The sequence below is a fragment of the Streptomyces carminius genome, from assembly GCF_002794255.1.
Classification (GTDB): domain Bacteria; phylum Actinomycetota; class Actinomycetes; order Streptomycetales; family Streptomycetaceae; genus Streptomyces; species Streptomyces carminius.
Map to the genome: position 1 here is coordinate 72,601 of NZ_PGGW01000057.1, position 111,353 is coordinate 183,953.

General features: G+C 72.2%; 113 protein-coding genes (1 of these 113 running past the window's edge). 58 read left to right on the plus strand and 55 right to left on the minus strand.

Annotated features, from left to right (window positions below):
* On the plus strand, positions 1-305 hold a 305-nt coding region (locus CUT44_RS34065), incomplete at its 5' end, for a transposase (RefSeq protein ID WP_233221438.1).
* A 62-nt stretch (positions 306-367) separates the two neighbouring features.
* Here the strand turns inward: CUT44_RS34065 and CUT44_RS16415 are convergent.
* The 5 genes from CUT44_RS16415 to CUT44_RS16435 form a co-directional block, all read right to left on the minus strand.
* Entirely contained in the window at positions 368-760 is a 393-nt protein-coding gene (locus tag CUT44_RS16415) for a TadE/TadG family type IV pilus assembly protein (protein ID WP_100202615.1), read from the minus strand.
* A complete protein-coding gene (locus CUT44_RS16420; protein WP_100202616.1) occupies positions 757-1,167 on the minus strand; it encodes a TadE/TadG family type IV pilus assembly protein in 411 nt (136 codons plus the stop codon). Before CUT44_RS16420 ends, CUT44_RS16415 begins: the two co-directional genes overlap by 4 nt.
* A 74-nt stretch (positions 1,168-1,241) precedes the next feature.
* Positions 1,242-2,516, minus strand: a complete 1,275-nt coding sequence (locus tag CUT44_RS16425) for an AAA family ATPase (protein ID WP_100202617.1) — start codon at positions 2,514-2,516, stop codon at positions 1,242-1,244.
* Between the two features lie 7 nt (positions 2,517-2,523).
* Positions 2,524-3,252 (minus strand): Flp pilus assembly protein CpaB, encoded by a 729-nt coding sequence (cpaB, locus tag CUT44_RS16430; protein WP_100202618.1) that lies wholly within the window; start codon positions 3,250-3,252, stop codon positions 2,524-2,526.
* Positions 3,253-3,411: 159 nt separating this feature from the next.
* Positions 3,412-4,314: a hypothetical protein gene (locus CUT44_RS16435; protein ID WP_100202619.1), complete on the minus strand. Its 903-nt coding sequence runs from the start codon at positions 4,312-4,314 to the stop codon at positions 3,412-3,414.
* A 491-nt stretch (positions 4,315-4,805) separates the two neighbouring features.
* Between CUT44_RS16435 and CUT44_RS16440 the strand changes: the two genes are divergently transcribed.
* Positions 4,806-6,593, plus strand: coding sequence for a chitinase (locus CUT44_RS16440; RefSeq protein WP_408646751.1), 1,788 nt, complete (start codon positions 4,806-4,808; stop codon positions 6,591-6,593).
* An 83-nt stretch (positions 6,594-6,676) separates the two neighbouring features.
* Here CUT44_RS16440 and CUT44_RS16445 read toward each other — a convergent pair whose 3' ends face one another.
* The 4 genes from CUT44_RS16445 to CUT44_RS16460 all read right to left on the minus strand — a co-directional run bounded on the left by CUT44_RS16445 (position 6,677) and on the right by CUT44_RS16460 (position 10,476).
* Positions 6,677-8,053 (minus strand): Nramp family divalent metal transporter, encoded by a 1,377-nt coding sequence (locus CUT44_RS16445; RefSeq protein WP_100202621.1) that lies wholly within the window; start codon positions 8,051-8,053, stop codon positions 6,677-6,679.
* A 132-nt stretch (positions 8,054-8,185) separates the two neighbouring features.
* On the minus strand, positions 8,186-8,617 hold the full coding sequence (locus CUT44_RS16450; RefSeq protein ID WP_100202622.1) for a RidA family protein: 432 nt from the start codon (positions 8,615-8,617) through the stop codon (positions 8,186-8,188).
* A complete protein-coding gene (locus CUT44_RS16455; RefSeq protein WP_100202623.1) occupies positions 8,614-9,414 on the minus strand; it encodes an IclR family transcriptional regulator in 801 nt (266 codons plus the stop codon). Before CUT44_RS16455 ends, CUT44_RS16450 begins: the two co-directional genes overlap by 4 nt.
* Before the next feature lie 3 nt (positions 9,415-9,417).
* Positions 9,418-10,476: a sugar kinase gene (locus CUT44_RS16460; protein ID WP_100202624.1), complete on the minus strand. Its 1,059-nt coding sequence runs from the start codon at positions 10,474-10,476 to the stop codon at positions 9,418-9,420.
* A 165-nt stretch (positions 10,477-10,641) separates the two neighbouring features.
* Between CUT44_RS16460 and CUT44_RS16465 the strand changes: the two genes are divergently transcribed.
* Positions 10,642-11,976, plus strand: a complete 1,335-nt coding sequence (locus CUT44_RS16465; protein WP_100202625.1) for an amino acid deaminase — start codon at positions 10,642-10,644, stop codon at positions 11,974-11,976.
* Positions 11,977-11,989: 13 nt separating this feature from the next.
* Positions 11,990-13,618: an N-acyl-D-amino-acid deacylase family protein gene (locus CUT44_RS16470; RefSeq protein WP_100202626.1), complete on the plus strand. Its 1,629-nt coding sequence runs from the start codon at positions 11,990-11,992 to the stop codon at positions 13,616-13,618.
* Here the strand turns inward: CUT44_RS16470 and trhA are convergent.
* Positions 13,603-14,301 carry a PAQR family membrane homeostasis protein TrhA gene (trhA, locus tag CUT44_RS16475; RefSeq protein ID WP_233221439.1) on the minus strand — a complete coding sequence of 233 codons (699 nt, stop codon included), beginning with the start codon at positions 14,299-14,301 and terminating at the stop codon, positions 13,603-13,605. The two genes, CUT44_RS16470 and trhA, sit on opposite strands and share 16 nt — an antisense overlap.
* Positions 14,302-14,623: 322 nt before the next feature.
* Between trhA and CUT44_RS16480 the strand changes: the two genes are divergently transcribed.
* Entirely contained in the window at positions 14,624-16,459 is a 1,836-nt protein-coding gene (locus tag CUT44_RS16480) for a phosphoenolpyruvate carboxykinase (GTP) (protein WP_100202628.1), read from the plus strand.
* A gap of 123 nt (positions 16,460-16,582) precedes the next feature.
* Here CUT44_RS16480 and CUT44_RS16485 read toward each other — a convergent pair whose 3' ends face one another.
* Both CUT44_RS16485 and CUT44_RS16490 read right to left on the minus strand, forming a co-directional pair.
* Positions 16,583-17,005 (minus strand): SCO4983 family protein, encoded by a 423-nt coding sequence (locus CUT44_RS16485; protein WP_100202629.1) that lies wholly within the window; start codon positions 17,003-17,005, stop codon positions 16,583-16,585.
* Between the two features lie 113 nt (positions 17,006-17,118).
* The gene (locus tag CUT44_RS16490; protein WP_100202746.1) at positions 17,119-18,330 is read right to left on the minus strand and encodes a pyridoxal phosphate-dependent aminotransferase; all 1,212 of its coding nucleotides are present in this window, start codon (positions 18,328-18,330) and stop codon (positions 17,119-17,121) included.
* A 180-nt stretch (positions 18,331-18,510) separates the two neighbouring features.
* Here CUT44_RS16490 and CUT44_RS16495 point away from each other — a divergent pair, with 180 nt between their 5' ends.
* Positions 18,511-19,128 carry a TetR/AcrR family transcriptional regulator gene (locus CUT44_RS16495; protein ID WP_100202630.1) on the plus strand — a complete coding sequence of 206 codons (618 nt, stop codon included), beginning with the start codon at positions 18,511-18,513 and terminating at the stop codon, positions 19,126-19,128.
* Between the two features lie 25 nt (positions 19,129-19,153).
* On the opposite strand, the gene CUT44_RS16500 is transcribed toward CUT44_RS16495, so the two are convergent.
* From CUT44_RS16500 to CUT44_RS16515, 4 genes are all read right to left on the minus strand, one after another.
* Positions 19,154-21,247 (minus strand): thioredoxin domain-containing protein, encoded by a 2,094-nt coding sequence (locus CUT44_RS16500; protein WP_100202631.1) that lies wholly within the window; start codon positions 21,245-21,247, stop codon positions 19,154-19,156.
* A gap of 329 nt (positions 21,248-21,576) precedes the next feature.
* Positions 21,577-21,894 (minus strand): helix-turn-helix domain-containing protein, encoded by a 318-nt coding sequence (locus CUT44_RS16505; RefSeq protein WP_100202632.1) that lies wholly within the window; start codon positions 21,892-21,894, stop codon positions 21,577-21,579.
* The gene (locus tag CUT44_RS16510) at positions 21,891-22,253 is read right to left on the minus strand and encodes a type II toxin-antitoxin system RelE/ParE family toxin (RefSeq protein ID WP_100202633.1); all 363 of its coding nucleotides are present in this window, start codon (positions 22,251-22,253) and stop codon (positions 21,891-21,893) included. The genes CUT44_RS16505 and CUT44_RS16510 overlap by 4 nt, the downstream gene beginning before the upstream one ends.
* 58 nt (positions 22,254-22,311) lie before the next feature.
* Positions 22,312-22,800, minus strand: coding sequence for a MarR family winged helix-turn-helix transcriptional regulator (locus tag CUT44_RS16515; protein WP_100202747.1), 489 nt, complete (start codon positions 22,798-22,800; stop codon positions 22,312-22,314).
* A gap of 292 nt (positions 22,801-23,092) precedes the next feature.
* Between CUT44_RS16515 and ilvA the strand changes: the two genes are divergently transcribed.
* The 3 genes from ilvA (at position 23,093) to CUT44_RS16530 (ending at position 26,527) form a co-directional block, all read left to right on the plus strand.
* Positions 23,093-24,346, plus strand: coding sequence for a threonine ammonia-lyase (gene ilvA, locus CUT44_RS16520; protein WP_100202634.1), 1,254 nt, complete (start codon positions 23,093-23,095; stop codon positions 24,344-24,346).
* 283 nt (positions 24,347-24,629) lie between these two features.
* A complete protein-coding gene (locus CUT44_RS16525; protein WP_100202635.1) occupies positions 24,630-25,667 on the plus strand; it encodes an ATP-binding cassette domain-containing protein in 1,038 nt (345 codons plus the stop codon).
* On the plus strand, positions 25,664-26,527 hold the full coding sequence (locus CUT44_RS16530; protein ID WP_100202636.1) for an ABC transporter permease: 864 nt from the start codon (positions 25,664-25,666) through the stop codon (positions 26,525-26,527). The genes CUT44_RS16525 and CUT44_RS16530 overlap by 4 nt, the downstream gene beginning before the upstream one ends.
* Positions 26,528-26,639: 112 nt before the next feature.
* Here CUT44_RS16530 and greA read toward each other — a convergent pair whose 3' ends face one another.
* Together greA and CUT44_RS16540 are read right to left on the minus strand one after the other, a co-directional pair.
* Positions 26,640-27,137 carry a transcription elongation factor GreA gene (greA, locus tag CUT44_RS16535; protein WP_100202637.1) on the minus strand — a complete coding sequence of 166 codons (498 nt, stop codon included), beginning with the start codon at positions 27,135-27,137 and terminating at the stop codon, positions 26,640-26,642.
* A 141-nt stretch (positions 27,138-27,278) separates the two neighbouring features.
* On the minus strand, positions 27,279-27,698 hold the full coding sequence (locus CUT44_RS16540; protein WP_100202638.1) for a DUF4307 domain-containing protein: 420 nt from the start codon (positions 27,696-27,698) through the stop codon (positions 27,279-27,281).
* Positions 27,699-27,796: 98 nt separating this feature from the next.
* Here CUT44_RS16540 and mca point away from each other — a divergent pair, with 98 nt between their 5' ends.
* A complete protein-coding gene (gene mca, locus CUT44_RS16545) occupies positions 27,797-28,669 on the plus strand; it encodes a mycothiol conjugate amidase Mca (protein WP_100202639.1) in 873 nt (290 codons plus the stop codon).
* Between the two features lie 4 nt (positions 28,670-28,673).
* Positions 28,674-28,898, plus strand: coding sequence for a hypothetical protein (locus tag CUT44_RS16550; protein ID WP_100202640.1), 225 nt, complete (start codon positions 28,674-28,676; stop codon positions 28,896-28,898).
* A 262-nt stretch (positions 28,899-29,160) separates the two neighbouring features.
* Here CUT44_RS16550 and secD read toward each other — a convergent pair whose 3' ends face one another.
* The 4 genes from secD to CUT44_RS16570 all read right to left on the minus strand — a co-directional run bounded on the left by secD (position 29,161) and on the right by CUT44_RS16570 (position 33,785).
* Positions 29,161-31,485 carry a protein translocase subunit SecD gene (secD, locus tag CUT44_RS16555; RefSeq protein ID WP_100202641.1) on the minus strand — a complete coding sequence of 775 codons (2,325 nt, stop codon included), beginning with the start codon at positions 31,483-31,485 and terminating at the stop codon, positions 29,161-29,163.
* Between the two features lie 78 nt (positions 31,486-31,563).
* Positions 31,564-31,998, minus strand: a complete 435-nt coding sequence (locus CUT44_RS16560) for a hypothetical protein (RefSeq protein ID WP_100202642.1) — start codon at positions 31,996-31,998, stop codon at positions 31,564-31,566.
* A 57-nt stretch (positions 31,999-32,055) separates the two neighbouring features.
* Positions 32,056-32,769, minus strand: a complete 714-nt coding sequence (locus CUT44_RS16565) for a response regulator (RefSeq protein WP_100202643.1) — start codon at positions 32,767-32,769, stop codon at positions 32,056-32,058.
* Complete coding sequence (locus tag CUT44_RS16570; RefSeq protein ID WP_100202748.1) at positions 32,766-33,785, minus strand: HAMP domain-containing sensor histidine kinase; 1,020 nt, start codon at positions 33,783-33,785, stop codon at positions 32,766-32,768. The genes CUT44_RS16565 and CUT44_RS16570 overlap by 4 nt, the downstream gene beginning before the upstream one ends.
* Before the next feature lie 373 nt (positions 33,786-34,158).
* On the opposite strand from CUT44_RS16570, the gene CUT44_RS16575 reads away from it, so the two are divergent.
* The 3 genes from CUT44_RS16575 (at position 34,159) to CUT44_RS16585 (ending at position 35,803) form a co-directional block, all read left to right on the plus strand.
* Positions 34,159-34,485, plus strand: coding sequence for a TraR/DksA family transcriptional regulator (locus tag CUT44_RS16575; RefSeq protein WP_100202644.1), 327 nt, complete (start codon positions 34,159-34,161; stop codon positions 34,483-34,485).
* Between the two features lie 80 nt (positions 34,486-34,565).
* Complete coding sequence (locus CUT44_RS16580) at positions 34,566-34,964, plus strand: TraR/DksA family transcriptional regulator (RefSeq protein WP_100202645.1); 399 nt, start codon at positions 34,566-34,568, stop codon at positions 34,962-34,964.
* Positions 34,961-35,803, plus strand: a complete 843-nt coding sequence (locus tag CUT44_RS16585; protein ID WP_199185727.1) for an acetate and sugar kinases/Hsc70/actin family protein — start codon at positions 34,961-34,963, stop codon at positions 35,801-35,803. The genes CUT44_RS16580 and CUT44_RS16585 overlap by 4 nt, the downstream gene beginning before the upstream one ends.
* Before the next feature lie 58 nt (positions 35,804-35,861).
* Here the strand turns inward: CUT44_RS16585 and CUT44_RS16590 are convergent, their stop codons facing one another.
* Complete coding sequence (locus tag CUT44_RS16590) at positions 35,862-37,040, minus strand: cystathionine gamma-synthase (protein ID WP_100202646.1); 1,179 nt, start codon at positions 37,038-37,040, stop codon at positions 35,862-35,864.
* Between the two features lie 49 nt (positions 37,041-37,089).
* Here CUT44_RS16590 and CUT44_RS16595 point away from each other — a divergent pair, with 49 nt between their 5' ends.
* The 3 genes from CUT44_RS16595 (at position 37,090) to CUT44_RS16605 (ending at position 40,093) form a co-directional block, all read left to right on the plus strand.
* Positions 37,090-38,289 (plus strand): hypothetical protein, encoded by a 1,200-nt coding sequence (locus CUT44_RS16595; RefSeq protein ID WP_100202647.1) that lies wholly within the window; start codon positions 37,090-37,092, stop codon positions 38,287-38,289.
* Positions 38,290-38,348: 59 nt separating this feature from the next.
* Positions 38,349-39,050 carry a peptide-methionine (S)-S-oxide reductase MsrA gene (gene msrA / locus CUT44_RS16600; protein WP_100202648.1) on the plus strand — a complete coding sequence of 234 codons (702 nt, stop codon included), beginning with the start codon at positions 38,349-38,351 and terminating at the stop codon, positions 39,048-39,050.
* Positions 39,051-39,172: 122 nt separating this feature from the next.
* Positions 39,173-40,093, plus strand: coding sequence for a phosphotransferase enzyme family protein (locus CUT44_RS16605; RefSeq protein WP_100202649.1), 921 nt, complete (start codon positions 39,173-39,175; stop codon positions 40,091-40,093).
* A 21-nt stretch (positions 40,094-40,114) separates the two neighbouring features.
* Here the strand turns inward: CUT44_RS16605 and CUT44_RS16610 are convergent, their stop codons facing one another.
* The gene (locus tag CUT44_RS16610) at positions 40,115-41,485 is read right to left on the minus strand and encodes a sporulation protein (protein WP_100202650.1); all 1,371 of its coding nucleotides are present in this window, start codon (positions 41,483-41,485) and stop codon (positions 40,115-40,117) included.
* Between the two features lie 216 nt (positions 41,486-41,701).
* On the opposite strand from CUT44_RS16610, the gene CUT44_RS16615 reads away from it, so the two are divergent.
* The 6 genes from CUT44_RS16615 to CUT44_RS16640 all read left to right on the plus strand — a co-directional run bounded on the left by CUT44_RS16615 (position 41,702) and on the right by CUT44_RS16640 (position 46,067).
* Entirely contained in the window at positions 41,702-42,247 is a 546-nt protein-coding gene (locus tag CUT44_RS16615; RefSeq protein ID WP_158239619.1) for an ATP-binding protein, read from the plus strand.
* Between the two features lie 212 nt (positions 42,248-42,459).
* On the plus strand, positions 42,460-42,654 hold the full coding sequence (locus CUT44_RS16620) for a hypothetical protein (protein ID WP_100202652.1): 195 nt from the start codon (positions 42,460-42,462) through the stop codon (positions 42,652-42,654).
* The gene (locus CUT44_RS16625; RefSeq protein ID WP_146252245.1) at positions 42,654-42,896 is read left to right on the plus strand and encodes a DUF7848 domain-containing protein; all 243 of its coding nucleotides are present in this window, start codon (positions 42,654-42,656) and stop codon (positions 42,894-42,896) included. The genes CUT44_RS16620 and CUT44_RS16625 overlap by 1 nt, the downstream gene beginning before the upstream one ends.
* A gap of 194 nt (positions 42,897-43,090) precedes the next feature.
* A complete protein-coding gene (locus tag CUT44_RS16630; RefSeq protein ID WP_146252246.1) occupies positions 43,091-43,351 on the plus strand; it encodes a hypothetical protein in 261 nt (86 codons plus the stop codon).
* Between the two features lie 282 nt (positions 43,352-43,633).
* Positions 43,634-45,334, plus strand: a complete 1,701-nt coding sequence (locus tag CUT44_RS16635) for a serine/threonine-protein kinase (protein ID WP_269846187.1) — start codon at positions 43,634-43,636, stop codon at positions 45,332-45,334.
* A gap of 232 nt (positions 45,335-45,566) precedes the next feature.
* Entirely contained in the window at positions 45,567-46,067 is a 501-nt protein-coding gene (locus CUT44_RS16640; RefSeq protein ID WP_199185728.1) for a YfbM family protein, read from the plus strand.
* A 514-nt stretch (positions 46,068-46,581) separates the two neighbouring features.
* Here the strand turns inward: CUT44_RS16640 and CUT44_RS32785 are convergent.
* From CUT44_RS32785 to CUT44_RS16665, 4 genes are all read right to left on the minus strand, one after another.
* Complete coding sequence (locus CUT44_RS32785) at positions 46,582-49,674, minus strand: DEAD/DEAH box helicase (protein ID WP_158239620.1); 3,093 nt, start codon at positions 49,672-49,674, stop codon at positions 46,582-46,584.
* Between the two features lie 436 nt (positions 49,675-50,110).
* Positions 50,111-50,875 (minus strand): Hachiman antiphage defense system protein HamA, encoded by a 765-nt coding sequence (locus CUT44_RS16655; protein ID WP_158239621.1) that lies wholly within the window; start codon positions 50,873-50,875, stop codon positions 50,111-50,113.
* A 123-nt stretch (positions 50,876-50,998) separates the two neighbouring features.
* Positions 50,999-51,547 (minus strand): YdcF family protein, encoded by a 549-nt coding sequence (locus tag CUT44_RS34885; RefSeq protein WP_408646752.1) that lies wholly within the window; start codon positions 51,545-51,547, stop codon positions 50,999-51,001.
* Between the two features lie 426 nt (positions 51,548-51,973).
* Positions 51,974-52,747 (minus strand): GntR family transcriptional regulator, encoded by a 774-nt coding sequence (locus tag CUT44_RS16665; protein WP_100202658.1) that lies wholly within the window; start codon positions 52,745-52,747, stop codon positions 51,974-51,976.
* Positions 52,748-52,915: 168 nt separating this feature from the next.
* Between CUT44_RS16665 and CUT44_RS16670 the strand changes: the two genes are divergently transcribed.
* The 4 genes from CUT44_RS16670 to CUT44_RS16685 all read left to right on the plus strand — a co-directional run bounded on the left by CUT44_RS16670 (position 52,916) and on the right by CUT44_RS16685 (position 56,457).
* On the plus strand, positions 52,916-53,266 hold the full coding sequence (locus CUT44_RS16670) for an SCO3933 family regulatory protein (protein ID WP_100202659.1): 351 nt from the start codon (positions 52,916-52,918) through the stop codon (positions 53,264-53,266).
* Positions 53,266-54,570, plus strand: a complete 1,305-nt coding sequence (locus tag CUT44_RS16675; protein WP_100202660.1) for an FtsK/SpoIIIE domain-containing protein — start codon at positions 53,266-53,268, stop codon at positions 54,568-54,570. Before CUT44_RS16670 ends, CUT44_RS16675 begins: the two co-directional genes overlap by 1 nt.
* Entirely contained in the window at positions 54,567-54,758 is a 192-nt protein-coding gene (locus tag CUT44_RS16680) for a hypothetical protein (RefSeq protein ID WP_100202661.1), read from the plus strand. Before CUT44_RS16675 ends, CUT44_RS16680 begins: the two co-directional genes overlap by 4 nt.
* Before the next feature lie 256 nt (positions 54,759-55,014).
* On the plus strand, positions 55,015-56,457 hold the full coding sequence (locus CUT44_RS16685) for a replication initiator (RefSeq protein WP_233221440.1): 1,443 nt from the start codon (positions 55,015-55,017) through the stop codon (positions 56,455-56,457).
* A gap of 137 nt (positions 56,458-56,594) precedes the next feature.
* On the opposite strand, the gene CUT44_RS16690 is transcribed toward CUT44_RS16685, so the two are convergent.
* Positions 56,595-58,040 (minus strand): recombinase family protein, encoded by a 1,446-nt coding sequence (locus CUT44_RS16690; protein ID WP_100202662.1) that lies wholly within the window; start codon positions 58,038-58,040, stop codon positions 56,595-56,597.
* 175 nt (positions 58,041-58,215) lie between these two features.
* On the opposite strand from CUT44_RS16690, the gene CUT44_RS16695 reads away from it, so the two are divergent.
* From CUT44_RS16695 to CUT44_RS16715, 4 genes are all read left to right on the plus strand, one after another.
* Positions 58,216-58,572, plus strand: a complete 357-nt coding sequence (locus CUT44_RS16695; RefSeq protein ID WP_100202663.1) for a DUF6247 family protein — start codon at positions 58,216-58,218, stop codon at positions 58,570-58,572.
* Positions 58,573-59,141: 569 nt separating this feature from the next.
* A complete protein-coding gene (locus CUT44_RS32790; protein ID WP_146252248.1) occupies positions 59,142-59,636 on the plus strand; it encodes a hypothetical protein in 495 nt (164 codons plus the stop codon).
* A 127-nt stretch (positions 59,637-59,763) separates the two neighbouring features.
* Positions 59,764-60,357, plus strand: coding sequence for a DUF4291 domain-containing protein (locus CUT44_RS16710; protein WP_100202665.1), 594 nt, complete (start codon positions 59,764-59,766; stop codon positions 60,355-60,357).
* Between the two features lie 191 nt (positions 60,358-60,548).
* Positions 60,549-60,806 carry a hypothetical protein gene (locus CUT44_RS16715; RefSeq protein WP_100202666.1) on the plus strand — a complete coding sequence of 86 codons (258 nt, stop codon included), beginning with the start codon at positions 60,549-60,551 and terminating at the stop codon, positions 60,804-60,806.
* Positions 60,807-60,960: 154 nt separating this feature from the next.
* Here the strand turns inward: CUT44_RS16715 and CUT44_RS16720 are convergent, their stop codons facing one another.
* Together CUT44_RS16720 and CUT44_RS16725 are read right to left on the minus strand one after the other, a co-directional pair.
* Positions 60,961-61,419: a nuclear transport factor 2 family protein gene (locus tag CUT44_RS16720; RefSeq protein ID WP_100202667.1), complete on the minus strand. Its 459-nt coding sequence runs from the start codon at positions 61,417-61,419 to the stop codon at positions 60,961-60,963.
* 201 nt (positions 61,420-61,620) lie between these two features.
* Positions 61,621-62,289, minus strand: a complete 669-nt coding sequence (locus CUT44_RS16725; RefSeq protein ID WP_100202668.1) for a transcriptional regulator — start codon at positions 62,287-62,289, stop codon at positions 61,621-61,623.
* A gap of 651 nt (positions 62,290-62,940) precedes the next feature.
* Between CUT44_RS16725 and CUT44_RS16730 the strand changes: the two genes are divergently transcribed.
* Positions 62,941-64,692 carry a lysyl oxidase family protein gene (locus CUT44_RS16730; RefSeq protein ID WP_100202669.1) on the plus strand — a complete coding sequence of 584 codons (1,752 nt, stop codon included), beginning with the start codon at positions 62,941-62,943 and terminating at the stop codon, positions 64,690-64,692.
* A gap of 198 nt (positions 64,693-64,890) precedes the next feature.
* Complete coding sequence (locus tag CUT44_RS16735) at positions 64,891-65,241, plus strand: hypothetical protein (protein ID WP_100202670.1); 351 nt, start codon at positions 64,891-64,893, stop codon at positions 65,239-65,241.
* Positions 65,242-65,494: 253 nt separating this feature from the next.
* Here CUT44_RS16735 and CUT44_RS16740 read toward each other — a convergent pair whose 3' ends face one another.
* The 3 genes from CUT44_RS16740 to CUT44_RS16750 form a co-directional block, all read right to left on the minus strand.
* Entirely contained in the window at positions 65,495-66,037 is a 543-nt protein-coding gene (locus CUT44_RS16740) for a type 1 glutamine amidotransferase domain-containing protein (RefSeq protein WP_100202671.1), read from the minus strand.
* Between the two features lie 234 nt (positions 66,038-66,271).
* Positions 66,272-67,057, minus strand: a complete 786-nt coding sequence (locus tag CUT44_RS16745) for a hypothetical protein (RefSeq protein WP_100202672.1) — start codon at positions 67,055-67,057, stop codon at positions 66,272-66,274.
* A gap of 468 nt (positions 67,058-67,525) precedes the next feature.
* Positions 67,526-68,803, minus strand: coding sequence for a L,D-transpeptidase (locus CUT44_RS16750; RefSeq protein ID WP_100202673.1), 1,278 nt, complete (start codon positions 68,801-68,803; stop codon positions 67,526-67,528).
* Between the two features lie 410 nt (positions 68,804-69,213).
* Here CUT44_RS16750 and CUT44_RS33560 point away from each other — a divergent pair, with 410 nt between their 5' ends.
* Positions 69,214-69,606, plus strand: a complete 393-nt coding sequence (locus tag CUT44_RS33560; protein ID WP_199185729.1) for a hypothetical protein — start codon at positions 69,214-69,216, stop codon at positions 69,604-69,606.
* On the opposite strand, the gene hutH is transcribed toward CUT44_RS33560, so the two are convergent.
* From hutH to CUT44_RS16785, 5 genes are all read right to left on the minus strand, one after another.
* Positions 69,587-71,143: a histidine ammonia-lyase gene (gene hutH, locus CUT44_RS16765; protein WP_100202676.1), complete on the minus strand. Its 1,557-nt coding sequence runs from the start codon at positions 71,141-71,143 to the stop codon at positions 69,587-69,589. The two genes, CUT44_RS33560 and hutH, sit on opposite strands and share 20 nt — an antisense overlap.
* A gap of 126 nt (positions 71,144-71,269) precedes the next feature.
* Entirely contained in the window at positions 71,270-72,463 is a 1,194-nt protein-coding gene (locus CUT44_RS16770; RefSeq protein ID WP_100202677.1) for a GGDEF domain-containing protein, read from the minus strand.
* Between the two features lie 58 nt (positions 72,464-72,521).
* The gene (locus CUT44_RS16775; protein ID WP_233221451.1) at positions 72,522-73,292 is read right to left on the minus strand and encodes an enoyl-CoA hydratase/isomerase family protein; all 771 of its coding nucleotides are present in this window, start codon (positions 73,290-73,292) and stop codon (positions 72,522-72,524) included.
* Between the two features lie 220 nt (positions 73,293-73,512).
* Positions 73,513-74,622 carry an adenylate/guanylate cyclase domain-containing protein gene (locus CUT44_RS16780; protein ID WP_233221441.1) on the minus strand — a complete coding sequence of 370 codons (1,110 nt, stop codon included), beginning with the start codon at positions 74,620-74,622 and terminating at the stop codon, positions 73,513-73,515.
* Positions 74,623-74,698: 76 nt separating this feature from the next.
* The gene (locus CUT44_RS16785; RefSeq protein ID WP_100202678.1) at positions 74,699-75,661 is read right to left on the minus strand and encodes a biotin--[acetyl-CoA-carboxylase] ligase; all 963 of its coding nucleotides are present in this window, start codon (positions 75,659-75,661) and stop codon (positions 74,699-74,701) included.
* Positions 75,662-75,774: 113 nt separating this feature from the next.
* On the opposite strand from CUT44_RS16785, the gene CUT44_RS16790 reads away from it, so the two are divergent.
* The 4 genes from CUT44_RS16790 to CUT44_RS16800 all read left to right on the plus strand — a co-directional run bounded on the left by CUT44_RS16790 (position 75,775) and on the right by CUT44_RS16800 (position 78,579).
* Positions 75,775-77,394, plus strand: a complete 1,620-nt coding sequence (locus CUT44_RS16790) for an acyl-CoA carboxylase subunit beta (protein ID WP_100202679.1) — start codon at positions 75,775-75,777, stop codon at positions 77,392-77,394.
* A gap of 43 nt (positions 77,395-77,437) precedes the next feature.
* Positions 77,438-77,644 carry an acyl-CoA carboxylase subunit epsilon gene (locus CUT44_RS16795; RefSeq protein WP_100202680.1) on the plus strand — a complete coding sequence of 69 codons (207 nt, stop codon included), beginning with the start codon at positions 77,438-77,440 and terminating at the stop codon, positions 77,642-77,644.
* A gap of 100 nt (positions 77,645-77,744) precedes the next feature.
* Positions 77,745-77,867 (plus strand): morphogenic membrane protein MmpB, encoded by a 123-nt coding sequence (mmpB, locus tag CUT44_RS34550; protein WP_269846186.1) that lies wholly within the window; start codon positions 77,745-77,747, stop codon positions 77,865-77,867.
* Positions 77,868-77,940: 73 nt separating this feature from the next.
* The gene (locus CUT44_RS16800) at positions 77,941-78,579 is read left to right on the plus strand and encodes a Maf family protein (RefSeq protein ID WP_100202754.1); all 639 of its coding nucleotides are present in this window, start codon (positions 77,941-77,943) and stop codon (positions 78,577-78,579) included.
* Here the strand turns inward: CUT44_RS16800 and CUT44_RS16805 are convergent.
* Complete coding sequence (locus tag CUT44_RS16805; protein WP_100202681.1) at positions 78,560-79,033, minus strand: hypothetical protein; 474 nt, start codon at positions 79,031-79,033, stop codon at positions 78,560-78,562. The genes CUT44_RS16800 and CUT44_RS16805 overlap by 20 nt on opposite strands.
* Positions 79,034-79,410: 377 nt before the next feature.
* Between CUT44_RS16805 and CUT44_RS16810 the strand changes: the two genes are divergently transcribed.
* Entirely contained in the window at positions 79,411-81,189 is a 1,779-nt protein-coding gene (locus tag CUT44_RS16810) for an acetyl/propionyl/methylcrotonyl-CoA carboxylase subunit alpha (RefSeq protein ID WP_100202682.1), read from the plus strand.
* Positions 81,190-81,262: 73 nt separating this feature from the next.
* Here CUT44_RS16810 and CUT44_RS16815 read toward each other — a convergent pair whose 3' ends face one another.
* Together CUT44_RS16815 and CUT44_RS16820 are read right to left on the minus strand one after the other, a co-directional pair.
* Positions 81,263-82,249 carry a DeoR/GlpR family DNA-binding transcription regulator gene (locus tag CUT44_RS16815; RefSeq protein ID WP_233221452.1) on the minus strand — a complete coding sequence of 329 codons (987 nt, stop codon included), beginning with the start codon at positions 82,247-82,249 and terminating at the stop codon, positions 81,263-81,265.
* 169 nt (positions 82,250-82,418) lie between these two features.
* Positions 82,419-83,867, minus strand: a complete 1,449-nt coding sequence (locus CUT44_RS16820; RefSeq protein WP_100202755.1) for an NAD(P)H-quinone dehydrogenase — start codon at positions 83,865-83,867, stop codon at positions 82,419-82,421.
* A gap of 94 nt (positions 83,868-83,961) precedes the next feature.
* Between CUT44_RS16820 and CUT44_RS16825 the strand changes: the two genes are divergently transcribed.
* The 3 genes from CUT44_RS16825 (at position 83,962) to CUT44_RS16835 (ending at position 87,423) form a co-directional block, all read left to right on the plus strand.
* Positions 83,962-84,399 carry a gamma-glutamylcyclotransferase gene (locus tag CUT44_RS16825; RefSeq protein WP_100202684.1) on the plus strand — a complete coding sequence of 146 codons (438 nt, stop codon included), beginning with the start codon at positions 83,962-83,964 and terminating at the stop codon, positions 84,397-84,399.
* Positions 84,400-84,588: 189 nt separating this feature from the next.
* The gene (locus tag CUT44_RS16830) at positions 84,589-85,410 is read left to right on the plus strand and encodes a purine-nucleoside phosphorylase (RefSeq protein WP_100202685.1); all 822 of its coding nucleotides are present in this window, start codon (positions 84,589-84,591) and stop codon (positions 85,408-85,410) included.
* A 330-nt stretch (positions 85,411-85,740) separates the two neighbouring features.
* Positions 85,741-87,423 (plus strand): phospho-sugar mutase, encoded by a 1,683-nt coding sequence (locus CUT44_RS16835; protein WP_100202686.1) that lies wholly within the window; start codon positions 85,741-85,743, stop codon positions 87,421-87,423.
* Between the two features lie 392 nt (positions 87,424-87,815).
* Here CUT44_RS16835 and CUT44_RS16840 read toward each other — a convergent pair whose 3' ends face one another.
* From CUT44_RS16840 to CUT44_RS16850, 3 genes are all read right to left on the minus strand, one after another.
* Positions 87,816-88,439 carry a PH domain-containing protein gene (locus CUT44_RS16840; protein WP_100202687.1) on the minus strand — a complete coding sequence of 208 codons (624 nt, stop codon included), beginning with the start codon at positions 88,437-88,439 and terminating at the stop codon, positions 87,816-87,818.
* 141 nt (positions 88,440-88,580) lie between these two features.
* Positions 88,581-89,504, minus strand: coding sequence for a hypothetical protein (locus CUT44_RS16845; protein WP_100202688.1), 924 nt, complete (start codon positions 89,502-89,504; stop codon positions 88,581-88,583).
* The gene (locus CUT44_RS16850) at positions 89,501-90,106 is read right to left on the minus strand and encodes a SigE family RNA polymerase sigma factor (protein ID WP_100202689.1); all 606 of its coding nucleotides are present in this window, start codon (positions 90,104-90,106) and stop codon (positions 89,501-89,503) included. Before CUT44_RS16850 ends, CUT44_RS16845 begins: the two co-directional genes overlap by 4 nt.
* Positions 90,107-90,403: 297 nt before the next feature.
* On the opposite strand from CUT44_RS16850, the gene deoC reads away from it, so the two are divergent.
* The 4 genes from deoC (at position 90,404) to CUT44_RS16870 (ending at position 94,564) form a co-directional block, all read left to right on the plus strand.
* Entirely contained in the window at positions 90,404-91,411 is a 1,008-nt protein-coding gene (gene deoC, locus CUT44_RS16855) for a deoxyribose-phosphate aldolase (protein ID WP_100202756.1), read from the plus strand.
* A 5-nt stretch (positions 91,412-91,416) separates the two neighbouring features.
* Positions 91,417-92,880 (plus strand): aldehyde dehydrogenase family protein, encoded by a 1,464-nt coding sequence (locus CUT44_RS16860; protein WP_100202690.1) that lies wholly within the window; start codon positions 91,417-91,419, stop codon positions 92,878-92,880.
* On the plus strand, positions 92,873-93,784 hold the full coding sequence (locus CUT44_RS16865; protein ID WP_408646753.1) for an aldehyde dehydrogenase family protein: 912 nt from the start codon (positions 92,873-92,875) through the stop codon (positions 93,782-93,784). The genes CUT44_RS16860 and CUT44_RS16865 overlap by 8 nt, the downstream gene beginning before the upstream one ends.
* Before the next feature lie 162 nt (positions 93,785-93,946).
* On the plus strand, positions 93,947-94,564 hold the full coding sequence (locus CUT44_RS16870) for an ATP-binding protein (protein WP_233221442.1): 618 nt from the start codon (positions 93,947-93,949) through the stop codon (positions 94,562-94,564).
* A gap of 180 nt (positions 94,565-94,744) precedes the next feature.
* Here the strand turns inward: CUT44_RS16870 and CUT44_RS16875 are convergent, their stop codons facing one another.
* A complete protein-coding gene (locus CUT44_RS16875) occupies positions 94,745-95,530 on the minus strand; it encodes a SigE family RNA polymerase sigma factor (protein ID WP_100202693.1) in 786 nt (261 codons plus the stop codon).
* A gap of 225 nt (positions 95,531-95,755) precedes the next feature.
* Here CUT44_RS16875 and CUT44_RS16880 point away from each other — a divergent pair, with 225 nt between their 5' ends.
* The 6 genes from CUT44_RS16880 (at position 95,756) to CUT44_RS16900 (ending at position 99,823) form a co-directional block, all read left to right on the plus strand.
* Positions 95,756-96,433, plus strand: a complete 678-nt coding sequence (locus CUT44_RS16880) for a response regulator transcription factor (protein ID WP_199185734.1) — start codon at positions 95,756-95,758, stop codon at positions 96,431-96,433.
* Positions 96,430-96,606, plus strand: a complete 177-nt coding sequence (locus tag CUT44_RS33150; RefSeq protein WP_158239622.1) for a hypothetical protein — start codon at positions 96,430-96,432, stop codon at positions 96,604-96,606. The genes CUT44_RS16880 and CUT44_RS33150 overlap by 4 nt, the downstream gene beginning before the upstream one ends.
* A 20-nt stretch (positions 96,607-96,626) precedes the next feature.
* The gene (locus tag CUT44_RS16885; protein WP_100202757.1) at positions 96,627-98,252 is read left to right on the plus strand and encodes a sensor histidine kinase; all 1,626 of its coding nucleotides are present in this window, start codon (positions 96,627-96,629) and stop codon (positions 98,250-98,252) included.
* Complete coding sequence (locus CUT44_RS16890) at positions 98,249-98,902, plus strand: hypothetical protein (protein WP_100202695.1); 654 nt, start codon at positions 98,249-98,251, stop codon at positions 98,900-98,902. The genes CUT44_RS16885 and CUT44_RS16890 overlap by 4 nt, the downstream gene beginning before the upstream one ends.
* Positions 98,903-98,977: 75 nt before the next feature.
* Positions 98,978-99,529, plus strand: coding sequence for a VanZ family protein (locus CUT44_RS16895; RefSeq protein ID WP_100202696.1), 552 nt, complete (start codon positions 98,978-98,980; stop codon positions 99,527-99,529).
* Positions 99,530-99,616: 87 nt separating this feature from the next.
* The gene (locus tag CUT44_RS16900; protein WP_100202697.1) at positions 99,617-99,823 is read left to right on the plus strand and encodes a PspC domain-containing protein; all 207 of its coding nucleotides are present in this window, start codon (positions 99,617-99,619) and stop codon (positions 99,821-99,823) included.
* A 103-nt stretch (positions 99,824-99,926) separates the two neighbouring features.
* Here the strand turns inward: CUT44_RS16900 and CUT44_RS16905 are convergent, their stop codons facing one another.
* Together CUT44_RS16905 and CUT44_RS16910 are read right to left on the minus strand one after the other, a co-directional pair.
* Complete coding sequence (locus CUT44_RS16905) at positions 99,927-100,307, minus strand: ATP-binding protein (RefSeq protein WP_100202698.1); 381 nt, start codon at positions 100,305-100,307, stop codon at positions 99,927-99,929.
* A gap of 156 nt (positions 100,308-100,463) precedes the next feature.
* A complete protein-coding gene (locus tag CUT44_RS16910) occupies positions 100,464-101,603 on the minus strand; it encodes an adenosine deaminase (protein WP_100202699.1) in 1,140 nt (379 codons plus the stop codon).
* A gap of 171 nt (positions 101,604-101,774) precedes the next feature.
* Between CUT44_RS16910 and CUT44_RS16915 the strand changes: the two genes are divergently transcribed.
* Positions 101,775-102,530 carry an alpha/beta hydrolase gene (locus CUT44_RS16915; protein ID WP_100202700.1) on the plus strand — a complete coding sequence of 252 codons (756 nt, stop codon included), beginning with the start codon at positions 101,775-101,777 and terminating at the stop codon, positions 102,528-102,530.
* Positions 102,531-102,560: 30 nt separating this feature from the next.
* On the opposite strand, the gene CUT44_RS16920 is transcribed toward CUT44_RS16915, so the two are convergent.
* Entirely contained in the window at positions 102,561-103,517 is a 957-nt protein-coding gene (locus tag CUT44_RS16920) for a LysR family transcriptional regulator (RefSeq protein WP_100202701.1), read from the minus strand.
* Positions 103,518-103,636: 119 nt separating this feature from the next.
* Between CUT44_RS16920 and CUT44_RS16925 the strand changes: the two genes are divergently transcribed.
* Complete coding sequence (locus CUT44_RS16925) at positions 103,637-104,890, plus strand: MFS transporter (protein ID WP_100202702.1); 1,254 nt, start codon at positions 103,637-103,639, stop codon at positions 104,888-104,890.
* 59 nt (positions 104,891-104,949) lie between these two features.
* Here CUT44_RS16925 and CUT44_RS16930 read toward each other — a convergent pair whose 3' ends face one another.
* The 3 genes from CUT44_RS16930 to CUT44_RS16940 all read right to left on the minus strand — a co-directional run bounded on the left by CUT44_RS16930 (position 104,950) and on the right by CUT44_RS16940 (position 106,735).
* Positions 104,950-105,543 carry a Uma2 family endonuclease gene (locus CUT44_RS16930; protein WP_100202703.1) on the minus strand — a complete coding sequence of 198 codons (594 nt, stop codon included), beginning with the start codon at positions 105,541-105,543 and terminating at the stop codon, positions 104,950-104,952.
* Positions 105,544-105,641: 98 nt separating this feature from the next.
* On the minus strand, positions 105,642-106,268 hold the full coding sequence (locus CUT44_RS16935) for a Uma2 family endonuclease (RefSeq protein WP_100202704.1): 627 nt from the start codon (positions 106,266-106,268) through the stop codon (positions 105,642-105,644).
* A 122-nt stretch (positions 106,269-106,390) separates the two neighbouring features.
* Entirely contained in the window at positions 106,391-106,735 is a 345-nt protein-coding gene (locus CUT44_RS16940; RefSeq protein ID WP_233221443.1) for a hypothetical protein, read from the minus strand.
* Between the two features lie 187 nt (positions 106,736-106,922).
* Here CUT44_RS16940 and CUT44_RS16945 point away from each other — a divergent pair, with 187 nt between their 5' ends.
* From CUT44_RS16945 to CUT44_RS16955, 3 genes are all read left to right on the plus strand, one after another.
* Positions 106,923-107,777 (plus strand): helix-turn-helix domain-containing protein, encoded by an 855-nt coding sequence (locus CUT44_RS16945; protein WP_100202705.1) that lies wholly within the window; start codon positions 106,923-106,925, stop codon positions 107,775-107,777.
* A gap of 12 nt (positions 107,778-107,789) precedes the next feature.
* Positions 107,790-107,990 (plus strand): DUF397 domain-containing protein, encoded by a 201-nt coding sequence (locus CUT44_RS16950; protein WP_100202706.1) that lies wholly within the window; start codon positions 107,790-107,792, stop codon positions 107,988-107,990.
* Positions 107,991-108,654: 664 nt separating this feature from the next.
* Complete coding sequence (locus CUT44_RS16955; protein ID WP_100202707.1) at positions 108,655-108,837, plus strand: hypothetical protein; 183 nt, start codon at positions 108,655-108,657, stop codon at positions 108,835-108,837.
* Between the two features lie 153 nt (positions 108,838-108,990).
* On the opposite strand, the gene CUT44_RS16960 is transcribed toward CUT44_RS16955, so the two are convergent.
* Positions 108,991-109,392 carry a RidA family protein gene (locus CUT44_RS16960; protein WP_100202708.1) on the minus strand — a complete coding sequence of 134 codons (402 nt, stop codon included), beginning with the start codon at positions 109,390-109,392 and terminating at the stop codon, positions 108,991-108,993.
* A gap of 96 nt (positions 109,393-109,488) precedes the next feature.
* On the opposite strand from CUT44_RS16960, the gene CUT44_RS16965 reads away from it, so the two are divergent.
* On the plus strand, positions 109,489-109,872 hold the full coding sequence (locus CUT44_RS16965) for a winged helix-turn-helix transcriptional regulator (RefSeq protein WP_100202709.1): 384 nt from the start codon (positions 109,489-109,491) through the stop codon (positions 109,870-109,872).
* A gap of 327 nt (positions 109,873-110,199) precedes the next feature.
* On the opposite strand, the gene CUT44_RS16970 is transcribed toward CUT44_RS16965, so the two are convergent.
* Entirely contained in the window at positions 110,200-110,688 is a 489-nt protein-coding gene (locus tag CUT44_RS16970; RefSeq protein WP_100202710.1) for a hypothetical protein, read from the minus strand.
* A gap of 11 nt (positions 110,689-110,699) precedes the next feature.
* Positions 110,700-111,353: the 3' portion of a DNA polymerase III subunit beta family protein gene (locus CUT44_RS16975; protein ID WP_100202711.1), read on the minus strand. The gene runs 414 nt beyond the window's last position; 654 of the gene's 1,068 nt are visible here — the last part of the coding sequence; its start codon lies beyond the right edge, outside the window; it ends in the stop codon at positions 110,700-110,702.

Consider the following 111,353-nt stretch of genomic DNA (forward strand, 5'->3'; position numbering starts at 1 on the left):
AGTACAAGTGCGCCTGGTACGGGCGCGACCTCGTCGTGATCGACCGCTTCTTCCCCTCCAGCAAGCTGTGCGGGACCTGCGGCACGGTCGCGGCGAAGCTGCCGCCGAACGTCCGCACCTGGACGTGCGACTGCGGCGCAACCCATGACCGCGATGTGAACGCGGCGCGTAACATCCCGGCCGCCGGGCCGGCGGCAGCAGCCTGTGGAGACGGTGCAAGACCTCAACGGGAGTCCTCCCGGACGGGGCGGTCGTCGCTGAAGCAGGAACCCCAGCGGGCGAGTGCTGGAATTTCCCGCCCTTGAGGCGGGGAAGGAAGTCAAGTGCCGAATCCTCCAGTGGTACGGGCGGCGCGGGCGGCGCCCGGTCAGTCGCGGGGCATCGTGGACGTCCTGCTCACCTCGCCGAAGTCGCCGATGCCGGGGACGACGGACGGGATGGTCACCTCGGCGGTGACGCTCACCTCGTCCGAGGAGCCGCCCCAGGCGAAACCGACCGTGAGCCAGTCGCTGACGGCCGCCCGGCCGGCCGCGGCACCGTCCGGCCCGTCCTCCAGCGACTCGGCACGGGCGGCGGCCCGGGCCGCCGTGCCGGCCTGCTGGGCGGCGTACGCCACCAGGCCGAGCTGGAGCGCGGCCAGCCCGATCAGCAGCAGCACCGGCAGGAAGCCCACGAACTCCACCGCGACCTGGCCCCGGTCCGCCCCGGTCCGGCCGCGGCGCCGCCCGCCGGGGCGGTACGGACGCCGGTGGACGCTCATCGTTCCTCCTCCCGTACCGCCCCCGCCTCGCCGGTGACCGTCAGCGGCAGGTTCGCCATCCCCGGGAACAGGACCGGCACCCGCAGCTCGACGGTGGCGGTGACCAGGCCGGCGGCCCCGTCGCCGCAGCCGACCGTCCCCTGCCAGGCGCTCGGCAGGTGCTCCCGCGCCGCGCTCTGGCAGTCGCCGTCCACCGCCGCCGCGCGGGCGGCCTCGTCGGCGGCGTTGCCCGCCAGGGTGAAGGTGTAGCCGACCAGGACGAGCTGCCACATCAGGGCCAGCACGACCAGGATGAGGGGCACCATGCCCACGAACTCGACGGTCGTCTGGCCCCGTTCCGCGCCGCCCGCGCCGCCGCCCGCGGCACCGCCCTCGGCACTGCCCTCCGGTCCCCGCCCAACACGCATCCCCGCCTCCCTCCGTCGCCCGTACCGCCGGGCCGGCCGCGCGGCCCGCCCCCGAGTCCACTGCTTTGCTGCCCCTACAGCCGCTTGCCGACGCCTCCCCGGCGGCGGCGCAGGCCGACCGAACCGCGGTCGGCGTGCTGCCCCGCGCCCCGGCCCCGGCCCCCGGTGCCCGCCTCGGCGCCCTTGACGAGCCCCAGCTCACCGGCCAGTCCCCACATCGCCTGCCGGACGGCGCCGCGGCTGTCGAGGTCCTGCATCCGGCCGGAGTCCACGGCGGCCTGCAGTTCCTTGAAGTTGGCCGGAACGACACCGCGTGCGACCGGGGTCCGCACGATCCGCTCGATGAGCTGCGGCTGGATCTCCGCGCCACGGCTGTGTCGGTTGACGACCGTCCGGGTCTCCTCCGCCTTGCGGATCTGCAGCCGGTCCCAGAGCCGGATCATGCGCTTGGCCGCCCGGACGGCGACCACGTCCGGGGTGGTGACCAGCAGGGCGATGTCCGCCAGCTCGATCGCGGCGGCGTTGGCGCCGGTCAGGTGGGTGCCGCAGTCGACGACCACGACCTCGTGGCGGGCGCGCAGCACGTTGGTGATCTGCCGGGCCGCGCGGTCGTCGACCTCCTCGGCGCGTTCGCCCTCGGCCGGGGCGAGGAGCAGCGACAGCCCGGTGGAGTGGGTGAAGACGGCGTCCTGCAGCACGCGCGGGGACAGGTCCCTGATGCCCGCCAGGTCGGCCACCGAGCGGCGGAACTGGACGTCGAGGTACGAGGCCACGTCGCCCGCCTGGAGATCCAGGTCGGCCAGTGCGGTGGTACGGCCCGAGGCGCGGGCGGCCAGGGCCAGTTGCACGGCCAGCACGGTGGTGCCCACCCCGCCCTTGGCGCCGGTGACCGCGACCACGGTGCCGCCCGGGCCGCCCGGGGTGTCCGGGCCGGTGGCGAGGTGACGCCGCACCCCCGCCGCCCACTGGGCGGCGGCGCCCACCCGTGTCACCAGCTCGTCGTAGGACAGGGGCAGTCCGACCACCCCGCGCGCGCCGGCGTCCATGGCCGCGGAGTACAGCCCGGGAGTGGTGTCGGTGGTGACCAGGACCACTCCGACCGCCGGGAAGCGGAGCGCGACCTCCCGGATCAGTTCCAGCGCCGGCAGCGGCCCGACACGCTCGTGGACGAGGACGACCTCCGGCAGGTCGCCCACCGACTCGGCGGCCAGCGCCGCCAGGGTGTTCAGCAGCGTGGTGGAGTCGCCGGCCGGCGGTGCGGGCTCGCTGTCGGGGAGCTGGCTCAGCAGCGCCGTCAGGGAACGGGCGGCGTCGGCGTCGGCGACGGCCGGGAGGATGCGCGTGACCATCCGTGCCTCACTTGTCCCCGGTGAGCGTGTAGGTGCGTTCCTGTTCGGAGATCTCGGCCGTGTCGCCGGGCGCCACCAGTGCCAGCCGGACGTTCACCGCGAAGGACTCGGCGAAGGCCACCCGCTGGGCGTCGAGCGTGCTCAGCGCGAAGGTGATCGGCACCGCCTCGGCCTCGCGGTCACCTCTCCTGCGGTCACGGTCGTCACGGCCGTCCGAGCGGGAGATGGGGGTGAGCCTGCCGACGTCGACGACCCGGGCGTTGTCGACGATCACGCGGGAGACCTCCCTTTCCTCGTCCCCCTCCTCGACGCGGAACGTCGCGTAGATGTTGACCCTCGACTGGGGCGAGATCTTGCCGGCGACGCCGGTGGCCGCGTCGATCATGATGGCGATCTCCTGTTCGCCCGGCTTCAGTTCGGGCTGCTCGGACACCATGCCGGACTGCAGCAGCGAGCCCTTCCGCAACCGGTTGGCGGCGATCTTGCCCTCGATGTCGTCGAGGTCGGTGAGCGCGGTGTCCGACAGCCAGCGCTCCGGTATCGAGATCCGCTCCACCGCCTTCTCGTCCAGGACCTGGTAGGCCGGCACGTCCTTCGCCAGGCGGTACGCCGTGACCTCCGGGCCGACCTTCGACTCCACGTCGTTGATCACCGACAGCACCCCGCCGAAGGCGACGAGGGCGCACAGGACGGACAGGAGCAGCAGGATGACGCCACGGCGCTGGCGTGAGTTCATGGTCGCGGCTACCTCGTTCGGGAACGGCGGGGGCGGTACGGGCGGCGGGGGCGGTGCGGACCGCGGGAGCGGCGGGAACCCGTCGGGGCACGGGAGGCGGTGCGGGCCGGCGGACCGGCACCGGCCGCCGGCCGGGCCGCGGGCGTACGGCGGCGCACCTCAGCGCGTCCGGCCGGGTGCCAGGGCGCGGCGGCCGGCCGGATCCGGTGCCGCCGGGAGGGCTCGGGGGCCGCCGGTGCCGCCCGGCGGTGCCGCGGGTGCGGAGCAGAACGCGCAGCGGTCACCGATCAGCTCCAGGCCGCACCAGTGGCACTCCTCCCGCCGTACCGAGCTGACGAGCTGGTACAGGACTGAGATGTCGGGGATGGCCGCGGCGAACTCGGTCAGTTTCCCGGTGCCCCACCAGCGGGCGGAGTCCTCCGGCAGCGGTGCCCGGTGCAGGCCGCCCACCCGCCAGTGCGGGGCGAGGGTGCCGGTCACCCAGTCGGCGGAGAGCGGGCCGGTGGCGACGGTCAGCTCGGTGGCGAACTCCGGCCCGGCCAGGAGGCCGTCCCCGCCGATTCTGACCAACTGGGGGGTGGGGCGGGCGAGCACGGCGAACTGGGAGCCGGGCACCCAGGACCTGGCGTGCGCGGTGAGGCTCACCGGTACGCGGTCGAGCCGGGCCACGGAGTTCAGCAGTGCACCCGCGTAGATGTAGTGCGCGAGCAGCCGGGAGGCGGCGGCGAGGACGCCGGGGCTGAAGTCGCAGACGGACAGCCGGCGCAGCTGGCGGACCAGGACGCCGGTGGCCAGCGGCGGGAGGTCGGTCTCCAGCAGGGCGATACGGTCGCTCTCCAGCACGGAGCGGACGGTGTGCAGCCGCCGGACGAAGGCGGCGGGGGCGGACGAGGGGTACAGGACGACCACGTAGCCGTGCCGCTCGGTCAGCAGGTGCGTCTCGGCGAGCGCGTCGTCCAGCGGCTGCCGGTCGGGCGGTGTCAGCACGTGCGCCGTCGGCGTGTGCGCGTCGGGCGGGGGGAGCACCAGGTCGGCGCTGGTGACAGCTATCGCGGTGGGCACGTGGGGGTTCCCCTGTCCAAGAACTGTTCTGCGGTACTGCTCTGCCCTGTGGAGTCCGGCCGGTCCTGCCGACTCAGCAGCCTATCGACGCTTTACCCGGCAGAGAACACTTACCGGGAACCAGGGGGCGCACGGCCGTTGCCGACACACCGTCAAAAGCGGGCAAGCAGTGACAGACTGCCGGGTGATTTGATTGTTTCGCAACCTTTGATCATGGTCGCGAACACGGCTTTCCCGGCCGGTCCGCAGCGGAGGACGGGAAGTTGAAGGGTGAAATCAACCGGCCGTTATCGGACGGCCCGCACCCGGCGCGGAGCCGAATCGGAAAAGCGGCCCGGATTACAGGGCGCACCCGCCCGGCGCGCCGCACCGGGCACCCGCGCCGGGCGACTCCCCTTGACATGTCCATTGGTCTGAACCATTCTTCCGGGTCAGCACGGTGGCCACCGTCTCCCCACGCGCCCTCATCCCCCAACGCACGGAGGCAGCAAGTGGAAGGCACGACGCGAAGAGACCGCGGAAGCGGGAGAGGCAGGCCGTCCGGACGGGCCGGGCGGGCACGGCGGAGCGGCATCCGCACGCGGCTCGTCGCGGCGCTCGGCACGGCCGCACTGGCGGCCGGCGCGGTGGCGTTCGGCGGCCTGACCGGCAGCGCCGGGGCCGCCGAGCCGAACCTGCTGGCGAACCCGGGCTTCGAGTCCGGGCTGGACGGCTGGACCTGCTCCGCCGGCAGCGGTTCGGTCACCGGATCCCCGGTGCACGGCGGCACGGCGGCACTGCGCGCGACCCCCACCAACAGCGACAACGCCCGCTGCTCCCGGACCGTCACCGTGCTGCCGGACTCCGAGTACCGGCTGAGCGCCTGGGTGCGGGGCCCCTACGTCCACCTCGGCGCATCGGGCACCGGCACCACCGACGTGTCCACCTGGACCCCGGGCGCCTCCGACTGGGAGCGGCTGCGGACGTCCTTCACCACCGGCCCGGACACCACCTCGGTCACCGTGCACACCCACGGCTGGTACGGCCAGGGCGCCTACCACGTCGACGACGTCCTGCTCACCGGACCCGGCGCCGGTGACGGGGACGGCGGCGACCCGGGCGAGCCCGACCCCGAGCCCCCGGCCGTGCCCGGCGGACTGACCGCCGCCCCGGCCGGACCGTCCTCGGTCACCCTCACCTGGGACGCCGTCACCGGCGCCACCGGCTACCACGTCCACCAGGACGGGCGGAAGGTCCTCTCCGTCTCCGGCACCTCGGCGACCGTGACCGGGCTGGCGCCCGCCACCTCCTACGAGTTCGCCGTCAGCGCGGTCAACGGCGCGGGCGAGTCGGCCCGGTCCGCCCCCGTGACCGCCGCCACCCGCGGCGAGACCGGCGGCGGCGAACCCGGCGCGGACGTGCCCGAGCACGCCGTGACGGGCTACTGGCAGAACTTCGACAACGGCGCCACCGTGCAGAAGCTGCGCGACGTGCAGGACCAGTACGACATCATCGCCGTCTCCTTCGCCGACTCCACGACCACCCCGGGCGAGATCACCTTCAACCTCGACCCGGCCCTCGGCTACGGCTCGGTCCAGGAGTTCAAGGACGACATCGCCGCCAAGCAGGCCGAGGGCAGGAAGGTGATCATCTCGGTGGGCGGCGAGAAGGGCAACGTCACCGTCAACGACGCCGCCTCCGCCGCGCGCTTCGCCGACAGCGCCCACCGGCTGATGACGGAGTACGGGTTCGACGGGGTGGACATCGACCTCGAACACGGCATCAACTCGGCGTACCTGACGGAGGCGATCCGCTCGCTGTCGGCGAAGGCCGGGCCGGGCATGGTGCTCACCATGGCGCCGCAGACGATCGACATGCAGTCCACGTCGACGGAGTACTTCAAGCTGGCGCTCAACCTGAAGGACATCCTCACCGTCGTCAACATGCAGTACTACAACAGCGGCTCCATGCTGGGCTGCGACGGCAAGGTGTACTCGCAGGGCTCGGTGGACTTCCTCACCGCGCTGGCCTGCATCCAGCTCGAGGGCGGCCTCGACCCGTCCCAGGTGGGCATCGGCACCCCCGCCTCCCCGCGGGGCGCGGGCTCCGGTTACGTCGAACCGTCCGTGGTGAACGCCGCGCTGGACTGCCTGGCCCGGGGCACGAACTGCGGCTCGTTCAAGCCCGCGCGGACCTACCCGGGCATCCGCGGCGCCATGACCTGGTCCACCAACTGGGACGCCCTCAACGGCGACCGGTGGTCGGACACGGTCGGCCCGCACGTCCACGCGCTGCCGTAGGGGGTCCGGCGGCACCGCGAGGGGGCGAGGGGCGGGCCCGGTCCGGTGGACCGGGCCCGCCCCCGTTCCCGCCGCCGCCCGTCCTACCAGGGGAGCTCGCGCAGTTCCTGCACGCACAGGACGACGAAGAGCAGCCCCGCCACCGCCAGCGAGACGTTGCTCACCGGACCGTTGCGCCACGCGCGCGGGGTGCGGTCGGAGTTCAGCAGCCACAGCAGGGTCCCGGCCAGGAAGGGCATGAAGAAGGCGCCCAGCACCCCGTAGGCGATGACCAGCCCGACCGGTTCGTCCAGCCACAGCAGGCCCATGGGCGGGAACGTCAGCCACAGCAGGTAGCCCCGGAACGGCCGGGACCGCTCACGCCGCCCGCGGGCGATCTCCAGCACCGGCGGCTCGGAGCCGGTGCCCTGCGCCCGGGCGGCCCGGGTGCGCTCCACGAAGTCCGCGAACAGCAGGCTGACGCCGTGCCAGACGCCCACGATCGAGGAGAAGGAGGCGGCGAAGAAGCCCACCAGGAAGAGTTTGGCGGTGACGGTGCCGAACCGGTCCTCAAGCACCCCGCCCAGGTCGACCAGCCCCTGCCCGCCGGAGCCGACGGCGGCGTTGGTGGCGTGCAGCAGCTCGGCCCCGACGATCAGCATCGCCACGACGAAGACACCGGTGGTGAGGTACGCGACCCGGTTGTCCAGCCGCATCATGCGCATCCAGCCGCTGTCGGTCCAGCCCTTGGCGTTGATCCAGTACCCGTAGGCGGCCATGGTGATCGTCCCGCCGACCCCGCCGACCAGTCCGAGGGTGTAGACCAGCGAGCCGTCCGGCAGGACGGGCAGCAGCCCGGCGAAGGTGGCGCCGAGGTCGGGGGCGGCCCGGACCGCCACATAGACGACGATCACGAACATCACCCCGACGAAGACCATCATGATCTTCTCGATGACGGCGTACCGGTTGAACCAGACGCACGCCAGCCCCGCCAGCCCGCACAGGATGGCCCAGGTGCGCAGGGACAGCGAGCCGGGGAAGAGGGCGACGAGCGGCAGCGCGCTGGAGGACATGGCGGCGGCGCCGTAGACGAAGCCCCAGACGACGACGTAGACCGCGAAGTAGCCCGTGGTCCAGGCGCCCAGACCGCGCCAGCCGTCGAAGATCGTCCGGCCGGTGGCCAGGTGCCACCGGCCGGTCGCCTCGGCCAGCGCGATCTTCACCAGACAGCCCACGACGGCCGCCCACAGCAGGGTGTGGCCGAACCTGCCGCCCGCGACGAGGGTCGCCACCAGGTCGCCGGCGCCGACCCCGGTGGCCGCCGCCACGATGCCGGGCCCGATGAGCCGCCAGCTCGTCCGCCGCTCGGGGGGCTGCCCGGGCGGTGGTCCGGATGGCGGTTCCCCGGGCGCGCCCGCCGCGGTCCGCCGTTCCGCGCTGTCCGTCCCGCTCGTCCCGTCCGCCTCGCCCGTACTGGTCATGTGTGACCTCCGTCTTGTCCCGGTGACCGGCGTGGCGCATACAACAGCGCCGTGCCGCCGGGCACAAGAGGGCACCGGACGGTGCACGGGCGGGGTTGACGGACCGGGTTGACGGACGGGGTTGACGGCCCGTCAGTCCAGGACGGCCAGGGCGTCGATCTCCACCAGCAGCCCGGCGGGCAGCCCGACGTAGACGGTGGTACGGGCCGGGGGCGCCGAGCCGTCGGCGAGGCACTCCGCCAGATGGGCGTCGTAGAGCGCGTTGAACTCGGCGAAGTGGGCGGTGTCGGTGAGATAGACCCTGATCATCACCACGTCCTCCCAGCCCGCGCCGCCCTCCGCAAGGACCGCCCCGACATTGGCCAGGGTCTGCGCGGTCTGCTCGCGCAGCGTCGGTCCGGCCGGGACGGGCGGCCGTCCGGGGCCGGTGGGCAGGAAACCGACCTGCCCGGCCACCTGGAGGAGGTTCCCCTTGCGCAGGCCGTGCGAGAAACGGGCGGGCGGGGTGGTGTGGGCGGGCGGGTTCACCGCGGTCTTCGCGGCCCTGCCGGGGGTGTCGCTCAACGCTGCTCTCCTGTCGGGCTCGTGGTGTCGGTGCGGGTTGCGGTGCCGGTGCCGGGGTCCCGGCCGGAGTACTCGGCGCCGACGGCCTCCGCCGTGCGGCGCACCAGCGGCACCAGGCGTATCAGCTCCTCGGCGCCGACGACGGCACCGGGCGCGGAGACGGACAGCGCGGCGACGGCCCGGCCGTCCGCGCCCCGTACGGGCGCGGCCACGCAGTTGACCGTCTCCTCGTGGCCGCCGAGGTCGGTGGCCCAGCCCTGCTCGCGCACCCGGGCCAGCTCCGCCAGATAGGCGGCGGCGTCCTTCGTCGAGCGGGCGGTGTGGCGGGGGTAGTCGAGCCGCTCGGCCAGCGCCCGCCGCTCGGGCTCGGGGAGGTCGGCCAGCAGCACCTTGGCGACGGCGGCGACGGTGATCGCCACCGGCCGGCCGACCCGCGAGTACATCCGCACCGGGTAGCGGCTGTCGACCTTGTCGATGTAGACGACCTCGTCCTCCTGCCGGACGGCCAGGTGGACGGTGTGCCCGCAGGCCGCGTTCAGCTCCACCAGCCGGGGGTGGGCGACGGCGCGCACGTCGAGGTTCTCCACCGCCTCCTGCGCGAGGGCGAACAGCCGCGCCCCCAGCCGGTAGCGCTGGTCGGGCTGGCGGTAGACCAGGCCGTGCCCGTGGAGGGTGCGCAGCAGGCGCAGGGCGGTGGACTTGTGGACGTCCAGCTCCCGGGCGACCTGCTCCAGTCCGGCCGGCCCCCGGGCCAGCAGCGGCAGGATGCTCAGTGCCCGGTCGACGCTCCGGCTCATGGGTCAGCCCCTCCGTGCTTCCGGTTCCGGGCCCGGGGACGAATCCCGGCCGCCGCCCGCCGTCCAGCCGGGGGCGAGCCGCAGCCGCGCCCAGGCCTCCTCGTCGAGGGCGGCCAGCCGGTCGGCGAGGGCGCGGGCGGGCGGTTCGGCGAAGTCCCCGGCGGCGGTGAGCACGGCCGCGGCCGTCAGATGACCGTGCCGCAGCCGCAGCGGGACGGGCAGTCCGCGCAGGGTCGCCGAGAGGAATCCGGCCGCGAACGCGTCCCCGGCGCCGACGGGGTCGGTGACCACCACGGACGGGGCCGGCACCCGGAACTCGCCGTCGGCGGTGTACGCCGTCGCGTCCCGGCCGCTGTCCTTGACCACCAGGACGGCCGGCTCGGGCAGCAGGAGCCGCAGCCGTCCGGGGTCCGCCACCCCCCAGGCCTCCCGCGCCTCGTCCGCGCCGACGAAGACCAGGTCGCAGCGGCGGGCGAGCGCGGCCGGCACGGCGGGGTCCCGGCCCCGCCACAGGGCCGGACGGTGGTTGACGTCGAAGGACAGCAGCGGGCGCCCGGGCCGGGGTCCGGTCAGCTCCGTCAGCAGGGCACGGCAGGAGTCGGAGAGGGCCGCGGTGATCCCGCTGAGGTGGAGCACCCGGCCGGAGTACGCCGTGGCGCGGTCGACGGTGTCCGGGGACATGGCGGAGGCGGCCGAGCCGGTGCGGTGGTACAGCACCTCGGCCGGCGTACCGGCCGGCCCGTCGCCGGTGCGGAAGTACACGCCGGTGGGGCGGTGCGGATCGCGCCGTACGGCGGAGACGTCGACCCCGTGGGCGGCGAGCCCGGCCAGCACCCGGTCGCCGAAGCCGTCGGCGCCCAGCCGGCCCACCCAGCGGACCCGGTGCCCGGCACGGGCCAGCAGGCACGCGACGTTGGACTCGGCCCCTCCGACGCCGCAGGCGAAACGGGCCGCGCCGGCCAGGCCCCCGGGGCCGTCGGACCGCAGGACGGCCATGGTCTCCCCCAGGCAGACGGCGTCGGCAGGAGCGTCGGCGGGGGTGCCGGCAGGGGGCTGTGTCATGGCCGGCTCCGTTCCTGGACTGCTTCCGGACTGCTCCTGGACTGCCGTTGACCGGGTGTTCGCCGGGATGCTAGACAGCCGTGAGCACATCACGCAATGAGCGTTGCACGGAGTGCAACGGAAGGCGCCCCCGTCAGCGTCCCCGCCACGGCATCCGGAGGCCCCATGACCGCCGAGCCCACCCCCGGTCCCCCCGCTCCCGCTCCCGACCCGGTCGCCGCCCTCGCCGGGGAACGGGTCGACCACCGCTTCAAGAGCATGCCCCCGGACGCGGCCGGACTGACCGTGGGCGAGCTCGCCGCCCAGCGGCGCTCCGTCTTCACCGGCGGCTTCACCACCCCGCTGCTGACCCTCTCGGCCGATGCCCTGGAGCACAACCTGCGGCACCTGGCCGAGTTCTGCGCCCGGCACGGTCTGGCCTTCGCCCCGCACGGCAAGACCTCGATGTCGCCGCAGCTCTTCCGGCGGCAACTGGACCTGGGCGCCTGGGGCGTCACGGTGGCGGTGCCCTGGCAGGCCCGGGTCTGCCGGGCCTTCGGGGTGCGGCGGATCTTCCTGGCCAACGAGGTGGTGGACGCCGCCGCGCTGCGCTGGATGGCCGGTGAGCGGGCGGCCGACCCCGGAGTGCGCTTCGTCTGCTACGTGGACTCGGTGCGCGGGGTGGAGCTGATGGACGCCGCGCTGGGTACCGTCCCGGGCGCCCCTCCTCTCGATGTCGTGGTCGAACTCGGGGTGCCCGGCGGCCGCACCGGGGTCCGCAGCGCCGGGCAGGCGGCCCGGGTCGCCGAGGCGGTGGCCGCCTCGGCGGCGCTGCGGCTGGTGGGGGTCGCCGGTTACGAGGGCGAGGTGCCGGACGCCGACGCCGGCCGGGTGCGGGCCTGGCTGCGCTCGCTGACGGCGCTGGCCGCCCGCCTGGACGCGGCGGGCCGCTTCGCCTCCCTCGGTGCGGGCGAGGAGATCGTGGTGAGCGCGGGCGGCAGCGCCTGGTTCGACGTGGTCGCCGAGGAGTTCGCGGCCCTGCCCGAGCTGTCCCGGCCGGTGCTGCGGCTGCTGCGCTCGGGCGCGTACGTCTCCCACGACGACGGCCACTACCGGCGGCTGACCCCGTTCAACCGGGTGCCCGGCGAGGGGTCGCTGCGGCCCGCGTTCCGGCTGTGGGCGCAGGTGGTCTCCCGGCCCGAGCCGCATCTGGCGTTCCTCAACGCGGGCAAGCGGGACGCCTCCTACGATCTGGGCCTGCCCCAGCCGGTCGCCGTCCGTGCCCCGGACGGCACCGAGCGCGGCGCGGCGGGGCTGGAGGTGGTGAAGCTCTCCGACCAGCACACCTTCGTCACCGTCGGGCCGGAGGCGGGTCCCGGTGGCGCGGACGGCGGGCTGGAGGTGGGTGACTGGGTGGCGCTGGGCCTGTCCCACCCCTGCACGGTCTTCGACCGCTGGCAGCTGATCCCGGTGACCGGTGCGGACGGCACGGTCACCGACCTCGTCCGCACCTTCTTCTGAGCCGGGCCCGCGGATGGATCTCGTCCTGCGCGGCGCGACCGTCGCCGACGGCACCGGCGCGCCCCTCTTCCGGGCCGACGCGGGCGTCACCGGCGGCCGGATCGCGGTGCTGCACCGGCCCGGGGACGGCCGGCCGCGTCCCGGCGGCCGGCGCGTCCTGGACGCCGACGGCCTGGTCCTGGCCCCCGGCTTCGTCGACATGCACGCGCACAGCGACCTGGCGCTGCTGAGCGACCCCGAGCACTTCGCGAAGGCCGCCCAGGGCGTGACGCTGGAGGTGATCGGCCAGGACGGGCTGTCGTACGCGCCCGTGGACGACCGCACCCTGGACCGGGTGCGGCGGACGATCACCGGCTGGCACGGCGACGGCTCGGACGTGGAGTTCACCTGGCACAGCGTCGGGGAGTACCTGGACCGCCTCGACGCCGGCACCGCCGTCAACGCCGCCTACCTCGTCCCGCACGGCACGGTGCGGGCGATGGTCGTGGGCTGGGAGGACCGGCCCGCCACGGCCGGGGAGCTGCGCCGCATGCGGCACCTGGTCGCCGAGGGGCTGGCACAGGGCGCGGTGGGCATGTCCTCGGGTCTGACGTACTCCCCCGGCCGGTACGCCGACGACGCCGAGCTGACCGGGCTGTGCCGGACGGTGGCGGCGTACGGCGGCTACCACTGCCCGCACCACCGCTCCTACGGCGCGGGCGCGCTTCAGGCCTACGCGCAGATGGTGGCCGTCGCCCGGGACTCGGGCTGCGCCCTGCACCTGGCGCACGCCACCCTCAACTTCCCCGGCAACGCGGGCCGGGCGCCCGAGCTGCTGGCGCTGCTGGACGCGGCACTGGCCGACGGGGTGGACGTGACGCTGGACAGCTATCCCTATCTGGCCGGCTGCACCACGCTGGCCGCGCTGCTGCCCGGCTGGGCCTGTGCGGGCGGCCCGGAGGCGGTCCTGGCGCGGCTGCGGGACGACGGGGTGTGCGAACGCGTCCGGTACGCGATGGAGGTGGCGGGCTCGGACGGCTGCCACGGGGTGCCCGTCGACTGGGACACCGTGGAGGTCTCCGGCACCGCCGATCCCGCGCTGGCCGGGTACACGGGCCGGACGGTGGCGCGGTCGGCGGCCGAGCGCGGCGAGGAGCCGTTCGCGGTGGCCCGGCGCCTGCTGCTGGCCGACCGGCTGGGCACCACGGTGCTCCAGCACGTGGGGCACGAGGAGAACGTCCGGGCGATCATGCGGCACCGGGTCCACACCGGCGGCAGCGACGGCATCCTCGTCGGCGACCGGCCGCACCCGCGGGCGTACGGCACCTTCCCGCACTACCTGGGCCGCTACGCGCGGGAGCTGGGGGTGCTGTCGCTCCAGGAGTGCGTGGCGCGTCTGACCGGGCGGCCCGCCGCCCGGCTGCGGCTGCCGGACCGGGGGCTGGTGCGCGAGGGGTACCGGGCCGACCTGGTGCTGTTCGATCCGGGGACGGTGGCGGCGGGCGCGACGTTCGCCGAGCCGCGCAGGCCCCCGGTGGGCATCCCGTACGTCCTGGTCGACGGCCGGTTCGTGATCGACGGCGGCCGCCGTACCGACGCGCTGCCGGGCCGCTCGGTGCGGCGTGCCGGGTGGTCCGGCGGTTCCGGTCAGGCCGCGTCGTAGGCGACCAGCGAGATCCCCACGTAGTGGAACGCGAAGGCGGCCAGGGTGAGGGAGTGGAAGACCTCGTGGAAGCCGAACCAGCGCGGTGACGGGTTCGGCTTCTTGATGCCGTAGACGATCCCGCCCGCGCTGTAGAGCAGCCCGCCGGCGACCACGCACACCAGCACGGCGGCCCCGCCCGCGCGCAGGAAGTCGGGGAGGAAGAACACCGCGGCCCAGCCCATCGCGATGTAGCACGGGGTGTAGAGCCAGCGGGGCGCGCCCACCCAGAAGACCCGGAAGGCGATACCGGCGACGGCCGCGGTCCAGATGCCCCACAGCAGCACCTGACCGCGGCCGCCGGGGATCAGCAGGATCGTCAGCGGGGTGTAGGTGCCCGCGATGATCAGGAAGATGTTCGCGTGGTCCAGGCGGCGGAGCACCGCCTCGGCGCGCGGTCCCCAGTCCCCGCGGTGGTACAGGGCGCTGACGCCGAACAGCAGACAGGCCGTCAGCGTGTAGACCGCGCAGGCGGCGCGTCCTCGCGCGGTCTCCGCGAACGCGGTCAGGAAGACGCCGGAGACCAGCACGGCCGGGAACATCCCGGCGTGCAGCCAGCCCCGCAGCCGGGGTTTGAGGTACTGGGCGGCCCGGTCGGTGGCCTGGTCGAGGGTTCCTGTGTCATCGGGTGCTGCGGCGGTCATACGCCTCATCGTACCTACGTGATCGTAGGTTGCGGTCATGCCGTGGCGTTGCTCACGGCCCGCCGGTCTGGACAGAAGCACCCCGAAAGCGGAGTATCAAATGAGCGCGACCGGTACCGGATGAGCATGCCGCGGCATCCGGACCGCAGCCCCCAAGGGGTCGCTACGGGAACGGCGGGACGGCAGAACGACCAGCACGCCGAAGCACCGAAGCGCCGAGAACACCGAGAACAACAGAAATGCGGACACGGGAAACGGATACATGTGCGGTATCCGCCATGTCCACCACAACAACGGAAAACCCTCAACCTCTGGAGCGATCGTGGCGCGCAGTACTGCGGCTCCCGGCAACACCACTCCGACCCGGCACAGGGAACTGACCGCCTGGGTCGACGAGATCGCCGCCCTCACCCAACCCGACCGCGTCGTCTGGTGCGACGGCTCGGAGGCGGAGTACGACCGGCTGTGCCGGGAACTGGTCGAGAAGGGCACCTTCACCGAGCTGGACCCGGTCAAACGTCCCCACTCGTACCACGCCGCCTCCGACCCGAGCGACGTGGCGCGGGTGGAGGACCGGACGTTCATCTGCTCCGAGAAGGAGGAGGACGCCGGCCCCACCAACAACTGGATGGCACCCGCCGAGATGCGGGAGATCTTCACCGGCGCCGGCGGGCAGGGCGGCCTCTTCCGCGGCTGCATGCGCGGCCGCACGATGTACGTCGTCCCCTTCTGCATGGGCCCCCTCGGTTCCCCCCTCTCCGCGCTGGGCGTGGAGCTCACCGACTCCGCCTACGTGGCCGTCTCCATGCGGACGATGACGCGCATGGGCAGCGCCGTGCTGGCGGAACTGGGCGAGGACGGGGCGTTCGTGAAGGCTGTGCACAGCGTGGGCGCCCCGCTGGAGCCCGGGCAGGCCGACGTCCCGTGGCCGTGCAACTCCACCAAGTACATCTCCCACTTCCCCGAGACCCGGGAGATCTGGTCCTACGGCTCGGGCTACGGCGGCAACGCCCTGCTGGGCAAGAAGTGCTACGCCCTGCGCATCGCCTCGGTGATGGCGCGCGACGAGGGCTGGCTGGCCGAGCACATGCTGGTCCTCAAGCTCACCCCGCCCCGGGGGGAGTCGAAGTACGTGGCCGCGGCCTTCCCCAGCGCCTGCGGCAAGACCAACCTGGCGATGCTGGAGCCGGGCATCCCCGGCTGGACGGTCGAGACCATCGGCGACGACATCGCCTGGATGCGCTTCGGCGAGGACGGCCGCCTCTACGCGATCAACCCCGAGGCGGGCTTCTTCGGGGTGGCGCCGGGCACCGGCGAGCACACCAACGCCAACGCGATGAAGACCCTGTGGGGCAACGCGATCTTCACCAACGTCGCGCTCACCGACGACGGCGACGTGTGGTGGGAGGGCATGACGGCCGAGCCCCCGGCCCGGCTGACCGACTGGCGGGGCGACGAGTGGACACCGGAGTCCGGCACCCCGGCCGCCCACCCCAACGCCCGCTTCACCGTGCCGGCCGCGCAGTGCCCGATCATCGCCCCGGAGTGGGAGGACCCGAAGGGCGTGCCGATCTCGGCGATCCTCTTCGGCGGCCGCCGGGCGAGCGCGGTGCCGCTGGTGACGGAGTCCTTCGACTGGCAGCACGGCGTCTTCCTGGGGGCGAACGTGGCCTCGGAGAAGACCGCGGCGGCCGAGGGCCGGGTCGGCGAGCTGCGCCGGGACCCGTTCGCCATGCTGCCGTTCTGCGGCTACAACATGGGCGACTACATGGGCCACTGGCTCGAGGTCGGCCGGCAGACGGACCCGGAGAAACTGCCGAGGATCTACTACGTGAACTGGTTCCGCAAGAACGACGCGGGCGAGTTCGTGTGGCCGGGCTTCGGTGAGAACAGCCGGGTGCTGAAGTGGATCGTCGGCCGGCTGAACGGCGAGGCCGGGGGCGTGGAGACCCCCATCGGCACCGTCCCGACCCGGGAGGCCCTGGACACCGCCGGGCTGGAGCTGCCCGAGGAGGACCTGGACCTGCTGCTGACCGTGGACCGGGAGGTCTGGCGCGAGGAGGCGGCGCTCATCCCCGAGCACCTGAACACCTTCGGCGACCACACGCCGAAGGAGCTGTGGGACGAGTACCGCGCCCTGGTCGAGCGGCTGGGCTGACCTCCGGCCCGCCGCTTCCGCCGCCCCGCCGCACACGGTGCCGTGTGCGGCGGGGCGGCGGACGTACGGGCCGCACCGGTCCGGCCCGGCCCCCGTCAGCCGGCCCCGGTCAGCCGGCCCCGGTCAGCCGGCCCCGGTCAGGCCGAGCGCCCGGGAGTGCGCCGCCATGCGCTCGGCCGCCAGCTCGGCCGCCTCCTTGTTCGCCCGGGAGGTGGCCACCACCAGCGCCTGCCCGGCGAGGTTGTGGGCCCTGCGGTGGAGGGCCGCCGTACGGGCGGCGCCCGCCGCGGCGGCGGACGGGGTGGCCCGCAGGGGCGGCCGGCCGCACAGCCGGGTGACCTCGGCGTCCAGCCGCCGCGCGGCCGTGTCAAGCGCCGGGTGGGGGGTGAGGACGCGGAGCTCGTCGGTCACGGTCAGCAGCGCGGTCAGCTGCCCGGCGAGCCGGTTGTCCAGCTCCTCCGCGCGGGAGCGGCGGGGGAGACCGCGCCCGGTCCCGGCCTGATCGGCCATGGTGTGGACCGACGGGGTGCGAATCGGTTCGTACATGGATGGCCTCCTGGCGTTTTCAGGAGACCATCCTAACTTGGACTCTGTCTAAAGTTACCGCCGCTGCGGGACACTCCGTCAGATTTCCCGGTTTCCCGGTTTCCCGGCGCCTCTCAGTACTGGCCGTAGCCGTCCAGGAAGTCCCCGATCCGCCGCACCGCGTCGGTCAGGTCCTGCACGGCCGGCAGGGTGACGATGCGGAAGTGGTCGGGCTCGGGCCAGTTGAAGCCCGTGCCGTGGACGACCATGATCTTCTCCGCCCGCAGCAGGTCGAGGACAAGCTGCCGGTCGTCCTTGACCTTGTAGACCTTGGGGTCCAGCCGCGGGAAGAGGTACAGCGCGCCCCGGGGCTTCACACAGGTCACCCCCGGGATGGCGGTGAGCAGTTCGTACGCGGCGTCGCGCTGCTCCAGCAGCCGCCCGCCCGGCAGCACCAGGTCGTTGACCGACTGCCGGCCGCCCAGCGCGGCGGCCACCGTGTACTGGGCGGGCATGTTGGCGCACAGCCGCATGTTCGCCAGGATCGTCAGGCCCTCGATGTAGCTGGCGGCGTGCGCCTTCGGCCCGCACACGGCCATCCAGCCGCTGCGGTAGCCGGCCACCCGGTAGGACTTGGAGAGGCCGTTGAAGGTGACGGTGAGCAGGTCCGGGGCGATGGCGGCGGTGGGGGTGTGGGTGGCGCCGTCGTAGAGGATCTTGTCGTAGATCTCGTCGGAGTAGACGATCAGGTTGTGCCGGCGGGCGATGTCCGTCAGGCCGCGCAGCAGCTCGTCGTCGTAGACGGCCCCGGTGGGGTTGTTGGGGTTGATGACGACGATCGCCTTGGTGCGGTCGGTCACCTTGCGCTCTATGTCGACGAGGTCGGGCATCCAGTCGGCCTGCTCGTCGCAGCGGTAGTGCACCGCGGTGCCGCCCGACAGGGAGACCGCGGCCGTCCACAGCGGGTAGTCCGGTGCCGGCACGAGCACCTCGTCGCCGTCGTCCAGGAGCGCCTGCATGGCCATCTGGATCAGCTCCGAGGCGCCGTTGCCGAGATAGATGTCCTCTATGTCGAGCTCGATGCCCCTGGTCTGGTAGTACTGCATTACCGCGCGCCGGGCGGCCGGCAGCCCCTTGGCGTCGCCGTAGCCGTGCGCCGACCCGACGTTGCGCAGCATGTCCTCGAGGATCTCCGGCGGGCACTCGAACCCGAAGGGCGCGGGATTGCCGGTGTTGAGCTTGAGGATGCGGTGGCCCGCCGCCTCCAGCCGCATGGCCTCCTCGAGTACCGGACCCCGGATCTCGTAGCAGACATTGGCGAGCTTCGTCGACTGGATCACCTGCATACCGGTCACTCTACGGGCGCCCCACCCGCGGCGCCGCGTGTTCTTCCCCACGCGGGTGACGCGCACCGGAGCGCGCCCGTGCCCGCCGGGTGCCCGGCAAGCACCCGTCACCTGCCCGAATGTCTCCGATACCGGCGGGAACGTGGCGCCGCCGCGGGCCGGTGGCCGAGAATCGCCGACATGGCCCCCGCACGCACCTCGTCCCCTTCCGCACCCAAGCTCGGGCTCCGGGAGCGGAAGAAGATCCGCACCCGTCAGGCGATACGGCAGGCCGCGTACCGGCTCTTCGCCGAGCAGGGCTACGACTCCACCCCCGTCGACCAGATCGCCGAGGCCGCGGAGGTCTCGCCGAGCACCGTCTTCCGGTACTTCCCGACCAAGGAGGACATCGTGCTCGCCGACGGGCACGACCCGGTCACCGTGGCGGCGCTGCGCGGCCGGCCGGCCGGCGAGCCCCCGGTGCGGGCCGTGCGGGAGGCGCTGTACTCGACGGTCGGCGAGGCCTACCGGGCGGATCCGGCCGAGATGTACCTGCGCGCCCGGCTGATCCGCGACGTGCCGGCCGTCCGCGCCCGGCTGGCCGAACACACCGAGATCACCGGCCGGCGGCTGCGCGAGGTGCTGTCGGAGCGGACCGGGCGGCCGGCGGGCGATCTGGCGCTGCGGGTCGCCACGACCGCGATGCTGGGGGGCCTGACCGAGGCGATGCTCCACTGGGTGGAGAACGACATGCCGGGGGACCTGGCCGAGCAGGTCGGCCGCGCCCTCGACTTACTGGAGCGCGGCCTCCCGCTGTGAGCGGCCGGGGATGCCGGGGCGGCGGTCAGTCCCGTGCCCGGACGTCCGCCACCGTCCCCACCGCCCGGGCCAGCCGCTCCGGGTCGGCGGTGGGGGCGTCGCACACGAAGTGGTGGCAGACGTACGCCGCCGGACGGCCGTCGATCAGCGGCCGGTCCCGCAGCAGCGGGGGGACCTCCGCCGGCCGTGCCGCCCCGGCGTCCCCGCCGTCCGGCGCCGGCTCCCCCACCGCCACCACCGCGCCGGGCGCGGTGGCGAGCAGGGCGGTGCGGTGCAGTACGGCGGTCGCCGGGTCGGCGGCCGGGCCGACCACCGCGATCTCGCGCGGCCCGTCGAGGGCCGCCTCGGCGGCGGCCAGCCCCCAGCCGGTGAAGCGCGGCACCCGCGGGGCCAGCGCGGTCACGACGCCCAGCGCCCGTTCGGCCGCCTCGCGGTGGCGGGCGCTGCCGGTGTGGGCCGCGTAGGACAGCAGGGCCGCGGCGGCGGCCGTCCAGCCGGAGGGGACGGCGTTGTCGGTGGGGTCCTGGGGGCGGCGGATCAGCTTCTCGGCGTCGTCGGCGGTGTCGTACAGGGTGCCGTCGGGCGCGGTGAAGCGCGCCAGCACGGTCTCCAGCAGGGTGCCGGCCAGTTCCAGCCAGGCGTCCTCGCCGGTCACCGAGTACAGGGCGAGGAAGCCCTCGGCGACATCGGCGTAGTCCTCCAGCACCCCGGCCCCGGGGCCCGCCGCGCCGTCGCGCGAGGTGCGCGCCAGCCGTCCGTGCTCGTCGGTGTGGACGGCCAGCAGCAGATCGGCGGCGGTGGTGGCCGCCTCGACCAGGTCGGGGCGGCCGAAGTAGGCGCCGGTCTCGGCGAGCGCGGCGATCGCCAGTCCGTTCCAGGCGGCGACGACCTTGTCGTCCCGGCCGGGGCGCGGGCGCCGCTCGCGCGCGGCCAGCAGCCGCCGCCGCACGGACTCGGCCCGCCCGGCGTCCGGCGGGGTGCCGGTGTCCGGCAGCCGCAGGACGGAGGCGCCCTCCTCGAAGGTGCCCTCCTCGGTCACCCCGAAGTACGCGGCGGCCGCCTCGGCGTCCGCCGCGCCGAGTACCTCGCGCAGCTGCTCCGGCGTCCAGACGTAGTACGCGCCCTCCTTGTGCCCGCCCGCACCGTCGTCGCTGTCGGCGTCCAGCGCGGAGGCGAAGCCGCCGTGCGCGGTGCGCAGCTCGCGCACCAGGAAGTCCGCGGTCTCCAGCGCGACCCGCCGTGCCGTTCCGCTGCCGGTGGCCCGCCACAGATGCGCGTACACCCGGCACAGCAGGGCGTTGTCATAGAGCATTTTCTCGAAGTGGGGCACGACCCACTTCTCGTCCACCGAGTAGCGGGCGAAGCCGCCGCCGAGCTGGTCGTAGATCCCGCCGCGGGCCATCGCCTCGCAGGTGGCCTCCGCCATCTGCAACGCGCCCTCGGAGCCGGTGCGGGCGTGGTGGCGCAGCAGGAACTCCAGCACCATCGACGGCGGGAACTTCGGCGCCCCGCCGAAACCGCCGTACCGGGCGTCGAACTCCCGGGTCAGCCCGAGCAGCGCGGCCCCCAGCTCCTCGGGGCCGGGCGGGCGCGGCGTGCCGTCGCCGGCGTAGCCGATGCTCCGGCCGGCCAGTTCCGCCGTGATCCGCCCGGCGGTGTCGGCGACCTCCTCCCGGCGGTCGGCCCAGGCGGCCCGGACACCCTCCAGCACCTGCCGGAAGGACGGCATCCCGCCCCGGGGCCGGGGCGGAAAGTAGGTGCCGAAGTAGAAGGGCTCGGCGTCGGGGGTGAGGAAGACGGTCATGGGCCAGCCGCCGTGCCCGGTGGCGGCCTGGACGGCCTCCATGTAGACGGCGTCGACGTCCGGCCGCTCCTCGCGGTCGACCTTGACGGACACGTAGTGGGCGTTGAGGTAGGCGGCGGTGGCCTCGTCCTCGAAGGACTCCCCGGCCATCACATGGCACCAGTGGCAGCTCGCGTACCCGACGCTCAGCAGCACCGGCACGTCCCGCCGCCTCGCCTCCTCGAAGGCCTCGGGCGACCAGGGCCACCAGTCCACCGGGTTGTCGGCGTGCTGGAGCAGATACGGAGACGTCTCACGGGCCAGTCGGTTCGCCATGCCCCCATCCTGCCCCCGCGTGCCCCGGACCGGCGAACCACCGGGCCCGCGCGGCACGCACCTGCTCTCCCCGCGAGGCACCGCGCGGGGAGAGCAGAAGGACGGCCTGCGCAGTCGGCACAGGCCAGGAGAGGTCTACAGGTACCGGAGTCAGTGGCCTGCCGTACCGGACGAGGTTGACGGCGAGCACGAAGAGAGCAGGCACGGTGACCGTTCTCGCCTGTCCCCCTATCGCCACCGGTCCATCGGGAGTGACATGCGGCTGGCGGCAGGGCAGCGGGGAGCCGGCCGGCTCATCCCTCCGCTGCCCATGCCTTCCCGTGCCTGTCTCAGGCGATGGCCGCGATGTCGCCGTCGTCGAAGTAGATGGCCTGGTGCAGACGCCCGCCGAGCGCGGCGGCGAACCGCGCGAGCACATCCTGCCCGGAGATGTGCCCCCGCTCGATCTGTGACACGCGCCCCTTGGTCACGCCCATGCGTTCGGCGACGTCCTGCTGTGTCAGCCCCCGAGCCCGGCGCAGCTCCGCCAGCCGGCGCCCGGTCATCTCCGCGAGGAGCTCCTCCTTGCCCGCCTGTACGGCCTCCTCACCGCCGGCGCGGGCGACGTACTCGGCGCGGATGTCCTGCCAACGGGTGTAGCCGTTCACGGTCGTCCACCTTCTTCCCGAGCTCGTTCCTTCACATACGTCTCGTAGCGCTGCTCGGCCAGGGGGATCGCCTCCCGGTACCACTCGTTCCACCGGCCCGACTTGTCTCCCGCGACCAGCAGGATGCTGCTGCGCCACGGATCGAAGGCGAAGAGGATCCGAACGGTCCCCGGCCGCAGCTCCTTCAGATGCGCCATCGACGAGCCATGAATGGTGTCCACCAGTGGACGCCCCAGTCCGGGACCCCCTTCGGCCAGTGCGTCCAGTGCCTGTACCACCCGTGCGAGCACCGGTCCGTCCAGGCCGCTGATCCACTCACGAACCTCGTCGACGAGGACGATCTCCCACTCGCCGTTCACAGCGCGAGTATAGCTTCTGCTATACCCAGTGGGGGGGGCGGCCGCCGGCCCGGCCGGGTCAGGAACCCGACGTCTGGAAGTCCGACAGCGCCTGGTTGAAGCGGGTGAGCAGCTCGCAGAACACCGCCTGTTCGTCCTCGCTCCACTCCTGCGTCAGCAGGGCCATCAGTTCGCGCCGCGAGGCGCGCACCTGTTCCAGCCGCGCGGCGCCGCGCGGGGAGAGCTGGAGGACGACCGCTCGGCCGTCGTCGGGGTGCGAGGTGCGCTTGACGAGGCCGGACTCGACGAGCGGCGCGACCTGGCGGGTCACGGTCGAGGAGTCGATCCCCATGCCCGCGGCGAGCGCCTTGACGCCCGTCGGACCGTCCTGGTCGAGGCGGTTGAGCAGCAGGTAGGCGGCCCGGTCCATGGAGTTGCGGGCCTGGCCGACGCCGCCGAGCCGGGTCTGCTCGGCACGGCGCGCGAAGAGCGCCACCTGGTGCTGCATGGCGTCGAGGAGGCTGTCGGGACCGGACGGGGAGCCGGACTCGGGCGGTGTGGGGGGCATGCTGGCCTGCACGCTCGCTTCGCTCGTTTCGTCGTAGGGGTGGGCGGTCGTCATGTCCGGGTGCGTGGGCATGGCCGGTGGCTCGCTTCTTGAGGAATACGGGGTACGACGGGCTGAGGGTTTGCCACAGAGTACGCGTCCCAAGGCCGTGCCGTACCGGTGCTGTACGAATACGTCCGGACCCGGAAAGACCTACCGCCGGTAGCCCGAGGTGGGCCCCGTGATGCCGTCGTCCGGCCGCCGGGCGGGGTTCGGGCCCGCCGCCCCGGGACCGGGCTGCCAGACTGGCGGCATGGTTGCCAGTTCCCTCCCGCACAGTGGTTCCGACGGCCCCGACGGCTCAGCGGCCCTCACCCTCGACGACATCAGGAGCGCCCAGAAGACCCTCTCGGGGGTGTCCCGGGTGACGGCGCTGGAGGGCAGCCGTCATCTGAGCGCGCTGGTGGGCGGACCCGTCCTGCTCAAGTGCGAGAACCTCCAGCGCACCGGCTCGTTCAAGATCCGCGGGGCGTACACCCGGATCGCCGCGATGCCCGCCGCCGAGCGGGCCCGCGGTGTCGTCGCGGCCAGCGCGGGCAACCACGCGCAGGGCGTCGCCCTGGCCGCCTCCCTGCTCGGGGTGCGCTCGACGGTCTTCATGCCGGTGGGCGCGCCGCTGCCGAAGGTGGCGGCGACCCGGGAGTACGGCGCCGAGGTACGGCTGCACGGGCAGGTGGTGGACGAGACGCTGCGGGCGGCCCAGGAGTACGCGGCCGGGACCGGGGCGGTCTTCATCCACCCCTTCGACCACCCCGACATCGTGGCCGGGCAGGGCACGGTCGGACTGGAGATCCTGGAGCAGTGCCCGGACGTGCGCACGGTCGTCGTCGGGGTGGGCGGCGGCGGGCTGGCGGCCGGGCTGGCGCTGGCGGTGAAGTCGCTGCGCCCGGACGTGCGGGTGGTCGGGGTGCAGGCCGAGGGCGCGGCGGCGTATCCGCCCTCGCTGGCCGCGGGGCGCCCGGTGGCGCTGGAGTCGGTGTCGACGATGGCGGACGGCATCAAGGTCGGGCGGCCCGGCGACGTGCCCTTCAAAATCGTTGGCGAACTGGTGGACGAGGTCCGTACGGTGTCCGAGGACGCGCTCTCCAGCGCGCTGCTGCTCTGTCTGGAGCGGGCCAAGCTCGTCGTGGAACCGGCCGGGGCCGCTCCGGTGGCGGCGCTGCTGTCCGCCCCGGAGGATTTCGAGGGGCCGGTGGTGGCGGTGCTCTCCGGGGGGAACGTCGACCCGCTGGTGCTGCAGCGGACGCTGCGGCACGGCATGGCCGCGGCGGGCCGTTACCTGTCGCTGCGGCTGCGGCTGACCGACAGCCCGGGGGCGCTGGCCGCGCTGCTGGGGGAGCTGTCGGTGGCGGACGCCAACGTCCTCGACGTCAGCCATGTACGGACCGACCCCCGGCTCGGACTCGCGGAGGCAGAGGTGGAGCTTCATCTGGAGACCAAGGGGCCGGAGCACTGCGCCGGGGTGACGGCGTCACTGCGCCGGTCCGGCTACACGGTGCTGGACTGAGTGGCCGGCCGTACCGTGCCGAACCCACCGGTCCCGCGCCGGGGACGCCGCGTCCCGGGGGCGCCCGGAGCCGGACGGGATCCGTGACTCCCCGGCCCGCCAAGCGAGTTGACGCGATATATCGTGTTGCTGCACAGTGCTGACCCGCGCCGGGCCCGCGGGTGTCCCGCGGGGTGCCCGCCGCCCTGTCCGCGCCGGACGCCTCCGGCGCACCGCCCGCCCCACCGCGGGCCCCGATCTTCGAGACCCTTTCCGCACAACCACACCCCAGGGGAGAACCGCCATGCCAGGTGCCATCCATGCCGAGGGTCTGGTCAAGACCTTCGGCGACGTCAGGGCTCTGGACGGTGTCGACCTCGATGTCCCGGAAGGCACCGTGCTGGGCCTGCTCGGGCCGAACGGCGCCGGCAAGACCACCACCGTCCGGGTGCTGACCACCCTGCTGCGGCCCGACAGCGGCCGCGCGACGGTGGCGGGGATCGACGTCCTCGCCCAGCCCCACCGGGTACGCCGCTCCATCGGCCTGTCGGGCCAGTTCGCGGCCGTCGACGAGTATCTGACCGGCCGTGAGAACCTGACGATGGTGGGCCGCCTCTACCAGATGTCCGCCCGGGACGCGAAGCGCCGGGCGGACGAGCTGCTGGAGCGGTTCAACCTCGCCGACGCCGCCGGCCGGACCGCCAAGACGTACTCGGGCGGCATGCGCCGCCGGCTCGACCTCGCCGCCGCGCTGGTCGTCAGCCCGCCGGTGATGTTCATGGACGAGCCGACCACCGGTCTGGACCCCCGCAACCGCCAGGCGCTGTGGGAGGTCATCGAGGAGCTCGTCTCCGGCGGCACCACGCTGCTGCTGACCACCCAGTACCTGGAGGAGGCCGACCGACTCGCCCACGACATCGCCGTCGTCGACCACGGCCGCGTCATCGCCCGCGGCACCGCCGACGAGCTCAAGGCGCGGATCGGCGGTGAGCGCATCGAGGTGGTCGTCCACCGGCGCGAGGAGATCACCGCCGCCCAGGAGGTGCTGCGCGCCCTCGGCAGGGGCACGGTCGCCCTGGAGGAGCACACCCGCCGGCTCACCGTCCCGGTGGTCGGCGGCGCCAAGCTGCTCGCCGAGGTCATCCGCGACCTGGACGCCCGCGGCATCGAGATCGACGACATCGGACTGCGCCGTCCGACCCTCGACGACGTGTTCATCTCCCTGACCGGCCACGCCGCCGAGGAGAAGGACTCCGCGAGCGGCGCGGGGAACGGCGCGGGGAACGACAAGGACACCCACGACGCCGGGCAGGCCGGCGGACGGAAGGAGAGCGCCAAGTGAGCACCACCACCGCCGAGCCCGCCCCCGGGACCCGGGCCCCGCGCTCGGCGGGCGGCATCCGCCAGTCCCTGTCGGACTCGCTGGTCATCGCCCAGCGCAACCTGCTCCGCATGATGCGCATCCCGGAAGTGATCATCTTCGGGCTGATCCAGCCGATCATGTTCGTGGTGCTGTTCAGCTACGTCTTCGGCGGCTCCATCAACCTTCCCGGCGCGGGCGTGGACGCGGAGGCCTACCGCTCGTTCCTGATGGCGGGCATCTTCGCCCAGACCGTCACCTTCGCCACGGCCGGCGCGGGCGCGGGCATCGCCGAGGACATGCACAAGGGCCTGATCGACCGCTTCCGCTCGCTGCCGATGGCCCGCGGCGCGGTCCTCACCGGCCGCACCCTGGCCGATCTCGTCCAGACCGCGCTGACCCTGGTGGTACTGGCGGTGGTGGCGCTGCTCGTCGGCTGGCGCGCTCACGAGGGGATCCTCAAGGCGCTGGCGGGCTTCGGCCTGCTGCTCCTGCTGGGCTACGCCTTCACCTGGATCGGCGCGCTGATCGGCCTGTCGGTGCGCACCCCGGAGGCGGCCACCTCCGGCGGGCTGGTCTGGCTGTTCCCGCTGACCTTCATCTCGATCGCCTTCGTGCCCGCGGAGAACATGCCGTCCTTCCTGCAGAACGTCGCCGAGTGGAACCCGTTCAGCGCGACCGTGCTGGCGTGCCGCGAGCTGTTCGGCAACCTCCCGGCGAACTACCCGACCCCCGACGCCTGGCCCATGGAGAACCCGGTGCTGGCCTCGGTGCTGTGGTCGGTGGTGATCATCGCGCTCTTCCGGACCCTGGCGGTCCGCAAGTACCGTTCGGCCACCTGATCCGTACGCGTCACACCGGCCCCCGGGCCGCCGCGGGACCGCCCCGCGGCGGCCCGGGGGCCGCCCCTCTCTCACCGCCGGTGTGCCGCCGTCTCCGGCACCGGCCCGGCGCTCAGCCCTGGTACGGCTTGGCCCGCAGGATCCTCACCGAAGCCGTCCGGCCGTTCGGCAGCTCGTACCGCGCGTCGTCGCCGACCTTCTTGCCGTTCACACCCGAGCCCAGCGGAGACTGCGGCGAGTAGGTCTCGATATCCGAGCTCATGTACTCGCGGGAGGCGAGGAGGAACGTCAGGGTGTCGTCCTCGTCACCGTCGAAGGCGACGGTGACCACCATGCCGGGCTCGACCACGCCGTCGTCCGCCGGAGCCTCGCCGACCTTGGCGTTCTGCAGGAGCTGGGTGAGCTGGCGTACCCGCAGCTCCTGCTTGCCCTGCTCCTCCTTGGCCGCGTGGTAACCGCCGTTCTCACGGAGGTCGCCCTCCTCGCGGGCCGCCTCGATCTTCTTGGCGATCTCGGTGCGGGCAGGACCCGACAGGTACTCCAGCTCGGCCTTGAGCTGGTCGTACGCCTCCTGGGTGAGCCAGGTGACGTTGTCGCTGGTCTGGGTCACAGGTGCTCCTCGTCGGTACTCGGGATATAAAGCAACGCCCTACCCGAAGGGTGGCGCCTTCATGGGTGGGCGAAACCACGAGCCTAACAATTCCGGGGGAAAAGGGAAGAAGGTCGGACCACCGCCGCCCGGGGCGGATCGTCAGGTTCCGTCCACTGCCGTACAGCCGACCAGTTTGGCGGTGGTCGCCCTGGCCGTGGTGCGGAGGGTGACGACCTCGTCGATCCGGCTCTCCGGCGCCTCGAAGGTGAAGTCCGCGCGGCCGACCTCGCCGCCGTCCTCGGCGAGCGAGCTCACGGTGCACACACCCGTGACGTCCGCGTCCTTGCGGACCTCCAGATGGACGGCGACCTCCCGGTCCGACACCACGTCGAACTTGATCAGCTCGGCGCTGACCTTCGTCCCCGTGATATACGACACCCCGAACCAGGCGATCATCGCCAGGAAGGCCACGCCCAGCACCGCGCCGACCGCCTTCAGCCCGCGGTCCGAACCGCCGCCGCCCGGGCGCCCGTAGCGCCCCTGGGGGAGCCCGCCGCCTGCGGGAGTCGCGGAGGTCATGGGGTCACGTCCTGTCGGTCCGGTGGGGGAATACAAGCGGATGCCGCTTCGGTCACTATAGAAGCCGTCTTCCGAGACCAGGTAACGAGGATCGAGCCTTGACTGAACAGCTCAGACTGATGGCCGTGCACGCGCATCCCGACGACGAGTCGAGCAAGGGTGCGGCGACCATGGCGAAGTACGTGTCCGAGGGGGTGGACGTGCTGGTCGCGACCTGCACGGGCGGAGAGCGCGGCTCCATCCTCAACCCCAGACTGCAGGGCGACCCCTACATCGAGGAGCACATCCACGAGGTACGGGCCAAGGAGATGGCCGAGGCCCGCGAGATCCTCGGGGTGCGGCAGGAGTGGCTGGGCTTCGTCGACTCCGGCCTGCCCGAGGGCGACCCGCTGCCGCCGCTGCCGGAGGGCTGCTTCGCCCTCCAGGACGTCGAGGAGGCGGCCGGGCGGCTGGTGGCACTGATCCGCTCCTTCAAGCCGCAGGTCATCACGACCTACGACGAGAACGGCGGCTACCCGCACCCGGACCACATCATGACCCACAAGATCACGATGGTGGCCTTCGACGCCGCGGGCGACCCCGCCCGCTACCCGGAGGCGGGCGAGCCCTGGCAGCCGCTGAAGCTCTACTACAACCAGGGCTTCAACCGTCCCCGCACCCTCGCCCTGCACAACGCGATGCTGGAGCGCGGGCTGGAGTCCCCCTACGGGGAGTGGCTCAAGCGCTGGGAGGAGTTCCAGCGCGCCGAGCGCACCCTGACCACCTATGTGCCCTGCGCGGACTTCTTCGAGATCCGGGACAAGGCACTGATCGCCCACGCCACCCAGATCGACCCCGACGGCGGCTGGTTCCGGGTGCCGATGGAGCTCCAGCGGGAGGTCTGGCCGACCGAGGAGTACGAACTGGCGAAGTCTCTGGTGGACACCTCGCTACCCGAGGACGACCTCTTCGCGGGTATCCGCGACAATTGACGCCATGAGCCCCACCACCTCTCTCGCCCTGAGCCCCGCCGCCGGCCTCGTCGACCTCGCCAAGGAGTTCGACGAGACCAAGGTGACGCCCGGAATCCTCGGCTTCCTGGTCTTCGCCGTGCTGGGGGTGGCCGTCTGGATGCTGCTGAAGTCGATGACCCGCCACATCGGGAAGGTCGACTTCGAGGAACGGCCCGCCGGAACCGCCGGGGACACCGAGCGCACCTGAGCCACCGGTACGGGGCCGCCGGGCCCGCCCCCGCGGGGGCGGGCCCGGCGGCCCCGTACCGCGCTGTCCGGTCGCGCGGGGCGGGGCGGTACGAGGACCGGGGCCTGCCCCGCACCGCCCCGTACCGCGGTACCGCGCACCGGTTCACTCCCGGACGGGACCGGCCGGTCCCGGAGCCGCCGCGGACGGGACCGGCCCCGCCGGACGGCCCCGGCTCCCGTCCCGCCGCCGTACGCCCGGCGGGGCGTACGGCGGCGGCGGGTCACACCTGGGCGCCGGTGTCGCCGGGCCGCCGCTGCGTCCGGCGGCGGGAGCGCTGCCCGGTGACCGCCGCGGAGGGCTTCCCGCCGCGGTGGGGCGGCGGTGCGTCGGTGCGGGCCTCCAGCTCGATGGCCACCGGCGTGGCGGTGAACACCGAGGACCAGGTGCCCACCACGATGCCGATGAGCAGCGCCAGGGCGAAGTCGGTCAGGGTGTCGCCGCCGAGCGCGGCCAGCGCGGCCAGGATGAACAGCGCGCCCAGGCCGGTGTTGACGGTGCGGGGCACGGTCTGCAGGATCGCGGCGTTGGCGATCCTCGCGAAGGGGGTCTTCCGGTCGGCGGCCCACAGCTCGCGGACCCGGTCGAAGACCACCACCGAGTCGTTGACCGAGTAGCCGATCACGGTGAGCAGCGAGGCCAGGAACACCCCGTCGAGCGTCTTGCCCAGCCAGGCGAAGATCCCGATCAGGATCAGCACGTCGTGGACCATCGCCGTGACCGCGCCCACCGAGAACGTCCAACGGAACCGTACGGCCAGATAGAGCATCTGGGCCGCCAGGGCGACCCCGAGGGCGATCAGCGCCCCCCGGCGCAGCTCGTCGCCGATGCTGGGCCCGATCAGCTCGTCACGGATCTTCTCGGTGTCCCCGCCCAGCTCCTCGACCACCTCGGCGACCTCGGCCGCCTCGGCGTTGGACAGCTCCTCGGTGCGCACCGTGAGGTCGCCGTCCCCGGAGGTCTGGACGACGGCGCGCGGGAAACCGGCGTCGGCCAGCGCGGTGCGGGCCTCCTCCGGGTCGACGGGCTGGGCGGTGGAGTACTCGATCATCCGTCCGCCGGTGAACTCCACCCCGAAGTTCAGCCCCCGCACCGCGATCCCCGACCCGGCCAGGACGACGGCCACCAGGGAGACGGCCAGCCAGCGCCGCGACCGGCCCATCAGGTCCGGCCGCCGCTCGTTGAGCCACTCGCGCACCCGCCCCTCCCGGCCGATCCCGGTGAGGGCGGGCCGGGTGCGGACCGCGCCCCGCGCGACGGCGAACTCGGCGAGCACCCGGGTGACGACCAGGGCGCTGACCATGGAAGCCAGCACACCAATGGACAGCGTCACACCGAACCCGCGCACCGGGCCGGAGGCGAAGAAGAACAGCAGTCCGGCGGCGAGCAGCGTGGTGACGTTGGAGTCGGCGATGGCGCTCAGCGCGTTGCGGAAGCCCGCCGTGACGGCGGTGCGCAGGCCCCGGCCGCGGTGGGCGGCGTACTCCTCCCGGGCCCGTTCGAAGACGAGCACGTTGGCGTCCACCGCCATGCCGATCGCCAGCACGAAACCGGCCAGGCCCGGCAGGGTGAGGGTGGCGCCCAGGACGACCAGCGCGGCGTAGGCGATGAGCCCGTAGCAGGCCAGCGCCACGACGGCGAGGAAGCCCAGCAGCCGGTAGATGACGATGATGAACAGCGCGGTCAGCGCGGTGCCGATGACGGCGGCCCAGGCGCTGGCCTCGATGGCCTCCTCGCCCAGGGTCGGGCCGACGGTCCGCTGCTCGATGATCTCCACCGGCACCGGCAGGGCGCCGCCGTCGATGAGCAGGGCCAGCTCCTTGGCCTCCTCCGCGCTGAAGCTGCCGGTGATCTGGGTGGAGCCGCCGGTGATGCCGACGTCGCACTGGACCGAGGGATCGACCTGCGGCGAGGAGATGACCCGCTCGTCCAGCACGATCGCGACCCGGCGCTTCGGGTCGCCCGGCGGGGCGCAGGCCGCCTCCCCCGTCAGGTCGGCCCAGGCGTCCTTCCCCTTGCCGCGCAGGTCGACGGTGACGAACCAGCCGCCGCCGGTCTGCTGGTCGATCTGCGCCTCGGCGCCGGAGACCTCCGCCCCGGTGAGCTCGGACGGGCCCAGCCGCAGCCGCTGCCCGGACTCGTCCGGCAGGATCTGCTCCCCTTCTCCGGCCTCCCCCTCCTTCGCGCCCTCCTCCGCGATCCCGAGGACGGGGTGGAAGGAGAGCTGCGCGGTACGGCCGAGGACCTCGGCGGCCTCGCGCGGGTCCTGGAGGCCGGGCAGCTCGACGATGATCCGGTTGTCCCCGGAGCGGGCGATGGTGGGTTCGGCGACGCCGAGCGCGTCGACCCGGCGGCGGAGCACCTCCAGGGTGCGTTCGGTGGCCTCCCGGTCGGCCTCGGCGGTGGGCGAGTCACGGGTCTCCAGCACGATCTGGGTGCCGCCGCGCAGATCGAGACCGAGCCGTGGGGAGGTGGTGACGGCGAAGTAGGCGGACAGGGCGACGACGGCGAGGGCGATCAGCGCCCGCACCAGGGTGGCGCGTGTCAAGGGTTGCCTCCAGCGGGGCGTGCGCCGCGGCCGGTGACGGGCCGGGGCGTACGGGAAGTGACGGGTGTGGGGTTCCTGTCAGGTGCCCGGTGGAGGCGGCGGGGCACGGCCCCGGTGGCGGACGGTGTCCGGGCCCGGCCCGGCGGCCCCCGGCACGGCGGCGTACGCGCGTGTGCCCGCCCGGGGCGGGGGCGGGTACGCGGCGCGGACCGGCACCGCCGTACCGCCCGGCGGTACGGCCTGCCGTTCGGCGGTGGTCCCCCGGTGCAGCAGCGGGACGCCCTCGCACCCGGCCGGGCACGGTTCGTCGGCGCTGTGCCGGACGTCGGTGCGGGAGGCGGCGTGCGGCCCGCCGCCCGGCACGGCCGCCGCGGCGGAGGCGAGCACCCCCAGCAGCAGGGCCACCGCCGCCAGCAGCACGCCGGCCGCGCCGCCGGGCACGTCACCGGCCGGCTGCGCGCACCCGGCCGGTGAGGAGGGAACGGCGGAGGGCACGGTGGACCGCCGGGTCATGCCGCCCCTCCTTCCGTGGTCCCCCGTGGTCCCGCGACGGGCCGCCGGGGCCCGGGGTCACGGCTCGATCAGTCCGGCCCGGATCGCGTAGCGGGTCAGCTCCAGCCTGTCCCGCAGCCCGAGCTTGTGCAGCATGTTCGCACGGTGCCGCTCCACGGTCTTCACGCTGATGACCAGTGTCCCGGCGATCTGCTTCGAGGAATGCCCCTCCGCGACCAGTTTGAGCACTTCCTCCTCCCGCGCGGTGAGCACCCGCCCGGGCACGTCCTCACCCTGCCGGACGCGGTCGAGGTAGCTGCGGATCAGGGCGGTGACCGCGCCGGGATACAGGAACGGCTCGCCGCGCATCGCCGCGCGGCACGCCTCGACCAGATCCCGGTCGGCGACGGACTTCAGCACGTATCCCGAGGCCCCGGCCTTGAGCGCCTCGAACAGGTACTGCTCGTTGTCGTACATCGTCAGCATCAGGATGCGCAGTCCGGGGTGCCGGGCGGACAGTTCGCGCGCCGCCTGCAGACCCGTCATGCGCGGCATGGCGACATCGAGGACGGCCAGGTCGGCGGGGTGCTCGCGGGCCGCGGCGACCGCCTCGGCGCCGTCCCCCGCCTCGGCCACCACGCACAGGTCCGGCTCGGCGTCGAGGATGAGCCGCACCCCGCGGCGGACCAGGGCGTGATCGTCGGCGAGCAGGATGCGGATGGCCCCCGGTTCCGGTCCGTTCCGCCCGGCCGTCCCGGTCGCGCTCCCGGTCCCGGTCGCGCTCCCCGTCATGTCGCGGCCCCCGTCCCGGCGGCGGGCGCGGACGGCCGCACACCAAAGCCGTCCCCCGGCTCGCCGGGGGACGCGGCGGCGGGTACGGACAGCCGCACCGCGGTACCGCCGTCCGGCGCGGGGCCGATGTCCAGAGCGCCCCCCACCAGCAGCGCCCGCTCCCGCATGCCGCGGATCCCGGCGCCCTCCCGCGCGGCACCGAGCCCCCGGCCGTCGTCGCGCACCTCCAGCACCACCCCGCCGGCGGCGCGGCACAGCCGCAGTTCGACCAGCGCGGCGCCGGAGTGGCGGGCGGCGTTGGTGAGGCTCTCCTGGGCGACCCGGTAGAGCACCAGCTCCCGCTCCCGGTCCAGCGGCGGCAGCCCGGGGTCGAAGCGGCGCCGCACCACCAGCCCGGTGTGGGTGGCGAAGTCACCGGCCAGCGCCGTCAGCGCGCTGACCAGACCGAGGTCCTCCAGCACCCCGGGACGCAGCCGGCGGGCCAGCCGCCGCACCTCGTCCAGGCTCTCCCGGGTGGTCTCCTGGGCGTGCCGCAGGTCCGCGCGCAGCTCCTCGTCCGGGGTGCGGTCCGCGGCCCGCTTCAGCTCCAGCAGCACGGCCGTCATGCTCTGGCCGACCTCGTCGTGGAGCTCCTGGGCGATCCGGCGCCGCTCGGCCTCCTGCGCGGACAGCACCCGGGCGCTGCCGGCGGCGCGCTCGGCCTCCAGCCGGTCGAGCATGTCGTTGAAGGTGCGGATCAGCTCGGCGACCCCGCCCTGCCCGGTCACCGGCAGCCGCCGGCCCGGACGGAGCAGGTCGACGGTGGTCATCAGCCGGGTCAGCCGCTCCAGCGGGGCCAGCCCCACGCGCAGCAGGGCGGCGTTGGCCACCAGCATCACGGCCAGGCCGCCCAGCAGGACGGCCGCCTCGGTGAGCAGCACCGGTACCGACACCGTCACCGGTGCCCACAGCAGCAGCGCCGTCGCCGTGCCGAGCACGACGGCGTTGAGCCCGAAGATCCGCCAGAACAGGGACACGGCGTCCACGACCTCCTCGTCCGGCTGTGTCCCCACCAACTATCCGCCACTTCCGCCGTCCGGCCGCCACCGGTGTCCGCCGGGACCCGTCCCGGGGCTCCCCCGGGACTCCCCGCCAGCCTGCCGGGGCGGGGCCGCGCCGGTCGATCGGGGCCGGCCGCCATCCGCGGCCGCCACCGGTCCGCTCCCCCGTCCGGCACGTACAGCCTCCCACCCCGCCAGGATGGGTGGCACCACCGATGGCGCCCACCGGGCGCGGCGGCCATGGTGGGAGACGCATGGGCGCGCGGCCCCTTGCCACGGTGCGGCCGCGCGCCCTCCCGTATTCCCCCGGGCCCGCCGGCCCGCCCGCTGCGGAAGGAACACCACCGCGATGACCACCGAGACACCCCGCGCCGAGGACCCTCCCGAACGCCGCACGGTTCACGATGCCCGCCAGCGACTGGAGCACGAGCGCAACTCCCGGCTGGCCCAGCTCGCCGCCGTGGCGGAGAGCGGACACCACGCCGCCGACGACCTGGTGAAGGTCCAGGCCGACACCATCCGCCGGCTGATCGGGGAGATCGACCTGGCCTTCGAGCGGCTGGCCGACGGCAGCTACGGGATCTGCCGCCGGTGCGGTACCGACATCCCGGCCGAGCGGCTGGAGATCCTGCCGTACGCCCGCTGCTGCGTCACCTGCCAGCAGCGCCCCGCCTGAAACCGTTCCGCCGGCCCGTGCGGGCGTACGGCAGCCCCGCCGTACGCCCGCACGGGCCCGCGCCCGTCCGAGGTGATGCAGTGGACAACCAGGTCACCGGTGCCGCCGGTGCCCGCGGCGCCGCCGGCACCGGGCTCACCCCCCGGGAGCTGGCCGCGCTGCGCGAGAGCCTGGAGGAGCAGCGCCGGTTCCGGCTCGACCAGCTCCGGGAGTCCGGCTGCCCCCGGCCGCTGCCCGGCGACGGGCGGCACACGGCGGGCCGGGCCGAGGTCGACGCCCGGCTGACTGCCTCCGCCCGGATGGTCCTCACCGATGTGGAGGCCGCCCTGGAACGGATGGACCGGGGCCGGTACGGCCGCTGCGAGCGGTGCGTCCGCCCCATCCCCCGGCAGCACCTGGAGATCGTCCCGCAGGCCCGCCGCTGCGCGGCCTGCCACCGCGCCGGGGGCGCCGAGAGCACCGGGGAGCCCCGGTGGTGACCCTGCCCCCGCTGCGCGACCGGGCCCGCCCGGCGCTCCGCACCGCCCCGGGACCGGCCATCGACCTGGGCAGCGACCGCACCCGGGTATGGCTGCCCGGCCGGGGCCTGGTCGCCGAGGTCCCGACGGTGACCTCGCCCGGCCCGCACGGCACCCGCCCGGTGCGGCGCGGCCGCGTCGTCGACCCCGAGGGCGCCGCACGGCTGCTCGGCCGCCTGCTGGCCGGCCTCCCGCGCCGGTCCGGCCGCCCCCCGGTGGCCGTCCTCACCACTCCCGTGCTGTGCGACGCCGGTCACCGCGCCGCGCTGGCGGCCGCCCTGGCGGCCGTGCCCCCGGCCCTGCGGCCCCGTACGGTCCTGGCCGTGGACAGCGTCCGGGCCGTCGCGCTGGGCACCGGAGCCGCCCCGGACGAGCCGCTGTTGGTGGTGGACCTGGGGGCCCAGCTCACCGAGATCGCGCTGCTGGCCGACGGCGCGGTGACCGGCGCCCACCGCCTCCCGCTGGGCACCGCCGACCTCGGCACGAACACCACCGCCGCCGGCCTGGCCGGCGCGGTCGTCGAGACGGTGACCGCCATGCTGCGCGCCGACGACACCCCGCGGACGCTCGACGCGCTGGAGCACGGCCTGCTGCTGTCGGGCGGCGGCGCCCGGCGCCCGGAGGTCGTCCACCGGCTGGCCCGCCTGCTGCGCACCCCCGTCCGGCCCGCGCCCGCCCCGCACGCGGCCGCCGTACGCGGGGCCGCCGCCGCTCTGTTTCCGGCGTATCCGGCGTATCCGGCGTCCCCGGCGTCCCCGGGCCGCCACCCGGCGCTCACCACCGTGCTCGACGGCGGCTGACCCCCGTACGGGGCCGCGGGGGCCCGTACGGGGGCCGGCCGCCCCGGCCGTTCCCCGGTCAGCCGAGCGCCCGCGTCAGGTCCGCCAGCAGATCGTCCACCGCCTCGATGCCCACCGACAGCCGCACCAGGTCGCCGGGCACCTCCAGCGCCGAACCCGCCGCCGAGGCGTGCGTCATCCGGCCCGGGTGCTCGATCAGGGACTCCACCCCGCCCAACGACTCGCCCAGCGTGAACAGCTCCGCCCGGTCGCACACCGCCACGGCGGCCTCCTCGCCCCCGGCGACCCGGAAGGACACCATCCCGCCGAAGCCGCGCATCTGCTTGGCGGCCACCTCGTGCCCCGGGTGCGACTCCAGGCCCGGGTAGTACACCCGGGCGACCTTGGGGTGGGCCTCCAGCATCCCGGCGATCCGGGCGGCGTTGGCGCAGTGCCGGTCCATCCGCACCGCCAGGGTCTTGACGCCGCGCATCACCAGCCAGGAGTCGAACGGCCCGGCGATGGCGCCCATCGCGTTCTGGTGGAAGGCCAGTTCCTCGCCCAACGACTCGTCGGCGGTGACCAGCGCGCCGCCGACCACGTCGGAGTGGCCGCCCATGTACTTGGTCGTGGAGTGCACCACCACGTCCGCGCCGAGCGCGAGCGGCTGCTGGAGGTAAGGGCTGGCGAAGGTGTTGTCCACCACCAGCCGGGCGCCCCCCTCCCGGGCCACGCCGGCCAGCGCCGCGATGTCGGCGATGCCCAGCAGCGGGTTGCTGGGGGTCTCCACCCACACCGCCTTCGTGCGCGGGCGCAGGGCGGCGCGTACGGCCGCCGGGTCGGCGGAGTCGGCGACGTCCCACTCCACGCCCCAGCGTTCGGCCACCTTCGCGAACAGCCGGAAGGTGCCGCCGTAGGCGTCGCCCGGGATCACCACGTGGTCGCCCGGCACCAGCAGGGTGCGCAGCAGGCAGTCCTCGGCCGCCAGACCGGAGGCGAAGGCCAGCCCGCGGCGGCCGCCCTCCAGCGCGGCGAGGTTCTCCTCCAGGGCGGTGCGCGTCGGGTTGGCGCTGCGGCTGTACTCGTAGCCGCCGCGCAGGCCCCCCACCCCGTCCTGCTTGAACGTCGAGGACTGGTGGATCGGCGGCACCACCGCCCCCGTCGCGGCGTCGGGCTCCTGCCCGGCGTGGATGGCGAGGGTCTCGAAGTGCCGTGCCTGGTGCGGGGCCGCGTTCGGGTCTGCGTGCTGGTCACTCATGGTCCCCGAGCGTAGTCGGCGGGCCGTGCGGTGGCCGTACGGTAGAGGCATGGAAGCGCTGCTGTTCTTCGTCGCCATCGCCGCCGTCGTCGGGCTGCTGGTGGTTCCCGCGATCCGCCGCCGCCGGGCGCTGGAGGGCTCCGCCGCACTCCCGGCCCGGCTCACCGACCCGGACCACTACGGCTTCGTACCGCCCGAGCGGCTCGACGTACGGCTGCCCGGCCCCGACCGGGAGCTGACCGACGCGCTGGAGGAGACCCAGCGCACCCAGGACTGGCAGCCCGTCGCCCGGCTGCTCGCGCTGACCGGCGACGACTGGGAGCTGCGCTGGCAGCGCGTCCAGTCGCTGGCGGGCGCGGCGGCCATGGAACTGGCCCGCTCCCGTACCGCCCCGGCCGACGGCCCCGCAGCCTCCTCCCCCTCTCCCTCCCCCGCTTCCTCCGATCCCCTCTCCCTCTCCAAGGACCCGGACGCCGCCCCCGTCCCCCAGGACGCGCGCTGGCTGCGCCAGTGGCGCTCCTCGTCCCCGCGCGACGCCGGCTGCGCCCAGGTGTACGCGCAGTTCCTCGTCTGGCAGGCGCTGGGCGGCACCGGCTCGGCGGACCGGCGGATCATCCTGGAGGAGGCCCGCGAGATCGCCCGCGAGGCGGCCCGCATCGCCCCGGCCGACCCCACCCCGTACATCACCGACCTGTTCGCCGCCCGCGCCCTCGGCCTGCGCCCCGCCGACTTCGAGGCGCTGTGGGAGGAGGTCCGCCGCCGGGCCCCGCACCACATGGGCGCGCACCTGGCGGCGCTCCAGTACTGGTCCGCCAAGGGCCACGGCTCCAAGGACGACGCCTACTCCTTCGCGGAGGGCGCCGCGGGCCGGGCACCCGAGGGCAGCCTGCTCCCGGCGCTCCCCCTCTTCGCGGTCTACGACCACCTGCCCGAGGCCAACATGGTCAGCGGCCTGTACCGGAGCGCGGTGGTCGAGCAGGCCGTGGCCGGCGCCCAGTACGCCCTGCACCACGCACCCGCCGGCCACCCCGTCGCCCCGCACGTGCGCCATCTGCTGCTGTGCTTCCTGGTGCGCGCCGAGCGGTACGCGGAGGCCCTGGAACAGGTACGGGCCGTCGACGGTTATGTGGGAGCGGTGCCGTGGGTCGACGGCGGCGACCCGGCGGCCGAGTACGCGGCGTACCGCGCCCTGGCGGTCGCGGGCTACGAGACCCGGGGCGACGCGACCCGCATCCCACCGTCACACTGACGCACTGACGCACCGGCGGCACGCACGAGGCGTACGAGGCGCACGGAGGAGAGTTGAGCATGCTGTTCGGCCACCACAAGAAGTCCCTCCCCACCCCGGAGGAGGCCCTGACCGGCCGCCCGGAGCGCCTGTACACGGTCCCGGCGCGCCACACCGTCCTGGGCAACCCCCTGCTGGGCCCCTACCCCGAGGGACTGGAGACCGCCGACTTCGGCCTGGGCTGCTTCTGGGGCGCGGAGCGGAAGTTCTGGCAGACGCCGGGCGTGTGGACGACCCTGGCGGGCTACCAGGGCGGCCACACCGAGAACCCGACGTACGAGGAGGTCTGCTCGGGCCTGACCGGGCACACCGAGGCGGTCCGGGTCGTCTTCGACCCGGCGAAGATCTCCTACGGGGAGCTGCTGAAGGTGTTCTGGGAGTCCCACGACCCCACCCAGGGCTTCCGCCAGGGCAACGACGTGGGCACCCAGTACCGCTCGGCGGTCTACACCCACTCCCCGGCCCAGCAGGCCGCGGCGGAGGCCTCCCGCGAGGCGTACCAGTCGGTCCTGACCGCCTCGGGCCACGGCACGATCACCACCGAGATCCTCCCCGCCGCCCCCCGCCCGTTCTACCCGGCGGAGGGCTACCACCAGCAGTACCTGGACAAGAACCCGGGCGGCTACTGCGGCATCGGCGGCACGGGCGTCAAGCTGAGTGCCCCGTCCGAGACGAACTGGGGCCGCTCCTGCCCGACCGGCATCGCCCCCGCCGACGGCTGACCGACACGCCTGGATCTCGTCGCGGCCCTCTCCCCTGGGTACGGTCGGGTTGATGTTCGCTGTGTGCCGTCGTCTGCCTCGACGGCGCACGGTCGGTCACGACCATGGGGAGTTGGTTCGGCATGCCGTCCGACGCTGCTCGGGAGACGGAAGAGGGGTTCACCTCGGAGAGAGCCGCGCGGGTGATGGCTGCGGCGTGCCGGTCCGCCGGGCTCGACAGCGACGGCGCGCGGCTGATCCGCCTCGGGGAGAACGCCCTCTTCCGGCTGGCGGCGCATCCGGTCATCGTCCGCATCGCCCGGTCCACTGATTACCTGTCCTCGGTGCGGGTGGAGGTGGCGGTCTCGCGTTGGCTGGCAGGTGAGGGCTTCCCGGCCGCGCGCACCGTGGACGACCTCGATCAGCCGTTGGTCGTCGCCGGCCACCCGGTGACCTTCTGGCACCTGATCGAGGAGGGCGACCGGAAACCCACCTACGGGGAGCTGGGCGGCCTGCTGCGGGACCTGCACGCAATGCGGCTCCCCGCAGGTCTGGAGCTGCCTCCTTACGAGGTCTTCGGCCGGACCGACCTGCGGATCGAGAAGGCGGCCGGGATACCGGAGGACGACCGGGAGTTCCTGCGCAAGCGGGGCCGTGAGCTGCGCGACCGGCTGGCGGAACTGCGCTTCGACTCGTCCAAGGGGCCGGTCCACGGTGATGCGCACGTGCAGAACCTCATGGCGGACCGGAGCGGCCGGACGCTCCTGATCGACTTCGAGAACTTCAGCTACGACCATCCGGAGTGGGACCTGATGGTCACCGCCACCGAGCATCACAGCCTGGGATGGCAGACGGCGGAACAGTACGCGGCGTTCGTCGGCGCCTACGGCCGGGACCTGCGGGACTGGGAGGGCTTCCCGGTCCTGCGCGGTGTCCAGGAGTTCAAGATGACGACATGGCTCATGCAGAACATCGCCGAGGGACCTGCGGTGGCCGAGGAGTACGCGCGGCGCATCGCGTCCCTGCGGGACGATGACGCGCCCCGGCACTGGCAGCCGGGCTGACGGCTGCCCGCACCGGCCGCCCTACTCGTCGTCCAGCTCGGCCAGCGCGTCGCGTACCTGCTCGTTGAAGTGCTGGACGGCGGGGTTCCCGGCGTGCGCGGAGACCTCGCGCTGGAAGTCGGTGACGTACCGCAGGAAGCGGGCGGACTGGAGCGCGTCCCCGTTCTCGACGGCCAGCGTCGCCGTGTCAACGGCTGCTTCCAGCTCGCCGTTGAGCAACTGGCTCTGGGCCAGCACCATCCGGCAGAACCCGAGTGTGCGGGCGTATCTGGGGTCGGTGATGGCGACGGCCCATTCGGCGAAGCGCACGGCCTCGGCGCCCTGCCCCAGGTCGCGGAAGCAGTGGCAGAACTCCCCGACCAACTCGGCCTCGTCCATGTAGGCCAGCCAGTCGGGATCGTCGCCGCTGTCGGCCCGCTCGAAGTACCTTTCGGCCTCGTTCATGGCGCGGGCCGCTCCCGTGCGGTCCAGCGCGGTGGACAGGGCACGGGCCTCGTGGGCGGCGAACAGGGCCATGGCGCGCGGTGTGGCCCGTCCCCGGCCGCCTTCCAGCGACGCGCGGGCAAGCTGCACGGCGCGGGGCGCCTGGCCGAGGTAGTTGGCCTGGTGGCTCATGTTGGTGAGGATGCGGGCGCCCATCATCCGGTCGTCGATGACCTGGGTGAGCCGTAGCGTCGCGATCAGGTAGCGGTTGGCCAGGGTGTGATTGCCGGTGTCGTAGGCGGTCCACGCGAGAAGCTGCGCGATCTCCGTGGCGGCCTGGAAGAGGGCCTTGCCCACGCGTTCGCTGTAACTGGCGCTGAGCAGCGGGAGAACGTCCTCGCGGAAGTAGTGGCGCAATGCCTTGTGCCCGTGTCCGCCCCCGAACTTGAAGTCGAGATGCATGAACATCTCCGCGGCTGTCCGTACGGCGGCGACATCCCGCATGCCGACACGGCGGGCGCCGGGTGCGTCGGTGGTGAGTCCGTCCGAGCGGGAGACCAGCCATGACAGTACGGCCGAGTTGACGTCGCCCTCGGGTAACAGGTCCGCGCCGGCCTGGCCGTCCTCGGGGCGGAGCTGGGTGAGGGCGTCCAGATGGCCGAGGGCTTCGGGCAACGAGTGCGCGTAGCCGATGCCGCCGACGGGCACGGCCGGTTCCATCTGGGGGAACCCGAGATCCGACGGTGTGATCCTCCGGCTCAGCTTCTCGCTCAGCGCTTCCGCCAGGAAGGCGGCCGTCTGCGGCTGGATACCGCCGCCGTCCAGCCAGCGCTGTACGGATACGTGAGTGGTGCCCAGGTGTATGCCGCGCCGTGCGGCGATGTCCTTTACGCGCCTGGCCAGTCCCTTGTTGGACGCTCCGGCCTCGGCCATGACAGCGGCCAACCGGTGATTCGGTTCCCTGGTCATGCTCCCTGCCTCCCGAGAAGGCGTCAGACGCCCATCGTTACACGGGAAATGCCCCTCTGGTCAGGGGGTTCACCGATGAACCCCCTGCGGTGCCCGGTGGACCCCGGTGTGCACGTGAACCCCTCGGTGATCACTCCCACCTGCGTGAAACCCGCTCTTGACTGTTCTCACACGACGGCGGGACACCGCTTCCGCCGATGGGTCGAAGGGGTAGCCATGGAGACGCGCGAGGCAGTGCATGAGCCGTTCCTGCGGACTGCGGGCCGCACCCCTCTGGAGCCTGCCTCACTGGCGGCGGCCGAGCGCTTCCGCGCGATCGTGCTCGACGCGGACTCATCGGACACCGCACACGTCGCACGCCGCACGGCTGCGGAAGTGCTCCATGACTGGGAGCTGCGGCGCCTGGTGGACGACGTGACGTTGTGCGTCTCGGAGCTGGTGGGCAACGCCGTGCACCACGCCACCCCGGACGGCTGGCAGGACGGGCTCGGCGGGGAGCGGCATGTCTCCGTCGCCTTCCGGGCCTGGCCGAAGTGGCTGTTCGTGGAGGTCTGCGATCAGGACTCCACACCGCCGATGCTGCCGACCGGGGGCCTGCTCAACCCACTGGACTGTGCCGTCTCGTCCGAGATGACGTTGCCGGACCACGGGCGCGGCCTGCTCATCGTGCAGAACCTCGCCGATGCGACCTGGTGGGCGCCCCGGGACACCGGTGGCAAGAGCGTCTTCTGCCGCTTCGACCTCAACGGCGGGGCCGGCTGATGACCGGCCCCTTCACAGACTCCGCAGGAGCCACAGGCAGCCGGTTCCCTATGGGTGCTCAGGGATCCGGATGGCATCCGCGGAGACCGCCCGGGGAGCGGCGAGAGTTCTCCGGCGCGGTGGGCGGCTCCCTGGCGGGGATTCCCCGTTCCTCCTCGGGGAGCCGCCCGACACGGCCCGTGGCAGTGGCAGAGAGCAGCAGGAGGACACGGATGCTGGCGATGCGGGTACAGAGCGGCGACCTGGTCGAGGTGGAAGGCCAGTGGCAGGAGGTCAAAGCCGTCCGGACACAGCGGTACGCGACGGGCGGCACGTGCGTGACCTTCGTCTTCCAGACCGGCCCGGTGCTCCGGTTCCGGGCGGGCGACTCGGTGGCGATCCGGCGGGACGGGCAGGAGGTGAGCTGATGGCGCTCCGATCACGGATGCGGTTCGTGCACTGGTCCCTGAGCATCGACCCGGACAACGGCGAACCGGCCTACGCAGCAGCCTGCGTCACGTGCGATGACGCCTCGGGGCCGTCCGCCGACAAGAGAGCCCCTGAGCTGTGGTGCCTGCGCCACGCGGGCCGCACCGGTCACACGGGCTTCCGGGCCACCATCACCAGCCACTTCCGCGCCACACCGCTGGAAGGTCCCCGACCGCCCTGATACCGGGGCGGGGCCACACCGCCACAAACCACAACCGGGCCACCCCCTCAACCCTGGCAGGCACAGGGGTGGCCCGGCGGAGATCCCGGAGGACCCCGGTGCCGATGGTACCGGGGCACTTCGGCGTGCCCTTGACCAACTCGGCCTCCAAGCAGCGGAGTTCAGACGATCACCTGGGAGAGGGGCACGGGCCGATGCACGACCCGGAAGAGACAGGTTTCACGAGCGACGGACTCGACCTCGACGCAGCGCTGTGGGTCCGCGGCATCGACTACCTGTCGGGCTGGCGCGAAGCGACGGACGCCGCACGGGCCCTGGCTGATGCCCTCGAAGCTGCGGGCGTGAACGCGACGGACCTACAGCTCCGAGCAGGCACAGACCCGGACGGCTCCGGCATCATCACTCTGAAGTGCTCGCCTGATGTAGCGCGAGACGTAGCGAGGTTGGTGGAGTAGCGGCTCACTGGTGACCATGAGCTTGGGAATCACCGCAAGATCAACCCTCCGCCATGCCCTTGACCTGCGTAAAAGCCCTCACAGCCCACGCTGCGCGGCCCTCCGAAGTAACTGTTACTGACCGTGTCTCCCCGCCCGTTCTGGCACGCATCTGGCACGGCAGCGATGTGTGAAGGCGCAACTTTCCCCAGTATCCCGCCTACAAAGGTCAAGTAGGAGCTACTGTGTGACCCTTCGACGTTACTCTCTGTGTCTGTCTTCTGGAGATCAGCTGCCGTGCCCGTGATCAGTCCATTGCTGCCGGGGGACCCGGAGCGTGTCGCCTCGTACCGCGTCGTTGGTCGGCTTGGGGCGGGCGGTATGGGAACCGTGTACGCAGCCACGGGTCCCGGCGGGCGTCGGGTCGCCATCAAGGTCATTCACGCCCAGCACGCTGCGGATCCCGAATTCCGGGCACGTTTCCACCGCGAGGTCGAAGTACTACGCCGGGTAGGCGGCCCATGCCTGGTGCCGCTGCTGGACGCGGCCCCGGCAGCCGATGTCCCATGGTTGGCCACTGACTACGTCTCCGGCCCCACTCTGCAACAGCACCTCGCGACACGGGGGGCTCTGACCGGGATACAGCTCCACCTCTTCGCAGCCGGCACTGCCAGCGCGCTGGCCGCCATCCACGCGGCGGGTGTTGTCCACCGCGACCTCAAGCCGACGAACGTCATGCTGACGCCGCAAGGTCCCCGCGTGCTGGACTTCGGGATCGCCCACATAGCCGACGGCACAATGATCACCCGCACCGGGACGATGTCGGGAACCCCCGGATGGATCAGTCCTGAGCAGTACCGAGACGGAGCAGTGGGATCGCCTGGCGACGTATTCGTGTGGGGCGCACTCGTCGCCTACGCGGCAACCGGACGGCTTCCCTTCGGCTCTGGCGCTCCTGACGCGGTGGCCTTCCGAGTAATGCGTGAGCAACCGAACTTGGAAGGACTACCCGAGGAACTGCGCGGCGTCATCGAGCCCTGCCTGGCAAAGGAGCCGGAAGAGCGGCCAGCAGCCATCACCCTGGCCGAGAAGACGGCGGACCTGCTGAGCCAGCAGGTAACCCAGGTCCTGGACAGCGGACCTGAGCAATCCACCCTGGTACAGGACGTCATGTCGGAGCAGTGGCGCATGCCGACAGTCGCCGACGATCCTGCTTGGACGACCACTGAGCCCCAGGACCTTCGCAGGTACATCGTCTGGCTGGCAGCGACCGCCGCCGTGCTGGCCGCGGCAATCGGCATGTGGGCGGTGACCACGCCGGGAAAAGGCGGAGCCACAACCGACTCCTCATCCAGCCGTACGTCCAGTTCCTCCGATGGCACTCCTACCCAGAGGAACAGCTCAAGCGCGACACCGACCACAAGCCAGATGCCCACTGCGCGGGCCGTGACTACACCGTCCTCAGCGCCTTCACCGTCTCCGACTCTCAACAGGACCCAGGTCAGCACGATCACGCCCTGGGCTCTCGGTGGCTACCCCGCCGACGACATCACCGTTACCGGTGAGACCATCGGCTCCTGCTGGAGCTCTTCCGAATCCACGATGCGTCTCGATGCCTGGAGGTGCATCGCCGAAGAAGAGATCCTCGACCCGTGCTTCGCCCCCGATGTGGGCCCCGAGCACGAAGCTCTGCTCTGCATGGGCGCCAGTCCTACCAGGATGGTTCGGCTCACCCTGACCGAGCCACTGCCCGGCAACAACTTCCACATACCGGGTGGACCTCAAATCTCCCCCATCATCATCGTCCTCTCAGACGGAAACGCCTGTCGCGTGATGACAGGCGCTACCACTGTGGTCGCTGAAGAGCGCATGAACTACGCCTGCGAGGAGGGCGGGCACCTGTATGGCGAGCCAGACAAGACTGGCGCCGTCTGGACTATCTCGTACCGAGCCGAAGGAGCAGGCATCAGCATCAGCACCCCGATCGCCAGCGTCTACCAGTGAGCCTGCCAGGAGCTTGCCGGGCTACGACCGTTGGGCCTACATGCTTTCCAAGCCTGTTGGGGACCTGCTGGCAGTCGTTCACTGCCGTTCACCTGCGTTCATGGGCGGCTTGTTACATGGCTGGGATCGGCTCCGGGTCTTACCCGAACGTCGGTGGACCGGACTGAATGAGACGGAAACTGAGACGACCAGTCCGGCGGCCGCTGTCAGTTGCCTCGCCTAGTCTCCGGCCATGAGCATGATCGGTGAGTATCTGCGTGTCACGGCTGCTGAGCTTGACCGGGTGGTACAAGACCCTGACTGGGCGCTGGACCTCGTCGAAGAGGTCCAGAACGCCGAGGAGGAGTCGGAGCCTGCGCTGGCCGAAGCGCGCCACTTCAGCACGTACAAGACCTGGGATCTGCTCCGCTTCCTCTTGGCGCGTGTCGACTTCCCGGTGAACGTCGTCCATGGTGAGGAGCCGTTCGCCGAGGATGGGGACTGGGGCTACGGGCCGCCGAGGTACCTGCGCCCGGAACGGATCCGGCTCGCGGCGGAGGCGCTTCGCACCACCCCCTACGACCAGCTCATCAGTGGCGTGGACCCTGCTGACCTGACCGAGGCCGAGGTGTACCCCCTCGGGTGGGAAGAGCCCGGAGCGCTTGAGTGGGGGCGCCATTGGTACGACGGCCTGACGCAGTTCCTCAAGGCTGCCGCTGTGGCGGATGACGCGATGCTCGTGTGGCTCGACTGACCGTTGCTTTACAGGTTCGTCCCGCCGAGCGGCCGATCTGCTCGGCGGAGGTCCGGACGGGGCCAAGAGAGCACTTTGGCGACCACGACAGACTGCCGCTGTGCGCTGATGTTGCCGTCAAAGGCTGCCGTCGCCCAACCGCGGTCCCGGAACCTCAGCCCTCGACAACTGGCCACGCCGGTCGGCTCGGTGATCGCGTATGCCTCGCTATTTCGCGACGGCGTCAGCCACACGCTCAAGGCGGACCCGACCGTGGTCAGGATGTCCTTGGCGCGGGTAAACCCGGCGAGGATGACGGCGCCCCAGCTTCTCAGAAGGGAGCGGGGGCGCCGCGCCAGTCACCGCCGCTTGCACGGCGGGTGCCGATCACACGTCGAAGAAGTGACGATGCGACGGCGCCACCTCGGAGTCTTGTTTGTGGAGTCGCTCTGACCCGCAGAAAAGCCGTTGTTGTCTGTCGTTGCCGACCACCCTCGGACGGCCCCGGCGGCCGAAGAAAACAGCGGCCCTCCGTTCAGAAGAGGTCGTCAGGTCCCCGATAGTGCAGCTCGACGCCAGGTCCGTCACTGACCCTTCGCGCGTAAAGTATTCCTTCCATGGACAAGTTGAGCGAAATTTTGGCGTGTCCGACAAAATCAAAACCTGGCGACCAGAGTCTTACCCCATTACGGTGTGCGGTTGCACGAAGCCATGCACGCTTTGATGGCGGCGGGCCGGACCAAATGACTTCATAAATCCGCTCGACTCTTTTTCTCCATGACCGATATCGGGTCCGCGACACATTTTCTGCAAATCGCAGCCACGCTTCGCGTGACTCTGCGGTCGGCCAGTTCGGTGAACGGGAAATTTCGGGCTCCAGCCGAGCAATCCATGTCCACATTGCTGAAACTGAGGAGAACGTCGCACCGGTCTCCTCAATGGCAGATATTGCGGCGACTCGGTGGTCGAAGCCGGCGCGAATCAGGATGGATGCTGATTGAAGAAAAGTGCCAGTCTCGATCGCGGTTAGCACTGATCCTTCGAGCGCGGCAGCAGCGGGGTTACCTTGCGCGTCCTCATACACACGAGCCGCCTCAGCGCCCCACACAAGTCGATAGATCAGGTCCGATTCGATGAACTGGGCGATGGCGATGCGGTCATCAGGATCGGGCCCATCGACGTCTCCTAGGGGCCGACCATTCACCCACTGTCCGAGAACCCCTCGCCAGTTCCTGATCTTCGTATCGGGCTGGAACGTAGGCAAGGAGAAGAGCGTTTCCGCGATCTGCTCAATCCGAGTTGTCGCGGTTTCGTGATCTCTCCCAGTTATAGCGGCCTCGGCCTGGGCGATCAATTCAACGACGTCCCCTGCAACCTGGGCAAGTTCTCGTCCTGCGTCTACGCCGAGCCCTGCAAGGTACCATCCGCGACGCTGCGTTCGTGTGCATGTGGCCCAGATGAACTGGGTCCGGTTGGCGACTACCTCACGCAAAGCCGCAGCGGGCCCCTCGCCGAAGCGCTGGATTTGCCGGTCCCACAAGGAATCCCTGAGGGTATCTGCGATCCGCTGCGTGATCTGGTCAGGATGGGAGTCCTCCTCCCCGAGGACGCTCAAGATTCCTGTGTCGAGCAGCGCGAGGTTTGACCGCCAGGATTGTTCTGCCGCCTCTTGGGCCACCGGCGTCTCGCCGGCAACAACCGGGAATGCCCATTCTGAGCCTCCAGTGAGGTAAGCGAGAAATTTCGACAGTTGACTGGAACCGATATGCTCAATGATGCGTCGGATTAGGGCACGACTCACCTCGATCAGTCCGGACCGCAAAGTCTTGCCGGTCTCGCCGCTGGTGAGTTCCCTCCAATCACGTCGTTTGGAGTCCTTAGGGTCGAAGATGGGACAGAGCACAAGCCCTTCGCTGTCGACGAAGGCGCGGCCGGCCCGTCCGATGACATTTGAGAACTCAGCACCGGTAAGAAGGTTCCCACTGCGGCGAAGTCCGTGGAAAAGCACAACGGATGCCGATAGGTTCAAGCCTTGGGCGAGGGTCGGTGAGGCCACCGTGACCTTGACGACTCCCGCGTGAAGCAAACGCTCAACTTCACGGCGGAAAGGTGCGGGGAGTGCGCCGTGGTGGATAGCCACTCCCAATTTGAGGCACTCCAAGATGGGGTGATCTTCGCCGAACCATTCGGCACCAATCGAGAGAACGCTCGCCAGGTCGACCTGAGGGGGGAGGACGGAGTCGATGAGACCTTGTTTTCGAAGTTTGACGATCTCGCGCGCATAAGGCTCAACTGAGTTCCGTTGCGGACAGAAGATCAGCACTGTTTGACCTTCTTCAACGAGTCGCCACGAGGCCGCGATGACGAGTTCCCGCTGATCAGCGGGAAATGACTTCCTCCGAGGGCGAGTCGGCGCTTTTGCTTCGAGATATTTGGGGATAAATGGTCGGTCACCTCCCAATGTGATCGACAAGCGAGCGTGGTCTCGACGCCATTCCACCAAGCCAAACCGTTGCTGCGTGGGGCGCCATTCCTCGCGGTGGAGCCCACGCGGATTGTCGTCGGTTATCCAGGAAACGAAGTCATTGAGGTCATCGCCTGAAGGGAAGACAGCCGAGAGACATACGATCCTGCGCGTGTTCGCGTCGGAGCGGCGCAAAAGACGCTGGATCTGCGCTTCGTACCGAACTTCACGCTCGGACGGCCCGATCATGTGTCCTTCGTCGAGGACTACCAGGCCAACGTCATCGAGAAGACTTGGGTCCGATCTAAGAGCAAAGTCAAGTTTTTCCGGGGTTGCTACGACGATGCGACTCTCACGGAGGGCATGCTCATCGAACTCACTCACCCCCATGCTTCCGTAGAGGGATGAGACATTTATCCCGAGAGGCATAAAGGTACGCGCCAATACCTGTTCGGTTTGAGCAGACAGTGCCCGCAGCGGAGCCACATAGATGGCCCGCTGCTCTTGAGCTAGGCAGGACAAAATGCAAAGCTCTGCGATCCGGGTCTTGCCCGCACTGGTAGGGAGAGCAACAACAAGGTCGTCGTTCCCCTCGAAAATTCGATCGACAACGTGTAGCTGCGATGGCCAGAGGTCGATCTCGGAGCGCCCGCGGGCAAAGAGAGTGGCTACGAAAGTTTTTCGCAGGTAACGCCACCGAGCTTTGCGTAGCTCATCAGGAATTCGAACGTGCGCAATCCCTACCGGCGGTGGTTGGTCAGGGATGTTAGTACCAATACTGGTGTGGGCAAGGTCATCAAGCAATCGACGTGTGAGGCGATGGACCCACCAAGGTCCCGGAGCACTTATATCGTGTGACGCACGCTCTCCTGTCTGTAAGTCAGCGAGTGCCGTCGCCATCAGTTCCGACTGAGCGTGAGCCAAAGCAAATAGTGCAGCGGAGACAGCCGACATGTAGTTCTCGCTGAGCAACAATTCAATAGGGCCACGGTCGCTTGTTAGAGTCCCAGCCTCCTCATGGACAGTGGGATATTCACGACTGGAGCCAAGGAAGGCTGCCAATAGGGCATCGTCCGTCACGTCGGGCGATGCCCTTAAACGTCGAGTCCGTTCCTCGATAGCATCGAGGGAGCGCATAATCAAGTCAGCCAGCGTCTGTTCCATCGGCGTCAGTCGGCCTGATTGCACACTTCCTTGGACCAGCGAATATGCGCGTGCAGCATATCCAGCCAGATGACTTGCTGCACCAGCAATCAAACGGTGGAAAGATGTATCGCTACTCTCCGATACATTCCTGGTGGCTGCCTCAAGCGCGTACGAGGCATGAATAAGGCCTTCGCGAGCGAGACTTGCGTAACGGTCGACTGTTTCCTGATCTGCCTCGTCCGTGTTAACCGGCTCAGCGATTCGAAGGCTGGTGGAGATCAGGGAGTAAGCGTACCCGAGAAGGTCGTTATCCAGGGAGCTATCGAACAACGGCGCTCCGTCGGGCAGCGTTCCACCGCGACGGATCATAGACTGGGCCTGCCCTCTGGCGACGAGTCGACCTCGGAACCGCGGTTCTATGGCGCTGGTCAAGGCTTGAGACAAGGATTGATGGTCACGCACGATCCGCAATCACCCTCTCGTAGACTGTGCGGACAAAATCTTGGTGCGCTTGCACTTGAAGAATCACTGCCCGCTGCGCTATATCACCCTTGTAGGCGATCAGATCAACATTGACATGACTGATCGGATTGTTCCCTGCGAAAAGGAATATCAGGTGCGTAACGATTTTAGGTCGAATTCCATCTTCGAGCTGGAGTGTGAGGATTTCCTCCCCCAAGTCATCATTGACCGTGCCCAGCAAACGCTCTGCGAACTGGGTCAATGAATGTGGAGATGGAAGCCCGTCGGAGCGCTGCAAACCGTCGCGGGCTTCTTTCACCGTGTCAGATTTCGCTTGAGCTCGGCTTTTCGCTTCACCTTTGATCAGGTGAACCTTTGACGAAGAGTCAAATCTTGCAGCGAGCACGTCATCACCGCGCATTGCCCACTCTTGGTGGTCCCGCTGAATCAATCGGCTAGGGCCGATGACATACCCACAGTCTTCCTCCAGAAATGCGGCAGCAAGTATCTCGCCAAGATCACCTGATCTTGCGCTTTGCTTGGTTGGAAGCTTGTTTTGCAGAAACTTGGCTACCTGGCCCTTGCCGAATCGTTCCGCAATTCGTGTCAGCGATTTAGTTTCGGCGTAGCGACTAGGAAGGTAGGCTGCAAGCAACGTAATGCCAACCTCATCCGTAGCCGACGTAAGAACGTCGATTACATGAGATTCGACATACGTCACCTTAGAGGGTTTGCACCACTTCTTGTAGCTCGTCACCTCATTGCCCCCCGCAATAGGTCGCCGTCTCCATGCAGCCGATGTGCCGTCCACCCCGAGGACCAGCCGTGCCGCTCTCCGCAATCCGGTATGGTCGATCCTCGCGATCGCGAGCGTAGCGGGTCAAGCACGCTTCCGCTCTGCGGGGTCTGTCACCAGTCGGCTTGTAAACCCGGAATCGCGCAAGCGTTCGTACGCTGCGGCCACGTCATCAGGAACGTACTGTTCGAGCATGAATCCTTGCTGTGGGTAGATCATGAGCCGCTGTTGCGTGCCCGTCAACATGTCAATTACGAGGCGTGCATCGCCAATCGAGTCGATGTAGTCGACCAGGGTCATGCGGGTGGACGTGCTGACCCACTCGACTTCAGGCCACAGCTTGTGGGTGGTCGCGTAGGCCCGTCGTTCTTCGTACGGCTTGCTGACCAGCAGGACGGACGAGACGGCAGGAGCACCCGGCGCCGCGTGCTCCTCTTGCCGTTCGGCGGCAGCGCCGCCCTGCACGAGACTGGTCAGCGCGGCCGGCCCAAGAAGAGGGCGTAGCGTAGTCCATCGAGATCGGCCTCGGGCGAACGAGTCAGGGGCCGATCTCCTGCTTGCTGCGGTCGCCCTCACAAGTCCGACCGGAGCGGTTGCAGACCTGCCCGACCCACCGCTTACCCCAGCTCCCATCCCGTCTGCCGTCGACCCACACACCGTGGAGCGGGCGTGGTTCAGGGCGTCAAGGTGGAGCGCGCCACTGTACGAACGACCTTGACGCCCTGGGCCGCGTCTGCTCGGCTCTGTCTGGGTCGACGGCAGACGGGATGGGAGCTCCCCCGCGCACGCCACACTCGGCCGGCACTCGCAGGCGGCGCCCCCGCCATCTCGGAGCCTGAACGCCCCCGCCGGAGGCATGTCTTTGAGCCGTGGCCGTTCTCTGCGCGGTGATCGACTCATGGCCTTCGGCCCTACCCACACTGGGCGCGCGTCGGCGCAGCGCGGGCGGAGCGGGCCGGAGGCAGGAGCGGCGCCCGCGGCGGAGCCGGGAGCGCGCCCGGCGGAGCGGAGCGCAGCCGGGGCTTGAGTAAGTGAAGACAGGTTTCGACAGGTGGCGGGTCAGCCGGTGGGCTGGGTCTGGTGGGGGTTGTCGGCGGTGATGCGGTAGGTGAGTTGGGCGCGGGCGCCGCTGGTGGTGAGTTCTTCGAGGATCAGTGGGCGGTCGTCGCGGCCTCGGGTGGTGCGGGTGGTGTGGATGACCGGGGTGGCGTCGGGGAGCTGGAGCGTGGTGCGCTCGTCGGGCAGCGGCATGCGGGCGCGGGCGGCCTCGGTCCACGACAGAGTGTGTCCGGCCTCGGTGAGCAGGGCGTAGATCCGCGCGGGCTCGGTGTCGGGGTGCTCGGCCAGTGCGGTGCCCTCGGCGGTGGCGAACGGGATCAGGGTCCGGTGCAGGGCGCGGGTGCCGGTGGCCGGGTCGGTCAGAAGTCGGTCGACGCCGAAGAGGGCTTCGCCTTCGTCCAGGGCGAGGAGTGGGCCGGTGGTGGCCGTGGTCTTGGTGCGGTAGACGCTGGGCTCCTCGGCGGTCTTCCATCCGTCGTGGCCGGTGGTGAAGTGGCCCGCGTCGTCGCGGGTGATGGTGCGGTCGATGGTCAGGACGGGGACCGGGGCGCCGCGGACGAAGCTGCCCTTGCCGTGGATGACCTCGATGAGCCCTTCGCTGCGCAGGGCGGCAATCGCGTTGCGCACGGTGGGGCGGGAGACCTGATAACGCTCGATGAGCTGGGTCTCCGAGGGCAGCGGCGCGCCCGGCGCGAACTCCCCGGATGCGATGGCGTCGCGGATGGCTGCGGCCACCTGCTTGTAGAGCGCTCCGGGGCGCTGGATCTCTCCCATGGGGGCCTCGCTGTCGGGTGAGGAAGCGGCGCCGCTCGCTCGGCGCGATGTCACTCGTCAGCATAAGTGGTTGCGTTCGGCCGTCAAGACGTGCATAGTCGTCACTCGTCATTACGAGTGACGTCAGCGCAGTGCTGGCGTCCGATCGGCCAAGGAGGCCAACCACTGATGCAGTCCATCCCTGTGGACACATCCCGGCTCGGCGTACTGCGGTGCGCCGTGGCGCCGGAACCGAAGATCGCGGACTACGAGAAGCAGGAGGTCAAGAAGGACCGAGAGGGCAACACGATCTACACCGTGGGCGTCATGGTCCGCCAGGAAGGGCGGCGGGTGTCGGTGATCGAGGTCTCCGTCACCGGAGAGCCCAAGGGCGTCACCGAGGGGGCCGAGGTCCGCCTCACCGGCCTGGAGGCGTTCGCCTGGGCCATGGGTGACCGGCACGGGATTAGCTTCCGTGCGGCTGCCGTCACCCCGGTCACCCCGGCTGCCGCGCCGTCCGGCAAGGGCGGTGGCGTCTGATGGCAGACCTGATCCTGGTCGCTTTAGCGCTGGTGGTGCTGGTCTGGCTGCTGGGCGGCGGTGAGTGGCTTCGCCGGCGGTGGCCGCACTGGCACTGGTGCCTGACCGGCTACCCGAGCACTGCCGTGCGGGTGGTGCTGACCTGGCGGAAGGTCGCACAGCTCAACGACCTGTCCGTCTCCTACCGGCCGCCTCGGCGGGTACTCGGCGGAGTGGTGGTCAAGGGCACGGCCCTGCGCCTGCTGCCTCCGCGGATCTCCTTCCCGCGCGCTCTGCCGAACGGCCTGTCGCTGCTGGTGCGGCTCCGCCCGGGGCAGACTCCGACCCCGTTCGTGGAGGCTGCCGACGCGCTGGCGCATGCCTGGGGCGTGCACAGTGCGCGGGTTACCTCCCCTCGGCGGGGCGTCGTGCTGATCACGGCGACGGCACACGATCCGCTCGATGATCCGCGCATGCCGGACGACGCCGGTCCGCCGTCGCTGCTGTCGGCGGTGGTCGGTGTGCTGGAGACCGGCCGTGCGTGGGTGATGGACTTCCGGCGCGTGCCGCACTGGCTGATCGTCGGTGCCACGCAGTCGGGCAAGTCCACGCTCCTGACCCGGCTCGTCGCGCAGCTCGCGCCGCAACCGGTCGCCCTGGTCGGGATCGACTGCAAGGGCGGCATGGAGCTGGGGTTGTTCGGGGATCGGCTGTCGGTGCTGACCACCTGTCGCCGTGAGGCGGTGGCCGTGCTGAGCGCGCTCGTCACCGACATGCAGGAACGCATGCAACTGTGCCGCCGGGCCGGTGCCCGGTCCATCTGGGACCTGCCGGAGAAGTCGCGGCCGGTGCCCGTGGTGGTGATCGTCGACGAACTGGCGGAGCTGTATCTGACCAGCGGTTCGAAGGAGGACCGGGCGGAGGCCGAGCAGTGTTCCAGCTACCTGCTGCGGCTGGCACAGCTCGGCGCGGCCCTGGGGGTACACCTGGTGGTCGCCGGACAGCGGGTCGGCTCCGACCTCGGACCGGGCGTGACCGCGCTGCGGGCTCAGCTCACCGGACGGATCTGCCATCGGGTCAACGATCCCGGCACGGCGGAGATGACCCTTGGTGATCTCCACAAAGACGCCGTGATCGTCGCGCAGACCATCGGCATGGGTCACAAGGGCGTCGCGGTCACCACCGATGACGCCGACGGCTGGGTGAGGGGCCGCTCCTGGCTGACCACTCCGGAAGAGGCGCGGCACATCGCCTCGGAGCACGCGGGCATCGCTCCGCGCCTGCCGTTCCTGACCGCTGCCCTGGGCGGGGGTGAGCAGGAGTGACCGGCTCCCCCATCCCGCTGGTGGTGGTCCTCGGGCTCATCACCGTGCTCCTGGTCCGCTCGCGCGATGTCCGGGCCTGGGAAGCGGTCGTGGTCGCCCTGTTCGGCTTCTACCTGGCCCTCACCCCGGTCCGGTGGACCGTCCTGGCCGTCGTGGACTGGCTGTCCGGCGGCTTCCTCCACACCTGAGACGAGAAAAGAGCCGCTGATGCCGATGCGCCGTGTGCGCTGCCCCGTCTGCAAGGGCGAGGGGTCCCGGAAGACCTGGACCGGCCGCCGCCACCGCTGCCGCGTCTGCCGGGGCGCCGGAACCATCCGCTGACCCGCCCGTCACCACACCGATCCGTCAGGGAGTGACCGCCATGGACGCGAGCCACCCAGCCTCATCCATCCGTGCCGCTGCGGCGGCCCACCCCGGGAGGTCCCCACCATCACCGCCGAGTCCATGACCTCGGCCGACAGGCGCGCCGTGCTCGACCGCGCGGCGCGCCTGCGCCATCTCTCCGACGCCGAACGCGACATCATCCGCCTCGCCTCCGACCCGCTGTTCCCCCGCTGGCTGGAACAGATCACCGCCACCGGCGGCTGTGCACACCCGGTGCATCTGGCGGGCTCCACCACCACCTACGACGCGCTCACCGGTGAAGTCCTGCACCACTACGACACAGCGAACGAGCCGGGCGAGCGGCTGTCGGTCCGCTGCCGCAACCGCCGCGCCACCGTCTGCGCCCCCTGCTCCCGGCTCCACGCCGGGGACACCTTCCACCTGGTGCGCGCCGGACTGGTCGGCGGCAAGAACGTCCCCGACGACGTACGGGACCGGCCGCGGTTGTTCCTGACCCTGACCGCCCCCGGCTTCGGCCCGGTCCACCGCGCGGCCGACAGCTCCCCGTGCCGCCCTCGGCGGAACGCTGGCGAGTGCGAGCACGGGCGCCCGGTCGGCTGCCCGGCCGTGCACGACGTGACCGATCCGCTCGTCGGCCAACCGATCTGCCCCGGCTGCTACGACTACTGCGGCCACGTGCTGTGGCACGCCTACGCCGGGCGGCTGTGGAAGGCGTTCACCGACAACCTCTACAACCACCTGGCCGCGCGTACCGGACGCACCCGGACCGGGCTGCGCCGGACGGTGCGCCTCTCCTACGCCAAGGTCGCCGAGTACCAGAAGCGCGCGGCCGTCCACATCCATGCCGTGCTGCGCCTCGACGGCGCGGACGGCCCGGCCACTGCGCCCCCGACCTGGCTCGACACCGACACCCTCACCCGTGCCGTGCGCACCGCTGCGGCGGCCGTCCACCTGGCCACGGTCCACAGTGCCGCACTCGGTGAGTACGCCCTGCGCTGGGGTGCTCAGCTCGATGTCCGGCCGCTGCGCGCCTTCGACGGCCCGGACGGGCTGACCGACGATGCGGTAGCGGCATACGTGGCCAAGTACGTCACCAAAGGCGCGGCCGACACCGCCGCCGGCCTCGACCACCGGCTGACCGGCCCCGATGACCTGCGCACCGCCCCGGTCTCCCCGCATATACGCACCCTCATGACGACCTGCTGGCGCCTGGGCGGCCTGCCCGAACTGGCACCGCTGCGGCTGCGCGCCTGGGCTCACACCCTCGGCTACCGGGGCCACGTCCTCACCAAGTCCCGCGCCTACTCCACCACCTACGCGGCCCTGCGCGCCGAACGCGCCGAGTACGAGCGGACCGCACAGAGCCCGGAGCTGTCCCCCGGACCGGAGACGGTCACCGATGCCCACTGGCGCTACGTCGGCTCCGGCCACTCCCCCGGCGCCGCGCTCATCGCCGCGGGCGTCGCCGAAGACCTGGCAGCCAACCGGGAGGCGGCTCGGGAAGCTCTCCGTTCCGGTCTCGGGGGCGCTCTTGGCGCCTGAGGAACTGAGAAGGCGGGTGGCCGCGTCCCGCGCGCGGCAGGGGCTTCCGCCGATCATCGAGGACCTGGCGGTGATAGAGCGCGTGGTGCGGGTCCTCGCCCTGGTCGAGCCCGGGACCCGCACCGCGTGCCGCCGCGCTACGCGATCCAGTCGAAGATGAACCGATCGGGGTCCCATCGCTTGCGCGGGTTGGCGGGGGCCACCTCTATGGCTCGCACGGTGGCCGTGACGATGGCGCGGCGCTGGGAGTGGTTCATCTTCTCCCAGCGTTCCCGCATGTCCTCGTAGCTGCCCACGAAGGCCAGCAGGACGGCCGTCCTCGATGTCTTCGACAGCTTCGCCCGGTTGCGCTCCAACCGCTCCTCGACCGGCTGGCGGGCGATCATCCATTCCTTGCGGCTGATCTTGCGGTTGCCGAAGTCCCGGGCAAGCTCCTCCAACTCCTCCTCGTCGGCCCGGATCTCCTCGTAGAGGCCACTGTCCTCGTCGTCCGGGCGCTGGAGCCGCTTCCGGAGCGTGGGCGAGTCCAGCGCGGTCAGGATCATGTCGCGTACATGCTCGTCCGTCTTCTCGGCGTTGGTCGCCGTTCCGGCGCACGCGTCGGTGCCGGGGGTGTTGGGGCAGACGTAGCGCGGTACGCCTGCGCGGGGCCTGCCGACCATGCCGTATCCGCACGGCGTGCCGTCCGCCTTCGGCTTCGCGCACCGCAGGATGCCGGAGAGCAGGTAGCTCCGCCTGGTGGTGCCCTCCACCCTGCGGCGCCGCTCGGGGTCGGACAGCAGTGCGCGCAGCCGGTCGGAGTCCTCATGGCTGAGGATCCCGGGCCATATGGCGTCGGCCACTATCTCACCGAGCAGGGGGCGGGTCTTCTCCCAGGAACTGCGCGGGGTATGCTCGCGCCGTCCGCTGATCCGCGCGGACGCCAGCATGCGGCGCAGTGCACTGGGCTTCCACGGGATGCCCGCCACGGTGGTGATACCGCGCTTCTGCCAGTCGCGGCAGATGCTCGCCAGACTCTCGCCTGCCAGTACGCGGCGGGCACCCTCGCGGATGACCTCGGCCTCGTCCTCGCGCACGGTGACCCGGTCGTCCTCGTACCCGAAGGGGCGCTTCCCGCCTCCGGCGACCTTTCCCGCCTCGGCGGCCTGGCGGCGCTGGCGCTGCTGACGCTCGGCCTTGTGCTCCGCCTCGTGGCGGGCGGCGGCACCGAGCATGCGCGCGATCATGCGGCCGGTCGGCGTCGCGAGATCGATCTCCCCACTGACCGTGGCCAGCTCAAGGCCGTACCGGTCCGCGAGATCGATCACGTCTTCCAGCTCGCGCGGGGAGCGTGTCAGCCGGTCCACGTGCCAGCACACGACGGCGTCCACGGTCCCGTTCCGCACGTCTTCCATGAGTTCCTGCCACGCCGGGCGCGGCGCTCCGGAGTAGGCGCTGACATCATTGTCGGTATGGACGGCTACGACATCCCAGCCCTTGCGGGCGCTCAGAGCCCGGCAGTCCTCTTCCTGGCGGGCGACTCCGAGACCCGCACCGCCCCTGTCCTGGCTGATCCGGCAGTAGATCGCTGCTCGTCGCGTCATGGGTCACATAGGTACACGCTCGTAGGAACCGGTGTCGCCTGTCCGGTGGGCGTGGCCAAGGCCGAGGGCTGACCGGCCCGGGCCGCCCGTCGTCGTCACTCGTTCGGACGACTGCGGGCGGCCCCCGCCGGATACGCTGCCCGCAGCGAGCAGAATCCCGCCCAGGGGAGACGCCATGACCACCTCCGCCACAGGCCGACCGCTCATCCCCCAGCCGCCCGCCACCGTGACCGCGCTGCGGCAGGCCGTCGCCCAGATCGCACCGGCGGCCCTCCCGGCCTTCACCCGGGAACTGGACCAGGCCGCCGACCAGGCCCGACAGGGCTCCGACCTCGCGCCGCTGCGGCGCTTCGTCGCCCAGTGGGCGGTCCAGGTGCACATCCAGCGGCATCCCCACCCGGCAGAGCGGCTGCGGCAACTGGAGGACCTCGCCGCCACCGGCGACGCCGACCGGGCCCGCAAGGCGGCCTCCGAGATCGGCCGCATCCTGGACGACGCGCACGCCGCGCTCGCCACCCCGCCCCAGCGGTGAGTGACACCTGGCGCTGGGAGTACGACCCGGACAGCGCGCACGTCACCGGCGGAGTACCAGCCGAGATCACCGCCGAAGTGGAACGCCTCGCCACCCAGCTCACCGAACTGGCCGGCATGGGCGTCGACATCGGAGACCTGGGCAACGGACCGCGCACCGGCGGACTGCGGTATGGACGCGGCAGGCGGCTGGTTCTACTTCCTGGCCTCCCCCAGGGACCGCCTGATCGTCGTCGTGAGGATCGTCCCGCCCTTCGACCAGTTGTGAACGGGAGTGTGCAGGCGACTCCAGCGACCAGCAGTACCTCGACCGCGGCAAGGACGGCTGCTTCGGCATCGGCGCCGCCTTCCCCGTCTGCGCGGCCGAGGGCAGAGAGCCGACATCGTCGCCCAGTGGGCTTTGGAACCTACGCCCGGAGAGTGCGTGACGAGCAGTTGCCGCTTGCCCGGCGGCACACGGCACTGAGGTGCGCCGTCGTGTACTACTGACCGCTCGGCTTCAACGCGACCTGGGCGTACCTGGCCGCGACAGCATGTCCTTCACCCGACCTCCGCAGAGATCCGGCCGCCTTGCTGCGCGTGCTGGACATGTTGGAGGCAAGCCGCGCGGCCCGACTCGACGAGTTGGACGTCTTCGCCGCCCACCGGCGCGCGGAGAGAGCGGTCGGCCGACGAGTCCCGCGAGCCGCCGAGACGGCACATCTGCTCGGACCTCGCTGGCCCGGCAGGAGGGCCCCCTCCCGGCTGGGACTCGTCGCCGCCGTGGCGAACCGTCACTCCGCCTTCCAACGGTTTCCCCACCCGGACGGCACTGCCTGCCGCGACGGCCAGGCCCGACAGCTCGCCGGCCTGCGTGCCCGCCTCGACGACTGCGCCCTTTCCTACCTCACAGCCCTCGGCCGTCCGGACGGCTCGGTGCGGGACGCACTGGCCGATACGGTCGACGGCATCAGCCGCCTTGTGCGCCCGGGCTACACGCCTCTGAACATGTACCCGCTCACGTGGCTGCGCTTCGCGAACCTCCTCGCGTACGCCGTGGATGCCGCCTTGAGCACTGAACCCTGACGACGGCAGCACCTCGATCGCCGGACACACCCGACCGGCACCGGCCCGTCGAGACCTGAGAACGCCGGTACTGCCGCAGCCGAAAATCAATGGCCTGCCGGAATCGGCCGACACCACCCTGTACGGCATGGAAGAACCGCAGCGCGGGATCCGCGCGCTCCACACGGCATCCACGATCACCGTCTACCAGGCGTACCCCCCGGAGATCGGTGAGCCCGCGGTTCGCCAGGGCCGTTTTCCCGCCGCGTGGAAGCGGGACCGGATGACGTGGATAAAGCCCTCGTTCCTGTGGATGATGCACCGCTCCGGCTGGGGCACGAAGACGGGGCAGGAGACGATCCTTGCCGTCGAGATCACCCGCGCCGGCTTCGAGTGGGCACTGCGTCACGCGTGCCTGTCGGATTACGCACCCGGGCTGCACACCGACCGCAGCACCTGGCGGCACCGGTTGAAACGTGCACCGACCCGCGTCCAGTGGGACCCCGAGCGGGATCTGCACCTCCGACCCCTGCCCTACCGCTCGCTGCAACTCGGGCTCTCAGGTGAGGCCGTGCAGCGGTACGCGGACGAGTGGACGGTGTCCATCAGCGATGTGACTCCACTCGCCCGGGAGATCCCCACACTCCTCAGCGGCGGCGACCCGGCTTCCGCGGCTCAGTTGCTGCCCGAGGAGCGGGCATACCCCGTCAGTGACGAACTGACAACCCACCTGTGTCCGTGACCGGGCACGGGTGGGTACCGCCCAGTGGATGTGGCAGCGCCGCGCTGCTTCCCGGAGTACCGGGAAGCGACCATCGGCCGTCCGCCGGTGCGGGCAACCCTCCCCGGGGGCACCGCGGTCTTACCAGGTGCGTGCTCAGGGCGTCGGCCCTCGTCGGACCGCGCCCGTGGGCCGACTGAAAGGAGTAGCCCGTGGAGATCGATCCCGGCCTCTGCCTGGACGTCCCGGAGGAATTCGACGACTCGGACGCCGAGACCCGGGTGCACCCCGTCGCCCGGAAGCTGTTCCACGCCACCACCGCCGCGGACGTCTTCAGGAAGGCCGCCGAGTGGGTGGCGGAACAGAAGGTCTTCCCCGTCGACGTCTCCTGGGACTTCCTGCACGACGAGGACGAACCGTACTGGTTGAGCCTCTACTTCGTTTTCGAGCAGGACTCCGACGATTCCTGACCGCCGCGGACGGCAGGACGGGCCGTACCCGGGCCGGCGCCCGGAGCGAGAAGGCCCCGTCGGGCCGGTCGGCCGGTGGAGGCGGAGACCAAGTGGGGTCAGGAGATCCGGGATCTCCCGGTGGGGATCGCGCGTCCCTCCTGTGGTTCCTGCTTCACCCGCGGACGTGCCGGCTGGTATCGCCCACCAGGTCCGGTACCACCTCGAGCGTCTTCCACCACCACCGTCCGTCCACGCGCTCGAAGGTCCCGTTGAAGCGCGCGTAGATGATCGGCTGGAGTGGGAAGTCCGCGAGTGCCTGCCATATGCCGGCACAGCTTGCGAAGGAAGCCCTTCCTGAGTCCTCGTCGACGTCGATCACGACGTTCGTGAGCTGGTGCCTGGTGTGTGTCCGCCCGTCGTACAGGATCACGTGGTCGTCGAGCCAGCGGCGCACCGGTTCCGGCCCGGGCCCGTCCGCGAAAGGCCACATCCCGTGCTTCCAGAGCCTCGCGACTCCGTCGAAATCGGCAGCGTCGATGGCCTCGCAGTACGCACAGAGGGTGCGCCATATCTCCTTCTCCGAGTCGTAGGAGGGCTTCCCGAGCGCTTGCGGGATCTCGATCGGACTCATCGTCCTCCTCCGTCCTCGAACCTGGTCTCGGGTACTCGCCGGGGAGTTGTCGCAAGGTTCTTCGTGGTCGAGGTTAACGCCGGCCTGCGGGCGACGCGGGGTCTCGATGACTGGAGCAAGCCGCCATGGTGACGGAAGGTGGAACGGCCGTCCGCTTTCGGTCCGGCCACCGGCATGGGCCGTACGGTGATCCCGAACGGCTCAGGCTCGGAAGGCGGCGGGGGCCGCCGTGCGGGCACGGTCGTGGAGTTCGCGGGCGGCACGGTTGCGCAGGTGGGGGCGGATCAGCGAGACCACGGTGCGGACGCGGGCGTCCGCCCGTCCGCTCTGGACGTACGGGTACTCGTCCAGGGCGAGGTTCCAGGTGGCAGCGGCCTGTTCCAGGTGCCCGAGCCTCATCTGCCGCTCGGCGGCGATCATCAGGTTCCGTACCCGACTCCTGCGTTGTGTGGGCTGCCGGAGCCGGTTGGATTCGACCTTGGCCTTGACTGCTCCGCCGATGTCTCCCAGCTCGTACCGCACCTGGCTGGTGTGGTCCGCGAGCCCGGCATGGTCGTACCTGCCCGTGAGTCCGGTGTGTGACTCGGCCTTGTCCAAAGCCACTTCCGCCTCCCGCAGACGGGCCGGCGCACCGCGCCGGTCGCCGGCCCGGGCGGCCGCGTCGGCCAGGTGCAGTGCCCGCGGTCCGTGGCCCAGGTCCGCCGCCTGGACGCTCATGCCGCGCAGCGTGGTGCAGTACGTCAGGTGGTCCTCGGCCGCACCGGCCAGTTCCAGGGCCTTGAGGTAGCACTGCTGGGCCAGGCCCTGGAGTCCCTCGTCGACGGCCATGTAGCCGGTGAGACAGCACAGGTCGGAGGCCACCGACAGCATGTCCTTGCGGACCTTTTCGGGAGCGGGGCGGGGAGGACCGCCCGGGGCGGGCGGCGTCCACCGTCAAGCCCGGCCCCGGCCCCGTGCTCCTGGCCTTGATCCGCCCGTACACCGGGGAAGGTAGGTGCTGCCCGGCCGACCGAGCGGGGGCGGTTCTTCGGCAAGGCGATGCGGAACCGCCCCGGCGGGCGCCGGGAGCAGATCCTCCGGAAGAAGGTGATCAACCGCTTCGTGCGGCCGCCGGCTGCCGAGCTGCTGTGGTCCGTCGAGGATGCCGAGTGGCTCGTCCTCGGATTCGAGTGCGCTGAAGGCCGGAGGCCGGATTTCCCGCCGGGTCCGCACGCGACGCGAAGGCTTCCGTGCGGGAACCGAAGCGGACGGAACAGCCGGCGTCCGCGCTTTAGCATATTCGTGCGCCGAACGGGCCGAAGGACTCGAAAAACGTCCTGATCCATTGATCACGACGAGTTTTCGGCCAATGATCGGCCGCCCACATGTCCGTGGACAACCCGGGGCCCCGTTCCTCACTCATCCGCACCGGAGACAGCAGACGCGGGCAGACCCGCCGTGTTCCGACCGCTCCGGCCGGCCCATCCGTTCGCCGACTGTCATCCGATCTGTCACCTGAGGCAATCGGAGGAACGAAGCACGATGACAAGACCGCACAAGATCCGTCCGTGGCGCCCGGCGCTGGCCGCGGCCACGGCCCTCGCCGTGACCGCGGGCATCGCCGCCGTGGCGTCCGCCAGCGAGGACGGCGAGGCGGACGGTACGCCGAAGCTCGGCCTGGTCGCCGCCAGCAAATCGCTCACCTTCACCTCGTGGACGGACTCGCCCGGCTTCTTCCTGGACCTGGGCACGTACGTCACCGCCGAGGGCGCACCCCTGGAGATCAGGGTGACCCGCGAGTCCTACGACGACCCGGTCGTCGCCACCCGGGTCGTCCGCGACGGCGGGGAGACCCGCACCGAGGTCCTCCCCGAGGGTCTGGTGGACCGGTTCTCGGGGCTGCCGGGGTTCCTGGAGGTCACCGTCGCCGACGAGAGCGGCGAGACCGTCCTGGAGGAGACCCAGGACTTCTGCCCGAACAACGCCTCCGGCCGGATCAGTCCCGACGCGCCGGCCACGTCCCGGTATCCCCAGAGCTGTCCCGCCAACCCGTTCACGCTCGGCTCGGTGTGGGGCATCGAGGAGGGCTGGGCGGCCAACACCTACACCTACCGCTACGACGGCGAGCAGGAGGTCGAGCTGCCGGCCGGGAAGTACACCGCCACGGTGTCGGTGGCGGAGCGGTACCGCGAGGCGTTCGGCATCGCGGACGAGCCCCGCACGGTCGCGATGACCGTGCGCGAGCAGAGCTGGGAGGACGAGGAGCGCGGCGAGAGCCTGCCGGACGACGCCTCGGCCCACGGCTCCCGCACCGCCGGGCACGCGCACCACTCGGCCGCCGACGCCCCGCCCGCGGCCGCCGCTGACCGGGCGGGCCCCGCGTACAACGTGGGCCACGGCCCGTACCCGCCCGCGCCGCCCGTCCGGCCCTGGGCGCAGCTGGAGGGAGCGGACGGCGAGGAGGGTGGTGACGAGCTCGACGGTGAGACCGGCGGGACCGGTGAGATCGGCGACGGGCCCGGGCGTACGGACGGCTCCCGGCAGGCGCCCGCACTGAAGCCCGCCGCCAAGCGCCCCACCGGCAAGGCGCGCGTGCCGGACGTGCCCCTGCCCGACCTGCGCTCCCTGCCCGCCTACGGCATCACCACCACCGACGGCTACGAGTCCGCCCCGGACCGCGACTACCTGGCCTTCAGCGCCAACGTGTGGAACGCGGGCCCCGCGCCGCTGGTGGTCGACGGCTTCCGCACCCCGGGCGAGGACCTGATGGACGCCTACCAGTACTTCCACGACGCCGACGGCAAGCAGGTGGGCTACGCCCCGACCGGCACGATGGAGTGGGACCCGCGCGAGGGCCACGAGCACTGGCACTTCACCGACTTCGCCAGCTACCGGCTGCTGAAGGCCGACAAGAAGGAGGCGGTGCGCAGCGGCAAGGAGGCGTTCTGCCTGGCCAACACCGACGCCGTCGACTACACGGTGGAGAACGCCAACTGGCACCCGGACAACACCGACCTGTCCACCGCCTGCGGGGCGGAGAACTCGATCTCCGTCCGCGAGGTGCTGGACGTCGGCTCCGGCGACACCTACACCCAGGACCTGCCGGACCAGTCCTTCGACATCACCGACCTGCCGAACGGCACCTACTACATCCAGGTGCTGGCCAACCCCGAGCAGCGGCTGAAGGAGACCGACACGGACAACAACAGCGCGCTGCGCAAGGTCGTCCTGGGCGGCGAGAAGGGCGCCCGTACGGTGACCGTGCCGCCGCACGGCCTGGTGGACGCCAACTGATCCGGGCGGTTCGGACGGTCCGGATGGTCCGGACCCTCCGGAGCACCTGACGCCTCCCCGGCCGCCGGTGCCGGGCCCCCGGGCCCGGCACCGGCGGCCGTGCGTATGGTGCCGGCGGGCGGCGCCGTACCGTCGCCGGGACCTCAGAAGTGCCTCAATTCGCTGGGCTCCGGCCCGCTTTCGGGAGAGGATCCTGTCATGTTCGGTTCCAGCAGACAGGATCCGGCCGTCGTGGTCCTCCGTGACGCGGACGGGATCGCCGCTTCCCTGCGGCAGGCCCTGGCGGACGCGGAGGCCGGGGAGCGGCCCGGTCTGGAGCGGGCCCTGGCGCTCGCCGAGGAGGCCGCGGCGGTCCCGGAGGCGGAGTTGCGTGTCCGCTGGACGCGGCGGCGGCTCGCGGCAGCCGGCTTCGACGGGCCCCTGGACTCGGTCGAGGCCGTCAGGGCGCTGCGCACGGCCGAGCGGAGGCTGGGCCTGCGCCAGGCGGTGGCGCTGACGAAGGAGGCCGCCGCGGCGGAACCGTCCGCCGGGAAGAGGCCCGGCGGCTGAGATCCCACCCGCCTCGCGGGTGTGCACAGGGGCCGGGGGGAAGTGGCCGGGACGGGGGTACGGCCACCGCCTCCCGGCCCCGCGCCGTCCCGCACGGACGCGGCGGTACCCTGCCGCGCCCCGCCCGCGCGGCAGCGGGCCGACGGGACGAGCCGGATGAGCGGGCACGGCCCGGCCCCGGCCGCGGACGGACGCCGCGGACCGGGGCCGGTTGGGAACAGGCGCGCGGAAGGATTCCGCGTGGCCGGGACCGTCAGGCCGACACGGCGCTGAACTCCTTCAGGAACGCCTGGTTGAACGCCTTGAGGTCGTCCGGCTTGCGGCTGCTGACCAGGGTGTTGGGCCCGCCCGTGCAGACCACGACCTGCTCGTCCACCCAGTTGGCGCCCGCGTTGCGCAGGTCCGTCCGCAGGCTGGGCCACGAGGTGATCTTCCGGCCGCGCACCACGTCCGCCTCGATCAGCGTCCACGGTCCGTGGCAGATCACGGCCACCGGCTTGCCGGCGTCGAAGAAGCCCCGCACGAAGGCGACGGCCTTCTCGTCCGTCCGCAGGAAGTCGGGGTTGGCGACACCGCCGGGCAGTACCAGGGCGTCGTAGTCCTCGACCGCCGCGTCGGCGACCTGCCGGTCCACCGGGAAGGTGTCGGCCGGTTCGAGGTGGTTGAACGCCTGGACCTCCCCGCTGCCGGTGGACAGCAGGCTGGGGTTTCCGCCGGCGTCGATCACGGCCTGCCACGGTTCGGTCAGCTCCACCTGCTCCGCGCCCTCGGGGGCCACGAGAAAGGCGACCTTCACTTGTGCCACGTCCTTTCGGCAGTCCGGTTCTGTACGTTCCCCCTCCTGTCTTCGGGTCCCCGGGGACAAGTGCGTTATGCAGGAATTCTGGATTTTCCGGGCAGGACGGGGCGGAACGGGGAGCAGACGGACGGCGGCCCGCCGGAAGCGGGTGCTTCCGGCGGGCCGCCGGTGCCGTGCCGTACGGTGCTCCAGTTGCCCGGGCGGCTCAGGTGCCGGGGGCGGACCGCTGGGTCACCTGGTGCGGTAGGCGTTGGTGATCGTCCGGGACAGCGCGTTGGCCTTCTCGTCCCGGAGGTTCACCTCGAACGACACACCCCTGCCCCTGGCGGGGTTCCTCACCGTGAGCCTGTCCTTCTTCAGCGCGGCCTTCTTCCAGGTCCCGCCGCTGTCGTAGGAGACGTAGAAGTTCAGGTACCTCAGGTTCTTGCGGTTCTTCGCCGCCGCCCCCTGGAGGGTCACCGGAACCGACTTGCTGATCTTCGCCTTGGAGGTGCCGTCCAGGTTGAGCGTCGGGGTGCAGCGCACCACCGAGACCAGCAGCGCGGTGATGTCCTCGGGGCGGGCCGAGGTGAAGGTGCAGGAGGAGCTGATCCTGGTGCTCAGCCTGGCGGGCTTGCTGCGGCTGACGGTGGTGGTCAGCCTGTACTCCGCCTCGCCCTTCGGAAGGGTGAACTCCATGCCGTACAGCGGCGCGTCGACCGACTCGTGCTTCCTGCCGTCGCGGTAGGCCCCTCCGTCCTCGGTCGGACAGGGACCGAAGACGCCGTTGTTGAGGGTGTGGGTGTAGCTCTTGCCCGCGTACCTGCGCTCGTGGGTGTAGTACCCGCCCTCGCCGGCGCCGTCCGGGGCGTACTGGTGGTACTCCAGGCCCCAGGCGGCCGTCTTCTCCCCGGCCCGGACGTACATCGTCGTGGTGGCCGGGAGCGTGTGCTTCCTGCCGGTGAACCACTGGGCCCCGGCCGGTACGGGAGCCGGCTCACCGCGGCGTCCCGGCGGCATGCCGTCCATGCCGTCCATGCCGTCCGTGCCGTCGTCGGGGAGCTGGTGTTCTCCAGGGCACCGCGGGAGTCGGTGGTCCGCTCTTCGGTGGCGGGGCGGTCGCGCTGTCCGCGTCCGTCCGGCGCACCGGCCTTCGCACTGGTGGGGACGGCTGTTCCTACCCGCGGGTTCGACTCCGGCGGTTTTCCCCGCGTGCTCTGTCCTTCGGGGCAGCCGGACGCCACAGCGGGCCTCTTCCGCGCCTTCGGCCCTTCACGGGCCCCCGTCCGGCCGTCCGTCAGGAGACCGGGAGGGCGCCGGACGCGGTGCGGGAGACGGGGAGCGCGACCGGGGCGTACGGACACGCGCCGGGGTCCGGGGAGGCGGGGAACGCCGGAGGCGGCGGGCCCGGCGCGAGGAGTGCCGGGCCCGCCGCCTCCGGGCGGGATGTGTCGGGCTGTGCTCAGCGGACGGCCGTAAGGCAGTCAGAGAACCATCAGGGAACCGTCAGAGAGCGGAGCCCGCCTTCCAGTCCTCCCAGGACATGTTCCAGCCGTTGAGGCCGTTGTCCGGGGCGATCTGCTTGTCGTCGGAGTTCTTCACGATGACCACGTCGCCGATGAGCGACTCGCGGAAGAACCAGGCACCGTCCTGGCCCGGGTCGCCGGCGCCCTTGACGTCGTTCAGACCCACGCAGCCGTGGCTGGTGTTGACGTTGCCGAAGACCGAGTCGGCACCCCAGTAGTTGCCGTGTATGAAGGTGCCCGAGGTGGACAGCCGCATGGCGTGCGGAACGTCCGGGATGTCGTACTCGCCCTCGCCGTCGTCGTCGGTGAAGCCGACCGTCGCACCGTTCATCCGGGTCTCCTTGTGCTTCTCGGAGATCACCATCTGGCCGTTGTAGGTCGGGGTCTCGGGAGCGCCGGCCGAGATCTTGAAGGTCTTGACGGTGTTGCCGTCGCGGACGACCTCCATCGTCTTGCTCTTCGCGTCCACCGTGCTGACCTGGGCACGGCCGACGGTGAAGCTGAAGGTCTTGTCCTGGACACCGGTGACGCCCGGGGCGCCCTCGACGCCGTCGAGGTTGATGTCGACGGTGACCTTGCTGTTGGCCTTCCAGTACTCCTGGGGGCGGAAGTCGAGGCGTGTGTCGCTGAACCAGTGGCCCACGATCTCCTGGCCGCTGGTCGAGTTCACCTCGATCGCCTCCTGCACGGCCTCCTTGTTGGCGATGCCCTTGTCGAAGTTGAAGGAGACCGGCATGCCGACGCCGACGGTCGAGCCGTCCTCGGGCGTGAAGTAGCCGATGAAGCTGTTGGCGGGCGAGACGGTGGTGAAGGTCGCGTTCTCGTGGACCTCGCGGCCCTTGGCGTCCTCGGCCTGCGCGCTCAGCGTGTACCGGGTGGAGCGCTCCAGCGAGCCGTTCGGCTTCCAGCTGGCGCCGTCGGCGGCCAGCGTGCCGGCCACCTCCTCGCCGGTGGCGGCGACCTTGAGCGTCACCGAGGTGAGCTTGCCCTTCTCCGCGGTGACCTTGGTGCCGTTGATGCTCGCGTTGTCCGAACCGCTCTTGGGCGAGATGACTATTCGCGCCTCGGAGGCCTCCTCGGCCGCGGCCCTGTCGACCTGGGACTGCTGCTTGTCCGGCTTCTTCGCGGAATCGGAACCGGATCCGTCGCCGTCGTCCCCGCCCCCGCACGCCGACAGTGTGAGCACCCCACTGAGCAGCGCGGCTGTCGCCACGAAGCCCCTGCGGCGCTTGCCGTCCGTCATCACACGCTTCTCCATCCGCTTTCGAACCTCTGGTCCCGATCCCCGTTCACACCGTCCGGTGAGGGCCGACCGGGATGTCCACCCCACACAGCCACGCGTACGAGAACGCGAGGGAGCCGCCACCCGTTCCCCCCAGGGTAGGACTGTGGGCTAAGACATCCGCGCCGGGCGGAGGGTTGCAGCGCCGGGCGGGGAATTCCCCAGCCGTTCCGTATTGTTATCGAACGCTCACCACAGGGTGGCACCCGATCACACGGCTCCCATTGTCCATGGATTTTCCGGGCATCGACAGCCTTATGTCACGGTGTGACCGGAATCGCAGAGGGCGCGTGAAGCATCCTCCGGACCGCCCTTCCCGCGCCCCGCCCCGCATGGCTAGCATCGTTCTCCGCACCGTCGACTCGCAGCACCGAGGGGGCTTTTCCGTGCGAGCACATCGCCGACCGCTGGTGACCGCCGCCGTCGCGGGCGGCCTCCTGTGCGGCCTGTGGTTCGTACCGTCCGCGAACGCCACCGGGGACGGCGGCCCCGCCCGGCCCGCCACCGCGCAGACCCAGCCCCGGGATCAGGGGCAGGTCCAGGATCAGGAGCAGCTCCGGGATCAGGAGCAGCTCCGGGATCAGGGGCCGGCCCGGTCACAGGCGCAGGATCCGGCCGGGAACGACTCCGCGCAGGGCGCCGAACTGGCCGACACCGGAAGCTTCAACACCACGCCGTACCTCTTCGGCGGCCTCGGCTTCCTGAGCGTGGGCGGTGTGCTGCTGGCCCACGCCCACATCCGCTCCGGCCGCGCCGGCCTCACGCCAGCGGCCCGGTGACGGACTCGGCCGCCGCCACCAGCCCTCCCCCTCGTACGAACGTCTCCGCCGCGGCCAACTCCGGTGCCAGAAAGCGGTCCTCACCCGGTCCGGCCACTCCCGCCTCCTCCATCGCGGCCAGTACGGCCGTGCCGGCCGGCGCCGGGGTCAGCCCGTCCGCGGCGCGCAGCCGGAGCGCGCGGGCCGCGGCGCACAGCTCGACGGCGATCACCCGGCCCAGGCAGTCGACGGCGGTGCGCAGTTTGCGGGCGGCCGACCAGCCCATCGAGACATGGTCCTCCTGCATCGCCGAGGACGGGATGGAGTCCACCGACGCCGGGACCGCCAGCCGTTTCAGCTCGCTCACCATGGCGGCCTGGGTGTACTGCGCGATCATCAGGCCCGAGTCCACCCCCGCGTCACCTGCCAGGAAGGGCGGCAGACCGTGGGAGCGGTTGCGGTCCAGCAGCCGGTCGGTGCGGCGCTCGGCGATGGAGGCCAGATCGGCGGCGGCGATGGCGAGGAAGTCCAGCACATAGGCGACCGGGGCGCCGTGGAAGTTCCCGTTGGACTCCACCCGTCCCTCCCCGGGGAGCACCACCGGGTTGTCCACGGCCGCCGCCAGCTCCCGCCCGGCGACGGTACGGGCGTGCGCCAGGGTGTCGCGGCCCGCGCCCGCGACCTGGGGGGCGCAGCGCACCGAGTAGGCGTCCTGCACCCGCGGGGCGTCGTCCTGGTGGTGGCCGGTGAGCCCGGAGCCGCGCAGCACCGCGCGCATGTTGGCGGCGGACGCGGCCTGCCCGGGATGCGGGCGGACGGCGTGCAGTTCGGGCGCGAGCACCTTCTCCGTGCCCAGCAGCGCCTCCAGGGTGAGGGCGGCGGTGATGTCGGCGCAGGTGAGCAGGTGGGCGAGGTCGGCGCAGGCCAGCACGAGCATGCCGAGCATGCCGTCGGTGCCGTTGAGCAGCGCCAGGCCCTCCTTCTCGCGCAGTTCGACGGGGGCCAGGCCGTGCTCGGCCAGCAGTTCGGCCGTGGGGCGCACGGCCCCGTCGGGCCCGGTGGCCTCGCCCTCGCCCAGCAGGGCCAGCGCGCAGTGCGCCAGCGGCGCGAGGTCGCCGGAGCAGCCCAGCGAGCCGTACTCGTGGACGACGGGGGTGATCCCCGCGTTGAGCAGGCCGGCCAGGGCGCGGGCGACCTCGGGCCGCACCCCGGTGTGCCCCGAGGCCAGGGTCTTCAGCCGCAGGAACATCAGCGCCCGCACCACCTCGCGCTCCACCCGCGGCCCCATCCCGGCGGCGTGCGAGCGGACGATGTTGCGCTGCAGCCGCGTCCGGAGCCCGGCGGGGATGTGCCGGACGGCGAGGGCGCCGAAGCCGGTGGAGACGCCGTAGACGGGTTCCGGTCCGGCGGCCAGGTCCTCGACGATCCGGCGGGCGGCGGCGAGGGCTTCGACCGCCTCGCCGGAGAGTTCGACCTGCGCCGGGCCGCGGGCGACGGCGACGACGTCCTCGGCGGTGGTTCCGGCGGTGCCGACCACGACACGGTTCTGCATAGTCATATTCAGGAACACTAGGGAGTGAATCGCGCGCTGTCACGGGCCTGTCGCGCCGGGGCCGCGTGGCCGGGATCACACCCGGAGCGCGGAGTCGCACCCGGAGCCCGGTGGCGCGCACGGTCCGCGGGGTCAGACGTCCAGACCGCGGAAGCGCCGGCGGTCCCGGCCGCGCCCCGGGCGCCCCCGCTCCCCCCGTGTCCCGGGCGCCCCCTCGCCCCTCTCCCCCTCCTCGGCCTCGTCCGCGAGGCGGACGACCACCTCCTCGCGCCCGGCCACCACCGGCTTGTCCGTACGGGCGGCCTTCGCCCGGTACTGGGCCGCGTCCGCCAGCCGGAACAGCCGGCGGGCCGAGCGGACCGGGCCTATCGGATCGCCCGTCGAGGCGACCCCGCAGGCGACCCCCTCGCCCCGCTCCAGCTCGGCGGCCCGGCGGCAGACCTCGTCCGCGACCCGGACCACCTCGTCCGCCGGCGGCCCCACCGTCAGCAGGCAGAACTCGTCACCGCCCAGCCGGGCGGCCAGGGTGTCGGGGAGCATCGCGCCGCACAGGGACAGCACCGAGGCGAACCGCTCCAGCAGCTGGTCGCCCGCCTCGTGCCCCAGCTCGTCGTTGACCGCCTTGAGCCCGTTGACGTCGCAGACCAGCAGGCTCACCACCGTGCCGTCCGCCCGGTGCCGCTCCAGCGCCTCGTCCAGGCGTATGTCCACCGCCCGCCGGTTCGCCAGCCCGGTGAGCGGATCGGTGAACGCCAGCCGGCGCACCTCCTCCAGCCGCTCGGTCTGGGCGATCCCGGCCGCGATCACCGCCGCCAGGACGGTGGCGAAGTCCGTGTCGGACCGGTCGAAGACCGGCTGCCCCGCCTCCCGCGCCACGTACAGCTCGCCCCACGGCCGGCCGTGCAGCACGATCGGGGCCACCACGCAGCAGCCCCGCCCGCGGTGGCGCAGCGCGGTGGCCCGCCGGGCGGTGACCGGCCCCCCGACGGCCCCGTGACGGGCGCCGTCCGCCGTCTCCACCCAGGCACGCGGCTCGCCGCCGCCCGTCCAGCGCCGGTGCAGGAAGCCGGTGATCTCCGGGAAGTCGTGGACCGGGTACGACTCGTCCTCGGGGAACTCCTCCTCGTCCCCCTGCCGCTTGCCCGTGTTCACCAGCACCCGCAGCCGCCCCCGCGCGCGCTCCCAGACGGAGACGGCCGCGAAGGAGCCGTCCATCGCGGTCCGCGCGCCCTCGGCCGCGGCGTGGGCGACGTCGCGGAGCGTGTGGGCGGCGGCCATCGCCTGCGCCAGTCCTACGACGGCCCGCAGCCGCGCGTCGTCACCCATGCCGTACCCATCTCATACGACCCAGGTTATGAGCCTTCGCTCCGGCGCGCCGACCGGCTCACTCCCCGGGCCAGCGCGGCGGGCGCCGCTCGTTGAAGGCGGCCACGCCCTCGGCGCGGTCCCCGGAGAACGCCACCGAGCGCCAGGCCGCGTCCTCCACCTCCAGGCCCGCGTGCAGGTCCAGACCCCAGCCGGTGCGCAGCGCCCGTTTGGCCGCCCGCAGGCCCACCGGGGAGTTCGCCGCGATGCGCCGGGCCAGCTCCAGCGCCTCGGCACGGTCCCGCCCCTCGGCCGCCAGGTGGTCGACCAGGCCCAGCTCGCGGGCCTCGTCCGCCGCCACCCGCCGCGCGGTGAAGATCAGCTCCGCCGCGCGGGCCGCGCCCACCCGGCGGGGCAGCAGCTGGGTGCCGCCGCCGCCGGGGATCACCCCGACCGACACCTCCGGCAGCCCCACCACGGCGGTGGGGTCGGCGACGATCAGGTCACAGGCCAGGGCCAGCTCGAAGCCGCCGCCCAGCGCGTACCCGTGCACGGCCGCGATCACCGGCACCGGCAGCCGGAGCACCCCGGTGTAGGCGGCGCGGGCGTACGGGCGCTGCCGCGCCAGGTCGGCGTCGGTGAAGGAGTTGCGCTCCTTGAGGTCGGCGCCCACGCAGAACGCCCGTTCGTGGGTGGAACCGAGCACCACCGCCCGCACCCAGCGGTCGGCGGCGAGGGCGGCGCACGCCTCGCCGAGCCGGCGGGCCAGCTCGGTGGAGACGGCGTTCATCGCCGCCGGCCGGTCCAGCAGCAGCTCGGCGACATGGGTGTCCGCCTCGCGCCGCACCACGACCCACTCGCCGTACCGCTCCTCCGCGGTGCCGCCGCCCGTGCCACCGCCCGCCCTGCCGTCCCTGTCGTCCGTGTCGTCCCTGCCGTCCGTGCCGCCGCTCACACCGCTCACGCCGCCCCTCCGGTTAACGGTCGCTCACTGCCGTACGCAGCGCATCATGCCATCCGCGCCGGACCGGGGCGGAGCCGCCGGCGGGCCCAGGAGGACGCAGGAGGACTCAGGGGGACGCGCGGCGGGAGAGCAGCCACGGCTCGACGACGCCGAGCCCGCGCACCGGGCGCTGGTAGAGGGGCTGGAGGGCGAAGCGGTACCCCGAGGCGTTGTCGGCCTCCTTCTCCGACTCGGGCGCGTCCCCGGCGGCGACCAGCTCCGCGCGCAGCGCCCCGTCCACCAGGACCGTGTCCTTGGGGGCTATGGAGGTCAGCCGGCTGGCCAGGTTGACCGTGTTGCCGAAGACGTCCCCCATCCGGGTGGTGACCGTGCCCAGCGCCATGCCCACCCGCAGCTCGGGCATCGTCGGGTCGTTGGCGAGGGTCTCGATCAGCCGCAGCCCGATCTCGGCCGCGGTGCCCGCGCCGTCGGCCACGTAGAGCACCTCGTCGCCGAGGGTCTTGATCAGCCTGCCGCCGTGCGCGGCCACCAGGTCGGCGGCCGTGGTCTCGAACGCCTCGACCAGCTCGCCCAGTTCCTCCTCCTCCAGCCGCCGGGTCAGCCGGGTGAAGCCGACCAGGTCGGCGAAGGCGACCGCCAGGCGCCGGTCCACCATCTCCTCGTCGTCCGCGGCCTGCACCACCCGGCCGGTGGCGGCGGCCAGCTGCCGCCGCCAGACGTACACCAGGAACTCCTGCAGCTCCGGCAGCAGCAGCTCCACCAGCGGGTACGCCACCTCGGTACGGGTCATCCCCGGCTCGGGCGGCTCGGTCAGCCCCTCCAGGAAGGAGTCGATCTGCCACTCCGCCAGCCGGGCGGTGGTCTGCCCGGTGGAACGCGCCACCTGCACCGCCATCGGCTCGCTGAGCAGCCCGGCCTCCACCAGGCCGGCCAGCCGCCGCAGCGCGATCACGTCGGCCTCGGTCAGCGCCCGGGCCTGGCCGATGTCGGGGAAGCCCATCGCGCGCCAGAAGCGGGCCGCGAGCTCCATCGGGACGTCGGCGGCGCGGGCCGCCTGGAAGGGTGTGTAGCGCCGCTCGGCGCCCAGGATCAACTGCTCGATGCGGAGCGCGAGAGGGTCCTCCTCAGCGGGGGCCGCGGCAGGGTCCGCGTTCCTGTCCGCCGCCTCCCTGGCCGCCGGCTCCGGCTCTCCGGCCGGGGTGCCCGAGTCGTCCACTGCCCTTCCGATCCACTCACCGCCCCCGCGCCCACCGCGCCGGGTCGAGTCCACGATACGGCAGGTGTGCCCTGGCTCACTCTCCCGGCGATCCGTCCGGCGGCCCTCCGGGCGCCCCGCCGGGCGCGGGCCTGAGGTGCACGATGTCGCCCGCGTCCACCGGCCGCTGCACCCCCTCGGAACCGGCCAGGACCAGCCGTCCCGCACCGTCCACCGCGACCGCCTCGCCCACCGCCTCCGTCCCGCCCGGCAGCAGGGCACGCACCCGCCGGCCGAGTGTGGCGCACCCGGCGGTGTACGTCTGGCGGAGCCGGCTCGCCTCCGGGTCGCCGTCCGCCTCGCACCAGCGGCCGTACCACTCCTCCAGCGAGCGCAGTACCGCGCGCAGCAGCGGATCGCGGTCCGTGCCGGTGGCGCCGCGCGCCCCCGCGAGCGCCAGCGAACCGGCGGTGGGCACCGGCAGCTCGTCCGCGCGCAGCGAGACGTTGATCCCCAGGCCGAGCACCACCGCGGCGGTCCCGTCCGGGGTGGTGACCCGTTCGGCGAGGATGCCGCCGATCTTGCGCTCGGTGTCCCCGTCGCGCACCAGGATGTCGTTGGGCCACTTCAGCGCGGTGTCCACACCGGCGGTACGGGCCAGGGCCGCGGTCGTGGCGACCCCGGCGAGCAGCGGCAGCCAGCCCCAGCACCCGGCCGGTACGTCCGGGGCGAGCAGCACCGAGAAGAACAGGCCCGAGCGGGGCGGCGCCGTCCAGGCACGCTCCAGCCGGCCGCGGCCGGCGGTCTGCGCCTCGGCGACCAGTACCGCGCCCCGGCCCGCCGTGCCCCGCGCCGCCCGGGCGGCCAGGTCGGTGTTGGTGGAACCGGTGCGGGTGACCACCTCCACGGAGGTCCACAGCGCGCCGGGCCGCAGCAGCGCACGGCGCAGCGCGGCGGCGTTCAGCGGTGGCCTGTCCAGGTCGGACCAGGGGTTGTCCGGGGAATCACCCGGGGAGTCGTCCGGGCTTTCCGAGTTTTCCGAGGGCTCCCGCGGTGTCATGCAAGACAGGGTAGATGTGGCAAACACCGCACCGCCGGGGCACCCGCCCGCCGATACGCTACGAGTCGGTAGCAAGCCGGTAGCAACCCGTTCACCACGAGGAGCCGCAGCCCGTGTCCGAACAGCAGAGCCGAGCCGTCGAGACGGCCTCCGAGGACCAGGATCTCCACACGACCGCGGGCCGGATCGCGGACCTGGAGCGGCGCATCCAGGAGGCCACCCACGCGGGCTCGGCGCGGGCGGTGGAGAAGCAGCACGCCAAGGGCAAGCTGACGGCGCGCGAACGGATCGGGCTGCTGCTGGACGAGGGCTCCTTCACGGAGCTGGACGAGTTCGCCCGGCACCGCTCGACCAACTTCGGGCTGGCGGACAACCGCCCCTACGGCGACGGCGTGGTCACCGGCTACGGCACGGTGGACGGGCGCCCGGTGGCCGTCTTCTCCCAGGACTTCACCGTCTTCGGCGGCGCGCTGGGCGAGGTCTACGGGCAGAAGATCACCAAGGTGATGGACTTCGCCCTGAAGACGGGCTGCCCCGTCATCGGCATCAACGACTCCGGCGGCGCCCGCATCCAGGAGGGCGTGGCCTCCCTCGGCGCCTACGGCGAGATCTTCCGCCGCAACACCCTCGCCTCCGGGGTGATCCCGCAGATCTCCCTGGTGGTCGGCCCGTGCGCGGGCGGCGCGGTCTACTCCCCGGCGATCACCGACTTCACGGTGATGGTCGACCAGACCTCGCACATGTTCATCACCGGCCCGGACGTCATCAAGACGGTCACCGGCGAGGACGTCGGCTTCGAGGAGCTGGGCGGCGCCCGCACCCACAACGCCACCTCCGGGGTGGCGCACTACATGGCCGGCGACGAGAAGGACGCCGTCGAGTACGTCAAGGCGCTGCTGTCGTACCTGCCGTCCAACAACCTCTCCGAGCCGCCCGCCTTCCCCGAGGAGGCGGACCTGGAGACCTCGGAGACCGACCGGGAGCTGGACGCGCTGATCCCGGACTCGGCGAACCAGCCGTACGACATGCACACCGCGATCGAGCACGTGCTGGACGACGGCGAGTTTCTGGAGACCCAGCCGCTGTTCGCGCCGAACATCCTCACCGGCTTCGGGCGGGTGGAGGGCGCACCGGTCGGCATCGTCGCCAACCAGCCGATGCAGTTCGCCGGCTGTCTGGACATCGACGCCTCCGAGAAGGCCGCGCGCTTCGTGCGCACCTGCGACGCGTTCAACATCCCGGTGCTCACCTTCGTCGACGTCCCCGGCTTCCTGCCCGGCGCCGACCAGGAGTACGGCGGCATCATCCGGCGCGGCGCCAAGCTGATCTACGCCTACGCCGAGGCCACGGTGCCGCTGATCACCGTCATCACCCGCAAGGCGTTCGGCGGCGCGTACGACGTGATGGGCTCCAAGCACCTGGGCGCGGACCTCAACCTGGCCTGGCCGACGGCCCAGATCGCGGTGATGGGCGCCCAGGGCGCGGTCAACATCCTGCACCGCAGGACGCTGGCGGCGGCGGGGACCGACGAGGAGCGCGAGGAGCTGCGGGCCAGGCTCACCGCCGAGTACGAGGACACGCTCCTCAACCCCTACGTCGCGGCCGAGCGCGGTTATGTGGACGCGGTGATCCGGCCCTCGGAGACCCGGCGCCACCTCGTGCGGGGCCTGCGCGCGCTGCGCACCAAGCGCGAGTCCCTGCCGCCGAAGAAGCACGGCAACATCCCGCTCTGACCGCTTCGACCCGACCGCTTCCGACAGCGAGGAGACCGCGGCAATGATCAAGGTCGTACGCGGCAACCCGACCCCCGAGGAACTGGCCGCCGCCCTGGCGGTGGTGCGCACCCGGGCGGCGGCCCTGGCGGCCGGGCGGCCCGCCGCGCCCCGCGCCGCCCAGTGGTCCGACCCGGCCCGCACCGTCCCCGGCCGGCGGCTGCCGCACCCGGGGCCGCAGGCGTGGCGGACGACGTACTGGCCCGGCTGAGCCGCCCTCCCGCCCGCTCCCCCGGAGCGCCCGGGGCGCCCGGGGCGCCTGAGTACGGGTACTCAGGCGCCCCGGGCGCGGACGGCGGAGGATCGAGGACATGCTCTGGTCCGACCCGGCCGACGAACCCACCGAGGAGCTGCGCTCCGCACAGGCCATGCTCCGCCGCGCCGGCCCGCTGCTCGCCGTCGCCATGCTCGTGGTCTTCCTGCTGCTGCTCTGAGCGGGCCGCCACGCGCGGGCCCGTCGGCGGCCGCCCGTCAGCGGCCGGCCCGGAGGTTCCTAGGATGAGCCGCATGGTCCACGACACCGCCTCCGTCCATGGCGCCGCCCCCGCACCCGCGCGCCGTCTCGTCCTCGCCTCCCGGTCCCCCGCCCGGCTCGGGCTGCTGCGGCAGGCCGGGCTGGCGCCCGAGGTGATCGTCAGCGGGGTGGACGAGGACGCGATCAGCGCCCCCACCCCCACCGAACTGGCCCTGCGGCTGGCCGAGGCGAAGGCGGCGGCCGTGGCGGAGCGGGACGCGGCGGCGGGCGCGCTCGTCGTCGGCTGCGACTCGGTGCTGGAACTGGACGGGCGTCCGCTGGGCAAGCCCGCGGACGCCGAGGAGGCCACCGCCCGCTGGAAGGCCATGCGCGGGCGCACCGGTGTCCTGGTGACCGGGCACTGCGTCGTCGACGTGGCCGCCGGCCGCCGCGTCTCGGCGACCGCCGCCACCTCGGTCCGCTTCGGCGAGCCGACCGACGCGGAGGTCGCCGCCTATGTCGCCAGCGGCGAGCCGCTGCACGTCGCGGGAGCCTTCACCCTCGACGGCCGGTCGGCGCCCTTCGTCGAGGGCATCGAGGGCGACCACGGCAATGTCATCGGGCTCTCGCTGCCGCTGCTGCGGCGGCTGCTGGCCGAGCTGGGCGTGGGGATCACGGAGTTGTGGGCCTGAGCGGTGCCCCGGCGGCGCCGGGCGCGGTGTCCCCGGCCCCTTCGGCGCCCTGCCCGCCGGCCGGGGACACCGGGGACGACAGAGCCAGTACGAGGACGCCCAGCGCGGCCATCACAACGGCGAACGCGGCCCACCCCACCAGCGCGGCGGCCACCGCGCCGAGCACCCCGTGCCCGACGGCCACACCGGCCAGCAGCACGCGGGCGGGCCGGCCCGGCGCCCGGCCGGTCAGGGCGGTGCGGAGCAGCAGCGCGCCGCACAGCAGCAGCAGGACTGCCAGGACGGCGCCGCCGGCCCAGGCGGAGACGGCCGCGACGCGCGGGTCGAGCCCGGCCAGGGACATGTCCTGCCGGTCGACCATGACCCCGAGGATCCAGTGCAGCACCGCGACCCCCGCGGCCTCGGACACCAGTACCGCGGTCGCCGCCAGGGCCACCGGCCGTCCGTGCGCCATGCCCGTACCCCGCTTCCGTCCCCGCCCCGCCCGTCCGTCCGTCCGGCAGCGCGCATGCTACTAGCGGGTAGCGCCGCCGGGAAGCCGCGGCGCACCGGCAAAGAATTGCCCCGTCGTTCATAGGAATCCCACAAAGAACCGGCGATTCCACCGCAGCGCCCGGACAGTAACCTTGACCACACGGCGAATCTCCGGCCGGAGCCGTGAGGCCCGGCGTACCGTGTGCTCACAGGGGGTTTGGGCTTCTCAGGATTTCCGGAATCACATTCCGTGTGGGCAAGCTCACCCCCCGGGGCGACTCGGCGTGCGGTGTCGCCACTACCTAAACTCACATCGCTCATGTGTTGCTGCGGCCCAGCGCCAAGGAGGAAGCCATCGTGCGCAAGGTGCTCATCGCCAATCGCGGTGAAATCGCTGTCCGCGTCGCCCGGGCCTGCCGGGACGCCGGGATCGCGAGTGTGGCCGTCTACGCCGACCCGGACCGGGACGCGCTGCACGTGAAGGCGGCGGACGAGGCCTTCGCGCTGGGCGGCGACACCCCGGCCACCAGCTACCTGGACATGGCCAAGGTACTGAAGGCCGCCGCCGACTCCGGCGCGGACGCGATCCACCCCGGCTACGGCTTCCTCTCGGAGAACGCCGACTTCGCCCAGGCCGTCCTGGACGCCGGGCTGATCTGGATCGGCCCGCCCCCGCAGGCCATCCGCGACCTGGGCGACAAGGTGGCGGCCCGCCACATCGCCCAGCGCGCCGGCGCGCCGCTGGTCGCGGGCACCCCCGACCCGGTCTCCGGCTCGGACGAGGTCCTCGCCTTCGCCCAGGAGCACGGTCTGCCGATCGCCATCAAGGCCGCCTTCGGCGGCGGCGGACGCGGTCTGAAGGTCGCCCGCACCCTTGAGGAGGTGCCGGAGCTGTACGACTCGGCCGTCCGCGAGGCGGTGGCCGCCTTCGGCCGCGGCGAGTGCTTCGTGGAGCGCTATCTGGACCGGCCGCGCCATGTGGAGACCCAGTGCCTGGCCGACAAGCACGGCAACGTGGTGGTCGTCTCCACCCGGGACTGCTCGCTGCAGCGCCGCCACCAGAAGCTGGTGGAGGAGGCCCCCGCGCCGTTCCTGACCGCCGAGCAGAACGCCGAGCTGTACCGCGCGTCCAAGGCCATCCTCAAGGAGGCGGGCTACGAGGGCGCCGGCACCTGCGAGTTCCTGGTCGGCCAGGACGGCACGATCTCCTTCCTGGAGGTCAACACCCGCCTCCAGGTGGAGCACCCGGTGACCGAGGAGGTCACCGGCATCGACCTGGTCCGCGAGATGTTCCGGATCGCCGACGGCGAGGAACTGGGCTACGACGACCCGGTGCTGCGCGGCCACTCCTTCGAGTTCCGCATCAACGGCGAGGACCCGGGCCGGGGCTTCCTCCCGGCCCCGGGCACGGTCACCGTCTTCGCCCCGCCCGCCGGTCCGGGCGTGCGGCTGGACGCGGGCGTGGAGTCCGGCTCGGTCATCGGCCCGGCCTGGGACTCGCTGCTGGCCAAGCTGATCGTCACCGGCGCCACCCGGCAGCAGGCCCTGCAGCGCGCCGCCCGCGCCCTGGCGGAGTTCCAGGTCGAGGGCATGGCGACCGCCCTCCCGTTCCACCGCGCGGCGGTCGCCGACCCGGCCTTCGCACCCGAGGTCAACGGCCGTCCCGAGGGTCCGTTCAGCGTTCACACCCGGTGGATCGAAACCGAGTTCGTCAACGAGATCAAACCGTTCACCGCAACCGCCGACGCGGAGGCGGAGGAGGACGAGCCCGGCCGGGAGACCGTCGTGGTCGAGGTCGGCGGCAAGCGCCTGGAGGTCTCCCTGCCCGCCTCGCTGGGGATGACACTGGCCCGCACCGCGGCGGCCGGCGGCGCCCGCCCCAAGCGGCGCGCGGCCAGGAAGTCCGGCCCGGCCGCCTCCGGTGACGCCCTGGCCTCCCCGATGCAGGGCACCATCGTCAAGGTCGCCGTGGAGGAGGGCCAGCAGGTCGCCGAGGGCGAACTCGTCATCGTCCTGGAGGCGATGAAGATGGAGCAGCCCATCACCGCCCACCGCGCCGGCACCGTCAAGGGGCTCAGCGCCGCCGTCGGCGCGAGCGTCAGCTCCGGCGCCGTCATCTGCGAGATCAAGGACTGACCGGACGGCAGACCCGGCACGGGCGGGGCGGGACGGCACGGCGGCCGTCCCGCCCCGCCCGTGCGTCGGACGGTCAGTGGTGGCGGCGCGGGGCCAGGTCCGTGACCCGGCCCGGCTGGCCCTCGCCCGGAGCGGGCGGGGGAGCCGCGCGCAGTTGCTGTGAACCGCCTCCCCCGCCGCTCTGCGGGTGCTGGCGGCGCTGCCCCGGCAGCGGCACCTCGCGGCGGGGCTGCCGCCCCGTGCCACCCGTACCGCCCTCCCCGCCCGTACCGCCCGGCCCGGGGTGCCCGGCCGGACCGCCCAGGTGGGCGCCCGCCTCGCCGGCCACCGCGATCTGGACGCCCTGGTCGGCCAGGGCCTGCAGCTCCGCCGCCGCCCGCTCGTCCTGCGCCGGGGGCTCGTTGGTCACCAGGCGGGTGATCAGGTCCGGGGAGATCGTCTGGAACATCGTGTCGACACCGAGCTTGGTGTGGTCGGCGAGGACGACGACCTCCGCCGCGGCCCGCACCAGCGCGCGGTCCACGCTCGCCGACAGCATGTTGGCGGTGGACAGGCCGCGTTCGGCCGTCAGCCCGTTGCCGGACAGGAAGGCACGGGACACCCGCAGCCCCTGCAGGGAATGCTCGGCGCCGCTGCCGACCAGCGCGTAGTCGGCCCCGCGCAGTGTGCCGCCGGTCATCACCACCTCGACGCGGTTGGCATGCGCCAGCACCTGCGCGACCAGCAGCGAGTTGGTGACCACGGTCAGGCCCGGCACCCGCGCCAGACGGCGGGCCAGCTCCTGGGTGGTCGTGCCGGCGCCGAGGACGACGGCCTCGCCCTCCTGGACGAGGCCCGCGGCCAGATCGGCGATGGCCGTCTTCTCCGCGGTCGCCACATGCGCCTTCTGGGGGAAGCCCGACTCCCGGGTGAAGCCGCCGGGCAGCACCGCGCCGCCGTGGCGGCGGTCGAGCAGTCCCTCGGCCTCCAGCGCCCGGACATCGCGCCGTACGGTCACTTCGGAGGTCTGGACGACTCGCGCGAGCTCCCGGAGCGAGACGGCTCCGTTGGCACGCACCATTTCGAGGATCAGTTGGCGACGTTCTGCAGCGAACACAGAACTGACAGTAACCTGCCCGACCGTCTGCTTTCAGCTGTTTCCGCTGAATAACGGAAGTTGTCCGTAGCCGTGTCCCGGCCGTGGTATAGGCGATCGTTTCCGGGCGGATCCGGCGGAACCAGACCGCTGATCAGCCCTCTTCGGCCGTCTTCCGGGTGTGGAGCTGCCGTGCCACCTCGGCGATCGAGCCCGAGAGGGAGGGATAGACGGTGAAGGTGTTCGCGATCTGTTCGACCGTCAGGTTGTTGTCGACCGCTATCGAGATCGGATGGATGAGCTCGCTGGCGCGCGGTGCCACCACCACGCCCCCGACCACGATGCCCGTGCCCGGCCGGCAGAACAGCTTCACGAAGCCGTCCCGGATGCCCTGCATCTTGGCGCGCGGGTTGCGCAGCAGCGGCAGCTTGACCGCGCGGGCGTCGATACGGCCGCTGTCCACGTCGGCCTGCGAGTAGCCGACGGTGGCGATCTCCGGGTCGGTGAAGACGTTCGCCGAGACCGTCTTGAGGTCCAGCGGCGCCACCGTCTCGCCCAGGAAGTGGTACATCGCGATCCGGCCCTGCATGGCCGCGACCGAGGCGAGCGCGAAGACGCCCGTGCAGTCGCCGGCCGCGTAGACGCCGGGGACGGAGGTGCGCGAGACCCGGTCCGTCCGGATGTGGCCCGACTCCCGCAGCCTGACCCCGGCCTCCTCCAGACCGATGCCCGCGGTGTTGGGGACCGCCCCGACCGCCATCAGGCAGTGGCTGCCGGTGATGACCCGGCCGTCCGAGAGGGTGACCTCGACCCGGTCCCCCACCCGCTTGACCGAGGCCGCCCGGGAGCGCGACAGCACGTTCATGCCGCGGCGCCGGAAGACCTCCTCCAGCACCACCGCCGCGTCCGGGTCCTCGCCGGGCAGCACCCGGTCGCGCGAGGAGACCAGCGTCACCCGGGAGCCGAGCGCCTGGTAGGCGCCGGCGAACTCGGCACCGGTGACGCCGGAGCCGACCACGATCAGCTCCTCGGGCTGCTCCTCCAGGTCGTACACCTGGGTCCAGTTCAGGATGCGCTCACCGTCCGGGAGGGCGTCGGCCAGCTCGCGCGGCTTGCCGCCGGTGGCGACGAGGACGGCGTCCGCCGTCAGCCGCTGCTCCCCGCCCTCGCCCGTCTCCACGACCACCTGGCGCGAACCGTCGGACGCCTGGTGCGGCTCCAGCCGGCCGCGGCCGCGCAGCACCCGGGCGCCGGCCCGGGTGACGGCGGCGGTGATGTCGTGCGACTGGGCGAGCGCCAGGCGCTTGACCCGCCGGTTGACCCTGCCCAGATCCACCCCGACGACCCGGGCGGGATTGTCGGGGTCGGGTGTGCCGTCCTCGACGATGATGCCGAGCTCCTCGTAGGAGGAGTCGAAGTTCGTCATCACCTCGGCGGTGGCGATGAGCGTCTTGGAGGGGACGCAGTCGGTCAGCACCGACGCCCCGCCCAGACCGTCCCGGTCGACGACGGTCACCTCCGCGCCGAGCTGCGCGGCCACCAGCGCCGCCTCGTAGCCGCCGGGCCCACCACCGATGATCACGATCCGAGTCACGTGTCCCAGTCTGACACGCGACGCCCGCGCGCCCGGCACCACCCGCCGACCGCACGGGCACTCCGGCCGGGGGGCGGCGCCCGCCGCCCGCTAACCTCGTCGCATGTCGCTCTACGCCGCCTATGCCGGAAACCTCGACGCCCGGCTGATGTCCCGCCGCGCCCCGCACTCCCCGCTGCGCGGCACCGGCTGGCTCAGCGGATGGCGGCTGACCTTCGGCGGTGAGCACATGGGCTGGGAGGGATCGCTCGCGACCCTCGTCGAGGATCCGCTGTCGGAGGTCTTCGTCGCGCTGTACGACATCGCACCCATGGACGAGGACTCCATCGACCGCTGGGAGGGCGTCGGCATGGGCATCTACCGCCGCACCCGGGTGCGGGTGCACACCCTGGACGGCGACGAGACGGCGTGGTGCTACGTGCTCAACGGCTACGAGGGCGGGCTGCCCTCGGCCCGCTATCTGGGGGAGATCGCGGAGGCGGCGGAGTCCGCGGGCGCTCCGTACGACTATGTGACGGAGCTGCGCAAGCGCCCCTGCTGAGGATTCCGGGTGCCTCCGCCGGACACGTCCACCGCTCGCCCACCGCTCGCCCACCCGCCCATCCCCTGCTCGTCGCCGCCGTCGGAGCGCCGCGGGACCGGCCCCGGGACCACTGCCGCCCCGGTTCCGGGGAACACCCCGGCCGGGGGCGTCTACGCGCGTAGGCAATTACCGGTTACCCTCATCGGCGTGAACGCATCTGCCAGCACGGAGTACTCCGGCGACCCCCACGCCGCCGCCGAAGCGGCCGCGGCCCGCCTCCGCGAACTGACCGGCGCGGAGAGCCACGACGTGGCCCTGGTCATGGGCTCGGGCTGGGTCCCGGCCGCCGACGCGCTCGGGGCGCCGGACCACGAGTTCCCGGTCACCGACCTCCCCGGCTTCCCGCCGCCGATGGTCGCGGGGCACGCCGGGCGGGTCCGCTCGTACCGTGCCGGCGAGCGACGCGCACTGGTCTTCCTCGGCCGCACGCACCTGTACGAGGGCCACGGCGTCGCGTCCGTCGCCCACGGTGTCCGCTCGGCGGTGGCCGCGGGCTGCAAGACCGTCGTGCTGACCAACGGCTGCGGCGGCCTCCGCCCGGGCATGCGCCCCGGCCAGCCGGTCCTCATCCGGGACCACATCAACCTGACCGGCCGCTCCCCGATCGCCGGTGCGCACTTCGTCGACCTGACGGACCTCTATTCGCCGCGGCTGCGCGCGCTGTGCCAGGAGGTGGACGGCACGCTGGAGGAGGGCGTCTACGTCCAGTTCCCCGGCCCGCACTACGAGACGCCCGCCGAGATCGGCATGGTCCGGGCGATCGGCGGCGACCTGGTCGGCATGTCCACCGTGCTGGAGGCGATCGCCGCGCGGGAGGCGGGCGCGGAGGTGCTGGGCATCTCCCTGGTCACCAATCTGGCCGCGGGCATGACCGGCGAGCCCCTCAACCACGAGGAGGTCCTCCGGGCCGGCCGCGACTCGGCCGCCCGGATGGGTGAACTGCTGGCCCGCGTCCTGCCCCGCGTCTGACCGGCCGGCACGATGGGCGCCCGCCCCTCCCCCGTACGGTCCGGGCGGTGCCGTACGCCCCGCGGGCCGGTCCCGGACGGCACCCTGGCGACACCCGGACGACACCCTGGCGATGAGGTGCCCGGTGGGGTCCGGGAGCGTCCCGGGTAGGAGTGGGCCGGAGACCGGCGAGGACCCGCGGACGCCGGTGGACACCGACGGAGCCGACGAAGACCGACCAGAGGGAGTTCCCGCGGCCGCCCCGGCGCGGGAGTGGCGGCGGACGGGAGCGCCCGCCCGGCGCCGCCCGTACGGCGGCCGTGCGAGACGACACGCGAGAGCGGAGACGACGTGACAACCGTGCACGATGAGCTGACCGCCCGGGCGCGGTCCTGGCTGGACGAGGACCCGGACCCGGAGACCCGCGAGGAACTGGCCGGGCTCCTCGAGGCACAGGACTTCGGCGAACTGGCCGACCGCTTCTCCGGCACCCTCCGGTTCGGCACCGCCGGGCTCCGCGGCGAACTGGGCGCGGGACCGATGCGGATGAACCGCGCGGTCGTCGTCCGGGCCGCGGCCGGGCTCGCGGCGCACCTGCGGCGGGCCGGGCACGGTGGCGGCCTGGTCGTCGTCGGGTACGACGCCCGCCACAAGAGCGCCGACTTCGCGCGCGACACCGCCGCCGTGCTGGTCGGCGCCGGTCTGCGGGCCGCCCTGCTGCCCCGCCCCCTGCCCACCCCCGTCCTGGCCTTCGCCGTACGGCACCTGGACGCCGCCGCCGGCGTCATGGTCACCGCGAGCCACAATCCGCCCCGGGACAACGGCTACAAGGTCTACCTCGGTGGGGGCGCGCAGATCGTGTCGCCGGACGACGCGCGGATCGCCGACGAGATCGCCTCGATCGGCTCCCTGTCGGAGGTCCCGCGCGCCGAGGACGGCTGGGACGTCCTCGGCGAGGAGATCACCGAGGCCTATCTGGAGCGGGCGGTCTCGGTCCTCACCCCGCGTTCCCCCCGGGACGTGCGCGTCGTCCACACCGCCCTGCACGGGGTGGGGGGCGCGGTCGTGGCCGCGGCCTTCGAGCGGGCGGGCTTCCCCGCGCCGATCGCGGTGGCCGAGCAGGCCGGGCCCGATCCCGACTTCCCGACCGTCGCCTTCCCCAACCCCGAGGAGCCCGGGGCGATGGACCTGGCCTTCGCCACCGCCCGTGACCGTCAGGCGGAGGGCGTCGACCTGGTCATCGCCAACGACCCCGACGCCGACCGCTGTGCGGTGGCGGTGCCCGACCCGGGCTCGGACACCGGCTGGCGGATGCTGCGCGGCGACGAGGTGGGCGCGCTGCTGGCCACCCATCTGGTGCACAAACGGGCCCGGGGCACCTTCGCCACCACGATCGTCTCCTCCTCCCTGCTGTCGAAGATCGCCGCCGAGGCGGGCGTGCCGTACACCGAGACACTGACCGGCTTCAAGTGGCTGTCCCGGGCGGACGGGCTGCGCTACGCCTACGAGGAGGCGCTGGGCTACTGCGTCGACCCCGAAGGTGTCCGCGACAAGGACGGCGTCACCGCCGCGCTGCTCGTCGCCGAGCTGGCCGCGGAGCTGAAGGAGACCGGCCGCACCCTGACGGAGCTGCTGGACGACCTCGCGGCGCGCTACGGGCTGCACGCCACCGACCAGCTCTCGGTGCGGGTGGCGGACCTGTCCCTGATCGAGGCGGCGATGCGCCGGCTGCGCGGGACGCCGCCGGTCACCCTGGGCGGTCTGACCGTCACCTCGGCCGAGGACCTCGGCCGGGGTGACGGCGGTCTCCCGCCGGCCGACGTGCTCCGCTACCACCTGGCCGGCGACTCCCGGCAGGGCGTCTCGGGCGCCCGGATCGTCGTCCGGCCCAGCGGCACGGAGCCGAAGCTGAAGTGCTACCTGGAAGTGGTCGTCCCCGTGGCGGACGCCTCGGAACTGTCCACCGCCCGGGCCACGGCGGACTGGGCCCTGGGCACCCTCCGGACGGACCTGGCCGCCGCCGCGGGTATCTGACCCGCCCGGCTCGGCGGTCCGCGGCACCCGGCACACCCGCCCGGACCGCCGGGCCGGGCGGTCCGCGGCACCCGGCACACCCGCCCGGACCGCCGGGCCGGGCGGTCCGCGGCACCCGCGCGCCGACGGAGCACCGTCCGGCGGTCGCGCAGCCGGGGCACCCGGGCAACCGGGACGCCCTACCGAGCACCCGGCCCTGAGGAGACGGGCTGCGGCGGACCGGTCACCGGACGGACGGGCCTGCCGGAGTGCGGGCCGGTACGCTCCGCGCCCGTCCGGGCCGCACGGACAGGCGTCCCGCGTTCCGGCCCGCAGCCACCGGACGTACGCAGCCACCGGACCGCACCGGCCGGAGCCGGCCCGCCCTGACCGCCCTGACCGCCCGGTCACCCTCAGCCCAGGAGCAGCAGGAGCACGAGGGCGAGTCCGCCGACGGCGGCGGGAACCAGGATCTCGTAGGCCCACCGGACGGCCGGGGCGCCCTGCGCGGCCTCGGCGGAGGCATGGCGCTCGGCCAGCGCGCGGATCTCCTCGACCGCCTGGTCGGCCTGGGGCCGGTAGCCGCCCTGGTCCCCGCCGCCCCCCGGGCCCGTCCCCCCGCCGAACACCGTCGGCGCCGGGCCGCCTCCCCGCTGCCGGGCGGCCTTCTTCCGCTGCCGCAGCGACACCGGGATCGCCCACATCTGGTACTTCGCGCCGCCCGCGGCGAAGACCTCGGCGGAGTACGCGGCCCGCACATCCTCGACCGACGCCCACGGCAGGGTGATCGTGCGGAACGGATTGCGCACCCGCAGCCGCTCACTGCCCGCGTACACGGCGGGCCGCAGGGAGAAGGCCACGATCAGCGGCGCGAGGAACAGCAGGGCGGCCAGCGAGATCCACCGGACGCTTCCCTCGCCGCTGAGGACTCCGTCACCGGTCAGCAGCACGACGAGCAACAGCAGCAGACCGCCTCCCACCAGCCCCGGTACGGAGCGGTAGACATGGTCGGCGTATCCGGTCTGCTCACGCGTCATGCCCCCGATTCTGCCCGATGACGGCCGGCGTGGACGGCCCGCCCGGTCTCCGGGGCAACCCGCCGGGGACACATGCCGGAAGAGAACGACGGGGAGCGGAGAGGACGAGGAGCGGAGAGGGCGGAGGGCAGGAGGGAGCGGTCAGTCGATGATCGCCTCGTAGTAGCGGTCCTCGGCGGAGTCGTAGACCAGGGTGCCGTCGGCGTCGTACCCCCTGACCGCCGGAGCCGTGTCCGGCTTCTCGGTGAGCACGCCGCTCGCCACGAAGTAGCCGCCGTCGATCGCCGCCTCCACCGTCCGTCCGCCGTACTCCACGGTGACCCTGCTGACCTCGGCGGTCACACTCCCGTAGTCCACCCAGCGGTAGGGCAGTTCCCAGTCCGTGCCGCCCAGGGGGATCTGCCGGTAGAGCACATTGGCGTTGATGTCGACCGTGACGGCCCGCTCCGGGGCCCCGTCCCCGTTGAACACGCGCAGGTTCTGCGTCTCCTCGCGGTCCCGGCAGAAGTACACCGCCCCGTCGTCCTCGCGGTGGACCGCCAGCACCCCTGTGCCGGAATTGCCCTCGTTGTGGTTGGTCACCAGCTTCCATGCCTGGAGGAGCCGGTAGTCCGCCGGGTCGCCGAGCTCGTCGGCCGGAGGTGCGCCCTTCGAGTGCTTCGCCTGCAGGGCGGCGTGGGACTTCAGACAGCGGGCGAAGGACGCCTCGGCCTGCGAGAGGCCGATCCCGTCGGCGAGCTGCCCGGGTGTGGCGGGCGGCCCCATGCCTTCCGGCTCTTCGGCGTCCGCCGAGGTGCCGGGAGAGTCCGGCGCACCGGACGACGCGGGCGCGGTACCGGCCACGGGGGCGGAGCCGTCCCCCCAGCCGCCGTACGCGCCCAGGGCCACCCCCGGCACCACGGCCAGTACGGCGATCCCCGCCCCGGCCACCGCCATGCCGCGCCGGCGGGCGGTCCGTGCCCCCCGCACGATGGAGTCGTAGGGCGCGCCCTCCGGGCGGACGTCGTCCACCCCCTCGGCCAGCATCCGGCGCAGTTGCACCTCGAACGGAGTCTCCTCGCTCATCTCGTCTCCCCATGGTTGGCGGGCACCGGTACCGCCGGCTCCGCGGCGGTACCGGTGCGGGTGTCGGTCCCGGGCCCGGTACGGGTGTCGGCGCCCGGCCGGACCGCGTGCAGGCCCGGCTGGGCCCGCAGCTTGGCGAGCCCCTTGGACGCCTGGCTCTTGACGGTGCCGACGGAGCAGCCCAGCGTCTGCGCCACCTCCGCCTCCGAGAGGTCCTCCCAGTAGCGCAGCACCACCACCGTCCGCTGCCGCTTGGGCAGCCGGGCGAGGGCTCTCATCAGCACCTGCCGGTCGACGGCGCGCGGCGCGGGATCCGGGTGGGCCGGTGCGGCGGCGTCCAGCGGCAGCTCCGTCAGATGCTCGGCGACACGCCGCTTCCTGAAGCGGTCCTTGTTGCAGCTGACCAGGATGCGCCGTATGTAGGCGTCCGGGTTCTCGCTGCGGACGACCCGCCGCCAGGAGCGGTACGCCTTTGTCAGGGCGGCCTGTGCGAGATCCTCGGCATGGTGGCGGTCTCCCGTCAGCAAGTAGGCCGTCCGCACCAGATGTGGCCATCTGGTGCGGACGAAGCCCTGGAACTGACTTTCGTCTTCTGAGTGCATCCGCGCTCCCTTCACCCTCCAGACCACCCTCTGTCCGGAACGGGTTGCCCGGGATTCCGGACACCCGGAAGGGGTGCCGTGGTGCCGCCCGGACGTGACACCGCCGGCGGTCCCGTCCCGCGCACCTCCCGGGCCGGGCCGTGCCCCCTCGCCGCCGGCCGGATGCGGTCCCCGTCCCGGCGGCCCGTCCCCGCCGGACGCCGCCCGCATCGGACGCCGGGTACCGGGCCGCGGTGCGCCGGGTGGGGGATGGGGGATGACAGCCGCTACGCGCGTAGATATGCTCGTCTGGTGACCATGCCTGCCTCGCCTCCCACCACCGCGTCCGAAGCGCCGCCCCCGGCGTTCGCGGACGCCACCGCGTCCGACGCCGCGCTGCGCCGCTTCCTGCACGGCCTGCCCGGGGTCGACGCGGTCGGCCTCGAAGCCCGCGCCGCCGCGCTCGGCACCCGTTCGATCAAGACCTCGGCCAAGGCCTTCGCCATCGACCTGGCCATCTCGATGATCGATCTGACCACCCTGGAAGGCGCCGACACCCCCGGCAAGATCGGGGCGCTGTGCGCCAAGGGCGTCCACCCCGACCCCACCGACCGCACCGCCCCGAGGGTGGCCGCGATCTGCGTCTACCCGGACATGGTGGCCACCGCCCGGCAGGCCCTGGACGCCGCCGGTGGCCGGGAGGGCCGGACCGTCAAGGTCGCCTCCGTCGCCACCGCCTTCCCGGCCGGCCGCGCCGCGCTGGACGTCAAGCTGGCCGACACCCGCGGCGCGGTGGCCGCCGGGGCCGACGAGATCGACATGGTCATCGACCGCGGCGCCTTCCTCTCCGGCCGCTACCTCCAGGTCCTCGAGGAGATCAGGGCCGTGAAGGAGGCCTGCGCCCGCGAAGGCGGCGAGGACGCGCACCTGAAGGTGATCTTCGAGAACGGCGAACTGGCCACCTACGACAACATCCGCCGCGCCTCCTGGCTGGCGATGCTCGCCGGGGCGGACTTCATCAAGACCTCCACCGGCAAGGTGGGCGTCAGCGCCACCCCGGCGAACACCCTGGTGATGCTGGAGGCGGTGCGCGACTTCCGCGCCGCCACCGGCACCGTGATCGGCGTCAAGCCCGCGGGCGGCATCCGCACCACCAAGGACGCACTCAAGTACCTGGTGCTGGTGAACGAGACCCTCGGCGACGACTGGCTGCGCCCCGACCGGTTCCGCCTCGGTGCCTCCAGCCTCCTCAACGACCTGCTGATGCAGCGCCAGAAGCTGACCACCGGGCGCTACTCCGGCCCCGACTACGTGACGGTGGACTGATCACGATGAGCCCTCTGTTCGAGTACGCGCCCGCGCCCGAGTCCCGCGCGGTCGTCGACATCGCCCCCTCCTACGGACTGTTCGTGGACGGCGAGTTCCGCGAGGCCGCCGGCGGCCGGGTCCTCAAGACCGTCTCGCCGGCCACCGAGGAGGTGCTGTCCGAGGTCGCCCACGCCGGCGACGAGGACGTGGACGCGGCCGTGGCCGCCGCCCGCCGCGCCTTCGGCCCCTGGTCGGCGCTGCCCGGCGCCGAGCGCGCCAAGTACCTGTTCCGGATCGCCCGGATCGTCCAGGAGCGCTCCCGCGAACTGGCCGTCCTGGAGACCCTGGACAACGGCAAGCCGATCCGCGAGACCCGGGACGCGGACCTGCCGCTGGTCGCCGCGCACTTCTTCTACTACGCGGGCTGGGCCGACAAGCTCGCCCACGCGGCCCTCGGGCGGAGCCCGCACAACGGCACGAGCGGGCCGGACCCGCGTCCACTGGGCGTGGCCGCCCAGGTCATCCCGTGGAACTTCCCGCTGCTGATGCTCGCCTGGAAGATCGCCCCGGCGCTGGCCTGCGGCAACACCGTCGTCCTCAAGCCCGCCGAGACCACCCCGCTGTCCGCGCTGTTCTTCGCGGACGTCTGCCGCCAGGCCGGGCTGCCGCCGGGCGTGGTCAACATCCTCACCGGCGACGGCTCCACCGGCGCCGCGCTGGTCGCGCACGAGGGCGTCGACAAGGTCGCCTTCACCGGCTCCACCGCCGTCGGGAAGCAGATCGCGCGCACCGTGGCGGGCACGCGCAAGAAGCTCACCCTGGAGCTGGGCGGCAAGGGCGCCAACATCGTCTTCGACGACGCGCCCATCGACCAGGCCGTCGAGGGCATCGTGAACGGCATCTACTTCAACCAGGGCCAGGTGTGCTGCGCGGGCTCCCGCCTGCTGGTGCAGGAGTCGGTCCAGGACGAACTGCTGGACGCGCTCAGGCGCCGGCTGGCCACCCTGCGGGTCGGCGACCCGCTGGACAAGAACACCGACGTCGGCGCCATCAACTCCGCCGAGCAGCTCGCCCGCATCACCGAGCTCGCCGACAGCGGCGAGGCCGAGGGCGCCGAGCGCTGGTCCCCGGCCTGCGAGCTGCCCGAACGGGGCTACTGGTTCGCGCCGACGGTCTTCACGAACGTCACCCAGGCCCACCGCATCGCCCGCGAGGAGATCTTCGGCCCGGTCCTGTCCGTGCTGACCTTCCGCACCCCCGACGAGGCCGTGGCCAAGGCCAACAACACGCCGTACGGCCTGTCGGCGGGCGTGTGGACGGAGAAGGGCTCCCGCATCCTGGCGATGGCGGACCGGCTGCGGGCCGGTGTGGTGTGGGCCAACACGTTCAACAAGTTCGACCCGGCCTCGCCCTTCGGCGGTTACCGGGAGTCGGGCTTCGGCCGCGAGGGCGGCCGTCACGGTCTGGAGGCGTACCTCGATGTCTGAGATGTCTGAGATGTCCGGTGGTAACGGCGGCACCGCGCGCACGCGGCTGAGCGTCCTGAAGACCTACAAGCTGTTCGTCGGGGGGAAGTTCCCCCGCTCCGAGAGCGGACGGGTGTACGAGGTGACCGACACACGCGGCAGGTGGCTGGCCAACGCCCCGCTGGCGTCCCGCAAGGACGCCCGGGACGCGGTGGTCGCCGCCCGGAAGGCGTTCGGCCCCTGGTCCGGGGCGACCGCGTACAACCGCGGCCAGATCCTCTACCGGATCGCCGAGATGCTGGAGGGCCGCCGCGAGCAGTTCACCGCCGAGGTCGCCGCCGCCGAGGGCCTGTCGAGGGCGAAGGCCGCCGCGCGGGTGGACGCCGCCGTGGACCGCTGGGTGTGGTACGCGGGCTGGTCCGACAAGATCGCCCAGGTGGCGGGCGGCGCCAACCCGGTGGCGGGCCCGTACCTCAACCTCTCCACCCCCGAGCCCACCGGGGTGGTCGCCGTGCTCGCGCCCCGGGAGTCCGCCTTCCTCGGCCTGGTCTCGGTGCTCGCCCCGGTGATCGTCACCGGCAACACCGCCGTCGTGGTGACGAGCGAGCGGGCCCCGCTGCCCGCGCTCTCGCTGGCCGAGGTGCTGGCCACCTCCGACCTGCCCGGCGGCGTGGTCAACATCCTGTCCGGCCGTACCGCCGAGCTCGCCGCCCCGCTCGCCGCCCACCAGGACGTCAACGCGATCGACCTGGCGGGCGCGGACGACGCCGGCCTGGCGAGGGAACTGGAGGCCGCCGCGGCGGAGAACCTCAAGCGGGTGCTGCGCCCGGCGGACGGCGGCGCCGACTGGTCCGCCGACCCCGGGACGGGGCGGATGCTGGCGTTCCTGGAGACCAAGACCGTCTGGCATCCCGTCGGCGTCTGACCACGCCCGCCCGCGCCCCGCGGCGGCCGGTGCCGCGGTGTCCCGCGTACGGACACCGCGGCACCGGCCGTTCCCCTGAGGAACCCCGAGCCCCTCAAGCCTCCGGCATCCGCCCGGCACACCGGTACGAAGTCCTCCCGCCATGCCCGACAATGGTGTTCCGTGGCCTCCTCCGACACCGCCCGCGTGATCCTGTTGACCGGACCGTCCGGCTCCGGAAAGTCCTCGCTCGCCGCCCGCACCGGACTGCCCGTGCTGCGGCTGGACGACTTCTACAAGGAGACCGGCGATCCGTCCCTGCCCCGGTTCCCCGGCAGCGGGCTGGTCGACTGGGACGACCCCGCCTCCTGGGACGCGGACGCCGCGGTGGCCGCGATCGGCGCCCTGTGCGAGCGCGGCCGCACCGCCGTGCCGGTGTACGACATCGCCGCGAGCGCCCGGACCGGCACGGAGGCGCTCGACCTGCGCGGCGCCCGGCTGTTCGTCGCCGAGGGGATATTCGCCGCCGAGATCGCCGGACGGTGCCGGGAGCTGGGACTGCTGGCCGACGCCCTGTGCCTGCGCGGCCGGCCCGGCACCACCTTCCGGCGGCGGCTGGTCCGCGACGTGCGCGAGGGCCGCAAGTCGCTGCCCGTCCTGATCCGCCGCGGCTGGACGCTGATGCGCGACGAGCACACGATCGTCGCCCACCAGGTCGCCCTCGGCGCCCACGCCTGCGGCCGGGACGAGGCCCTGGGCCGGATCGCGGAGCTCGGCGCGCCCTCGGTCGTGCGCCGCTGAGCCCCGCGCGCCGGCCACGGCCCCGGGCGGCCGGGCGTACGACGGCGCGCGACGGGAGCGGGTCCGGCCACACCCCCCGGCCGGCCGGACCCGCTCCCGCTTCCCCCGCTGTTCCCCCGTCGTCCCCCTGCCCCCGTTCTCCCCCGTTCCCCCGTCCCCCCGGTTCTCCGGCGCCGGCCGTCAGGCGACCAGTTCGCCGAAGCTCTCCTCCAGGTCCCGGCCGAAGCTGAGCGACTGGTCGTCGCGCAGCCGGCGCAGGGAACGCCAGATGCTGCTCTTGACCGTGCCGACGCTGATGTTCAGGATGTCGGCGATCTCCGGGTCCGTGCGGCCCTCGTAGTAGCGCAGGACCAGCATGGTGCGCTGCGTCTCGGGCAGCCGCGCCAGCGCCTGCCACAGGACCGCGCGCAGTTCGGTGCCGCGCATCGCGTCGTTCTCGCCCGCCGCCTCGGGCAGTTCCTCGGTCGGGTACTCGTTGAGCTTGCGGCGGCGCCAGGCGCTGATGTGCAGGTTCGTCATGGTGCGGCGGAGGTAGCCGCCGACCGCGGCCTTGTCGCTGATCCGCTCCCAGGCGCGGTAGGTGGAGAACAGTGCGCTCTGCAGCAGGTCCTCGGCCTCGTGCCGGTCCCCCGTCAGGTGGTAGGCGGTGGCGTACAGGGAGGCGCGGCGCTCGCGGACGTAGGCGGTGAACTCCGCCTCCGACACGCCCTGGCGCCGCTCCCCCGGTGCCTCCCCGTACGCCTCGTCCCCCCGGCGGCCGCCCCCGACGGCCGCCTCCCCCACGGCGGCGATGTGCGCCGGCCGCTGCCGCCCGGCGTTACGGACGCACCCTCCCCCTCGTCTCGCCGTGCCGGCCTCCGGAGTGCCCGGGCCGCCGGACCTCTCCCTGCTCCGGGCGGGAACCGCCGGGGTGCGCGGATGCGTGTGGATAACTGCGCTGGTGATGGTGCTGTGCAGTGTGGTCATCTCGCGCCCCCCTCGTAGAGCCAGCCCGTTCGCTCGCCTTGCTGTGCCGAATACACTGCCGCGGCAGTTTCATGGCCGGGTCCTCCCTCTGTCACAGGGGTGTCACAGGGCGCGGAGCGGGCGTGCCCCGGAACCGGACCGGTTTTCCGGGTATCCCGCGTATCCCGTGCATCCCGGGTGTCCGCCAGTCGAAGTACGGGCGGGGGATGCGCCAGAATGGCGCGCGTGCCATTCCTGTTGCTGATCGAGGACGACGAGGCCGTCCGTACGGCCCTGGAGATGGGCCTGTCCCGGCAGGGCCACCGTGTGGTGACCGCCGCCTCGGGCGAGGACGGTCTCAGGCTGCTGCGCGAGCAGCGGCCCGATCTGATCGTGCTGGACGTCATGCTGCCCGGCATCGACGGCTTCGAGGTGTGCCGCCGCATCCGGCGCACGGACCAGTTGCCGATCATCCTGCTGACCGCGCGCAGCGACGACATCGACGTCGTGGTCGGCCTGGAGTCGGGTGCGGACGACTACGTCGTCAAGCCGGTGCAGGGACGGGTGCTGGACGCCCGTATCCGCGCGGTGATGCGGCGCGGCGAACGTGAGGCGAACGACTCGGCGGCCTTCGGCGCGCTGGTCATCGACCGCTCCGCGATGACGGTGACCAAGAACGGCAGGGACCTGCAGCTGACCCCGACGGAACTGCGGCTGCTGCTGGAACTGAGCCGCCGCCCCGGGCAGGCGCTGTCGCGGCAGCAGTTGCTGCGGCTGGTGTGGGAGCACGACTACCTCGGCGACTCCCGGCTGGTCGACGCGTGCGTCCAGCGGCTGCGCGCGAAGGTCGAGGACGTGCCCTCCTCCCCGACCCTGATCCGTACGGTGCGCGGGGTGGGCTACCGGCTGGACCCCCCTGCGTGAGCGACGCACGCGAGGCCGCCGGGCCGCGCCTTCCCGCGATACCCGCGCCCGCGCCGAGCGGGTGGAGAAGACCGCCCCGCGCCGCGGCCGGCGACGTACGCCGGGCCACCGCCCCGCACCCCGGCCCGGGGGCCGCGCCCCGGCACGGCGGGGCCCACGAGGAGGAACTGTGAGCGGGATCCCCGGAAAGTTCATGGGGGCGCTGCGGCTGACGAGCCTGCGGCTGCGGCTCGTGGTGGTCTTCGCGCTCGTCGCACTGATCGCCGCGGCGGCCGCCTCCGGAATCGCGTACTGGATCAACCGCGACGCCGTCCTCACCCGGGCCCAGGACGCCGCGCTCAACGACTTCCGCGACTCACTGGGCGACACCGCGGGGTCCGTCTCCCGCCGCACGTCCTGCGACGAGCTGCAGGACGCGGCCGACGCCATGGCGAACTCCGCCGAGCGGTACGAGGTCGTGCTGATCTCCCGGCGGACCGGCGGACCGCCGTGCCGGGCCGCGTCGCACGGGGACTTCACCCTGGACGACGTGCCCCGGACACTGCGCACCGCCGTGAACCGGAAACGCGAGGTCGACGCCGCCAACCCGGCCGAGTACCACCTGTACTGGCAGCGGATCGACCTGGACGGCGAGCCGTACCTGGTGAGCGGCGCGACCGTGATCGACGAGGGCGGCCGGCCGGCGCCGACGGGCTACATGCTCAAGTCGCTGGCGGCCGAGCGGGACGACCTCAGCTCCCTGGCCTGGTCGCTGGGCATCGCCACCGCGCTGGCGCTGGTCGGTTCCGCCCTGCTGGCGCAGGCCGCCGCCACCACGGTGCTGCGGCCCGTGCAGCGGCTGGGGGACGCGGCGCGGCGGCTGGGCGAGGGGAAGCTGAACACCCGGCTGCAGGTGTCGGGGACCGACGAGCTGGCCGAGCTGTCCCGCACGTTCAACCGCACCGCCGCGGCGCTGGAGAAGCGGGTGGCGGAGCTGAGCGCCCGCGAGGAGTCCAGCCGGCGCTTCGTGGCGGACATGTCCCACGAGCTGCGCACGCCGCTGACCGCGATCACCGCGGTGACGGAGGTGCTGGAGGAGGAGGCCGACTCGCTCGACCCCATGATCGCGCCCGCGGTCGGACTGGTGGTCAGCGAGACCCGGCGGCTGAACGACCTGGTGGAGAATCTGATGGAGGTCACCCGCTTCGACGCGGGCACGGCCAGACTGGTCCTGGACGACGTCGATGTCGCGGACCAGGTGACGGCCTGTGTCGACGCCCGCGCCTGGCTGGACGCGGTCGAGCTCGACGCCGACCGCGGTGTGATGGCCCGGCTCGACCCGCGGCGGCTGGATGTGATCCTGGCCAATCTGATCGGCAACGCGCTCAAGCACGGCGGCTCCCCGGTGCGGGTCTCGGTGCGCACCGGGAAGCCCGGGGCAGCCACGGCGAGGCGCGCCGCGGGCGGGGACGAACTGGTCATCCGGGTCTCCGACAACGGACCCGGCATCCCCGAGGACGTGCTGCCGCACGTCTTCGACCGCTTCTACAAGGCGAGCGCGTCCCGGCCCCGGTCGGAGGGCAGCGGTCTCGGGCTGTCGATCGCCCTGGAGAACGCGCACATCCACGGGGGCCGGATCACCGCGGAGAACGCGCCCGGGGGCGGCGCGGTCTTCACCCTGCGGCTGCCTCGCGACGCCAGCCGGCTCGCGCCGGACCGCGACCGGGACGACTACCGGGACCCCGACCGGGGCGCCGGCCAGGAACTCGACCAGGAGTCCGGCCAGGACGGCACCCGCGGCGGCGCGGGCACCGGGACCGGCGGGGAGGGCGACCGATGACGACCGCGCACCGTACCGCCCGTGCCGTCGCCGTCGTTCTGGCGGCCCTCACGCTCGGCGGGTGCGGCATCCGTTCGACGCCCGTGCCGGTGGACGCGGGCGCGGCGCCGTCCCGGGTGTCGTGTGCGGCGCCCGGCGCCGGGGAGGCGCGGCAACCGGGGGACGAGGTCATCCGGGTGGACGTCTTCCTCGTCTGCGGCGGCGGTGTCGAGCCGGTGGAGCGCACCGTGCCCGTGAAGGCCGGTGAGCAGGGCCCGGACGTACGGCTGAGGACGGCCCGCGCGCTCCTCGACGAGTTGCAGGAGTCCCCCTCCCGGGCCGAGGACGAGGCGGGCTTCGGCACCGCGGTGCCGCACACGCTGGAGGTCCTCGCACCGGACGAGGAGGACTCCCGCGAGACCCTCCGGCTGAGCCAGGAGCCCGGCCGGCTGCCGCCCTTCGCGCTGGCCCAGATCGTGTGCACGTTCGCGGGCACGGCCGCCACCGGACAGGAACCCGCGGTGGTGCTCGGCGGTCCGGGCCCGGGCCCGGGGACAGGAGCGGAGCCGGAGCCGGAGGAGGGCCGCGGGGCCCCGTCGGCCTACTCGTGCACCGACGCGCTGCGGAACGGTCCGGAAGCCGCGGGGACGGCGGGCGCACCGCCGTCGTAGGCGGCGATCGGGTGACGGCCAGGGAAGCCGGGGCCCCGGGGAACCGCCTCCCGGACCACGGGCGTCCTCGTCGCTGTGCAGCGTCAACACCGCGGCGGTCCCGCCGCACACCGCGTCCGGACAGCGGGTCTCGTACTCCTGTGCGGCCACCTGCTGTTCGTCGGCTGGCTGACGCTGCGGCCGCTGTCCGTGCCCTGGGTGTCCCCCGCGAACCTGCGGCCCTTCGCCTCGGTCCACGCCGACCTCGCGGCCGGCCCCCAGGCCGCGCTGGAGGGCATCGGCGGCGGACTGGCGCTGCTCGCCCCGCTCGGCGTACTGCTGCCGATGGCGGTGGGCCGGGTGACGTCCCGGCTCGGCTCCTGGGCCCGTACGGTCCTCGCCGGAGCGATGATCTCGCTCGGCATCGAACTGGTGCAGCCCGCCGTGCCCGGGCAGGTCGCGAACGTGGACGCGCTGCTGCTCAACACCACCGGTGTGGCCCTGGCCCATCTGCTGTGCTACCCGGCGCTGCGGGCCCGGCTGCGCACCGCCCACCGGAAGGACCTGGCCCGTGTCCGGGTCCGCCGTCCGGACGACGAGAACCGGGGGGCGACCCCGAGGACCACGGGGGTCGGGATCGCCCCGTAGACCGACGTCCGTCCGCGACGCTCCGCCTACCGTGAATTGGGTACCCGGCGAACAACAGCGTTCCGGACGAACGAAGGAGTCACAGCCATGGCCGCACTTGTCCGCCCCGATGACAACCGGATGATCGCCGGTGTGTGCGCCGGACTGGCCCGGCGCTTCGGCGTCTCCGCGAACACGATGCGGGCGATCTTCCTGATCTCCTGCCTGCTCCCGGGGCCGCAGTTCCTGATCTACATCGTCCTGTGGATCATGCTCCCGGACGAGCGGAAGGTCCATCGGGCCGGCAACTGGTGACACCGCTGCGGGCGCGCGTCACGGCGGGCCGTACACCGGATCCGGTGTACGGCCCGCCGTTCGTCTCCCGGGGAGGAGGATCCCGGAGGCGTGCGGTACGGCGTCAGCCGAGGCCCTTGGCCAGCGGAAGCGATCCCGTGAGCTGCTGGAGCGACTTGCCTCCGACGAGGGCCCGCACCGGCTCCTGCTGGGGCGCCTGCTGGGGAGCGGGGGCCGGCAGCGTCCGCGGCGCCTCCTGCTGGGGCGCCTGCTCGGGAGCGGGAGCGGGCAGCGTCCGCGGCGCCTCCTGCTGAGGTGCCGGAGCGGCCTGGGGGGCGGGTGCGGGACTGAGGGCGGGCAGCGCCTTCGTCAGAGTGCCGGCGAGCTGCCCGACGACCGGAACGCCCGGCAGGGCGGGCGCCGCGGAGGCGGTCCCGGCACCGGCGACGGCGACGGCGACACCGAGCACGGCGGCGCCGAGTGTCTTCATGGTTCGCTGCTTCATCAGCTGCTACGTCCTCTTGTGGATGGGTTGGGGCGGCCTCGCGAAAGTAGCCAGAACGTCACACCCTCCGCAAACACCCGCAAACAGCGAGTGTCGGGATATCCGGCCGTCCCGGACCTCCCGCCCCTCCCTTCGACGGCAGGACGTATCCCCTGGTCACCGCCCTGCCGCAGCAGCCTCCCGGAACAGCCACTCGGACTTCAGCTCGGCGTACCCGGGCTTGATCACGTCATTGATCATGGCCAGCCGTTCATCAAAAGGAATGAAGGCCGATTTCATCGCATTGACGGTGAACCACTGCATGTCGTCGAGGGTGTAGCCGAACGTCTCCACCAGGTGCTCGAACTCGCGGCTCATACCGGTGCCGCTCATCAGCCGGTTGTCGGTGTTGACCGTGACCCGGAAGCGCAGCCGCCGCAGCAGCCCGATGGGGTGCTCGGCGTACGAGGGGGCCGCCCCGGTCTGCAGGTTGGAGGTCGGGCACATCTCCAGCGGGACGCGCCTGTCCCGCACGTACGCCGCCAGCCGCCCGAGCTTCACCGAGCCGTCCTCCGCGACCTGGATGTCGTCGATGATGCGCACCCCGTGACCGAGCCGGTCGGCGCCGCACCACTGGAGGGCCTGCCAGATCGAGGGCAGCCCGAACGCCTCCCCGGCGTGGATGGTGAAGTGGTTGTTCTCTCGCTTGAGGTACTCGAAGGCGTCCAGATGACGGGTGGGCGGGTGGCCCGCCTCGGCGCCCGCGATGTCGAAGCCGACCACGCCCGCGTCCCGGTACCGGTTGGCGAGCTCGGCGATCTCCAGGGAGCGGGCGGCGTGCCGCATGGCGGTGAGCAGCACGCCGACCCGGATGCGGTGCCCGGCCTCGCGGGCCCGGCGCTCGCCCTCCCGGAAGCCCTCGTTGACGGCCTCGACGACCTCCTCCAGGGTCAGCCCCCGCTCCAGGTGCTGCTCGGGCGCGTACCGCACCTCCGCGTACACCACACCGTCGGCCGCCAGGTCCTCGGCGCACTCGGCCGCGACCCGCACCAGCGCCTCGCGGGTCTGCATGACCGCGCAGGTGTGGGCGAAGGTCTCCAGATAACGCTCCAGCGAACCGGAGTCGGCGGCCTCGCGGAACCAGGCGCCCAGCGCCTCCGGATCGGTCTCGGGCAGACCGTCGTAACCGGTGGCGCGGGCGAGTTCGGCGACGGTGGCCGGACGGAGGCCGCCGTCGAGGTGGTCGTGCAGCAGCACCTTGGGGGCACGGCGGATCTGGTCGGCGGTGGGGACGGTGGTGACAGTCTCGCTCGTCATTGCCGCACTCTAGCGCCTACGCGCGTAGATATCATCCTGCTCCCGGCCGCCCGGCGCCCCGTCCGCGCACCGCGTTCCGCCCGCCCTTCCGCGCGCTCCCTGGAAGGTTCGATATTCAATGGTGACCGCACGACACCACCGGTACACCCGGGCTTCTGCCATGGTTCTGCCATGGCTCAGCAGGCGTTGCCGCGCCGGGACGCGCGGCTGGGGCGGGCGTTCGGCGCCGACCGGTCGGTACAGGGAGTTGTTCTGCTGCTGCCGGGGGGACAGGCCGTGAGCACCCGCCGGCGCTCCTCCCGGGCCGCGGCGGCGACGCTGCCGCTGGCCCGCCGGCTGACCCGGGCCGGAGCGGGCGAGGCGCTGGCGGCCCATGTCGTCCACTACCGCTACCGCGGCTGGAACGGCCCGGCCGCCCACCCGGTCCGGGACGCGGAGTGGGCACTGGAGCAGGTCGTACGGCGCTACGGCGACGTACCCGTGTGTCTGGCGGGCTGGGACATGGGCGCCCGGGCGGCGCTGCGGGCCGCCGGCCACCCGGCCGTGGTCTCCGTACTGGCACTGGCCCCCTGGCTGCCGGCCGGCCCCGGGGACGGCGCACCGGAGCCGGTGGAGCAGCTGGCCGGACGCACGGTGCTGCTGGTGCACGGCACGGACGACGAGCACACCGCGCCCGAGCTCTCCTACCACCTGGCGGCACGCGCCAAGAAGGTCAACCCGGACGTCTGCCGCTTCGAGGTCCACACCGACGGCCACGCCCTGCGGCAGCACCGGACCGAGGTCGTCGCCCTGGCCGAGAACTTCGTCGTCGGCTCGCTGTGCGACCGGGACTTCGCCCGCCCGCTGGCCGACGCGCTGGCGGCCCCGCCGCCGCTGGGCCTGCGGATGCCGCTGGCCGCGGGCTTCGGCCGCGCCCTGCGCCCCTGACGGCACCGCGCCGGTCCGTACGCCCGGCCCTCACGCCAGCAGCCGTCCGCGGCGGCTCAGCAGGAACTTCTTGAAGGCCGCCACCGGCGGGGTGTCCGGGCGGCCCTCCACCCAGGCCACCCCGATCTCCCGCACCGCGCGCGGCTCGGTGACCGTCAGCTCCCGCACCCCCGGCCGGGCCACCGTCGGCGGCGGCAGCAGCGCCACCCCCAGCCCGGCCGCCACCAGCCCGCGCAGCGTCTCGGCCTCCTCCCCCTCGAAGGCGATCCGCGGCCGGAACCCCGCCTCGGCGCAGAGCGCGTCGAAGATGCGGCGCATTCCGTAGCCCGGCTCCAGGGTGATGAACGGCTCCTCGGCCGCCTCCGCCAGCCGGATGCGGCGGCGCCGGGCCAGCGGGTGGTCCTCGGGCACGGTCAGCCGCAGCCGCTGCTCGCCCAGCCGGCGGACCACCAGATCCGGTGCCTCGGGGATCGGGGAGGTCAGGCACAGGTCCAGATCCCCGGCGCGCAACCGCTCGACCATCGCCTCGCTGTACGTCTGGATCAGCGAGAAGCGCACCCGGGGGTGGTCGGCGCGGAAGGAGCGGATCAGGCCGGGAACGGTCTCGAAGCCGAAGGTGTGCAGGAACCCGAAGGCGACCTTCCCGGTGGCCGGGTCGGCGTCGGCGCGCACCGCCTCGGCGGCCTGCTCCACCGCGCCCAGCGCACGCTCCACCGAGGTGAGGAACGTACGGCCGGCGGGCGTGAGGGAGACGGTGCGGCCGCGGCGGGAGAACAGGTCGACGCCCAGGTCCTCCTCCAGCCGGGCCATCGCCCGGCTGAGCGTGGACTGCGGCACCCCCAGCCCGCCCGCCGCGCGCGTCACGTGCTCATGGCGGGCGACCGCCACGAACTGCGCCAGGCGCGGGGTGAGCCGGGCCGCCCAGGAGTCGTGCGTGATGGCGGGCACGGACTCGGCGGACCGGGATGTGTCCGACGTAACCCTCATGTCTTTCCTGTTGCCGTCCGGTGACACGGCACCCCCTCACCTCTGCTTATGCATATGCGCATGAAAATCTTCGATTTTGTGCATTGGACGCATCAGATCGTTGATCGTACGTTCGAGACATGCCTTCCGTCGATACCGGGGCGCCCGCCCGCACGGGTGCCTCTCCGCAGCGTCCCCCCGCTCCCCGGCGGGTCAGCCTGGCCCTGTTCGCCATGGGCCTGGCGACCTTCGCCCTGCTGTTCTCCACCCAGCCCCTGCTGCCCACCCTCTCCGCCGACCTCGGCGTGACACCGGGCCAGGCCAGCTGGACGGTTTCCGCCGCCACCATCGGTCTCGCGGTCGCCGTCCTGCCGCTGGCCACCCTCTCGGAGCGCTTCGGGCGGCGGACGCTGATGACGGGCTCCCTCGCGGTCGCGGTCGCGATCGCGCTGGTACTGCCGTTCGCGCCGAACCTGGAGACCCTGATCGCGCTGCGCGCGCTGCAGGGCGCGGCCATCGCGGGCATCCCGGCCGCGGCGACGGCGTATCTGGCGGACGAGCTGCACCCGCGGGCGCTGATCGGCGCCGTCGGACTGTTCGTGGCGGGCAACAGCGTCGGCGGGATGACCGGCCGCGTCCTCACCGGCTGGGTGGCCGAGGGCTGGGGCTGGCGCACGGGGCTGGCGGCGGTGGGCGTGCTGGCCCTGGTGTGCGCGGTCGTCTACCGGCTGCTGATCCCGAAGGCACGGAACTTCGTCCCGGCCTCGGCGCGTCCCGCCGAGATGCTGCGGGTGGTGCGCGGTCACCTGTCCGACGGACTGCTGGTGCGGCTGTACTCGCTGGGACTGCTGTTCATGACGGTCTTCGGCGCCGTCTACACGGTGATCGGCTACCGGCTGGTGGCCGAGCCCTTCGGACTCTCCCAGGGCCTGGTCGGCTCGATCTTCGTGATCTACCTGGTCGGCACCGCCTCCTCGGCGGCGGCCGGCCGCCTGATCGGGCGGCTGGGCCGGCGCGGCGCGCTCTACCTGGCCATCGGCACGACGGCCACCGGCCTGCTGCTGACCCTGGGCACGGATCTGACGGCCGTCCTGCTGGGCCTGGTCCTGGTCACGGCGGGCTTCTTCGCCGGGCACGCGGTGGCGTCCAGCTCCGTGAGCCGCACCGCCACCACCGGCCGGGCGCAGGCCGCGGCGCTGTACCAGATGGCGTACTACCTGGGCAGCTCGCTGGGCGCCTCGCTGGGCGCGATCGCCTACCACGCGGCGGGCTGGAGCGCGACGGTCGCCCTGACCCTGAGCGCGCTGGTGGCCGCCGCGGGGATCACCCTCTACGCCACCCGGCGCGCACTGGCCGCGCGCCGGACTTCCTCGCCGGTGGTGGCGCGGGGCTGAGCGCGCCGGGTGGCCCGGTTGAGGGTCGGCCCACGCTCCGTCGGAGCGTGGGCCGACCCTCAACCGGCGGGGAAGATGCCCGTGTCGACCGCGAAGTCGAAGGGAGCGGGGAGGTGGACCTTGTCCCCGAACTTGCCGGAGTGCAGCACCCGGTAGACGTCACCCTTCGGCTCCCCGTACAGCGTCACGGTCGGGCCGCCCGGGGCCCAGCGGTCGACGAGGAGGTACAGCGGCACCCCGGCCCGGGCGTACCCGGCGGGCTTGCTGAGCCGGTCGTGACGGGCGTTGGACGGGGAGGTGATCTCCACGACGAGTTCCGCCTCACCGGCCGGCACGGACGAGCCGGGCGCCGTCTCCAGCACGGCTTCCGACATGACCACCAGATCGGGGATGTAGATGCCGCCACGGGACGGAACGGAGACGCCCTGGGTCTGGTAGACGTACCAGTCCTCCGGAATCGACCTGTCCAGCACACGCTGCAGCCTTGCGGCGATGATGTTGTGCTCACTGGCAGGCGGTGGTGACACGGTGATGATCCCATCGATGATCTCCACCTTGCAGCCCTCGGGCCAGTCCGTCTCCTCCCAGAGCCGGACCAGGTCGTCCCAGTCCCAGGCGTGCCCCGGCCCCGGATCGACGGTGAGTGCGCTCATGGCGGTCTCCTCTATCGGTACGTCACCGATCCCAGCATGCCCAAAGGCACCCGCACAGGTCTACCGGCACCGTTCGCCCGAACGAGAAACACACCTGGTCAGCCGGTGGGGAAGGGGCTCGTGTCGAGGTTGAAACCGAAGGGTTCGGGGAGGGGGATCGCCTCCCCGAACCGCCCGCCCCGCAGGAGCCGGTAGGCGCCCTCCGCGGGCTCCCCGTACAGCAGGACGGTCGGGCCGCCGGGCGCCCATGCGTCGACCAGCAGGTACAGCGGCACCCCGGCCCGGGCGCAGCCGACGGCCTTGGCGCCCCGGTCGTGGCGGGCGTTCGACGGCGAGGTGACCTCCACGACGAGCCGGGCCCGTTCCGCGGGTACGAGGCCCCCCGCCCCGTCCGGCCCGGGCTCCGGCTCTGACTGCGGCAGGACCAGCAGGTCGGGGACGTAGATGCCGCTCCGGTCCGGTACGGAGACGGCCTGCCTCCGGCGGACCGCCCATCCCTCGGGGACCGCCTCGCACAGCGACCGCCGCACCTCGTCCACGATGAGGTCGTGGGTGTCGGAGGCCGGGGGTGCCACGGCGACGACGCCGTCGACGATCTCCGCCCGGTAACCCTCGGGCCATTCCATCGCCGTCCAGAGCCGGACCGCGTAGTCCCACTCGCAGACGATCGGGTCATACGGGTCGCCCGGCGTGCACGGCTGGCACACGACAGCCGGTTCCCCCATGGCGTTCACTCCTTCTCCACACCGGCGCACCTCCTCCGATCCCAGCGCACCGGTACGCCCGGAAGCGACCTGTTCGAAGCGCGTTCACCCGAAAGGGGACATCCCGGCCGGGCCGGGTCCTTTCAGGCGGTGGTCCGGTCGGGCGCGGCGAGCCAGACGAGCCGTGCCGCGACGCCCTCCTTCTTCACCCCGAACCACCGCACGGCCCGCTCGGGGGACGCGAGGCCGAATCGCCGGACTCCGTCGGTGCTGACCACCTCGGCGCTTCCGTCCTCGTACGCGACCCCCCACGCGGCGACGCACCCGTCCTGCTCCCCGTCACCCACCTCCCACGTCTGGACCACGGCGAACTGCCGGGGCGCGAGATCGAGGACCATGGCGCGCAGCTCCTGGTCGAAGTCGCCCGGGAACGGCGCGGGTCCGCCGTGCGGCGCGGCGCCGCTGTGCTGCGGGGGTACGTCGTTCACGAAGTCCTCCTACGAAAGAGCGAATTGGACGCGGTCGCATTGCCGCCGAGGAGCGGCACCTGAATCTTTGGCGTGTGCCACCGTAGCGAGACACATAGAATGCATTCCACCGCCAAGGAGGAATACATTTTCCAAACGCTCAACAGAGTGAAGATCGATTTTCGCGTTCGACTCAAGGAGAACGGCCATGCCGCCGAGCAAGGTCCCGCCGACCATCCGGCAGCGACGCCTGGGCGCGGAGTTGCGTCGGCTACGGGAGCAGGCGGGGCTGTCGGCCACCCGGGCCGGCGAACTCCACGGCGCCACCCAGGCCCGGATCAGCAGCATCGAGTCCGGCGGCTACCCGGTGAGCGCGGAACGCGTGCGGGCCCTGGCCCACCTGTACTCGTGCACGGACCAGGCACTCATCGATGCCCTCACGAACATGACCGGCGGGCGGACCCGGGGATGGTGGGAGGAGTACCGGGAAATCCTTCCTTCCGGGGCCCTCGACCTCGCCGAACTGGAGTATCACGCACAGGCCATACGCATCGCCTCCGCGATCCACCTTCCCGGGCTGCTGCAAACCGCAGAGCATGCCCGCGCTCTCTTCAGAGACGTGGTGCCCTCCCTGTCGCCGCCCGAGGTGGAACACATGGTGTCCCATCGGATCAAGCGACAGACCGTGCTCTACGGCGAGCGGCCGACTCCACTGACGGCGATCATCCATGAGGCGGCCTTGCGCATGGGGTTCGGTGGTTCGAAGGTCGCACGGGAGCAACTGGAGTATCTGCTTGCCGTAAGCACGCGGGAACACGTCTGCCTGAAGGTGATTCCGTTCGGCACCGGAAGCTACCCCAGCTCTGGTTCGGGGATTGTGTACTTCGTCGCCGGGGTTCCTCAGCTGGACACCGTCCAACTCGACACGGACACCCATTCCGAGTTCGTGACCGCTCAGCCCCAACTGATCAGGTACCAATCTGTACTGGACAAGTTGGAAGCCAGCGCCCTCGAACCGGCCGCGTCGCGTGACCTGGTGCTCAGTGTCATCCGAGAGATCTGAGAAGGAGCGAATGTGACTGTCCCCGCTTGGCAGAAGTCCTCGTACAGCGGCACCGCCGCCAACTGCATCTACATCGCCGCGGGCGACCGCCGCACGGTCAGGATGCGCGAGAGCGACGATCCGAGCACCGTCCTCACCACCACGCCCGAGAAGCTGGCGGCCTTCATACGCGGCGTGAAGGCAGGCGAGTTCGACCACCTCACCGAGGGCTGAGCGCTTCACGGGCTCACGGTGCGGATGCGGTGCCGGGTGGGGTCGGGGCCAGTCCGGGGCGACCATTCCGGACGGCATTATTTACGGCCGCTGACGTGTCACGTCTCCTGAGCCGCTCATCGGCCGCAAATAACGCTTGAGTGTCCGGAACGGCCGCCCCTCCCCGTCCCCTCCCGCCCGTCGCCCGGCTGCAAGCCGCCATCGGGCAAGCCATCACCACGTCCATCCGATGACAGGCAGGACGTCCTCCGGCACCGTCTCACCACTGGATCCGTAAAAGTCGGAGCAGTTCACGTTCCCGGAGCACTACGGTTCACACGTGGTTGTCTTTTCTTCCCTGGCCTCTCTCTCGTCGGTGGCGGCAGCCCCGGCCTGGGTCTCCTATACCGGTCTAGCTGCCGGTGGTGTGTCCGCCGCAGGCGTCTTCGGGAACTTCCTCTGGACCCAGCATCGCGAGCACCGGAAGCAACGCGAGCGGTACGCGGAACACGTCGCTGCTTGGACCGGCCCTCATGCACCTGAGAAGCCGCCCTCGGGCGATGAGTCCTGGGGCTATCGATTTCACACGGTTATCGTGAACAACGGCTCCGATCAACCGGTATACAACGTCGTCGTGTGCATACCGTCCCCAGATGCCGACCTGCTCCCCGGCGAGGAGCCTCTGTTGCTCCATGCCGTCGGACTGGTCCCACCGGGAGAGAGACGCGAGGAGGAGATCGGGGAGATCGGCCAGTTCCGTCCACAGTTCGCCGTGCTGCTGGAGGTGTACTTCACCGACGCCCAGCAGATCCAGTGGTACCGCGACACTCAGGGCAAGCTGCACCGCGACCGCTCTGCTCCGGCGTAGCCGCCGGTGACGAGCATCGAGACCACTACGCCGGAACTTACCGCCGCATCAACGCAACCGTTCACAGCAAGTATCCCGTGAGCACTCAGCCTGCGCATGAAGCGCAGCGAAGGAGATGGACAGGGGGCGTTGCGGCGTCGAAGGTCGGCGGACTCAGGCAGGCAGCCTCATGTCGACGACGGCACTGATCTCGACGACCTGGCCGGGGAGGGTCAGCTCGGTGACGCCGAGGACGGTGCTGGCCGGACGGTGGTCGCCGAAGTACGCCAGGTTGCCCTCCGCCACCACCGCGGCGTTCCGCAGCAGGCCCACCACGTACAGGGTCTGGGAGACGACCTGGTTCCGGGTGGCGCCGTAGTGGGCCAGGACCCTGTCGAGGTTGGCGTAGGTCTGTGCGAGCTGGGCGGTGAGGTCGCCCGCGTGGCGGAACTCGCCCGTCTCGTCGAACGAGAGCTGCCCGGAGACGTGGATCAGGTCACCGGATCTGATCGCCTGTACATAGCCGAAGTCACTCTCGGCCGGTATGCCGTACTGGAAGGCGTCGACGGTGGTCATGGTGGCTCTCCTTCTACTCTCTTGTGGTTACTCAGGAACTGTAGGAGAGTTTGATCCGACCTGGAAGAACGCACTTTTCAGTGACTGGGGAACCAGATGGTGACCAAGCAACAGCTCAAGGGCCTGCCCGAGGACGCCGACCTGCGGCGCGCGGACTCACTGGCACGGGAGATCTTCTCGGACGTCGCCAACAAGTGGGCGCTACTGATCATCGAGGCACTCGGCGAGCGCACTCTGCGCTTCAGCGAACTGCGCGACGAGGTCGAGGGCGTCAGCCACAAGATGCTCACCCAGAACCTGCGCATGCTGGAGCGCAACGGCCTGGTGAGCCGGAAGGTGCACCCCACCGTGCCGCCCCGGGTCGAGTACACCCTCACCGAGCCGGGCCGGGCCCTGCGCGCCACGGTCGACGCCATGTGCGACTGGACGCACCGGTACCTCGGCCACATCGAGAAAGCACGCGGCAGCTTCGGCGCCTGACCGCCCTCACGGGCCTCCTGATGCCGGGAGGCCGCGGAGTCAAGGCGGGCCCTTCTCCGTGCGCTGCTGCTGTTTCCCGGTGTCTGGTCCGGTTCCCCCGCGGGTGTCGCAGGAGGGGCGGATCCGGTTTCCCGGGTTCCGCGTGTTCCAGTAGCCGATGACCGCCAGGCGCTGACCGGCGAGAGTCACGACGTCTCCGGGGGACGCCGGGGCGAAGACGTCGACTGTCGCAGGAACTCCGCTCTGCGCCTCCGGGGAGAGGAGACAGGCCTGTCGGTCGCTGCTTCGGTGCGGCGGTGCTCGACGGGTCGGAGTCCTCCCCGCACGTCACGGGGCGGAGGCCCGTTTGGCGGTGTCCCGCCGGGTGATGGCCTCGGCCACCTGCTCGACGGCGGTACGCAGGAGCGTGCCGTAGGCGTCCCGGGAGAGGTGCGGGGTGTACTCCCCGGCCGCGTCGATGTGCTCGGCGGCGGCGTCGAACGATCCGAGACGACGGTAGTCGTCGGCGAGGTTGAGGTGCAGGGACGGGTAGAAGCCCGCGACACTCAGGTCGGCGTGGTGTTCCTGGACGCGCTGCTCGGTCATGGCGTCGGCGGCGTCCAGTGCCCGGATGTCCCAGGCCAGGGCCTGGGCGGGATCCTCGTAGAGGTCCGCCAGGTGGTGCGCGAGGGTGCAGCGGTGCAGCGGGTCGCCGGTGACACCGGTCGCGGACCACAGGTCCAGGAGTTTCCGGCGGGCGGAGGGGGTGTCGCCGGTCCTTCCTTCGGCGACGGCTCGGGCGATGGCTTCCATGGTCGGGCTGGGAGTGGCGGTCATGGCGGGGGTCCTCATCGTCTTGCGGGCTGGACGGGCATGGCCACGGTGGTGAGATCGCCGCGGTCGGCCGAGCGGACCGTGCCGGGCAGGCCGGGTCCGCGCAGGTCGAGCAGCACGTCGGGGCCGATGGCAGTGCCGACGGCCGGATAGAGCGTGGTCAGTTCGAAGGAGATCCGGAGGTCCTGCCCCGTCACGGTGGCCGGGAGCGGGAGGCCGGGGTGCTCGTCACCGGCCGGCAGGACGTTCAGGCCGCGGGAAGTCACGTGCAGCGAGACCCGCTCGCCCGGTTGTTCCTCCAGGGCTCTCAGAAACGGCTCCTTCGAGACCGTCACACGGGTGGTGGGCTCGGGCAGCGACGCGAGCATCGACCGGTGGTCGGGGAACTCCTCCGGCAGCAGCCGGCAGTACTGGTCCCCTCGTTCCGCCATGCGCAGCCAGATCCCGTGCGGCGCCGCCTCGACCCGCACCAGCACGCTGCGGCGGATCTCGGTGACCGCGGCCCGCAGTTCGTCGCCGTCGACCGTGGCAGCCCATGCCGCGGCCGCCGGCTCGGCGGGAACCAGGGTTCGAGTGGAGAGCCGGTAGCGGTCTGTCGCGGTCAGCGTGACCGCTTCGCGGGCCGCCTCGACGCGCAGCCCACCGAGTACCGGCAGCCCCGGATCACG

Coding starts and splice junctions, on each gene's coding strand:
- CUT44_RS16565 (WP_100202643.1), bottom strand. CDS start 32,769: ATGACGGGGAGCGCGACCGGGACCGGGAGCGCGACCGGGACGGCCGGG.
- CUT44_RS16930 (WP_100202703.1), bottom strand. CDS start 105,543: ATGAGCGCACTCACCGTCGATCCGGGGCCGGGGCACGCCTGGGACTGG.
- CUT44_RS16965 (WP_100202709.1), top strand. CDS start 109,489: ATGGTGACCAAGCAACAGCTCAAGGGCCTGCCCGAGGACGCCGACCTG.
- CUT44_RS16695 (WP_100202663.1), top strand. CDS start 58,216: ATGACCACCTCCGCCACAGGCCGACCGCTCATCCCCCAGCCGCCCGCC.
- CUT44_RS16770 (WP_100202677.1), bottom strand. CDS start 72,463: ATGGGTGACGACGCGCGGCTGCGGGCCGTCGTAGGACTGGCGCAGGCG.
- CUT44_RS16595 (WP_100202647.1), top strand. CDS start 37,090: ATGGAAGCGCTGCTGTTCTTCGTCGCCATCGCCGCCGTCGTCGGGCTG.
- CUT44_RS16910 (WP_100202699.1), bottom strand. CDS start 101,603: ATGACGAGCGAGACTGTCACCACCGTCCCCACCGCCGACCAGATCCGC.
- CUT44_RS16905 (WP_100202698.1), bottom strand. CDS start 100,307: ATGAAGCAGCGAACCATGAAGACACTCGGCGCCGCCGTGCTCGGTGTC.
- CUT44_RS16785 (WP_100202678.1), bottom strand. CDS start 75,661: ATGACACCGCGGGAGCCCTCGGAAAACTCGGAAAGCCCGGACGACTCC.
- CUT44_RS16670 (WP_100202659.1), top strand. CDS start 52,916: ATGCAGTCCATCCCTGTGGACACATCCCGGCTCGGCGTACTGCGGTGC.
- CUT44_RS16455 (WP_100202623.1), bottom strand. CDS start 9,414: ATGAGCCGGAGCGTCGACCGGGCACTGAGCATCCTGCCGCTGCTGGCC.
- CUT44_RS16805 (WP_100202681.1), bottom strand. CDS start 79,033: ATGGCGCACGGACGGCCGGTGGCCCTGGCGGCGACCGCGGTACTGGTG.
- CUT44_RS16825 (WP_100202684.1), top strand. CDS start 83,962: ATGTCGCTCTACGCCGCCTATGCCGGAAACCTCGACGCCCGGCTGATG.
- CUT44_RS16515 (WP_100202747.1), bottom strand. CDS start 22,800: ATGCCCCCCACACCGCCCGAGTCCGGCTCCCCGTCCGGTCCCGACAGC.
- CUT44_RS16525 (WP_100202635.1), top strand. CDS start 24,630: ATGCCAGGTGCCATCCATGCCGAGGGTCTGGTCAAGACCTTCGGCGAC.
- CUT44_RS16925 (WP_100202702.1), top strand. CDS start 103,637: ATGCCTTCCGTCGATACCGGGGCGCCCGCCCGCACGGGTGCCTCTCCG.
- ilvA (WP_100202634.1), top strand. CDS start 23,093: ATGGTTGCCAGTTCCCTCCCGCACAGTGGTTCCGACGGCCCCGACGGC.
- CUT44_RS16845 (WP_100202688.1), bottom strand. CDS start 89,504: ATGAGCGAGGAGACTCCGTTCGAGGTGCAACTGCGCCGGATGCTGGCC.
- CUT44_RS16725 (WP_100202668.1), bottom strand. CDS start 62,289: ATGCTGTCGGTGGCCTCCGACCTGTGCTGTCTCACCGGCTACATGGCC.
- cpaB (WP_100202618.1), bottom strand. CDS start 3,252: ATGAACTCACGCCAGCGCCGTGGCGTCATCCTGCTGCTCCTGTCCGTC.
- CUT44_RS16630 (WP_146252246.1), top strand. CDS start 43,091: ATGCACGACCCGGAAGAGACAGGTTTCACGAGCGACGGACTCGACCTC.
- CUT44_RS16900 (WP_100202697.1), top strand. CDS start 99,617: ATGGCCGCACTTGTCCGCCCCGATGACAACCGGATGATCGCCGGTGTG.
- CUT44_RS16465 (WP_100202625.1), top strand. CDS start 10,642: ATGACCGCCGAGCCCACCCCCGGTCCCCCCGCTCCCGCTCCCGACCCG.
- CUT44_RS16885 (WP_100202757.1), top strand. CDS start 96,627: ATGGGGGCGCTGCGGCTGACGAGCCTGCGGCTGCGGCTCGTGGTGGTC.
- deoC (WP_100202756.1), top strand. CDS start 90,404: ATGCCTGCCTCGCCTCCCACCACCGCGTCCGAAGCGCCGCCCCCGGCG.
- CUT44_RS16590 (WP_100202646.1), bottom strand. CDS start 37,040: ATGAGTGACCAGCACGCAGACCCGAACGCGGCCCCGCACCAGGCACGG.
- CUT44_RS16620 (WP_100202652.1), top strand. CDS start 42,460: ATGCTGGCGATGCGGGTACAGAGCGGCGACCTGGTCGAGGTGGAAGGC.
- CUT44_RS16625 (WP_146252245.1), top strand. CDS start 42,654: ATGGCGCTCCGATCACGGATGCGGTTCGTGCACTGGTCCCTGAGCATC.
- CUT44_RS16720 (WP_100202667.1), bottom strand. CDS start 61,419: ATGAGTCCGATCGAGATCCCGCAAGCGCTCGGGAAGCCCTCCTACGAC.
- CUT44_RS16860 (WP_100202690.1), top strand. CDS start 91,417: ATGAGCCCTCTGTTCGAGTACGCGCCCGCGCCCGAGTCCCGCGCGGTC.
- CUT44_RS16945 (WP_100202705.1), top strand. CDS start 106,923: ATGCCGCCGAGCAAGGTCCCGCCGACCATCCGGCAGCGACGCCTGGGC.
- CUT44_RS16605 (WP_100202649.1), top strand. CDS start 39,173: ATGCCGTCCGACGCTGCTCGGGAGACGGAAGAGGGGTTCACCTCGGAG.
- trhA (WP_233221439.1), bottom strand. CDS start 14,301: ATGACCGCCGCAGCACCCGATGACACAGGAACCCTCGACCAGGCCACC.
- CUT44_RS16800 (WP_100202754.1), top strand. CDS start 77,941: ATGGTCCACGACACCGCCTCCGTCCATGGCGCCGCCCCCGCACCCGCG.
- CUT44_RS16850 (WP_100202689.1), bottom strand. CDS start 90,106: ATGCACTCAGAAGACGAAAGTCAGTTCCAGGGCTTCGTCCGCACCAGA.
- CUT44_RS16485 (WP_100202629.1), bottom strand. CDS start 17,005: ATGTACGAACCGATTCGCACCCCGTCGGTCCACACCATGGCCGATCAG.
- CUT44_RS16610 (WP_100202650.1), bottom strand. CDS start 41,485: ATGACCAGGGAACCGAATCACCGGTTGGCCGCTGTCATGGCCGAGGCC.
- hutH (WP_100202676.1), bottom strand. CDS start 71,143: ATGACTATGCAGAACCGTGTCGTGGTCGGCACCGCCGGAACCACCGCC.
- CUT44_RS16915 (WP_100202700.1), top strand. CDS start 101,775: ATGGCTCAGCAGGCGTTGCCGCGCCGGGACGCGCGGCTGGGGCGGGCG.
- CUT44_RS16815 (WP_233221452.1), bottom strand. CDS start 82,249: ATGGTGCGTGCCAACGGAGCCGTCTCGCTCCGGGAGCTCGCGCGAGTC.
- CUT44_RS16935 (WP_100202704.1), bottom strand. CDS start 106,268: ATGGGGGAACCGGCTGTCGTGTGCCAGCCGTGCACGCCGGGCGACCCG.
- CUT44_RS16970 (WP_100202710.1), bottom strand. CDS start 110,688: ATGACCGCCACTCCCAGCCCGACCATGGAAGCCATCGCCCGAGCCGTC.
- msrA (WP_100202648.1), top strand. CDS start 38,349: ATGCTGTTCGGCCACCACAAGAAGTCCCTCCCCACCCCGGAGGAGGCC.
- CUT44_RS16690 (WP_100202662.1), bottom strand. CDS start 58,040: ATGACGCGACGAGCAGCGATCTACTGCCGGATCAGCCAGGACAGGGGC.
- CUT44_RS16840 (WP_100202687.1), bottom strand. CDS start 88,439: ATGACGCGTGAGCAGACCGGATACGCCGACCATGTCTACCGCTCCGTA.
- CUT44_RS16470 (WP_100202626.1), top strand. CDS start 11,990: ATGGATCTCGTCCTGCGCGGCGCGACCGTCGCCGACGGCACCGGCGCG.
- CUT44_RS16730 (WP_100202669.1), top strand. CDS start 62,941: ATGACAAGACCGCACAAGATCCGTCCGTGGCGCCCGGCGCTGGCCGCG.
- CUT44_RS16640 (WP_199185728.1), top strand. CDS start 45,567: ATGAGCATGATCGGTGAGTATCTGCGTGTCACGGCTGCTGAGCTTGAC.
- CUT44_RS16865 (WP_408646753.1), top strand. CDS start 92,873: ATGTCTGAGATGTCTGAGATGTCCGGTGGTAACGGCGGCACCGCGCGC.
- CUT44_RS16890 (WP_100202695.1), top strand. CDS start 98,249: ATGACGACCGCGCACCGTACCGCCCGTGCCGTCGCCGTCGTTCTGGCG.
- CUT44_RS16920 (WP_100202701.1), bottom strand. CDS start 103,517: ATGAGGGTTACGTCGGACACATCCCGGTCCGCCGAGTCCGTGCCCGCC.
- CUT44_RS16560 (WP_100202642.1), bottom strand. CDS start 31,998: ATGACCCGGCGGTCCACCGTGCCCTCCGCCGTTCCCTCCTCACCGGCC.
- CUT44_RS16420 (WP_100202616.1), bottom strand. CDS start 1,167: ATGCGTGTTGGGCGGGGACCGGAGGGCAGTGCCGAGGGCGGTGCCGCG.
- CUT44_RS16685 (WP_233221440.1), top strand. CDS start 55,015: ATGACCTCGGCCGACAGGCGCGCCGTGCTCGACCGCGCGGCGCGCCTG.
- CUT44_RS16960 (WP_100202708.1), bottom strand. CDS start 109,392: ATGACCACCGTCGACGCCTTCCAGTACGGCATACCGGCCGAGAGTGAC.
- mmpB (WP_269846186.1), top strand. CDS start 77,745: ATGCTCTGGTCCGACCCGGCCGACGAACCCACCGAGGAGCTGCGCTCC.
- CUT44_RS16540 (WP_100202638.1), bottom strand. CDS start 27,698: ATGACCTCCGCGACTCCCGCAGGCGGCGGGCTCCCCCAGGGGCGCTAC.
- CUT44_RS16745 (WP_100202672.1), bottom strand. CDS start 67,057: ATGGACGGCATGGACGGCATGCCGCCGGGACGCCGCGGTGAGCCGGCT.
- CUT44_RS16415 (WP_100202615.1), bottom strand. CDS start 760: ATGAGCGTCCACCGGCGTCCGTACCGCCCCGGCGGGCGGCGCCGCGGC.
- CUT44_RS16550 (WP_100202640.1), top strand. CDS start 28,674: ATGAGCCCCACCACCTCTCTCGCCCTGAGCCCCGCCGCCGGCCTCGTC.
- CUT44_RS16615 (WP_158239619.1), top strand. CDS start 41,702: ATGGAGACGCGCGAGGCAGTGCATGAGCCGTTCCTGCGGACTGCGGGC.
- CUT44_RS16875 (WP_100202693.1), bottom strand. CDS start 95,530: ATGACCACACTGCACAGCACCATCACCAGCGCAGTTATCCACACGCAT.
- CUT44_RS16445 (WP_100202621.1), bottom strand. CDS start 8,053: ATGACCAGTACGGGCGAGGCGGACGGGACGAGCGGGACGGACAGCGCG.
- CUT44_RS16460 (WP_100202624.1), bottom strand. CDS start 10,476: ATGACACAGCCCCCTGCCGGCACCCCCGCCGACGCTCCTGCCGACGCC.
- CUT44_RS16665 (WP_100202658.1), bottom strand. CDS start 52,747: ATGGGAGAGATCCAGCGCCCCGGAGCGCTCTACAAGCAGGTGGCCGCA.
- CUT44_RS16710 (WP_100202665.1), top strand. CDS start 59,764: ATGGAAGAACCGCAGCGCGGGATCCGCGCGCTCCACACGGCATCCACG.
- CUT44_RS16750 (WP_100202673.1), bottom strand. CDS start 68,803: ATGGAGAAGCGTGTGATGACGGACGGCAAGCGCCGCAGGGGCTTCGTG.
- CUT44_RS16490 (WP_100202746.1), bottom strand. CDS start 18,330: ATGCAGGTGATCCAGTCGACGAAGCTCGCCAATGTCTGCTACGAGATC.
- CUT44_RS16500 (WP_100202631.1), bottom strand. CDS start 21,247: ATGGCGAACCGACTGGCCCGTGAGACGTCTCCGTATCTGCTCCAGCAC.
- CUT44_RS32785 (WP_158239620.1), bottom strand. CDS start 49,674: ATGGAACAGACGCTGGCTGACTTGATTATGCGCTCCCTCGATGCTATC.
- CUT44_RS16495 (WP_100202630.1), top strand. CDS start 18,511: ATGGCCCCCGCACGCACCTCGTCCCCTTCCGCACCCAAGCTCGGGCTC.
- CUT44_RS16735 (WP_100202670.1), top strand. CDS start 64,891: ATGTTCGGTTCCAGCAGACAGGATCCGGCCGTCGTGGTCCTCCGTGAC.
- CUT44_RS16425 (WP_100202617.1), bottom strand. CDS start 2,516: ATGGTCACGCGCATCCTCCCGGCCGTCGCCGACGCCGACGCCGCCCGT.
- CUT44_RS16575 (WP_100202644.1), top strand. CDS start 34,159: ATGACCACCGAGACACCCCGCGCCGAGGACCCTCCCGAACGCCGCACG.
- CUT44_RS16795 (WP_100202680.1), top strand. CDS start 77,438: ATGATCAAGGTCGTACGCGGCAACCCGACCCCCGAGGAACTGGCCGCC.
- CUT44_RS16675 (WP_100202660.1), top strand. CDS start 53,266: ATGGCAGACCTGATCCTGGTCGCTTTAGCGCTGGTGGTGCTGGTCTGG.
- CUT44_RS34885 (WP_408646752.1), bottom strand. CDS start 51,547: ATGGGAGCTGGGGTAAGCGGTGGGTCGGGCAGGTCTGCAACCGCTCCG.